This is a genomic window from Pelagicoccus mobilis, assembly GCF_016595505.1.
In the GTDB taxonomy this organism is placed as follows: domain Bacteria; phylum Verrucomicrobiota; class Verrucomicrobiia; order Opitutales; family Opitutaceae; genus Pelagicoccus; species Pelagicoccus mobilis.
Genome location: NZ_JAENIL010000020.1, coordinates 1 through 115,343, shown reverse-complemented (window position 1 = coordinate 115,343; position 115,343 = coordinate 1). Strand labels below are relative to the sequence as shown.

At 53.1% G+C, this 115,343-nt stretch carries 70 protein-coding genes and 1 pseudogene (1 of these 71 running past the window's edge); 36 read left to right on the top strand and 35 right to left on the bottom strand.

Translation table 11 applies throughout. The features are described 5' to 3' along the window. From JIN87_RS12345 to JIN87_RS12335, 3 genes are all read left to right on the top strand, one after another. Nucleotides 1-1,720, top strand: the 3' portion of a protein-coding gene (locus JIN87_RS12345; RefSeq protein ID WP_200355873.1) for a glycosyl hydrolase 2 galactose-binding domain-containing protein. The gene continues 791 nt to the left of window position 1, outside the view; only the last 1,720 of its 2,511 coding nucleotides appear in the window; its start codon lies off the left edge, out of view; it ends in the stop codon at nucleotides 1,718-1,720. Between the two features lie 269 nt (nucleotides 1,721-1,989). After that, entirely contained in the window at nucleotides 1,990-3,660 is a 1,671-nt protein-coding gene (locus tag JIN87_RS12340; RefSeq protein ID WP_200355872.1) for a serine hydrolase, read from the top strand. A gap of 10 nt (nucleotides 3,661-3,670) precedes the next feature. Continuing rightward, entirely contained in the window at nucleotides 3,671-5,515 is a 1,845-nt protein-coding gene (locus JIN87_RS12335) for an endo-1,4-beta-xylanase (RefSeq protein ID WP_200355871.1), read from the top strand. Nucleotides 5,516-5,733: 218 nt separating this feature from the next. On the opposite strand, the gene JIN87_RS12330 is transcribed toward JIN87_RS12335, so the two are convergent. From JIN87_RS12330 to JIN87_RS12300, 6 genes and pseudogenes are all read right to left on the bottom strand, one after another. Then, nucleotides 5,734-7,119 carry an alpha-L-fucosidase gene (locus JIN87_RS12330; protein ID WP_200355870.1) on the bottom strand — a complete coding sequence of 462 codons (1,386 nt, stop codon included), beginning with the start codon at nucleotides 7,117-7,119 and terminating at the stop codon, nucleotides 5,734-5,736. Nucleotides 7,120-7,254: 135 nt separating this feature from the next. Continuing rightward, nucleotides 7,255-9,093: a DUF5060 domain-containing protein gene (locus JIN87_RS12325; RefSeq protein ID WP_200355869.1), complete on the bottom strand. Its 1,839-nt coding sequence runs from the start codon at nucleotides 9,091-9,093 to the stop codon at nucleotides 7,255-7,257. Nucleotides 9,094-9,117: 24 nt separating this feature from the next. Beyond that, entirely contained in the window at nucleotides 9,118-10,176 is a 1,059-nt protein-coding gene (locus JIN87_RS12320) for a HEAT repeat domain-containing protein (protein WP_425606345.1), read from the bottom strand. Then, nucleotides 10,168-12,312: pseudogene (locus JIN87_RS29070) on the bottom strand (PVC-type heme-binding CxxCH protein); the annotation flags it as partial. The gene JIN87_RS12320 and the pseudogene JIN87_RS29070, both read right to left, overlap by 9 nt. A 947-nt stretch (nucleotides 12,313-13,259) precedes the next feature. Further along, nucleotides 13,260-15,305, bottom strand: coding sequence for an alpha-amylase family protein (locus JIN87_RS12305; RefSeq protein WP_200355865.1), 2,046 nt, complete (start codon nucleotides 15,303-15,305; stop codon nucleotides 13,260-13,262). A 696-nt stretch (nucleotides 15,306-16,001) separates the two neighbouring features. Next, nucleotides 16,002-16,865, bottom strand: a complete 864-nt coding sequence (locus JIN87_RS12300; RefSeq protein ID WP_200355864.1) for an AraC family transcriptional regulator — start codon at nucleotides 16,863-16,865, stop codon at nucleotides 16,002-16,004. Nucleotides 16,866-17,055: 190 nt separating this feature from the next. Between JIN87_RS12300 and JIN87_RS12295 the strand changes: the two genes are divergently transcribed. Then, nucleotides 17,056-18,696, top strand: coding sequence for an FGGY-family carbohydrate kinase (locus JIN87_RS12295; RefSeq protein ID WP_200355863.1), 1,641 nt, complete (start codon nucleotides 17,056-17,058; stop codon nucleotides 18,694-18,696). Nucleotides 18,697-18,725: 29 nt separating this feature from the next. Beyond that, nucleotides 18,726-20,354 carry a hypothetical protein gene (locus JIN87_RS12290; RefSeq protein WP_200355862.1) on the top strand — a complete coding sequence of 543 codons (1,629 nt, stop codon included), beginning with the start codon at nucleotides 18,726-18,728 and terminating at the stop codon, nucleotides 20,352-20,354. A 178-nt stretch (nucleotides 20,355-20,532) separates the two neighbouring features. On the opposite strand, the gene lacZ is transcribed toward JIN87_RS12290, so the two are convergent. Then, the gene (lacZ, locus tag JIN87_RS12285; protein ID WP_200355861.1) at nucleotides 20,533-23,721 is read right to left on the bottom strand and encodes a beta-galactosidase, LacZ type; all 3,189 of its coding nucleotides are present in this window, start codon (nucleotides 23,719-23,721) and stop codon (nucleotides 20,533-20,535) included. A gap of 107 nt (nucleotides 23,722-23,828) precedes the next feature. Beyond that, entirely contained in the window at nucleotides 23,829-24,770 is a 942-nt protein-coding gene (locus tag JIN87_RS12280) for a glycoside hydrolase family 130 protein (protein ID WP_200355860.1), read from the bottom strand. 126 nt (nucleotides 24,771-24,896) lie between these two features. On the opposite strand from JIN87_RS12280, the gene JIN87_RS12275 reads away from it, so the two are divergent. Both JIN87_RS12275 and JIN87_RS12270 read left to right on the top strand, forming a co-directional pair. After that, nucleotides 24,897-26,108, top strand: a complete 1,212-nt coding sequence (locus tag JIN87_RS12275) for a right-handed parallel beta-helix repeat-containing protein (protein ID WP_200355859.1) — start codon at nucleotides 24,897-24,899, stop codon at nucleotides 26,106-26,108. A 231-nt stretch (nucleotides 26,109-26,339) separates the two neighbouring features. Continuing rightward, nucleotides 26,340-27,242, top strand: coding sequence for a nucleoside hydrolase (locus tag JIN87_RS12270; RefSeq protein WP_200355858.1), 903 nt, complete (start codon nucleotides 26,340-26,342; stop codon nucleotides 27,240-27,242). 6 nt (nucleotides 27,243-27,248) lie between these two features. On the opposite strand, the gene JIN87_RS12265 is transcribed toward JIN87_RS12270, so the two are convergent. After that, nucleotides 27,249-28,832: a glycosyl hydrolase family 28-related protein gene (locus tag JIN87_RS12265; protein WP_200355857.1), complete on the bottom strand. Its 1,584-nt coding sequence runs from the start codon at nucleotides 28,830-28,832 to the stop codon at nucleotides 27,249-27,251. Then, nucleotides 28,829-30,934 (bottom strand): endo-1,4-beta-xylanase, encoded by a 2,106-nt coding sequence (locus JIN87_RS12260; protein WP_200355856.1) that lies wholly within the window; start codon nucleotides 30,932-30,934, stop codon nucleotides 28,829-28,831. The genes JIN87_RS12265 and JIN87_RS12260 overlap by 4 nt, the downstream gene beginning before the upstream one ends. A 132-nt stretch (nucleotides 30,935-31,066) precedes the next feature. On the opposite strand from JIN87_RS12260, the gene JIN87_RS12255 reads away from it, so the two are divergent. The 7 genes from JIN87_RS12255 to JIN87_RS12225 all read left to right on the top strand — a co-directional run bounded on the left by JIN87_RS12255 (nucleotide 31,067) and on the right by JIN87_RS12225 (nucleotide 48,941). Further along, nucleotides 31,067-32,968, top strand: coding sequence for a Gfo/Idh/MocA family oxidoreductase (locus JIN87_RS12255; protein WP_200355855.1), 1,902 nt, complete (start codon nucleotides 31,067-31,069; stop codon nucleotides 32,966-32,968). Nucleotides 32,969-33,232: 264 nt separating this feature from the next. Continuing rightward, nucleotides 33,233-36,859, top strand: coding sequence for a TonB-dependent receptor plug domain-containing protein (locus JIN87_RS12250; protein WP_200355854.1), 3,627 nt, complete (start codon nucleotides 33,233-33,235; stop codon nucleotides 36,857-36,859). 91 nt (nucleotides 36,860-36,950) lie between these two features. Continuing rightward, nucleotides 36,951-39,995, top strand: coding sequence for a glycoside hydrolase family 2 TIM barrel-domain containing protein (locus tag JIN87_RS12245; protein WP_200355853.1), 3,045 nt, complete (start codon nucleotides 36,951-36,953; stop codon nucleotides 39,993-39,995). A gap of 100 nt (nucleotides 39,996-40,095) precedes the next feature. Then, a complete protein-coding gene (locus tag JIN87_RS12240) occupies nucleotides 40,096-44,016 on the top strand; it encodes an ATP-binding protein (protein WP_200355852.1) in 3,921 nt (1,306 codons plus the stop codon). Between the two features lie 201 nt (nucleotides 44,017-44,217). Beyond that, nucleotides 44,218-45,966 (top strand): glycoside hydrolase family protein, encoded by a 1,749-nt coding sequence (locus JIN87_RS12235; RefSeq protein ID WP_200355851.1) that lies wholly within the window; start codon nucleotides 44,218-44,220, stop codon nucleotides 45,964-45,966. Nucleotides 45,967-45,980: 14 nt separating this feature from the next. Beyond that, entirely contained in the window at nucleotides 45,981-47,510 is a 1,530-nt protein-coding gene (locus JIN87_RS12230; RefSeq protein WP_200355850.1) for an arylsulfatase, read from the top strand. Nucleotides 47,511-47,528: 18 nt separating this feature from the next. Continuing rightward, nucleotides 47,529-48,941, top strand: coding sequence for a glycoside hydrolase family protein (locus JIN87_RS12225; RefSeq protein ID WP_200355849.1), 1,413 nt, complete (start codon nucleotides 47,529-47,531; stop codon nucleotides 48,939-48,941). A 72-nt stretch (nucleotides 48,942-49,013) separates the two neighbouring features. On the opposite strand, the gene JIN87_RS12220 is transcribed toward JIN87_RS12225, so the two are convergent. The 10 genes from JIN87_RS12220 to JIN87_RS12175 all read right to left on the bottom strand — a co-directional run bounded on the left by JIN87_RS12220 (nucleotide 49,014) and on the right by JIN87_RS12175 (nucleotide 64,724). Then, a complete protein-coding gene (locus JIN87_RS12220) occupies nucleotides 49,014-50,603 on the bottom strand; it encodes a DUF5060 domain-containing protein (RefSeq protein ID WP_200355848.1) in 1,590 nt (529 codons plus the stop codon). Nucleotides 50,604-50,761: 158 nt separating this feature from the next. Further along, a complete protein-coding gene (locus JIN87_RS12215) occupies nucleotides 50,762-54,661 on the bottom strand; it encodes a TonB-dependent receptor (RefSeq protein ID WP_200355847.1) in 3,900 nt (1,299 codons plus the stop codon). Between the two features lie 123 nt (nucleotides 54,662-54,784). Then, a complete protein-coding gene (locus JIN87_RS12210; RefSeq protein WP_200355846.1) occupies nucleotides 54,785-55,843 on the bottom strand; it encodes a FecR domain-containing protein in 1,059 nt (352 codons plus the stop codon). 16 nt (nucleotides 55,844-55,859) lie between these two features. Then, nucleotides 55,860-56,399: an RNA polymerase sigma factor gene (locus tag JIN87_RS12205; protein WP_200355845.1), complete on the bottom strand. Its 540-nt coding sequence runs from the start codon at nucleotides 56,397-56,399 to the stop codon at nucleotides 55,860-55,862. A 96-nt stretch (nucleotides 56,400-56,495) separates the two neighbouring features. Continuing rightward, on the bottom strand, nucleotides 56,496-57,608 hold the full coding sequence (locus tag JIN87_RS12200; RefSeq protein WP_200355844.1) for an aldose epimerase family protein: 1,113 nt from the start codon (nucleotides 57,606-57,608) through the stop codon (nucleotides 56,496-56,498). A gap of 79 nt (nucleotides 57,609-57,687) precedes the next feature. Further along, complete coding sequence (locus JIN87_RS12195; protein WP_200355843.1) at nucleotides 57,688-58,065, bottom strand: cupin domain-containing protein; 378 nt, start codon at nucleotides 58,063-58,065, stop codon at nucleotides 57,688-57,690. 175 nt (nucleotides 58,066-58,240) lie between these two features. Beyond that, a complete protein-coding gene (locus JIN87_RS12190) occupies nucleotides 58,241-59,005 on the bottom strand; it encodes an SDR family NAD(P)-dependent oxidoreductase (RefSeq protein WP_200355842.1) in 765 nt (254 codons plus the stop codon). Then, complete coding sequence (locus JIN87_RS12185; protein ID WP_200355841.1) at nucleotides 58,998-59,963, bottom strand: c-type cytochrome domain-containing protein; 966 nt, start codon at nucleotides 59,961-59,963, stop codon at nucleotides 58,998-59,000. The genes JIN87_RS12190 and JIN87_RS12185 overlap by 8 nt, the downstream gene beginning before the upstream one ends. Before the next feature lie 7 nt (nucleotides 59,964-59,970). After that, the gene (locus tag JIN87_RS12180) at nucleotides 59,971-61,359 is read right to left on the bottom strand and encodes a DUF1501 domain-containing protein (RefSeq protein WP_200355840.1); all 1,389 of its coding nucleotides are present in this window, start codon (nucleotides 61,357-61,359) and stop codon (nucleotides 59,971-59,973) included. A gap of 53 nt (nucleotides 61,360-61,412) precedes the next feature. After that, on the bottom strand, nucleotides 61,413-64,724 hold the full coding sequence (locus JIN87_RS12175; protein WP_200355839.1) for a PSD1 and planctomycete cytochrome C domain-containing protein: 3,312 nt from the start codon (nucleotides 64,722-64,724) through the stop codon (nucleotides 61,413-61,415). 135 nt (nucleotides 64,725-64,859) lie between these two features. Here JIN87_RS12175 and JIN87_RS12170 point away from each other — a divergent pair, with 135 nt between their 5' ends. From JIN87_RS12170 to JIN87_RS12160, 3 genes are read left to right on the top strand one after another with little or no spacing between them, the layout of a single operon-like run. Continuing rightward, on the top strand, nucleotides 64,860-65,759 hold the full coding sequence (locus JIN87_RS12170) for an AraC family transcriptional regulator (RefSeq protein WP_200355838.1): 900 nt from the start codon (nucleotides 64,860-64,862) through the stop codon (nucleotides 65,757-65,759). 19 nt (nucleotides 65,760-65,778) lie between these two features. Continuing rightward, on the top strand, nucleotides 65,779-66,789 hold the full coding sequence (locus tag JIN87_RS12165; RefSeq protein ID WP_200355837.1) for a 3-keto-disaccharide hydrolase: 1,011 nt from the start codon (nucleotides 65,779-65,781) through the stop codon (nucleotides 66,787-66,789). 60 nt (nucleotides 66,790-66,849) lie between these two features. Beyond that, nucleotides 66,850-67,377: a YkgJ family cysteine cluster protein gene (locus JIN87_RS12160; RefSeq protein WP_200355836.1), complete on the top strand. Its 528-nt coding sequence runs from the start codon at nucleotides 66,850-66,852 to the stop codon at nucleotides 67,375-67,377. Nucleotides 67,378-67,383: 6 nt separating this feature from the next. Here JIN87_RS12160 and JIN87_RS12155 read toward each other — a convergent pair whose 3' ends face one another. Then, the gene (locus JIN87_RS12155) at nucleotides 67,384-67,803 is read right to left on the bottom strand and encodes a hypothetical protein (RefSeq protein ID WP_200355835.1); all 420 of its coding nucleotides are present in this window, start codon (nucleotides 67,801-67,803) and stop codon (nucleotides 67,384-67,386) included. A 149-nt stretch (nucleotides 67,804-67,952) separates the two neighbouring features. On the opposite strand from JIN87_RS12155, the gene JIN87_RS12150 reads away from it, so the two are divergent. The 3 genes from JIN87_RS12150 to JIN87_RS12140 all read left to right on the top strand — a co-directional run bounded on the left by JIN87_RS12150 (nucleotide 67,953) and on the right by JIN87_RS12140 (nucleotide 70,292). Then, nucleotides 67,953-68,450, top strand: a complete 498-nt coding sequence (locus JIN87_RS12150; RefSeq protein WP_200355834.1) for an SRPBCC family protein — start codon at nucleotides 67,953-67,955, stop codon at nucleotides 68,448-68,450. A 160-nt stretch (nucleotides 68,451-68,610) separates the two neighbouring features. Then, nucleotides 68,611-68,988 (top strand): hypothetical protein, encoded by a 378-nt coding sequence (locus JIN87_RS12145; RefSeq protein ID WP_200355833.1) that lies wholly within the window; start codon nucleotides 68,611-68,613, stop codon nucleotides 68,986-68,988. Then, complete coding sequence (locus tag JIN87_RS12140) at nucleotides 68,985-70,292, top strand: B12-binding domain-containing radical SAM protein (protein WP_200355832.1); 1,308 nt, start codon at nucleotides 68,985-68,987, stop codon at nucleotides 70,290-70,292. Before JIN87_RS12145 ends, JIN87_RS12140 begins: the two co-directional genes overlap by 4 nt. Nucleotides 70,293-70,572: 280 nt before the next feature. On the opposite strand, the gene JIN87_RS12135 is transcribed toward JIN87_RS12140, so the two are convergent. From JIN87_RS12135 to JIN87_RS12125, 3 genes are all read right to left on the bottom strand, one after another. Then, entirely contained in the window at nucleotides 70,573-71,937 is a 1,365-nt protein-coding gene (locus JIN87_RS12135; RefSeq protein WP_200355831.1) for a c-type cytochrome domain-containing protein, read from the bottom strand. Between the two features lie 168 nt (nucleotides 71,938-72,105). Next, entirely contained in the window at nucleotides 72,106-73,581 is a 1,476-nt protein-coding gene (locus JIN87_RS12130; protein ID WP_200355830.1) for a DUF1501 domain-containing protein, read from the bottom strand. Between the two features lie 11 nt (nucleotides 73,582-73,592). Further along, nucleotides 73,593-76,442 (bottom strand): PSD1 and planctomycete cytochrome C domain-containing protein, encoded by a 2,850-nt coding sequence (locus tag JIN87_RS12125; protein WP_200355829.1) that lies wholly within the window; start codon nucleotides 76,440-76,442, stop codon nucleotides 73,593-73,595. Between the two features lie 120 nt (nucleotides 76,443-76,562). Here JIN87_RS12125 and JIN87_RS12120 point away from each other — a divergent pair, with 120 nt between their 5' ends. Next, complete coding sequence (locus JIN87_RS12120; protein WP_200355828.1) at nucleotides 76,563-77,462, top strand: helix-turn-helix domain-containing protein; 900 nt, start codon at nucleotides 76,563-76,565, stop codon at nucleotides 77,460-77,462. Nucleotides 77,463-77,511: 49 nt separating this feature from the next. On the opposite strand, the gene JIN87_RS12115 is transcribed toward JIN87_RS12120, so the two are convergent. Continuing rightward, complete coding sequence (locus tag JIN87_RS12115) at nucleotides 77,512-78,150, bottom strand: MlaC/ttg2D family ABC transporter substrate-binding protein (RefSeq protein ID WP_200355827.1); 639 nt, start codon at nucleotides 78,148-78,150, stop codon at nucleotides 77,512-77,514. A 38-nt stretch (nucleotides 78,151-78,188) separates the two neighbouring features. After that, on the bottom strand, nucleotides 78,189-79,469 hold the full coding sequence (locus JIN87_RS12110; RefSeq protein WP_200355826.1) for a hypothetical protein: 1,281 nt from the start codon (nucleotides 79,467-79,469) through the stop codon (nucleotides 78,189-78,191). A 488-nt stretch (nucleotides 79,470-79,957) separates the two neighbouring features. On the opposite strand from JIN87_RS12110, the gene JIN87_RS12105 reads away from it, so the two are divergent. Genes JIN87_RS12105 through JIN87_RS12085 form a run of 5 tightly spaced genes read left to right on the top strand, consistent with a single transcriptional unit; the run spans nucleotide 79,958 to nucleotide 87,472 of the window. After that, complete coding sequence (locus JIN87_RS12105; RefSeq protein ID WP_200355825.1) at nucleotides 79,958-81,352, top strand: efflux transporter outer membrane subunit; 1,395 nt, start codon at nucleotides 79,958-79,960, stop codon at nucleotides 81,350-81,352. Nucleotides 81,353-81,391: 39 nt separating this feature from the next. After that, nucleotides 81,392-82,510, top strand: coding sequence for an efflux RND transporter periplasmic adaptor subunit (locus JIN87_RS12100; RefSeq protein WP_200355824.1), 1,119 nt, complete (start codon nucleotides 81,392-81,394; stop codon nucleotides 82,508-82,510). A 10-nt stretch (nucleotides 82,511-82,520) separates the two neighbouring features. Continuing rightward, nucleotides 82,521-85,553 carry an efflux RND transporter permease subunit gene (locus JIN87_RS12095; RefSeq protein ID WP_200355823.1) on the top strand — a complete coding sequence of 1,011 codons (3,033 nt, stop codon included), beginning with the start codon at nucleotides 82,521-82,523 and terminating at the stop codon, nucleotides 85,551-85,553. 46 nt (nucleotides 85,554-85,599) lie between these two features. After that, complete coding sequence (locus JIN87_RS12090; RefSeq protein WP_200355822.1) at nucleotides 85,600-86,355, top strand: potassium channel family protein; 756 nt, start codon at nucleotides 85,600-85,602, stop codon at nucleotides 86,353-86,355. Further along, on the top strand, nucleotides 86,336-87,472 hold the full coding sequence (locus JIN87_RS12085; RefSeq protein WP_200355821.1) for a HipA domain-containing protein: 1,137 nt from the start codon (nucleotides 86,336-86,338) through the stop codon (nucleotides 87,470-87,472). The genes JIN87_RS12090 and JIN87_RS12085 overlap by 20 nt, the downstream gene beginning before the upstream one ends. Nucleotides 87,473-87,633: 161 nt before the next feature. Here the strand turns inward: JIN87_RS12085 and JIN87_RS12080 are convergent, their stop codons facing one another. From JIN87_RS12080 to JIN87_RS12065, 4 genes are all read right to left on the bottom strand, one after another. Beyond that, nucleotides 87,634-88,824, bottom strand: coding sequence for a metallophosphoesterase (locus JIN87_RS12080; protein ID WP_200355820.1), 1,191 nt, complete (start codon nucleotides 88,822-88,824; stop codon nucleotides 87,634-87,636). A 41-nt stretch (nucleotides 88,825-88,865) separates the two neighbouring features. Further along, entirely contained in the window at nucleotides 88,866-89,528 is a 663-nt protein-coding gene (locus JIN87_RS12075; protein ID WP_200355819.1) for a hypothetical protein, read from the bottom strand. Between the two features lie 44 nt (nucleotides 89,529-89,572). Then, nucleotides 89,573-91,993, bottom strand: coding sequence for a hypothetical protein (locus JIN87_RS12070; RefSeq protein ID WP_200355818.1), 2,421 nt, complete (start codon nucleotides 91,991-91,993; stop codon nucleotides 89,573-89,575). Between the two features lie 72 nt (nucleotides 91,994-92,065). Next, nucleotides 92,066-92,785 (bottom strand): hypothetical protein, encoded by a 720-nt coding sequence (locus JIN87_RS12065; RefSeq protein WP_200355817.1) that lies wholly within the window; start codon nucleotides 92,783-92,785, stop codon nucleotides 92,066-92,068. Between the two features lie 184 nt (nucleotides 92,786-92,969). Here JIN87_RS12065 and JIN87_RS12060 point away from each other — a divergent pair, with 184 nt between their 5' ends. From JIN87_RS12060 to JIN87_RS12050, 3 genes are all read left to right on the top strand, one after another. Next, a complete protein-coding gene (locus tag JIN87_RS12060; protein ID WP_200355816.1) occupies nucleotides 92,970-93,833 on the top strand; it encodes a hypothetical protein in 864 nt (287 codons plus the stop codon). Between the two features lie 111 nt (nucleotides 93,834-93,944). Further along, complete coding sequence (locus tag JIN87_RS12055; RefSeq protein WP_200355815.1) at nucleotides 93,945-94,514, top strand: DUF4136 domain-containing protein; 570 nt, start codon at nucleotides 93,945-93,947, stop codon at nucleotides 94,512-94,514. Between the two features lie 18 nt (nucleotides 94,515-94,532). Continuing rightward, entirely contained in the window at nucleotides 94,533-95,444 is a 912-nt protein-coding gene (locus tag JIN87_RS12050) for a hypothetical protein (RefSeq protein WP_200355814.1), read from the top strand. A 60-nt stretch (nucleotides 95,445-95,504) separates the two neighbouring features. Here the strand turns inward: JIN87_RS12050 and JIN87_RS12045 are convergent, their stop codons facing one another. Both JIN87_RS12045 and JIN87_RS12040 read right to left on the bottom strand, forming a co-directional pair. Further along, complete coding sequence (locus JIN87_RS12045) at nucleotides 95,505-97,361, bottom strand: pyruvate kinase (protein ID WP_200355813.1); 1,857 nt, start codon at nucleotides 97,359-97,361, stop codon at nucleotides 95,505-95,507. A 144-nt stretch (nucleotides 97,362-97,505) separates the two neighbouring features. Then, a complete protein-coding gene (locus JIN87_RS12040; RefSeq protein WP_200355812.1) occupies nucleotides 97,506-98,201 on the bottom strand; it encodes a DUF3313 family protein in 696 nt (231 codons plus the stop codon). Nucleotides 98,202-98,693: 492 nt separating this feature from the next. Between JIN87_RS12040 and JIN87_RS12035 the strand changes: the two genes are divergently transcribed. Genes JIN87_RS12035 through JIN87_RS12025 form a run of 3 tightly spaced genes read left to right on the top strand, consistent with a single transcriptional unit; the run spans nucleotide 98,694 to nucleotide 104,247 of the window. Beyond that, nucleotides 98,694-99,767, top strand: a complete 1,074-nt coding sequence (locus JIN87_RS12035) for an efflux RND transporter periplasmic adaptor subunit (protein ID WP_200355811.1) — start codon at nucleotides 98,694-98,696, stop codon at nucleotides 99,765-99,767. A 39-nt stretch (nucleotides 99,768-99,806) separates the two neighbouring features. Then, entirely contained in the window at nucleotides 99,807-102,869 is a 3,063-nt protein-coding gene (locus JIN87_RS12030; protein ID WP_200355810.1) for an efflux RND transporter permease subunit, read from the top strand. Between the two features lie 25 nt (nucleotides 102,870-102,894). Then, nucleotides 102,895-104,247 (top strand): efflux transporter outer membrane subunit, encoded by a 1,353-nt coding sequence (locus JIN87_RS12025; protein ID WP_200355809.1) that lies wholly within the window; start codon nucleotides 102,895-102,897, stop codon nucleotides 104,245-104,247. Nucleotides 104,248-105,120: 873 nt separating this feature from the next. Here the strand turns inward: JIN87_RS12025 and JIN87_RS28245 are convergent. Together JIN87_RS28245 and JIN87_RS11990 are read right to left on the bottom strand one after the other, a co-directional pair. Continuing rightward, entirely contained in the window at nucleotides 105,121-108,582 is a 3,462-nt protein-coding gene (locus tag JIN87_RS28245; protein WP_325176382.1) for a helicase associated domain-containing protein, read from the bottom strand. Further along, nucleotides 108,473-109,999 carry a DEAD/DEAH box helicase family protein gene (locus JIN87_RS11990; RefSeq protein ID WP_200355808.1) on the bottom strand — a complete coding sequence of 509 codons (1,527 nt, stop codon included), beginning with the start codon at nucleotides 109,997-109,999 and terminating at the stop codon, nucleotides 108,473-108,475. Before JIN87_RS11990 ends, JIN87_RS28245 begins: the two co-directional genes overlap by 110 nt. Nucleotides 110,000-110,208: 209 nt before the next feature. Between JIN87_RS11990 and JIN87_RS11985 the strand changes: the two genes are divergently transcribed. The 4 genes from JIN87_RS11985 to JIN87_RS11970 all read left to right on the top strand — a co-directional run bounded on the left by JIN87_RS11985 (nucleotide 110,209) and on the right by JIN87_RS11970 (nucleotide 112,769). Next, nucleotides 110,209-111,372, top strand: coding sequence for an AAA family ATPase (locus JIN87_RS11985; RefSeq protein ID WP_200355807.1), 1,164 nt, complete (start codon nucleotides 110,209-110,211; stop codon nucleotides 111,370-111,372). Nucleotides 111,373-111,720: 348 nt separating this feature from the next. Then, a complete protein-coding gene (locus JIN87_RS11980; RefSeq protein ID WP_200355806.1) occupies nucleotides 111,721-111,876 on the top strand; it encodes a hypothetical protein in 156 nt (51 codons plus the stop codon). A gap of 5 nt (nucleotides 111,877-111,881) precedes the next feature. Next, nucleotides 111,882-112,502 (top strand): hypothetical protein, encoded by a 621-nt coding sequence (locus JIN87_RS11975; protein ID WP_200355805.1) that lies wholly within the window; start codon nucleotides 111,882-111,884, stop codon nucleotides 112,500-112,502. A gap of 21 nt (nucleotides 112,503-112,523) precedes the next feature. Then, nucleotides 112,524-112,769 carry a hypothetical protein gene (locus tag JIN87_RS11970; RefSeq protein ID WP_200355804.1) on the top strand — a complete coding sequence of 82 codons (246 nt, stop codon included), beginning with the start codon at nucleotides 112,524-112,526 and terminating at the stop codon, nucleotides 112,767-112,769. Nucleotides 112,770-113,596: 827 nt separating this feature from the next. On the opposite strand, the gene JIN87_RS11965 is transcribed toward JIN87_RS11970, so the two are convergent. Next, a complete protein-coding gene (locus JIN87_RS11965; RefSeq protein WP_200355803.1) occupies nucleotides 113,597-114,601 on the bottom strand; it encodes a VPDSG-CTERM sorting domain-containing protein in 1,005 nt (334 codons plus the stop codon). Nucleotides 114,602-115,343 lie beyond the last annotated feature (742 nt).

The window sequence follows — 115,343 nt, the reverse complement described above, 5'->3', positions numbered from 1 at the left end:
TGGAGAACAGGTTGTAGAGGTGAAGCTGTCGGCGCGGGATTTCGATCTCTGGCATCCCCGAGGAGCAGGTGAGCAAAAGCTCTACGGATTGGATGTATCCATAAAATCGGACAATCAGGGTCTTCTTGAGAAGGTTCAAAAGAGAATTGGGTTTCGCCACGTTGAGTTTTTTCAGGGCGATCATCCCGAATCAGGAAAGTACTGTATTCTCAAAGTAAACCACCGCCCGCTCTTTTTGAAGGGAGCGAACTGGGTGCCAGCTGATATGTTGATTGCTCGCATTGATGACGAGCGTTACGAGGTTCTCATCGATCGTGCCCTCGAAGCGAACTTCAACTTCATCCGCGTTTGGGGAGGCGGGCTTTATGAGAGCGACCGATTCTACGAGCTTTGCGACCAGCACGGTATCGTTGTTTGGCAAGACTTTGCCTACGCATGTGCTAAGTATCCGCTTAATGACGAGGAGCTATTTACCAATGCGAAGAATGAAGCCCGCTTTCAGATTCGTCGCCTAGCCGAGCATCCTAGTTTGGCAGTTTGGTGTGGGAATAATGAAATGGAATGCGGCAATTGGCACTGGGGGTATGACCAAGGTACGATCTATCCGGACTACGCTTTTTTCCATCTGACCCTTCCACGGATTTTGCAGGAAGAAGATCCGACCCGCTACTATCAGCCGAGCTCTCCGTTTTCTCCAGATCGCCAATCTCCAGCTCGCGATGATATGGGTGATCAGCACAACTGGACGGTTTCGCTTGAGCACAGCGACTACCGGAGATTCCGCGAACTCGAGTGTCGTATGATGACCGAGGGAGGGTACCTCGGTCCGAACTCTCTGAAGACGATGCGGGACTGTTTCCCGAAATCTGAGGAAGGACGGATCATGGATTTCGCATGGCGTCATCACGACAACTCGGTCGACTCTTGGCACAATCCCAGCCTGCCGAACTCCGGATTTGAGGATCACACGGGTATCGAGATTCGTTCGCTCGGAGTCGAAGATTACACGTACCTAGGAGGCTTTTTGCACGGAGAAGCGATGAGCGCCTTTATTGAAAACTTCCGACGTCGGGCGTTCGACTCCTCTGCCGCTTGTTTTTGGATGTATAATGACTGCTGGCCGGCTACGCGTAGCTGGACGATCGTTGACTATCATCTTCGCCGAACGCCGGCGTTCTGGGCTGTAAAACGCTCCTTCGCGCCCGTTCATGTTATTTTAAGTGAGGAAGATGATCAGATTGTAGTTTATGGCGTGAACGACACTGACGAAACGATCGTCGCGAACCTGCGTCATGGTAAATCCACTACATCAGGATCCTACATCCTGGACAAAACAATTTCGGTCACGCTAGAACCGAACGCGTCGACGCGTTTAGCCATCATGAGCAAGCCTTCCTACAAAGAGAGTAAGCGAGAAGTCGGGTTTGCTGTATTGAGCGATAAAGACGATGGTTCACTCATCGCCCGGAACCGCTTGCTACTCCCGAAACTCAAGGAACTCGAATTGGAGAGTGCCCAAATCGATGTGAAACTGAAGGAAGGAAAACTAACTTTCACATCTCCGGTACTCGTACTTGGAGTGTGTATAGACCTGGACGGCGAGACTTTACTCCAAGACAACTTTTTCGATCTCCTACCGAACCAGCCGTATTCGATTGAGTGGGAGGGGGACGAGACTCCGAGTGTTCGTTACTTTGGGGCTAGTGAACAATTAGGCTAACCCCATTTCTTGTAGGGTCGGCGCTTGTCGCCGTACCGCAGAGCCTGGATCAAACCGACGCGGTACGGCGGCAAGCACCGACCCTACATCACAAGAAGAAGGTTTCATGTGCACCCTCTTGACCGGTTTATGGCGATATGTGGTTAATTGCTGACTTCGGCGTCCAAAGAAGGTAGTGACAGCTTTCCCCGTGCGTCTTTATGATTTCCCGATGTCCCTTATCCCCTGTTTTTGCCTTTGGCCTAATCCTTTGCATCCCCGTTTTTGTAATGGCTGAGTCGCATTTGGTCGAACGCGGCGAGTCAGATGTACCTTTCGATAGTTTGGTGTATCTGCCTGAGGGGTACTCAGAAAGTGATCAGTCCTGGCCAGTGCTGCTCTTCTTGCACGGAGGCGGGGAGTCCGGCCGCAACTTGGAAAGTGTTAAACGGCATGGCCCGCCTGCGTTGCGAGAAGCGGGGGAGGATCTTCCGTTTTTGTTGGTTGCCCCACAAAATCCCGATTCACGCGGGTTCTGGAAAGAGGACGACTTGGTTCAGTTGCTTGATTTCGTTGAGGACCGGTATCGAGTCGATACTGATAAGGTCTACCTGACGGGAATGTCCAGAGGTGCTTACGGCGCCTGGCGTTTAGCGGCGGAAAACTCAGAGCGGTTTGCGGCGATGGCAGTCGTTTGTGGTGCCGCCCCCGCTCCCTATGCCGGTTGGCTTGGGGATCTGCCGATTTGGGTTTTTCACGGCGAAGCGGATCCTGTGATTCCTGTTGACGAGAGTCTTCGCATGGTGAAAGCGATCGAAGCCGAGGGTGGCAACGTGCGACTCACGACGTATCCAGGAGTTGATCACGATGCTTGGACGCAAACCTATTTGAATAAAGAGCTCTATGCCTGGCTTCTTGAGCATGACCTTAGCCAGCGTTCCATGGTGTTTCCTGATGAAACGTGGAAAAAGGTGTCGCCTAGAGAGCAGGGCGTAGATAACGCGGCCTTGGCATCTGCTTTAGCTGTATTGGAATCCTACTGCGGAAAGGACGGATTGTCCCAGACGATGGTTATTCGGAATGGGCGGGTGCTCTTCGAAGGGGATTCGATCACCAAGGCGCACAATATCTATTCGTCCACCAAATCCTTCACCAGTACAATTCTAGGACTGTTGATCGAGGATGGAAAGTGCCGATTGGATACATTGGCGGCTGAGTTCGAACCCTTGCTCGGTGCAGCGTATGGAGAGATTGAGTTGAAGCATTTTGCGAGTATGACTTCTGGTTACAGTGCCCGCGGGAAGAGTCGCTGGGGAGACGCTAGCGAGGATTGGAGTCACACCCCTTACAAGCCAGCGGAGCCATTATTTTCTCCAGGAGAAGCGTATGCCTATTGGGATGAAGCGATGATGATGTTTGGTCGCGTTTTGACACGAATCGCAGACGAGGATTTGGCGTCTTACTTCAATCGGAAGGTTGGAGAGGAGATCGGTTTTGGTGATTGGGATTGGTGGTCCGATACGCGTTTGAAGGACGGGCCAATCATTCGCAATGGGTGCACAGGCATTTCAATGAACGCTCAGCAACTAGCCCGAATGGGACATTTGTTCCTCAATGAAGGACGATGGAAAGGGAAGCAACTGGTGCCGACTTGGTGGGTTCGCGAGGCGAGTCGATCGCAAGTCGCTTCGGAAATACCAACTGCTGATACGGACCGGTCTAATGTTGTTGGGGCAGGGCGCTATGGATACAATTGGTGGGTTCGTGGTGAGGGCGATGATATGCCAGACACCCCTGAAGGCACCTACTACATGAGCGGGCTCCACAATAACATGTGTTTTGTGGTACCTGAGTGGGACATGGTGGTTGTTCGAATGGGAGAAGACGGGAATCCCGAGGAAGGGAAGCGCTTCGTTTATAACGCGTTTTTCCGCGAGCTAAGTAAGGCGATAATTGATTGAGGGACTCGTTATGTTGAATTTGCGAATAAGACTGTCCTTGCTCACTCTCTGCGTCGGACTTGCCGGGACGAGCAGCGTGTATCCTGATACTCCGGTCTACTTGAAGGATCTACTCGATGAGATTCCATCTGAGTTTGAAGCCACACCCTTTTTCGAAGTGAGCGATGAATCTACTCTGTCAGTGTCTGGATCCTCTCAGATGCAGAGTCACGAGTGGATTGAGGATGCTGAAGGTAATTTGGGGAAATTTGTTCGAATCCAGGTTTTGCAGGAGTCGAGCAATGCCTGGGACGTTCTCGTCCATTCCGATTCGAATCCTGGATCCCTTCAAAAGGGCGATTGGGTACTGGCGAGTTTTTGGGCTCGAGCGAGTCACTACAGTGACTCTTCCTTGCTAACGGGGTATATCGAGCGAACGAATCCGAGCTGGGTTGGAATCGCCTCTCTAGGCGGGACTGCTGTGGGTGAATGGCGTCGATTCATAGGAGCCGGACAAGTCGAAGACGATTACGAGGCTGGTAGCGTGAAGCTGAGTCTTCACTTGGCCAATGGTATTCAAAGTATCGATATCGCTGGGGTTTCCATGATTCAACTCAATGATCAAGTGGATCCTGACCGTTTGCCAGGCAGCAAGATCTCCTATGCCGGGATGGCTTTGGATGCTCCATGGCGGGAGACAGCTCAGCAGATGATCGAGCAGCACCGAAAGGGGCAAATGCGATTCAAACTTGTCGATCTTGCAGGTAAACCGCTTTCCGGTGCGAATGTCCGCATCGAGCAAGTGAATCACGCTTACGAGTTCGGAACTTTCTTCAGCACATTGCTTTTGGAAGAGGGCGAGGGGGGCGATCGCTACCGACAGTGGTTGAAAGACAATTTCAACCATGCAACCGCGCCCATCTATTGGGCTGATTGGGGATGGGCAGATCCGGTTAAACGAGAGGAGTACAAGCAAATGGCTGCTTGGCTTCAAGAACAGGGGATTCCCACTCGCGGTCATGTTCTGCTGTATCCTGGCTGGAAGTTTGCTCCGCAGGAGTTGAGGGATTTGTCAGGTGATCCGGAAGCATTTCAGGCGAGAATCATACAGCACTTCGAGGAAATTGTGCCGATCATGAAAGCGTACGGAATACGCGAATACGACGTCACAAACGAATTACGTCAATTAACGGAGGTGACAGGCATTGTTGGTCTAAAAGGAGTCGTTGAGTGGTTTCACAAGGTGCGAGAGCTCGACCCTGAAGCGATCTTGTACATCAACGAGAATACGATCCTTAGCGATGGTGCTTCCAATGCAGCGGCTCAGGATCACTACTTTGATACGATTCAAACCTTGCTCGATATGGGAGCTCCGATTGATGGGATCGGGATGCAAGGGCACTTCACAGAAGCGGTTACGGAGCCGGAGCGGATTTGGGAGGTTTTGGATCGTTTTTCTGTATATGACTTGCCGATACGGGTGACAGAGTACGATCTTACAACCCGAGACGAAGAAGGGCAGGCTCGCTACGATACTGATTTCTACACAGCGATTTTTGCTCACCCCTCGACGGTTGGTCTAACCCGGTGGGGGTACTTTGAGCCTGAGATGTGGAGACCCCTCGGAGCGATTGTGGGCGAAGATGGCAGCTACAAAGCAAATGGTCTCGCCCAACGCGAATTGCTCTTCGAAAGCTGGAATACTCAGGAAGAGCTGATCGCGAGCGAGGCGGGTACTATTCAACTCGACGCGTTCTATGGAGACTATCGACTGCTTGTTGAATGGAAAGGGGAGGAGATCGAGATTCAGGTCGAGTTTGAGGCTGAAGAAGAAAATGGGTTTCGTTCTCTAGCGATGCCGCTTGGCAAAAAGTAGGGAAAGAAAGGATCATAGTCAAAAGCAGTGGATACCTGTTTAAGGCGAAACTGTTGGAGTTCCCGCTTCAGCGGGCTCTTCGGTTTCCGTTGCTTAGGGTTGCCGCCTAAAGGCGGAACTCCAACGGTTGGGTTCTCATCCTCTGCGCTTGTTGATGAACCAAAAGAAAGCCTTTGGAGCGGACAGGATATCCTAAACTGTAAGGAAGTTCCTTCCCTTTATTGTGAAATCTCTCGTTCGAATTCTAGAACGACCACAGTCACCGGATTTGTGGGGGGAGGTTCGGCGAAGGTAAGGCGAATGCCATCGAGGTCGGAGTTCGATTCAATCTCTTCTTCGCTATCCAGATAGTAGCAGCGGGAAAGCGCATTTCCTTCAATCTCTTGTAGCGAGACTGAGCTCCTCGGGCTTTCAAGGAAATGTAGATAAATTAGGTTACCCCGAAAGGTGGATACAAAAAGGTGATTGGGGAGATAGGGGCCTCCTCGAGTTCCATAGACTGCCTCGCCGTTTATTTGCAACCAGTCCCCCATCTCTTTGAGGCGAGCGATTTGACGTTGTTCGATTCGACCGTCTAACATGGGGCCGACATTGAAGAGCAAATTGCCGTCACCGCCAACTGTTTGCACCAATGTTTGGATACACTCATTCGTAGATTTCAACGTGTCGTTCGGTTTCCAGGCCCATTGCTCGGCGATGGTGATACAGGATTCCCATGGGTTGATGGCGTCAAAATGACCGATTTGTTGCTCGGGCGTGCCGAAGTCACCGGCAAAGCGATCATCCGCGTTCATACCTTGGAGCCCTTGGCGACCTCGATCAACTCGATTGTTGATGAGAATATCAGGTTTCAATTTTCTCAAGTAGGCATAGAGATCCATGCCCATTTCATGGGTCCAAGGCCACTCCCAGTCGCCATCGAACCAAAACAGAAAAGGATCGTAACGTTCGATGAGCTCACGCAGCTGATCTCGAAGAAACAGATTGTAGCGTTTCATCGACGCTTCGGTTTCAGCGTCGAGTTTGCGAAACTCTTGATAGCTGTACTGACCTTCGATGGGGCGAAGGGGATAGTCGGGATGATACCAATCACAGATCGAGTAGTAGATACCGAATTTGATCTTCGCCTCTTTGCAGGCGTCGGCAAGCGGTCCCACTATGTCGTGACGGTAAGGTGAGGCCGTTATGTTGTAGTCGGAGTACTTGGTATCCCAGAGGCTGAAACCGTCGTGGTGTCTGGCCGTCAGTATCAAGTACTTCACGCCAGCTTGTTTGGCGGCGTCAACCCATTCGTAGGGATTGTATAGGGCAGGGTTGAACTCCTTGTACAGGGAGTCATAGTCCTCGAGTTCTACTTGGTTGCCAAAGAGTCCCATGTCCTCGGGGCCGCTCGGAGTGTCTGTGCCGCGTGACCAGCTAATTTCAGTTCCGCGTAGGCTAACTGGTCCCCAATGTATGAATAGCCCGAAGCGCAGCGCTTGCCACGCTTGGAGTGATTTTTCGTTTGTTTTAAGATTTGGATACGCCTCTCCGCCACCGCCGAGTCGTTGTGTGCTAGGGGTGAGGGCATTCGGATCGATGCAAAATTGTGCTGTGGTTTTCATATGAGGTATCCTGCCTGTGTCACCCCTTGGCGACGCAGGATTAAGTTGAGGAGTTTTCGTCCGACCAATCTCTTGCGAGATTGGCTACCTGAAATACGTCAATCTAAACTAAAGACTCAAAGCGTTTGTCGCTGCTTACTTCGCGGTGACGAGAATCGCCCAGTCTTGACCTTCGGAATGAGGAGGGGACCCGAGCTCGGTATTAGGAGAGGCTGTAGTGCTAGCGACTGAACCAAGTTGTAGAGTGCCACCCTTGATTGGATCGAACCATCGAATGTCGAACGCTCCGCTTACGTTTGCGAGATTGAGTGATGCCTTGCCTCCATGTTTTAGATACACGAGATAGGTCTCTCCGGTTTCGGCAAAGACGTAGTTGTCTTCTCCCGGAACGAGATCGTTCGCCGCGTGCATCCGCTCAAATGGCACGTGACGGTTAAAGAAGTCTATGGCCAGCTTCGTTTGACGCCACATTTCTTGGCGTACCCGAAGATCCTCCGCACTGAGATCGCTAGTAGGAGCATTGTTTTGCCAGCCGAAGTACCAGGAAACTCCAGATCCGCCCGCCATTAGAGTTGCCCACAACACATCCTTTCGTGGATGGTCGCGTGTCGGATCGTCGTTGTCAGGACGTAGTCCGTATTCCCAGCCAAGGGGTTCGTCCATAGAAACGAGCCAGGGGCGTCCTGCGTCGCGCGACATTTTCAGGTGATCGATCACGACTTGGTTGTAGTGCATGTGACGTTGCAGAGTGGGACCTTCGAAGTCGGGGTATCCAGCGAGCTGAGGGTATATCTCAACGATAGAGATTTCGTGGGCTTTGATTGGATGGTTGTAGGGATCGGTTTTCCGAATGTAGGAGCTGAAGGCTCTTCGTTGTTCGTGTGTATTTCCCAAACCTACTTCTAGACCCTTTTCATCATCCCAACCCGTTTCCTCGCCAAGGTCCCAGGTAAGGGCGAGCAAGTGTCCGAAGCGGGCGATCATTTCGCGATAGTAGAGCTTGCGGGTATCGGCAAAAGGGGCACCTCCATCTCGTAATTCGAAGAGATTTTCGTTCTCGGTTTCGGTTAGGAGCATGAGAATGTGGATACCTTTGTTTTGCATGTGCGAGAAAGCGGTTTCCCATTGATCGAGTTTGCTGACGTCGAAAGTCGAGCGGTCGGTGGGATCGATCCATGGCCAGACATCCCAGCCGTCACCCTCGTAGGTCAGTGGCATGAGGTAGACCGAATTGAGACCCTGATCTGATATGTAGTTGATCAAACCGGTGAGACCTTTGCTATCGTGGCCGTCTTCATTGGTCCAGAACGGATCGTCGGGAGCCCAGTCCTGACGATGAGGTCCATAGTGGTGAAGTTGATCTTCTCCCAAGGATGGGAATTCCGGTTTCTTCGCGTAGTCGTAGGTGCCGTCAAATCCGTCGAAAGCTAGCATGTTTTCAGGACTGCCGGTACCGCCTTTAAGGAAGTACTTTCCGCTGCCTTCAAACTGTTGGTAGTGAGTGCCGACATAGCGGAGGCGTCCCTGTCCTCGGAAGTCGCGAGAGTCTGGTGAGACTTTGCTCGGTTCAATGGTGAAGGTACCGCTTGAAGCGGCTAGTGGGATCTCTGTGCCCTCAGTGTCCTTGACAGCAACTTTCTCTCCCGTCACGAGCGAGCCCTCATAAGACCAAACACCTGAGCGATTGGGAGTGAAACGGGCTTGCCACTTGTTTCCGGCTTTTGCGTGAGATTCGCCAGCGTTTCCATTCGCCGCGAAATATCCCGGGACTTGGTACTCGGTGTCTCCGTTCTTGAAGGTGACCGTCAGCTTGTGATCAAAGAAAGTTGCCGGGTCCGACTCGCTCAAATCTGGACCGTCGAAAGTGACGGTGATGGTATGCCAGGCTTGTAAGGTTCCATCAACTACAGCAGATTGGGCTGTAGTTGAGAGCACCAGAAGAGAACTGATGAGGGTGAGGTTCTTTAGTTTCATTACGAGAAGTTGCTGAAAATAGTGTTAGTTTGCTTGATACTTCTTATTGAGTTCTTCCTCAGTCCAGAAACCGGATTTGTTGGCACTGCTTGCTCTGACGGCTTGAACTTGATCGATTGAAATAGGTGCTGCTTGATTGCCAAAAGCGTTGCGAATGTAGGTTAGGACTGCGGCAAGCTCTTCGTCATCAAGAAGATCTTTGAATGGGGTCATCGGAACGTGGCCCTGGTACCTCTTTTCGTTGACTGTTATCGGACCAAGTAGGCCGTGTAGGGTGACATCGATAAGCCGACCCGGATTGCCGGTAACCCAATCCGTACCAGCGAGTGGTGGAAAATGAGCAGCGGGTAGGCCTTTCCCATCTGCTTGGTGGCAGGTAATGCAGTAGCCGTCACGACGATAGATCTCAGCTCCTTTTGTCCAGAGCTCTTTATCTTTATCGTCTAGGTGCCCAGGGGCTGCGTCTCCTTTTGCTTCGGCGTAAGTTGGCTTTCCGCCCAGGTTGACGAGGGCCTGTTCGTAGGCACGACGCATCCAGGGATCGAGTTCACTTCGAGCCGCTTGCTCTACGATCGCTTGGCTAGAGTTCTCGTCGATCCGAGAGGCAGCAATGATTGTCTCTAGTCGAACGCGAGGGTGGGAGTCGTTGGCGGCTTCTAGAAGCAAGCTCACGTAGTTGGGAATGCTTTCGCTATTATAGCGGAGGGCACGGACCGCTGCGGCACGGACCTGATGGGACTTCGCTCTGAGCAGTTTTTTGAGAAGATCTAAGTCGAGCGATTCGAAGCCCCAGTTTATCCATAGAGCTTCCAGAAGGAGCTTCTCGTAGTTTGCTGACTCTGTATCCAGATTTTTAGTCCATTCAGACAATGCTGCCAGGACATCCTCTTTCGAGCGTCCTCTCAGTTTATTGCGGATGCGGTAACGTGTTCGATCCTCTGGGGAGTTGAGGCCAGCTATGAGTTGCTCAATGCTTGAGCCAGCGATCTCGAATGGCTCGACGAGTGGGCGTGTTTTATGAGTGATACGGTAGATGCGGCCGTGGGCGTGATCGCGCAGGGGATCACGGGCGGAGTGTTGCATGTGCCCGATGAGCTGGTTGTGCCAGTCGACGACGTAAAGCGAACCATCCGGGGCAAACTCCAGGGCGACAGGGCGGAAGTTGGGATCAGAAGAGGTGAACAGGTCTTGCCGCCACTCACACACGTAGCCCGCTCCTGAATCTGCAATCCCGTGCTGTTTTGCACCGAGAAAACCGATACAGTTATTCAATATAAAGTCACCCTGCATTTCCTCTGGAAAGTGCCGGCTGGATACGAACTCCAGGCCGGAGGTTGGGCGAACGCGGTGATCGCTTGGGATGATGCTTTCGGTTCCGATAATCATCTGGCCGTATGTCGGCTTCACTTCGAAGGGGAGCATCCAGTGAGTAGCGGGATCGGAGGTGTTAAGGAAGAAGGCTTGTCCCCAGGTGTCGTGAGCGAGTCCCCAGGGATTCGTGATGTGACCTTGAACAGTTCGTTCCAGTTCGTGAGTCCGTGGGTTGAAGCGGTAGAAGCCGCCGTTCATGGTCCGAATGGTACCGTAGGGAGTCTCAATATTGCTGTGTAAGAAAACACCTTCGCACATGAGAATGGAACCGGAAGGATCTGCAGTGAAAGCGGAAATCGCGTGATGCGTGTCGTGAGTATCGAAACCGGTGAGGAGAATCTCTTGGTGGTCGGCCCGGTCGTCTCCGTCGAGATCTTGCAGGAGGACGAGGTTTGGTGCTTGGGAGACGTAGACTCCTTCTGCTGTGAGCTCAAATCCGATGGGTAGGTGTAGTTTATCGGCGAATACTGTTTCCTTGTCGGCTCTCCCGTCTCCGTCGGTATCCTCTTAGATGAGCAACTTATCATCGGGACGTGGATCTCCGGGACGGTGGTGAGGGTAGCTCGGCATAACGGCTACCCAGAGTCGGCCTTTGTTGTCGAAGGTGAGTTGAACGGGGTTCGCTAAGTTCGGGAACTCTTTTTCGGAGGCGAAAAGTTCGATCTGAAACCCGTCGACCATCGTGAACGCATCGAGGGCATCTTGACCGTAGCGGTAGTGATTGTTTGCCCGGTCGGGGGCGTTGGTCTTGATCTCGGTGAGTGGGCGGGTCTGTGCGTCGGCGGCTTCAAGATCGAAGGTTTCGCCACTGAGAAGAGCGTGGATGGCGAGATCACGATTGTGGGTGAGTTCTCGCAGCTTTTCGACCTCTTCCGGATAATTTTCGTCGCCGAAGGGCTCAAAGCGTCGACCGTAGGCGTGGACACCATTAGGCATTTGGTAGTCGTGAAACCAATACCAGGATTTGGAGCGGACGAGGTCCGCGAGGTTCTGGGTGATGGGTTCTGGGTACTGGGATTTGGAGGAATTGGGGAAGAGAAGGTCGGCTAGAATCGGGGCGAGCTGTTGGTAGCCGGCGTCGTTAAGGTGGGCTCCGTTGACGGTGAGTTGCTCGGAGCTGTTGGCGAACAGCTCGCTCGTGGGGCTAAAGAGATCGAGGAAGAGAATCCCTTTTTCGGCGGCGACCTCCTGCATCGCTTTGGTGTAGAGCAGAAGGTTTGCATTTTGCTTGCTCCCGTTGGGGAGAGAGTGTGTCTCGCTCAGGTCTTGAAATGCGATAGGGGATGCTAGGACGAGTTGTGTGCTGCTGTCGCCATTGTAGTTTTGCGCATTCGTGTGATCGATGAAGGCCTGTAGTTCATCTTGGAATAGTTCTATTCCGTTAGGACCAGCGAACGATTCGCTGTATCCATAAAAGGCGATCAGAAGATCGGGTTGGAGCGATTCTAGCCATTCGTCTTCGCTTGGATAGTGTCCTTCACCGCTATGAGGCTGTAACTCTGGGTGGAACGCTTCCGCCTCCGGGAATGCCCATTGATCTTTTCGCGAGGAGTGTGGGCGGAATCCGGCAGTGAAGCCGGAGTGACTGAGGTTGCGTACGGTAAGTTGATGCTCGGGGAAGCGGAGGTGCAGCTCGGTTTCGAAGTGGCCATGGTAGAGCATTCGCTCGCTAAGGCCGTTTCCTAGAAGAACGACTCTACTGTTTTTTTTTAGGTCGATCCCAGCTTGCTTTGGGCTTTGGGCGGCGAGTGCTTCAAGCTCTTCTTCGCTGAGGATGGCTCGTGCGAAATGCCCTATACGGTAATCGGAAACGCGAAGACCACGCTTGAGGAAGTAGTCCTTTTCCATGAACCCGTAGAAGGACGGTGTGTAGGGATCGACCAGATCGACGTCTGCCTTCTCTGGAACGTCCATACCGAGCAGGTGGTAGCTGGCGTTTACGAAGAGACGGCGAAGATCTTCCACTTGTAGATCGTAGGCAGCACCTGCCGTAGTGGCGAAGCAGATACCGGTTCTTTTCCCGTCGGGGGTTGGATAGTCCTTGATCCAGGCGAGCGGCATCATGGGATCGTTTATGGGACCGGGAAGAATCTTTGAATCTGTCTCGAGGGTTTCGGTAACGGCTCCGCGTAGGAGAACGGTTGCGGTCTTTTGGTTGAGATGCTCGATGCCGTAGATGTCAGACCAGGTGAAAATGTCCTCCACTGAGTTGAGGACGGGGTGGTCAGCGTTTTCCGCTACGACAACTGCCCGTCCGCCTTCGACCTTGTGTTTTCCGTGGTGGCTAAGCCAGTTTTCGCCGACGACGTTCTTTCCGAAATTCTCCCAATCGTAACCGCCGTAGAAGTCATTGTTTTTGAAAGGGTGTGTCGCGGTGCGGAAGGCGATGATTGGTTTCGCCGCATTAAGATAGTCGAGGATGGGTTGGAGCTGTTCGCCAGGGAGAATGCGCCAGCGAGTACCAAGGATCATCAGATCCGCCTCGTAGAGGGACTCGAGGTTTGGGATATTGTGGATGTTGTTGGGATTGATGATATCGGTCCCCGGCTCGATGGCGAAGAGGACCGTACAATGAAAGCCGTGCTTCTGGCTGAGAAGCTTGGCCAGCATGGGACAAGATTCCTCCGAGCGGTATTCCTCGTCACCGGAAACGATGACGATCCGCTTCCCGTTTGCGATCTCAGCGGGTGGCTCGAAAACGAGATGGTCAATACCGTTCGCGAAGCCTGCCTTGATTGCGATTGAAACGAGAAGAAGGGAGAGAATCTTGTTAAGTCTCATTGGGGTGGTTGGGGTTACTCGATCACGACCGCTTCGTGTATATGAAGTTTGGATATGTTTACGGTTAGTTGTCCGTCTTTGAAATTGTGAGGAAGCTCCTCTTGGCTGTACGCCGAGTAGACGCGTCCTGGTTTTGACTTGAGGGAGATTGATGCGGTGACGTCGGCGATGGGGGCTATATCTTCGATGATCTCGATATTGGTAGGTCCGTGGGCACCGATGATGGTACCGCCTCGGGATTGGGGTTGAGCGTAAAGCAGGTGGAGGACGAGTCGACTTGCTGCGGCTTGACGCATGAGGCTGAGCCGTCCGGTGCTTGGAAGATTGCAGGTCGCCTCAGGGGTGCCGATGAGCTTTTTAATCGCTCCTATGAACGCGTACTTGCTCAGCGGTTGTCCGAAGTTGCGGTACTCTTGGCAGATCGGGTTTGCGAAGTAGATGATGTTGCCATGGTGCAGGATTCCGCTGCGTCCCTCGGATGTCTCTGGTTTGTAGGGCGTCTGTTGATGGGAACAGAAGTGTTCGGGACGGCGATTGAAGTAGGGCTCGTGGATCGAGGCGAGCGAAGTGGCTTCGCTACTGGATACGTTCATGCAGCGTTCGTAAATGATGAACGGACTTTGAGGGAGTCGTTCGTCAAGCTCTTGACTCGCTCGGCAGAACTCTTGATCGAACTCCGATGGCCCATTAACGGTTACGGGGAAGTCGAGAAGGAACTGTTTACCCTCTGTATCCATCCCGGAAGTACCGGATAGGATCAGTTTACCGCCTTGCTTGAGGTAGCCTTGGAACTTCTCGAGCAAGGGACCGGCTTCGAAGGTGATGCGGTCAGGTAAGATGATGAGCTCGTACCTCTCGAAGTCGCAATGCTCGTCGATGACGTCGAACATGAGATGGGACTCGAGCAGCATGCGCGAGCAGCCGGCATCGTGGAGGTCGTCGGCGTTTTTGGGACCACGGGAAAAATGGGCCTCGGAACTGTAGATCGCGATTTGGGAAACGGGAGCGGCACCGGCGAGGTATGGCTCAAGCGTTTCGATGCGTTTGTAGGCAGGCTCGATGCTCGCGTAGGTGCTTTGATCGATGCGTCCGGATGGATGGAGCTGGTCGCCAATGCTGCAGGAGGCTCCGAGCGCGGCCATGAGGCAGCATTCGTATTCCAGGGCGGCAGCTTGCTTGAAACCGCCGAAGTCACCCCACCAATTGTGGAATTTTCCAGACATGCCGAGGTACGGTTTTCCGAGGCTGGTAGCGTAGCGAGCGGAGAGGGGGAAGTGGTCGTAGCCCCAGCCACCAGTCGGGAGGGATTCGATTTCGAGGTGGTCGAAGTGTGTGTAACGCTCGCGTTCGTTTTTGTAGATGTGGCCGCTGTTGAAGAAGAGTCGTACCGCCGGGTCGACTGCCTTGGTCGCTTTGGCGAAGGCTTCGCAGAAATCCATGACGATACCGCGGTCGTTTTTCACACGGTCTAGCTTGTTCTCGGGATCGAGGCCGAGCTTTGCCATGCGAGTGCGAGCTCCGGAACTGGTGTCTTCCCAATCTATAAGGATGTCGGCGAAGATACCGGGAGGGTTATAACGTTGGACGATTTCTCTTCCCAGATCACAGATGTGGTCGACGAGTTCCTGGTTAGCAAGGGAGACGGGGGACCACGTCGGTGCAGGCTGACCAGTGCCTCCGGTGCTGGATACCACCTTCCACTCTGGATGAGTGCGTGCAGTGAGTTCATCCCATTGTACAGTGAGATAAATCGGAGTCTGAATTCCGCGTTTTTTGCAGGCTTCGATCATGTCACCCAGTAAGTCGGGACGTTGTAAGTGTGGATGGACCTGACCGAGCTCGGTTGGGTAGTAGCACCAGCCATGGTGACATTTGGCGAAAAGGGTGACGGAGTTTACGTGAGCCTTGGCCAGCGTATCTGCGAATTGGTCCGGATCAAAGCCGGCCGCGATGCCTTCGATGTGCTCCGACGTGTGGAAATCGAGGTGGATTTGCCGAGTGGGCAAAATGAACTGATCCGAGGAGCTTGGGCTCTGCTTATTGGAAATCTGGTTTACCATGTTTTTCTAGCGTTTGGCCCCTTGGATGCGGGGCCTACTGTACTTGTCATTTGGCTACACGTTTCGACGTGTGCTCAGTGTAGAAAGTACGATAGCGCTAGGGGGTAGAATGGTGAATAGGTGTTTCGGGCGCGAATATGGATATTGTTGGTCTGCTTTTCGCGTGCGAGGTAGGGGGAAGGTTAGTTGTGATGCTTAGCAGTTCCAATCTCTTGCGAGATTGGTTCTTGGATAGTCGAGTCTCTTGAAATCTATTTTGTAAGGTTACAAAATAGATTTCAAAGCCTCGAGCTCTTCTGAATCGGACTGGCGGGACCAAGGTCTCGCGACCACTGGCTACTTGTTTGGTGTGGGGCTAGAGCGTTTTCTCATCGTTGTATGCACGAACTCGATGGGGGTGTCCGGTCAACGCCCGGACCTACAGATCAAGAGTCCAATGTTTCTGTGGGTTGCCGCGATGAGCATTGGCGTCAACTTGACAAAAATAGCATCATCTGGAGGGCAACGTGTCTTTGCTTCCGCTCGAGTGTCGTCATTTCATTCCTTATTGCCTGTCGTTGCCACATCGTTTATTCCCCCGTAGGCTCCGCGGCAATGACGGAGCATTGCCCTCCTGCGCACAGCGTTTAGGCTTAAGTTGACGTTAATGCGCGCTGAGGCGACATTCAAGATGCGACCTAACAAAAGAATAATACTCTAGCTGCGGTGGACGGACTTTTTGAAGTGTTTTGGGGAGACGCCGTAGGTGCGCTTGAAAGTACGCGAGAAGTGGAGTTGGTCCGGGTAACCGATCAGATCGGAGACTTCCTTGATCGTTACATCCTGGCTGACGAGGATGCGGGCGGCATGGTTCATTTTTAGCCTAATCAGGCTCTTGTAGGGAGACTCTTTGTCGAACTCGCGGAAGAGGCGAGAGAGGTAAGTCGGGTCGACGTTGGCAGCCTCTGCCAATTCGTTAGCGCTGTTGAGTTCCAGGAAGTGATCACGCAAGTACTTGCGACAGCGTTGGTAGGTGCTGTGGGCGATGGAGATGTTTCCGCCCCCCAGTTTTTGGTACTCCGGCTCGAGTTGGAAGAATAGGACTTCAGCCAGCCGGTTGCAGGTGGCAATCGCGCGCTCGTCCTCGGTCGATCCAAATTTCGTGATCTGACGGAAGGTCTCCTCGAGCCACATCACGCCGGGGAACTCCACGGGAATTTCCTCTTTGAGTGGAGAATCGAGGAGATAGGTTTCCGCTTTGAGCCCTCCGAGAGCCATAAAGTACTTACGGAGAGGCGTTTTGCCGACACTGGTCATCGTGTAAAGAGTGTCTCGTTTGTAGCCGAATAGACTACCTGGTTGGAGCTCGTAGTGTTTGCCCTTTACCTCTAGATTCGCACGACCTGCGATGATGTACTCGAGGCTAACATAGTTGGCTTCCTTGCGTTGGTACTTGTAGTCGAGAGAGCACTGCTCATAGCCGCCGCACACGACAGTGAAGGCTTCCTCTGGTTTAAGGTTCAGGAAGTAGTAGCTGCCGCTTGTGATCTGTTTCGAGATGAAGGTGGGGACGGTATCCATGAGTATGATACTTTTGGGGGGATGCGGGTAATCTCTCAATTACTGAGAATTGTCTGAATGTAGAGATTTATCCTAAAATTGCCATAAACTTTCGCATCCTGCCCATTTCGTGCGAGCAGCAGATTTGCTAGAGTGGGCAGAGCAGTAGACCCGGCCTCAAGACTCGGAGGGGCAGCTGGAGATTTTTGGTATGGAATACTTTATTGGTATAGATGTTGGAACGGGAAGCGCGAGGGCTGGTGTGTTCGATCGAAAGGGTAAACTTCTCGCTCATCACACGGAGGCGATCACGATGTGGAAGCCTCAGGCGGACTTCGTAGAGCAGTCTTCCGATAACATCTGGGACAGTATCAGCCAGTGTGTGCGGCGGGTAATGAGCGACTCAGGCGTGGCTGCGAGCGATGTAAGAGGAATTGGTTTCGATGCGACTTGCTCGCTCGTTTTAGTGGATGCTCAAGGTCAGCCAGTGAGCGTTAGTCCAAGTGGGGAGGATGCTCAGAATGTTATCGTGTGGATGGATCATCGAGCGTTGGAGGAAACGGATTATATCAACGGTTTTGCCGAGGACTTTTCCGTCTTCGAGTACGTCGGCGGAAAGATATCCCCGGAGATGCAAGCTCCGAAGCTGCTGTGGTTGAAGAAGAACCTTCCCGAGTCATGGAAAAGGGCAGCCCACTTTTTTGATTTGCCGGATTACTTGACCTACCGAGCGACTGGCGAGTTAACGCGTTCGCTTTGCTCTACGACTTGCAAGTGGACCTACCTTGCTCATCAGGCAGCAGATGGCGGCAAAGGTTGGTCGCCGGACTTCTTCCGAGCAATTGGATTGGAAGATCTGATCGAGGGGGGATACGAGAAGATCGGGTCGGATATTCGACCGATGGGGGAGGCTATTGGTTCTGGGCTTTCTGCTACGGCGGCTCAAGAGCTAGGATTGTTAGAAGGGACCCCGGTTGGCGTATCCATAATCGACGCGCATGCCGGAGGCATTGGCATGATCGGCTTGGCAGAGGGGGATGAGGAGGTGCAGCTGGAGAAGCGGCTCGCATTGATTGGGGGCACTTCTTCCTGCCATATGGCGGTGTCGAAGGAGAAACGACCAATACCTGGAGTCTGGGGGCCGTACTTCTCTTCAATGGTCCCGGGGCTCTGGCTCAATGAAGGCGGGCAATCGGCGACTGGGGCATTGGTGGACCACGTGATTTTCAACCATGGAGCAAGCGAGGCAGCTAAGAAAGCGAGCGCGGAGGCGGGGATATCGATCTACGAGTACCTCAATCATCGGCTCTCGGATCTGGCCGGCGGGACGAGTGTGGATCTGCTAACGCGATCGCTTCATGTATGTCCTTACTTCCATGGGAACCGATCTCCACGGGCGAATCCTCATCTCAAGGGCATGGTGTCAGGGTTGCGGCTTTCAGCGACGATCGATGATCTGGCTCTGGTTTATTTGGCGACTATCCAAGCCATCGCATACGGAACGAGACATATCATCGAGGAGATGAACAAGGCTGGGTATGAGATCGATCGCCTTATCTGTTGCGGTGGGGGAACGAAGAATCCGGTATTTCTGCAGCAGCACGCGAACGCTACTGGGTGTCGGCTCATTCTGCCGGAAGAGCCTGAAGCTGTTTTGCTCGGTTCAGCCATGTTGGGAGCTGTGGCGTCCGGTGAGTTCAATACCTTGCAGGATGCAATGAGAGACATGTCTCGCCCGAAGAGCGTGCTGGAGCCAGAGGTGGATTTAGGAGAGTATCACGAAAATAAATACAAGGTTTTTCACAAACTCTATGCTGACCAAATTAGCTATGATTCGCTGATGGAATCATAACGCCCCTTTAACATTAGTTGTAAGCTATAATGACGACATCTCATTCGACTATCGCTCTGGTTGCCAATGGCGACTTGAGATTATCTGCAAACAAAACGTGCTGGGAGGAACAGCTCAAGATGGAGCAGTCGCTCACTTCGGTTATCGAATCAATGGGAGCCAAAGTGAAGCGTGCCCATGATTACGATCCGATTGAAAAGCACGGGTTCATCTCGAGTCAGCGGCAAGGCATGGATATTTTTGCAAAGATCGACCGTAAGGCACCGCTTATTGTGGCGGAAGCGGTATGGCAATATTCGCACCATCTGCTTGCAGGCTTGGTTTCTCATGAAGGCCCGATTTTGACAGTAGCGAACTGGAGTGGTACATGGCCGGGATTAGTGGGTATGCTCAACCTGAACGGCTCACTAACGAAAGCGGGGGTAGAGTATTCCACGCTGTGGAGTGAGGACTTCGAGACTGACGAGCGTTTCCAGGCTAAGCTAAAGCAGTGGTTGGAAACGGGATCGGTCGAGCACGATGCTAGTCACGTTTCTGCTTACGATCCAGCGAACACAGAGGAGCAAGCAAAGGACGTTGCCAAAACGGTCGCGGCAGACCTCGACAAGAACAAGGCCATCTTAGGCGTCTTCGATGAGTTTTGCATGGGCATGTACAATGCAACGATTCCTGATGAATTGCTTTTCCAGACCGGAGTATACAAGGAGCAACTCAGCCAAAGCGCTTTGTATGCGGAGATGCGTACAGTGAGTGAGGAGGAGGCTCAGGAGGTATACGAATTCTTGGTGCAGAGAGGGTTCAATTTTCACTTCGGCGAAGACGAAGCGACTGAGTTGACGAAGCCTCAAGTGATTGAGCAATGCAAGATGTACATCGCAGCCTGCCGGATTGGAGATCGTTTCGGGTGCGACGCGATCGGAATCCAGTACCAGCAAGGGTTAAAGGACATATGTGCGGCATCTGATTTGGTGGAAGGCATGCTCAATAGTACTGATCGCCCACCCGTCAAAAACGATAAGGGTGAGGTGATTCTCGCCGGAGAAACGTATCCACATTTTAATGAGGTAGACGAATGCTGCGGCCTCGACGCTCTGATGACAAAGCGTGTTCATGGGGCACTTGGACAGGCGACCGAAACGACCCTGCACGATTTGCGTTGGGGAGACAAAGACCGATCTGGCAGTACGGACGAGTACGTGTGGGTGTTTCTTATCAGCGGCTCAGCTCCTGTAGAGCATCATGCAGGTGGATGGAGCGGCAGTCACGGCTTTCGCCAACCGGCTATGTATTTCCCAAAAGGAGGAGCCTCACTACAAGGTGTATCCAAACCAGGAGAGATCGTATGGAGCCGGATCTACATCGAAGATGGAAAACTCAAGATGGATCTTGGTCGAGCCAAAGCGATTGAGTTGCCGGAGGAGGAAACCAGACGCCGTCTCGACGAAACCACTCCCGAGTGGCCAATCATGCACGCTGTTACATATGGCGTGAGCCGTGATCAGATGATGGGTCGCCACAAAGCTAACCATTTGAACGTGGCCTACGCAGAGAACGCGGAGCAGGCGGATTTGTGTCTAGCAGCCAAGGCAGAGCTCGCTCGGTTGCTAGGGTTGGAAGTGTTCATCTGTGGTTCGAAGAGCGACGGTTCGGAATTCTGATCTCTATGTCGCATAATCCAAACTCTGCCCGAGACAAATTTTAGCCGTTGGAGAACGGCGCTACCGCTAGAGCAGGGTCGCACGCGTGTGCGGCCCTGTTTTGTTTAGTTTTGAGAGAGGGGGAGGATGGAGGCCTTTCACATTCAACGCGAACGTGCCTATTCATAAGAAAAACATGCTAGATCGCTTGGATGGTGAAGACGGCCGTTTGCTTTTCGGCTGGGATGAGGTAGTGCTCGAGCGGCCAGGCTCCCCAGGAGTCGTTCCCGCCCACTCCTTGGTGTTGGCCGTCGATGTGGACTTCGATGAAGTCGCGCTTCGGAAGCTCGTGGGTGTGTCGCGCTTCCTCAAGATCTTGGGTCGTGTGGGGAAGGGCATTGAAGCCGAAAGTGTTGGATCCGGTTATGCGGACACCGTTGCCGACTGGGTTTGTTAGGGTGAGCCAACGTGTGTCGGTATGGTGCCCGCACTCTCCCGGTCGGACGTAGTTGTATTCGAATTGTTCCGACGCAGCGCTTTGGTAGATTCCTAGTTTGGCGTCTTTGCGATCGATGTAGGTCTCGTGAGGGCCGAGTCCGTACCATTGGATTTGGGAGTAGGATTCGTGTATACGTGTCCGTAGGCCGAATCGAGGGAGAGGGGGGAGCTTTTTCGTGCCTGCTTCAATCGTCATCTCGACCTGTATCGATCCGTCGCCGGTGATTGTATAGTGGGTGCGCAGGTGGCAGTCCACTGTTGGCAGGGTTTGGACGAGGGTGAGTCGAGCGGTTGACGTGTTGAGACGCTTTACTTCTAGGGATTCGCGTTGGGCGGTCTCAGCAGCCCGTCGCCATTCGCCTTGCCCGCTCGGCGAGAAGGAGGACATCCCGCGGCCTCTGTCATTGTCAGTCTCGGCTCGCCAAAATTCGGGGAGCAGTGGGGCGGCGAGTCGTTCTTCTCCGCTTTTCTCAAGCGATGTCAGGGCTCCGTTTGAAGTGTTGAAACGTGCAACGAAGTCCTGGCCTTTGAACACTATAAAGGAAATGCCGTGTGTGTATTCAAGCTTTGGAGCAGGGAGACCCTTTTGGGGGGCAGATGGTACGGACAAAGTGAACTGATCCCAGGAAACCTCGTGTCCCGCGTCGGCCCATGGGCTATCCGCTGCCAGGTGAAAGCTAATCTCTGCCACGTACTCCGCATCGTCGGATATCTGGCTGAAATCGATCGGGAGGGATATCTGCTCGGTTTGACCTGCGGGGATTTGGGGAGTCGCTAAGGTGCCGGCCTGGATGGAACGCCCGTCTTTTAGTAGCTTCCAGCGTGTTTGGAGCCAATCGCCGAGTGGTATGAAGTCGTGCCAGTTTTTGATTTCTACGACTCCCTTCTCGATGTCGATCGGTTTGGTGTGGATGTAGGCGTAGACTGACTTGAGTTGTTCGAGAGAGGGCTTCGCTTGGCGGTCGGCGGAGATGAGCCCGTTGGCGCAGAAGTTGTTGTCGGAAGGTACGTCGATGGGGCCGAAGTCACCCCCATAGGCCCAAAAGGTTTCCTCTCCGTTTTTGACAGGGTAGAAGCGGTCTTGATCGGTACGAGTAGTGGATTGAGAGAAGGTCTGGTCTACCCAGTCCCAAATGCAGCCACCTTGAAGCTGAGGTTCATCGTAGATCGCGGTCCAGTAGTCCCAGAGATTTCCAACGGAGTTGCCCATGGCGTGGGCGTACTCGCAGAAAATCCATGGGCGATCGTTGTTTTCTTGTTGGGCCCAGCCGATCATTTGATGGGGGCGGGCATACATTTTCGAGATGACATCGGTTTCCGGGCCTTCGCCCGCTTGCTCTGAATGAACGAGGCGAGATGGATCACTTTGGCGTATCCAGTTCGCGGATTCAGTGAAGTTCGGTCCGTATCCGGTCTCGTTTCCGAGTGACCAAAAGAGGACGGATGGATGGTTCTTTGAGCGTTCGACCATGCGGATGGTGCGATCCATGATGCCGTCTAGCCACTCTGGCTCGTGGGCGGGGTGGTTCTCTTTTTCATAGGGCCCTTGATGGTTCGCTCCCATGCCATGGATTTCGATGTTGGCTTCGTCGATGACGTAGAGGCCGTATTGGTCGCAGAGCGCGTACCATGCTGGCACTGTGGGGTAATGGGAGTTACGCACGGTGTTTACGTTGTACTGCTTCATGAGGAGGATGTCCTCGATCATGCGTTCGTGGGTGACTACTTGGCCGAGAGCTGGATCGTGCTCGTGGCGGTTCACGCCTTTGAAGAGGATGGGTTTTCCATTGAGCAGGCATTGGCCATTCTTCAGCTCGAACTTGCGGAAGCCTACTTTGCTGGGAGTGACGGATTGGATACGGCCTTGAGCATCACGGAGGGTTAGAAGCAAAGTGTATAGATTGGGCGTTTCGGCGTTCCAGAGCTGCACGCTCTCTAGGGTTGCTGAGACTTGGCTCCGAGTGTTTTCAGAGGCTGCGAGTTTAAGGTCAGTCGACTTTGAGAGAACCTCGACACCGGTTGCGTCTAGCAGCGTCGTTTCGAGTTGAGCGACGGTAGATGAGTCGGAAGTGTTCTGCAGATCCAGTTCGATTTCGAGAGTAGCGTTTTGGTAGTTGGGACCGAGATCGGTTTTGACGAAGAAGTCGCGCACATGCAGCGGTGGCGGGGAGAAGAGATAGACGTCGCGAAATATGCCGGAGAGGCGCCAGAAGTCTTGGTCTTCGAGGTAGGAGGCTGCGGTCCAGCGAATGTTTTCTACCGCGAGTAGGTTCTCGCCGGGTTTAAGGTAGTCGGTGATATCGAATGTTACTGCGGTTCTTGAGTCTGTACTGGAGCCGACTTCCTTTCCGTTGATCCAGAGGGTGAAGAATGAGTTTACCCCATCGAATGTCAGTTGGATTTGGCGGCCGTCCCAGTTCTTTGGAATGGTGAAGGTACGACGGTAGGAGTTGATGGTGTTGTTTGGATCGTCGGCTGGAACGTGAGGTGGGTTGGGTTTTACGCCGTGCCAAGTCCATGGATACGGGACGTTGCTATAGATTGGGATGCCATGGCCATGCATCTCGACGTTTGAAGGCACAGGGATTGATGTCCAATGGGAGTCATCGAAATCGGTTTCCCAGAAACCTGGCTGATGAGCGCTTCGGTTAGCGGCGTAGCGGTATTTCCAGAGTCCGTTGAGGGACTTGTAGAATGAGGATTTTGCGCGTTCCTGATTGGAGACGGGGCCGATCTCGAGTGCTGTGGCACGGTCGGGAGCGGCTATAAAGGATGCGACTGGAGGGAGTGTGTTGCTCCCAGTGAAGCGTGGGTTTTCGTGGTCCGGAGTCGCGTTCGCTAGATTGATGGCGACGCAGATTGTGAGGGCGATGGGTTTGGGTATTCGCATTTTTCGGAGTTGATTGGGGTAACGTATAAGGCCCGCTCCGAGCTGGAGTTGCGTTTTGGCAATTTCCAATCAGAAGCGGGCCCGTTCCCATTGAATAAAATGTTCTCCTAAATCCGGTTGTGACAGAGATCGAGGAGGGTCTGCAGCTGGATGGTTCCGGCGCACATGACAGTGTCGGCGCCACCGTAGTAGACTTTGACCTCACCGTCGTCTTCTACGATGGCACCGGTGATGAAGCATACGCTTGGTGTTTGTCCGTGCAGTTCGTAGTCAGCCATAGGGGTGATGATCGGCTTTTCGGATACGGCGATGACTTTAGTCGGATCCTCGAGGTCGTGGAGGCAAACTCCGGACTGGTAGACATAGTGAGATTTGCATTGGGTGCGCACGCCATGGAAGAGGTTTAGCCAGCCTTCTTCTGTCTTTATCGGAGCGCAGCCTCCTCCGACTTTTGACCAAGCCCAGCGGACAGCGGAGTTTTTGAGAACACACTCGCTGCCGCCCCAGTGGATCAGGTCGGGAGAGAAGGACATCCAGATGTTTCCACCGTCCCAAGAAGTCATTGGACGGTCGAAGCGGGCGTAAAGGCCATTGATCTTCTCAGGGAAAAGGATGCCGTTTCGGTTGCCGGGATCGGAGACGAAGCCGTGCCAGTTGAAGTCTTCGAAATCGGTAGTGCTGAGCAGGCTCAGGCGGCAGTCGTACTCGCTGTGGCAGGCGTGCATGATGTAGAAGGTGTCGCCGATCTGCGTGATTCGGGGATCGTAGTAGTTGATCGACGCGTACTTCTGGAAGGTCGGATCATCCTCGGGCATCTTGATGGGACTGGGGCGTGGCGTGAAGTTGTAGCCATCGTCGCTTTCCGCGATCCAGAAGTATGCCTTCAGGGAGCAGTCCTCGAGGCGATTGAGCATGAGGTACTTGTCCTTGAACTTAATCACGCCTGAGTTGAAGCAGTGGAGGATGTGATACTCGTCTGGAAAGTCCTTTCCGGAAAGGATTGGATTGCCTTGGTATCTTTGAACGAATGATGCGTTGCTGTATTGCATGTCGATTTTTGTTAGATGTTAGTCTTTGCGCACCTAGAAGACAGGGTCAAAGAGGTACCAATTTTGGAGGGAAGGTGTCCAAGAATTGCTATATGAAGGGACGCCAAGGGAGAGTATGATGGCCCCATGAATCTTATCCCACGTGTTGCTCTGGTATATACGTTTGTACTTTGCTCGTTTTCAGTGTTTGGAAACGACCCTGCTCAGTTGGCGGGTATTCGAGAGAAGGGACTCGATGGTCACGTTTACTACGTTTCACCGGCTGGTGACGATAGCGCTGCTGGTAGTAAAGAGTCGCCGTTTGGTACGATCCAGTACGCTGCTAAGCAGCTGAAACCGGGGAATACTTTGTTGTTACGAGAAGGCGTTTACCGAAATACTGATAGTACTGCTTTGGCGTTCGTTCACTGTCAGGGCGAGAAGGATCGCTGGATTCGGATTGCTAACGCTCCGGGGGAGAATCCTGTTTTGGAGTTCGATAGTCAACGAGGATTGGCGATGCAGGGAGTGCGTTACCTCGTCTTGGAAGGGATCGAGTTTGACGGGAAGAGTCGCGAACTCGATGAGGAAGAGGCTATCGCTTATGGCAAGAACTTCGACAACAAGGGGGATCGGGATCCAAGGTACTTTGGGGTGGGTGTAAGAGTGGAAGCGGACGAGAGCGGGAACTATCCGCACCATGTGATTGTAAGGAATTGTCGGATACATCATACTGCGGGTGGTGGAATCGCTCTCGCTCGCTCGGACTATGTTTTGATTGAAGCAAACGAAGTGTTTGAAACGAGTTACTACTCTCCATGGGGAGAGAGCGGGATTTCAATCTGGGAAAGTTCAAACCATGACAACCGCCGCGATGTGTATCGGACCATCGTACGAAACAATGTCTGTTATCGGAACGACAACAAGGTAAAGTTTTGGATGATGGGAACCTACTCGGATGGAAATGGAATTATCCTCGATGCACTGAGAACCAACCAGGACATCCTTGGCGATGGATACGACGAGCCTTACTCAGGACGGATATTGATCGCGAACAACACCTGCTTTGAGAATGGCGGGCGCGGCATCAATCTCTACGAAAGCGATTCCATGGATGTGGTCGAAAACAAGCTGATTCGTAATGCGCAGCGTGACGGTATGAAGTACGAGATCGAAATCGGGGCGGTGAAGGGCTGTCTCATTGAAGACAACGTGATCGTATCGAAAGCGGACAAGCAATCGATTGGTGGCTATCATTATGAAGATATCCGAATCGAGGGGAATTTGCTGTCGGGAGCTCTCGACAATGGTCTAGAGAATAGCGGCGATAATTATGTTGTTGGAGCGGATACGCATTAGCCTGCATTATTCATGAACTTTCTATTCCGCCATTGCGAATCTCGTCCAGACGCTGCCTTGACTTGTTTTTTGACTGAAGCGGGGTTTCAACCCAGCCTCACCCCAAAACCGTCGCCAATGCCCCGTCTGAACTGGGCTCGCAATGGCTCATTACGAAAAACATGAATAATGCTGGCTCGGCTGAGTTAGCTGGGATTTGCGTTTTTGAGAGAAGCGATTGAGGTAGTGCTTATGTTGAATCGAATCTTTGTCTGGATCTTTGCTGCTTTAATATTTGTTGGGGCTCTGGGAGGAGCGGAAAAACGCACTGTTGTTCTGGATGCTGATACGGCGAACGAGGTGGATGATTTGTACGCGATCGTGCGAGCGTTTGCGGTTCCTGAGTGGGACATAGTCGCTTTGAATTCGACACAGTGGGAAAATAGTCAGTGGAAAGTCCCGGAGACAATGGAGGCGAGTCATCGCCTAAACACCGCATTGCTTACGTATTTGAAGGCTGGTGACGAGACTAGGCTGCGCCGAGGAGGACATCGCCGGATGTACGACTGGGGCGACTTAGCCGTCCATTCGGCGGCGGCTTATGAAATAATCCGTCTCGCGAATGAGCAGGAGGATGGGGACAAGCTGACGGTGATAGCGATGGGTGCGTTGACTAACGTTGCCTCCGCTTTGTTCATCGATCCGGAGATCGAAAATAAAATCGCTCTCTACTGGCTTGGGTCAACCTACGACCGGGAGAAGAAGTCATCGCGACTCTTGGATTTCAATCCGATGATGGATCCGAGGGCGGCGGGAATGCTGTTTCAGTCAAAGATGGAAATGCATGTGCTGCCAGTGAGTGAATTGTGGAGTTACCAGTTCGATTTTCGACGCACGCGGAAGGAGTTGGAAGACGTACACGAGCTTGGCGAGTATCTGGTCGCCACTTGGTTCAATCACCACGACTCAGGTCGAGAACGCCGTATTCTCTGGGACGTCGCTTTGATACAAGCGATGGTGTATCCAGAAAAGGTGACAGAGATCGAAGCCCCGTGGGTGGAGAATCCGAATCTGAGCCTCTACACGGATTTGGACACTGATTTCTTTGTCGATGAGATGTATGTGTCTCTTAAGTCTGTTTTAGAGAACCTATAGCTCCTTCTATTTCGAAAGCTCATGTGCCAGGAGCTTTCCTTGTCCAAATTCGGTGTCTGGCCCGAATGGAGGCCATGCGAATTCGCGGGGCCAATAAACCGGTCTTTCTTTCAGGTAAAGGGAGTTCGGATACTCTTGTTTGGCCTCATTGACACTGCTTGTACGGTTGGCGAATATGAGTGGATCGATAACTTCCTTCCCGACGGCCACTCCGTTTTCATAACGAGTTGTTTGGCCTGTGTAGAGCCAATCGGGTGACTCGGGGATCGGCTGCAAATCGTTAGCGATCGCGTTTTGCTTAGGGGAGAAATCTTCGAGGTGGAGAGCCGCTTTACTGACGAAATTACGGAAAAAGGTGTTTCCGGGACCGGCAGCTCCCCAGTAATCGGAGGAGTGAATGTACTCTACATGGTTTCCTTCGAAGAGATTCTTGAAAGGGTAGTGGCCGTGGATGCTGATGTCTTTCGCGACCGCAGTACCCTCTTGGTGACCATCGAACGAGTAGTTGTACCCGAAGACGTTGGCGTTGGCCCCTTCCTTGACCATCATGCTATGTCGTAGCCGGCTGAATACATTGTTTTCGATGAGACAATGGTTCGTATACTTAGAGCAAACGATTCCGTAGCCGTGTCCGCCTCCACCGTGGCGAAATGAATCGTAGAACTCGCTGTCGTGCACCTCGATATTACGACTGTAGCGAATGTCCAGATGGCTTCGGACGGTCTTCAGGCTGCGGACAGCCGATACCCAGCAATTGGCCGCTCGGTGAATTGCAATGCTATGCAAGCCATCGAGTTCGCGGGTGTTTTCGATCGTGAGGTTGACGAGTCCTACGTCCTGCAGGAAATCGACGGCTTGGATGTGCACGTCTTCCCAATTGTAGTCGCAGGTTAATGGATACTTTAGGATTGCGGAGTTTCCTACGATCGAGGCGATTGCTAGGCTTTGACCAACGCTCCTTTTCGCCCACGTCTCCAAGGATTCAAGGTGTCGTTCTTGTTGGTCTCGCTGCGCACGGTAGGTCCCCATTGCTTCCAGATCATTTTGCTGGCTAATGATTAGGTCGTGTCCCGACTTGAGCGTTACGTCAGGAGGTAGACTGATATGCGAATCCCCGAGGCGGGGAGTGTAGTTCAGAGAAATAGGGTCTGAAGTGTACGTTCCCTCGATCATGATAAGGGCGTGAGGCCCTGCTTCTGGCAAATCGAATCGGAGATGCGTATGTTCGGTACTGTTCCCGAGAAGAGTTATTGCGTCTCGAGTTATTGAAATGGGACTGCGAAACAGGTAGCTACCTGTGGGGATGTAAATGGTCGTTCCGGGCTCGGCCTTGTCGATGAGAGCCTGAAGGATGGGGGCGTTGTCAGTCTGGTTGTCTGGTTTTCCGCCGTGCTCGAGGAAGTTCAGGACTTGGAAGTCGGTAGGGCGGGGCGCTTCTCTCCCCGCCATCGACCAGTCGGTTGAGCGATCAGGACCGAGGCCTACCGATTCAAGGGCATTTGCGACCAGTGCGTTCGCAAAAACGAGAAGGGAGATGATTAAAAGACAGCGGCGTGATGCGGCTAAGCCGTTAGCGATTCGGTGGATCAAGGAGTTTCGTCTACCAGACGAAAGAAGGTCCGGGAGTCCGTCTCGATTGGGAAGGAGTATTGTGCTCCTGGGGTGTGGTTCTTGAGTTTGAATGTTGGTGTCCAGTTTTCGAGGTCTGTGGATTTCTCGAGGATAAGCTCGTTGCCGTCGTTCTCAACGATAGTGGCTGTGTTCTCGTTGGTCGAGAGATCGAAGGAATCATTGTTCAGATCTCCGAGTTGATAGACTATGTGATTGGGACCATCTGCGACCAGTGTGAAGTTGAGTACGATGGGATCACCCGAGGTTTGGATCGTTGCGATATAGTCGCCGTAGAAGCCGCGGTTACTGTATTGCCCCTTTGCGTTAGTGGTTCCGGCAAAATCGTTCCACCAGGTTTCCTGAGTGAGCTGGCGCCAGATGGTGGCGTTGGGCTTTTCGCGCCAGTCTTGGGTGTACATGGCAGCCGAGGGACGCCAGTGGCGACCTTCCCAGAATCCCCAAACTTGCACGCCAACGGTTGCGGGGTGGCTGAATGCTATGGTTAGAATATCTCGCGTGTAATCGGCCTGCATATCCTCGTCGTCGGTCGTGATATCGAGCTCGGTAATTCGAATGTCGAGGTCTGGAAACGCGTTGTGGAAACGCTCGAAGATGTTGTAGACGAGCTCGATTGAGGTAGGGGATGAGGAGAAATGTCCCTGCATGCCGATCCCGGTAACCGGGGCATCGTTTAACAGAAGGTATTCTATGACATCCTCTAGATGTTGCTGGTGGGCGAAGTCACGTCCGCCAGCTGAAATGATGCCGTAATCATTGATGTAGAGCCCTCGGCGGGGAAGATTTGCGCGAGCTTGCTTGAACCAATCTACCATCACTTGGTCGCCGAATGCGTCCATGAGGTAGTGGTTGTCGTAGGGCTCGTTCAATACGTCCCACTCGTCCACCAGGAAGCGAGTTTTGCTAGTGGCATCGTCAATGTGGTCGAGCACGACCTGCTTCGCTGCGGGATCGGCTGAGGCGGGATCTCCCTCGGGCAAGTAGCTCTGCATCAGGTTGGGGAGATTTCGTTTCGATGGCCAAACAAGCACGTGTCCGCGAGAATAAATGTCTCGTTCCTTAAGCCATGTGAGCGCTTCGAGCGTTTGCTGCTGGCTGAAACCGGGTTCCCATTCGCCTGCCCATGGGCCCCATTTCGTATCGTTTTCCGGACCGCTTTGGTTGAACAGTTCGAGGAATTTCTCGCGGTAGGTCTCGGAGTCCGGGCTGTTACCCAAGAGCTCTCCCGCTGCGATGACAGATCCGAAGTGGTAGGCGTGACGTTGGAATTCGACTTCTATGTCCGCGTTCGAGATAGGGGAACCGTCAGTATCCAAAATCTGGATTGAGAAGTCTCCTTTGCGGTACTTTTCGATTCGCTCGGCCGCTGCTGTGCGCCATGCGGCATCGGGTTCCCGTCCTGCGTAAGTGGGTCGAGAGATCGGCAGGTCTGCGACTTGTTGGGTATCGCGGTAGTTCAGAAATTCGATACCGCCTACTTCCCAGATCTGGGTCTTCGCTCCCGCTCCCGCACCCACTTGTAGGCTGAGCGAGCCAGCGGGTTGATCTTCGCTGATCTCAAATGGGAAGAGGTACTCGACCCAGTCTGTTCCTGCGGTGACTTCGCGGGTGACGTATTTGTTGTAATCAGGAGCCGGGCCTTGGGGAAACACGGTTGCGAAGCCTACGCCTGACTCGTCCTTCGATTCGATTGAGCGAAAGAAGAGGCGGATGAAAAGGGTGTCGCCTTGGGAGACCGCTTGATTCGAGGAGAGTTGAATGGCGCCATTCCAGTATTGGCCAGCGGGATTTGAAACGGTTACCCGCAGGGCTTGGTTGAAGTCTGGGTGGTCGACTTGAACTAACTCAGAAGAGGCGACCGGAGAGCCTTCGTGGCTGCCTTGCCAGAAAATTCCTGATTGGGAGAGTGGGTTGTCCTGAAGCAGAGAGACGCCGCCGGCGGGGACTGGAGTTTTGGCGCAAAGAATCCCTTCGAGTCCGAACAGGGCGAAGAACAGAACGGCAAGGAAGCTGGAGTTCAGAGCGGATTTTAAAGGGATGATTGTAATAGCGTGTGCGTTCATAGGGGAGATCCGAACGATTTGATAGTCGTTCACCATCGTATCGGATCGCTATTGAAGGGACAGTCGTTTGGCGCTCACTTATTAGAATAGCGGAAACGTGGACATGTCCGAGGTGGGGTGCAGTTTGAGGGTATGAGTTCTCGTTTTTCCTTCATCACTGCTAATCTTGTCGCTGAAACCTTGGACTACCACATGACCGATGGGTGGATGCAGGGCGATAATGCGACAAACGAGTATTATCGCCCGATTGAGACTTACGAAGAGCGATTTGGGGCGATGTTGGAGAAGGTGAAGATGCTCGGCTTTTCAGCGATCGATCTTTGGGCAGCTCATTTGCATTTCAGCTGGGCTACCTTGGAGCATGTGGAAACGGCGAAACGCCTGCTGCAGGAGAAGGGAATGGTGGCGCGAAGCTATGCGGCCTGGGTAGGCGATAGCTCTGCGGAGCTAAAGGCGACCTGCCGGGTATGTAAGGAATTGGGGATGCGCTATATCTCTGGGCACATCGAGTTTGTGAATTCTGACCGAACCGCAGCGGTTGAGATTCTACGTTCTTTTGGCGTTGGGTACGCGATCGAAAACCACACCGAAACGAGCATTGAGATCCTGCGAGCTCGATTGGGCGAGGGAGATGAGGATGTGATGGGAATTGCTCTCGATCTCGGCTGGTGCGGGACGCGTGAGTGGGATGCGCTAGAAGGTTTGAAGGAGCTCTACGACCGGATTTTCACTGTGCATCTCAAAGATGTGAAGGCGAAGCGCTCAGAGCCGACTGGCTACGAGTTCATCGATATGGGGCACGAAACTTGTTTGCTGGGAGAGGGAATTGTTCCTGTCGAAGCTGTATTGAAAGAGTTGAGACGGCGGGATTTTAGAGGCTCGATTGGCGTGGAGCACGAACCTGAAAAGTACGACCCAACTGACGAAATTAGAGAAGGACTATCCAGGGCTGAAAAGTGGTGGACGGAAGCCGAACCGGTGGTGGAGAATCCCCTCAAGGTAGTGATCGTAGGGTGTGGCAACATTGCGAACGCCTATGGCGAGGCCTTGGCGAAGCGTCCGGAAATCGTGGTTCTCGGAGCTCAGGATTTGGACACGGCACGTGCAGAGGAATGGGTGGGGACTTTCGGTGGAAAGGCCTACGAAACGCTCGATGAGGTGCTTGCTGATGATGCGGTGGAAGCTGTGATCAACCTAACGATTCAGGCGGCTCACTTCGAGGTAGTGAGCAAGTGTTTGGAGGCAGGTAAGCAAGTCCATTCGGAGAAGCCGCTCGCTCCGACCTATGTGGAAGCGAAGCAGCTTGTGGAGTTGGCGAAGGAAAAGGGGCTACGTCTGAGTTGCGCTCCTGCGACTTGGCTGGGTGAGTCGCAGCAAACGGCGAAGCGACTCATCGAGGAAGGTGCGATCGGGAAGCCCAAGCTGGCGTACGTGAATGTGGACTGGGGCCGTATCGAGGGCTGGCATCCGGCACCGGCTGGTTTTTATAAGGTTGGAGCTCTGGCGGATGTGGGAGTCTATCCAATCACGCTTCTGACGAAATGGTTTGGGCCGGTGAAGTCGGTTTTGGCGGATGGGGCAAAACTCCTGCCTGAACGGAGAGACAAGGATGGTAAAGCGTTTGAGTTAGAACGGGAGGATTGGATGTCGTTGGTTCTGGAATTCCGCAGTGGGTTCCGGGCGCGACTGACGGCGAGTTTTTACGTTGGGTTGGTGGAAGGCTCCAATCCTGCCTACGAGATCCATGGTGATGATGGGGCTCTCAAATCGAACTGGTTCGCTGCGACCGCTCCGATCGAGCTCGGCAAAAATGGAGAAGGCTTCAAAACGGTGAAGCTAGACTCGCTACCGATTGGTGAAGGAGCGTGGTACTGCGACTGGTCGGCGGGCGTCTATGGCCTTTGGAAAGCCCTCCGTGAAGGAGGGGCTCATCCGACGACTGGCGAGCAGGCTGCTCACGTGGTTGAGGTGGTGGAAGCGGCTCATGCCGCGATCGCCGAGGGGCGTTCTGTAGAGCTCGAAAGTGAGTTTTAGCACTGTCGCAGGCGTTGAGATAGTCAGCTGATTGCGGCTGTTTCTCGTTTTGTAAGTGTCTTTGAATCAGTAGAATAGTGTCGGTTTAGACGTATGGTCCATCTTTTGAGATGGCGGGTCTACCCGATTTTGAGGGGGCTGTGTCATAGTGTTGGGACTGCCCCTATCGTGTCGTAGTTTGCCCCAACAAAGTACGGTGCTGTGAACTGACAATCTACCGGTCGGATTCGTTTTTAGGGGCTCGTATCCAAGAACCCTAAAGATATGAAACTACACAAAACTCAGATTGGCGTTTCCGCCATCGCGGTTGGATTTACCGCATCTTGCTACCTGCCCCTACACGGTCAGCAAGCCGACGAACAGGAAGATGAGATTTTTGAACTTAGTCCGTTCACGGTTGAAGGATCCGAGGACGAAGGCTACCGAGCGACCAACACTCTAGCTGGCACGCGCATCAAGTCTCAGCTGAAGGACATCGGCACGAGTGTGCAGGTCGTCACGGAAGACTTCCTCGATGATATCGGAGCGGTCAGTATGGAGGACCTTCTGACCCATACTACCAACACTGAAGTTGGTGGCATCTCAGGGAATTTCTCGGGATTTGAGGAGATGGCCGACAATGGAGGTCATGCTGCTGTTTTGACCGCCGGCCTCAGAGCGGAGCCCCAGCTTGCCACACGTGTTCGTGGTCTGGGTAGAGCGGATTTGACCCGCAGCTATTTCAAAACGTCGATCCCGTTCGACCGCTACAACACCTCGCGAATCGACATCAACAGAGGGTCGAACGCTACGCTTTTTGGATTGGGTAGCCCATCTGGGATCATCAACAACAACTTGGACCAAGCGACCTTCAGCGATGCGGGAAAGTTTGTGTTGAGACTGGATGGCGAGGGATCGGTCCGCGGTTCGCTTTCGGTGAACCGGGTGCTTATCGAGGACAAGTTGGCAGTAAAGTTTGCTCTGCTTGAGGACCAGAAGGAATACCGTCAGAAGCCCACTTACTCGGACACGACTCGCAAGTATGCCGCGATCAAGTTCAAGCCGCTCAAGCACACGACGTTCCGTGCGGATTTCGAAGATGGTGACATAGATTCACGTCGCCCGGACACGATCAGTCCGATTGAGAACATCTCCGCTTGGTTCGCGAATGATCAACCGATAATCGATCAGCGAATTTCTTCCGGCATTGGCCTGGAAGGCGGGACTGGATTGTTCGTGGACGGAGTCGAACTGACTCCTGACCAGATCACGGAAAACCAGTTTCATACCTATATCCAGCGATCTTACGATGGCTCGTTCATCGCAGATCCGGAGACCTACGGCTTCAAGAAGGGGCTTTTGACTTCGGGAAGGCAACCGCTCGTCCAGTTGGACACTTCTCTGTATCCAGCTTTCACGGATTCGACCACTCAGAAGATCGCTAACGCTCGAATCTTCAATGAAGGCATTTTGGTTGTTTCCGATCCAAATGCGACAGGCTTCGACCCTGTGGGATTCATTGGACAACCGAACAAGAACCACAATGTGGCTGGGGATGCCTTGTCGCTCCTCGGCGATGGCAAGGATGAGGTTAAGAATTTCGTAGCCGTCAGAAACTTGTCCGACTTCCTCCCGCACATGGCGAACACCGGTCGAAAGAAGCAGGGGCTTCTCAATTACGATATGTTCGACTTCAGCAAGAATTTGCTAAGTGGTGGCTCCTCATTCCAAGACACTGAGTTCGATGCGGCGACGTTCGCGCTAGAGCAGACTTTCCTCGATGGGAAGCTTGGGTTCGAACTCTCGTACAACAAGCAGCACTACATGGTTGAAGCCTTTGCGCCGATCCAGCACAGAAACGCTTCAATTTGGGTGGATATAAACACCTTGCTCCCGAACGGTGATGCGAATCCGAACTTTGGCCGTCCGTTCGTTCATGCGGAAGGCGGATTTAGCGGAAGAACGGAGAAGGTCGAAACGAAGCGTTTCACTGGTTTCGTTAGCCATGACTTTGGCGAACAATTCGACAGCGGTATCGGTCGTTTCCTAGGCGCGCACACGCTCTCTGGTTTGGTTGACCGCTTCGAGTCAGAGGAATTCCGATACTCGAAAGGGCTATACTTCCAGGACACGGATACGCAGCGCGTATTGTTGAAGCCTCAGATTGGACCCAAGGGCGCGAACAATCATCCGATCGTCTATGTTGGACCTTCAATTCTCGGGGCACGTTCTATGTCGGACGTTGCGCTGACTGGAGCAAGCCATGACCTGAACCTCTGGCGTCCAGGCGAAACGGTACAGCTTAAGTACTTTGATCCAGGTGCTTCTGCGAGCGACCCAACCAAAAACAACACCAAGGGCGACATCGTGACCAACGGACAGATCGTGACGCGCTCTGCGACTCTGGTTGAGGCACTCGGAGACAATCCGCAACGTCTCTACAATGATACTGATTCGGAGGCCTTTGTCCTACAGAGTAAGTTCCTTGGTAACCACGTTGTAACTACGTTTGGCTACCGTCAGGATGACGTAATCGAACGAAACTTTAACAAGGTAGCTTTGGATCCGGATACCGGAATCGTTTTGATCGACGAGTTGGAAGATCAAGCTCCGGACATCAACGGAGGAAGCGATGATCGTACGAGCTTCAGCGGCGTTGTTCACTGGCCGCAAGACTGGGGACTTCCAGACAGCATTGGCTTGTCTTTCCACTACGCGGATTCGTCGAACTTCCAGCTTCTGAGTCGCGAAAACTGGCGTCTCGATAGCATCCCGAATCCTGCCGGCGAAACGTCTGAAGAAGGGATCTCGCTCAGGCTGTTCGAGGACAAGCTGCACATTCGTTTCAACCGTTACGAAACTTCGCTTGTAGGAGCGAGCAGTTCGAGCCGTATCGATACGTTCAATCTCTTCAGGTATGCGAATAGCCGATACGAGAACTTTGACAGTGAAGAGGACGCCGTGTGGCAAGCCTTCCACAAGGCAGTTGGTGACACCGTGTTGAATTCGCTCCCTGAGAAGCTTGTCGCTGGAAATTCGCTCAACTACGAGACAAATGCGAATGGTGACCGGATCGGGTTCACTTTCACCAATGCCCCCGTTACAGATACGGTAGACCGTGTCGCGAAGGGTGAGGAAATTGAGATCACCTATAACCCAACCAAGAATTGGAGAGTCTCTGCGAGCCTCGCGAAACAGGAAACAGTCAGGAATAACATCAACCCGTGGTTCGAGAATTCCGGTCAAGCCTTCATGGAAAACTACCTCGATGTTCCAATCGAAGGATACGAGTGGATCACCATTGGCGATCTCCCCGCAAGCCGTGGTTTCAACAGCGGCGGATACTTCCTCGATGTTGAAGGACAACGATTCTTGCAAGGTTCTGTGGGTGAGGATGGTTCTGAAGACAACTTAACTCCAGTAGAGACGACGCAGGTGGACGAGTTTGCCGTGGACCTCATATCGCAACGTACGGACAAATCCCAAGAGGGAGCTGTATCCACGGAACAACGTAAGTGGCGTTTCAATCTCGTGACCAACTACCGTTTCTCGGATGGCCGTTTCAAGGGACTGTCAATTGGCGGATCCTATCGTTGGCAAGATGCTGGGTCGCTCGGCTATCCTTACATGTTGGATGAAAATGGCCAAATCATTGGAGACGTGAGTCGCCCAATCATGGGAGATGAGATTTCCACGATCGACTTGTTCACTAGCTACCGGATGCCGTTCTTCCAAAAGTACGGAAGCTGGAGACTGCAGTTCAACGTTCGCAACGCATTTGCAGACGACAATTTCATTCCGCTTCAGCTACAAGGACGTCCATTGGGCGGAACAGTCGATGACTACACTGTGGCTCGTGTGCGAGCTCCCTCACCGACGGAGTACTTCCTCACAAGCACCTTCGACTTCTAGTAGTTAGACGAAGCCATTTATCACTGCTGATCCCCTGTTTTTCGGGGATCAGCTACTTGTTTGTATAAGGGAGGAAGAGGGAGCAGATTTTATGAAAATCGGGTTTATCGCAGTCTTAGCGATGTTGGCCGTTTGCGCGTATGCAGACCGCTTGTCGTTTGATAAAAATTGGAAATTCATTCAAGAGGATGTGGCAGGTGCGGAAGCGATTGCCTACGTCGATGATGCCTGGCGCTCGCTGAGTGTTCCGCATGACTGGAGTATCGAAGGCGAGTATGATGCATCCAATCCCATGGCGGACGCCTGTGGATATCTGCCTGCCGGAATCGGTTGGTACCGTAAGACGATTGAGGTCCCAGCCGAGTGGAAGGGCCGCCATGTAGAGATCGCCTTCGATGGCGTCTGCATGAACAGTACGGTTTGGGCGAATGGGAAAAAGCTAGGCCATCGTCCTTACGGATGGATCTCCTTCGCTTATGACATAAGCGAAATCGTAGACGAATCAGATACGATCACCTTTGCGGTGCGAGTAGATAACGATAAACAACCATCCGCTCGTTGGTACACCGGTAGCGGCATATACGCTCACACCTGGATCGATGTTAAGGACAAGGTTCACGTGGCGCGAGATGGCGTTTATATTCGCTCCGAGGGAGACAAGGTCTTCGTTGATGCGGAGATTCGAAATACGACTGGGGAGCAAAGAAAACTAGCGATTGATGTGTCGATCCTGGACCCCGAGGGGAAGGAAGTCGTTAGGGAACGGCGAAAGGCAAGGGTTTCGGCGAATGAGGTAAGTGTTGTCGACTTCGACTTTCAGGTTTCGAACCCGCTTCGCTGGGATACGCATTCGCCGCACCTCTACAAGGCGATTGTCGAAGTTGTTTCCGGTCAGAAAAAACTGGATACTGTTACCACACGATTTGGTATTCGTGATATTGAGTGGAAGGTGGATACTGGGTTTTGGCTCAATGGCCGAAACGTAAAACTGCGCGGAGTGTGTAATCACCAAGATGCAGGGCCCCTCGGAGCGGCGGTTCCTGATAAGATCGTTAAGTTCCGAATCGAGCAGTTGAAAGCAATGGGTGTGAACTCGATTCGCACTGCCCACAATCCGATGACCCCCGAGTTCTACGATTATTGCGATGAGCTTGGCATCCTCGTGATGGATGAGATTTTCGATGGTTGGCACCAGAAAGCTGAGCACGACTATGGTGCGCACGCCTTTGATGAATGGTGGGAACGTGATCTTACGGACTGGATGCGTCGGGATCGCAATCACCCATCCATCGTGATCTGGAGCGTGGGGAATGAGACCAAGGGCGAGGATTCAGCCAAGGCCTTGGTAAAACTCTGCCACGAGCTCGACCCAACTCGTCCAGTAACATCGGGGCACTCTGCTCACGAAGTTATGGATGTTTATGGGGCGAATGGCGCCAGCGAACAGAACGGGTTTTTCGAGAACCTAGTGACTCATCAGCCATTTATCGGCACCGAGAATACGCATACCTTCCAGGTCCGTGGGTATTATCGGAGCAAGACTTGGTACCGTAATGGATATCCTAGTACGCGTCACAATCCCCACTATTATCCGGATTACACGGAGGAAGAGATCTTTACCTACGATTGGATCGATGAAGCGGATCGTGCTCACCCAAAGCATATCTTCTTCTCAAGCTATGATAACTCGATGGTGCGGCTGACATCTGGTCACAACATCGAGAAGCTTAGGGACATTCCGAATTTCTCAGGTACCTACCGTTGGTGTGGGCACGACTATCTTGGGGAAGCTAAGTATCACGGAGGTTGGCCCTTCAAGGCTTTCTCGGGAGGAGCGATTGACCTGTCGAACTTCGAAAAGGATCTCTACTACCTCTATCAAAGCCAGTGGACGGAAGCTCCGATGGTACATATCTTGCCACACTGGACTCATCCCTCCATGAAGACTGGAACGAAAGTTCCTGTGCAGGTGTATTCAACTTGTGAAGAAGTTGAACTCTTCTTTAATGGCCGCTCGCTGGGCAAGCAGAAGCCGGGAATTACTTGGGACAAGATGGCTTGCCAATGGATGGTTGGCTGGGAGCCAGGTGAGATCAAAGCGGTTGGCTACAATCAAGGAAGAGCGGTTGCGAACGAAGTGGTCCGTACTGCGGGCGCTCCCGCTCAGTTAGATCTCTCGATCGATGGCGAACCTCTGTCGCCCGAAGGAGAGGACATCGTTCAGGTTCGTGTATCCACTCAAGACAAACAGGGAGAGTTTTATCCCTACGGCGAAAATCGTAGCTGGTTCCACGTTATCGGCCCGGCCCGCATTCGGGCTTTGGGGAATGGAAGTCCTGTGGATACGGAAAAGCATCAAGGCGTGGACAATCGAATCGCCTTTTACGGACTGACTCGTGCCTTTGTGCAGGCGACGGGTGAGGAGGGGAATATCGCCTTACTTACCAGCAGTATTCTCGGCGAGAAGAAGTTGGTGTATTCTCAGCAGGTGAGTATCGATACCAAGTTGTTGACACTGCGAGGCAATGCTCCCGAAGCGAAAATTAAGGTTTTCTACACCCTCGATGGTTCTGAGCCTAGCAAGCAATCAACCCGCTACAATGGCAGCTTCGAGGTCGTTCCAGGGACTACTGTCAAAGCTCTGGTCGTATTGAATGGTGAGGCGGTTCAGACTTTGGAAGAACGATTCGCCATGGACGAGGGCTTCGTGTGGAAAAGCAGTGTAGCCGCAGCGGATGTCCTTGCTGGTGAGCAAGCAGAACGTGCGACTTTTGAAGGGGCGAAAGTAGTAGGCAAAGGCAAGGGCCAGATTTTCCGTGGCGATGGTTACATCCAGTTCGTCGATGATCCGAATCAATCTGTCGAATGGTACTACGAGAACGATGGTGACTCTGGCCGGGCAAAACTCGCCATCCGCTATGGTGGAATCGTGGAAGGCGAAAAGGGCCATCGTGTGAGAGTTATCATAAATGGAGAGGTAGTTGAGGAGTCACTACTGCTCTCCAATAGCGATCACCCTGGTCGTAAGTGGAGCATGGTCAAAGTGCCGATGCAGATCGAGCGTGGCGCGAATCGGATCCGACTAGAGCCTTTGTCCGGCGAAGGGCTGTGTTTGGACGAAATTGTGATCAGGTGATTTTGGGGAATCGGTAATGTTCGGAGAAATAGATAATTGAACGTCGCCTTGCTATGTTAACGAGCTAATCTAGTTTGTGTTCACTGAAAGGTGGCTGGTTATGGACTCAAAGGAGCAGCATATTTCCGTTTTGACGCGTGCCGCGAGGGGGATCCTCTGCGGTTTCGCGGTCTGGATCGTCTGCTTGCATGAGGGCTGGTCGGTCGAGCCTTACGAGCCGAAGATTTCGGTTTCGATTGGAGAGCAATGGCGTTGGACTGAGATCGAGCTTGTATCCGATTTGAACTACCGAAATGCGGTGGAAGGTATCGGGGGCGATATTTGGTTTCGGAAAAGCCAGGAAATCGCACGCTTCAATGGAAGTGAATTGAGACGTTACGAGCTCGAAGGAGAGAATATCGAGAATGAGACGATCGTATCTCATTTCCTTTCAGAATCAGGATTGGTTTACGTCCTGACTACCCAGAGAATGCTGCAGTTGGTCGACGAAGAATGGGTCACTTTGTTTGAACGGAAGGGAACTGGCTCCGGTCAAGCGGGGGTGGCCTTCGTGGGAGGAATGAACGCTTCGGACGAAGAGAGGCTTTGGGTGGCCGAAGGGGGGCGGATCTATCGAATTGAGAAGGGGGAGGTTTTATCCTTCGAAACGGAAATAGGAACCGTACGAACTCTGTTGGTCGATAGAAACGGCCGAATTTGGACGACTGACGCAGAAGACGGGAAGGTCCGCGTTTTCGAGTTCGTCGAGGATCAGCTCGTTCTCTTCAAAGAGTTTGTGATGCCCTTCCGAAATCAGATCGGAGTCCCGATGACTCAAGATGGTCGAGGGCGAATTTGGATGCGCCGAACCCACTTGGATGGGGCTTGTTACTTCTTCGAGGATTACCAGATGAAGTCCGTTCCGTGGGGAAACCGGTTTTCGAATGATCGGGAAATCGGTTTCGACGTCGCCGACTACGATGGCGAGCGGACCTTGTTGCTGTTCCCTAGACGGCTCATCGTGGCTGATGGCGAAGAGTTGGAAGTGTACAGTACAAGGGAGCTACCCATCCCGCGGTCTTCCTCCTTTTTGCTGAAACTCAGTGATGGTCGCTTCGTCGTAGGCGGAAGGGAATCGAAAAGTTACATCGTCGATCTCTCGTCCGATAAGTGGGCTACTTTCGAGGAACTCAACTATCAATGCGTCGATAAGAGCGGCGTAGAGTGGTTCCTCGATCATGATGCTCGCTTGATTTCCTATGACGCTGAGGCTGATTCTTGGCTTGTTCATGACAAGAGCGATGGGGTGATCGACAACCCCAATTTGGTGTCCTTATCAAGCGACGGTACATTGTGGCTCTCGGGGCAACACGAGGGGCAGGCAGCTGTCTCGTATCGGGAAGAGGGTGAGTGGCGCTTGGAGAGCTTCTTCGAGGAAGATTCACGTTTGAGCTACATGGGATTTTTCGAGTTGAGGGATGGTTCGGTTGTTTTTGGAGATGGAACGCCACGGCCAAAAAACGTGCGGGGTGGCGGCGTCGTTGTTTTCAAGAAACTATCCGGTGAGTGGGTGAGCTCTCAGTTGGAACCTCCGGTATTCCCTCCTAGAGTGGCGAGTATTGTTGAACGGGAGGACGATGGTCTATGGGTGGCGGCCCTTGGTTTGGAGCGACCCTGGTTTGGCGACCGAAAGTCGAATGGAAAAACTGAAACGTTATTCGCTAGGCGTTGGGTGGATCATATAATCGTAGATTCCAAAAACGACCTTTGGGTAGCTCTATGGGGCAGCGGGGTTCATCGATTTGACGGGGAAAAGTGGATACGGTACTCAAGTCGAGATGGGTTGAGTAGTCCCGAGGTCGCTTACCTCGCCGAGGGTGAGGGCGCTCTTTGGGCGGCAACCTCAGAAGGCTTAAGCCGCTTCGATGGGCAGTCATGGTCGAATTTTGACATGCCTGCGGGGTATCTCTTCGACCGAGAAAGCTGCACTCTCCGACTTGAGGAGAATGGGGTATTGTGGATGAACTTCAGTTATCGTTCGTGGTTGATTGAAGGGGCTCCGAGCGAATCGCGGGAACAGTTGTTTCGAACGGTGAGATATCGCCGGGATCTGAATGCTCCAGATACTCAGATTCTTGGGGCAGACCGCCGGGTTCCAGAGGGGAGCCAGGTGTTAGTGGATTGGACTGGAGTGGATAGCTGGTCCGATACGGCCAAAGATGAGCTTGAGTTCTCATGGCGCCTTGGCGAAGGGGATTGGTCTCCCTTCACGCGAGGCACGAATGTAGCTTTAGATGACATTGGCTCAGGCTCTAGGACGTTTGAAGTTCGGGCTCGAGATCGTGATTGGAATGTTGATACGACTCCTGCCAAAATCGCTATCGTTGTTGTCCCGCCGGTATGGAAACGGGGTTGGTTTATCGCCTTGGTATGTGTGGTTGGAGCGACTCTTGTGTATCTTGTTTATGCCCTGTTCAAAGCTCGGGTACAGACCGCGTTGGCGATGGAGGAATTCAAATTGGATTTCTTTACCAATATTTCCCATGAACTATTGAACCCTCTCTCGGTGATCGTGGGGCCCTTGGAGAGCTTGCTGCGAAGTAAGCAGAATGAGAAGAACGAGGGGAACCTCAAACTCGCCTTGGGGAATGCTAGAAAGATGCAGGCTTTGCTGCGTCAGTTGTTGCAGTTTCGGAAGGCCGAGATGGGCAAGATTGCGGTTCGTCCCGTTAGAGGAGAGGTGGTTGGCTTTGTACGAGACGCTGTCCAATGCGAGTCCCCTCTATGGGAGGCTAAGGGGCAAGACGTGAAGGTTTTCTGTAGCGACGAGTATTGCGAATGCGAATACGATGGGGAGAAACTACAGCAGGTTATCGACAACTTGGTCTCGAATGCGATCAAGTACACCGCCGAAGGGGGGGAGGTTGTTGTGCGCTTGGATCTCAAGCCGGAGGGGACAGGGAAGGTTGCCCGGCTTACTGTCGAGGATGGAGGTGTTGGGATCCCCGAGCACGAAATTAACTTGGTTTTGGAGCCGTTCTATCGGGTGAATAAGTCAAGGACGTATGCTGAGGGGTTTGGAATCGGTTTATCTTATGCCAAGCAATTGGTGGAGTTGATGGGCGGCATGTTGGAAATCGAGAGCCCCATTGGCAGGGGCCAGGGGGGAACTCGGGTCATTGTAGAACTGCCATTGAAGGAAGTTTCTGTAAGGCCGGACGAGGAGCGTGAAGACCTTGAGCACGACCTTCTCGAAGAGTCCGTTTCGCACGGAGAAGGGGACATGCCGAATCTCTTGTTTGTTGAAGATAACGAGGACGTCAGGCGCTTTTTGAGAAACGAGTTTTCAGAGTCGTTTTCGGTGCACGAGGCTGCGAACGGTAAGGAAGGCTTGGAGATCGCTCGAGTGGTGGATCTGGATCTGATCGTAAGCGACGTAATGATGCCCGAGATGGATGGCTTCGAGCTTTGTCGACGGCTGAAAGAAAATGCGGATACCTCGCACATCCCGATCATACTTTTGACTGCCCGCGGAGCGGAGGAGCATCGAGTGAAAGGCGCTCAGGTCGGGGCGGATGCGTATTATGCGAAACCGGTCAATGTAGTGCGCCTCGAAGCCCAGATCGAGAATCTGCTCGAGTTGCGGCGCCGTTTGAAGAAGCGCTTTGCCGAGCAGGTAGTCATCGAGCCAAGTGATGTGACGGTAAACAAGACGGACGAGATGATGTTCAGAAAAGCCATCGAAATTGTAGACGCCAATATGGACGATGAGACTTTCGATGTGGATCAGTTTGCCAGCCAAATGGGAATGAGTCGAGCGACGCTTTACAGAAAACTGAAAGCTCTCACTGGCCAGACACCGAGTCCGTTTATTCGTACCATGCGTCTAAAACGCGCAGCTCAGTTGTTGGGTGATGGAGGCATGACGGTCTCCGAGACGCTCGTGCATGTTGGTATTTCGGATCTCAGTTATTTTGGCCGCATCTTCAAAAAGGAGTTCGGTGTAGCTCCATCCCACTACAAAACGAAACAGTCCTCATAAACCTGAAATGTGGTCTGAACCCAAGGTGTGACCAGTTTCTGGATGCGCGTAGGATGATTGCACGACAACCGCTGCGTGCTGGGACATATGGTCAAAAGAATTACGAATATGTCTTAACGTTTTCATGGCGAAATGTGCGATAATGGGGATGAATTTGTTGAGGTGCCCACTGTGGTGATGGCCTCGTTGAATAACCCCTACATGAAAAAAACTCCATATTCTGAATCTTCGATTCGCGGCACAGCGAATCGAGGTCCTGTTGATTCTTTTAGAACGTTGCTGCTTCTTAGTATCTGGGCAGTTGCTGCTGTGTTCGCTTCAGCCGAAAAGGTCCCCGAACGTGCCAAACCTCAGGTTCGCGAAAAACCTGCCGAGTGGGCAAATCTAGTGCCGGGCGGACAGTTTAAGGATCTTATTTTGCCGATGCCAATCCGAGGTGGGCTAACGAGCGATACCTGGGGAAGTGAGGGGGTGAAACCACGCGACGTGACAAATGGGATTGAGGATCCTGCTTGGTCGTATTGGTGCGGCTATCCGTACGAGGATGAGAATGGAAAGTTCCATCTCTACACTGCTCGGTGGCCAGAGGACCATCCTGATGGGCACTTCGGCTACTTTGATTCGGAAATCGTGCATGCGGTGGCTGACGACCCAATGGGGCCATACGTCGCGATGGAGGTCCTGGGCGAAGGGCACAATCCCGAACTGATCACGCCGACCAAAATCAGCAAGCAAGGGCGTTATTTGGTCTACTCGACCCACGGTCGTTATTTCGCCGCCGAGAGTTTGAGCGGTCCTTGGAAGCGGCGAACCTATGACTTTCACAAACGTGAACGGTATGTATTCAAGGGATACGTCAATTTCTCTTTCGCCCCTCGCGATGATGGATCGTACATCGCTGTTTCGCGTCGCGGGTATATCTGGGCAAGTCCAGATGGAGCGGAGAACTGGTACAATACTTCCGCTGAGTCGGTCTATCCGAAGGTGCCGGGGACATTTGAAGATCCCGTTATGTGGAAGGATGATATCCAGTACCACATCGTCGTGAACGACTGGCGCGGCCGAATCGCCTACTACCTGCGCTCACTGGATGGGTTTCATTGGAATACTGAACCAGGGGAAGCCTACGTGCCAGGAATCGCAGTCTACGAGGACGGAACCAAGCCGGATTGGTATAAGTATGAACGCATTCGCTTTCTACAGGATGAACATGGTCGGCCGACGCACGTGTATTTCGCCGTAATCGATTCCGACAAGTACAACGACAATGCGAATGATGAGCACAACTCGAAACTCATTTCGCTTCCAATGACGGTTGCTCGTTTGGCTGTGATCGAGAATTCGGGAGCGGTTACCGCCAAGACCAAACGAATCAGAGTTCGAATCAAGGCAGAGGAGGGGTTCAATCCGCACTCGGATTTGGACATCGAGTCGCTGCGATTTGGTTCCTCGGATGAAGTTAACTATGGCCGTGGTAGTAAGGTTGTGGATACGGAAAGAGATGGAAAGGACTTGATATTGAGTTTTTCAGGAAAGCAGAGCGGTCTGACAATGGATAATTGGGCAGGAAAGTTGCTCGGCAAGAACCGAGAGGGTGGAATCGCTTTCGCTTGGGCGCGTTTGCCTGAAACGGAGGAAAAGGTTCCCTTGCTCTCTGCCTTGTCGCCTCGTTTCGAATTCACTGCAGACGGGTTGGAGGCCTACGTGGAAGTTCAGAATTTCGGTGAAATCGCCTCCGAACGATCGAAGGTTTCTGTGCAGCTGAAAGATGGTGAACTGATTGCGAAGGGGGCCGTTCGTCCTCTGGAGCCTTTTGAAACCGCGATTGTTAGATTGTCTTGTAGAGCCTCGCTGCCGAAAGGGAAAAAGCTAGAAACAACTGTTGTTCTGGAAAGCAGTGGGCGACCAACGGAGATTTTCACGAAAGAGGTTGTGCTTCCAAGGAACTAAACCAGTTTTAGCAAATGCTGGAAAGACTAGCCCTGTTTGTCTGTTTGCTATGTATTCTGTTCCCGTCTGCGAATTTGGCTGAATCGGATAGGAAGCCCAATGTCATTCTGATCTACGCTGACGATCTCGGCATCGGGATGCTGAGCCATTATGGTCAGGAGATCGTGAATACACCTCATATCGATCGGCTCGCGGAGGAAGGGATCTCCTTTAACAACTATTATGGTGGCGTTTTTTGCGCCCCCGCTCGCTGGTCTTTGCTGACCGGGATGCATGATGGTCGCCGTGGCGGATGGTCGCAGAACAAAGCAGGGCTGCCTATCCTGCGCGACTCGGGGGAAATTTCCGAAGAAGAGTACCAGAAGCGCATGGAGGAGCATAAGGCGAATTCGCTTCCGATTCCACCTCAGGAGGTTTTGCTCGGTCAAGTTGGCCAAATGGCCGGTTATAAGACGGCCCAATTCGGGAAACTAGACCGCGGCTTTCTGACTTGGCACGAAAGAGTGAAGCGTCACGGATGGGACTTTTACGAGGGCTACTACGATCACCAGCGTTGCCATGGGTTTTATCCACCTTATCTCTGGCGAAATGGAGAGCGCTTTGAGCTCGAAGGAAATGACGATCCGACCTGTGCCAAGATGACGGAAGCCGGTGACGAACCCGTTGGTTCGGGAGGGAAAACCTATTCTCAAAATGTATTTATCGAAGGGATACTAAAATACATCCGGGAGAATAAGGATGAATCGTTCTTCCTCTACCACCCGACTCAGTTACCACATGGGCCAGTTGCAATTCCAGAAATCCATCCTGATTTTGTGGACGATGAGCGATTGTCTCTCGCTGAGAAAAAGTACGCTTCGATGGTGAAGATGCTAGACGACCATGTTGGGCTGATCATGGAAGAGTTGAAGAAGCAAGGCATCGATGAGAAGACGATCGTGCTATTCACTTCGGACAACGGTCACGAAATGTACTACGGTCCTAAGAGTACCTACAAGAAGCAGCAAACGGTTGAAGGCGAGAAACTGAACTTCACGGACAAGAAGTGGCGGACTTCCGAAATCGGCGATGTTTTCGACGGGGCGGCTGGTCGGGCAGGGATGAAACGCAGTGGTTTTCAAGGCGGTATCCAATGTCCCATGATTGTTCGTTGGCCCGGGAAAATCGAGGAAGGCTCGGAGACGGATTTGTTAACATCTCACTACGACTTTTTGGCGACTTTGGCTGACATCGGTGGAGTTCCGGTGCCGGAAGGTAAGGACGGAATCTCCTACCTTCCGACCTTGCTAGGAGAGGATCAAGAAGAGACGCACGACTTCGTTGTGGTGAACAATAACAACACCTTTATGGGGAGCAGCGTTGTGATCGAGCGCGATGGCTGGAAGCTCATCCAGACCAACCGGAAGACAGGTGAGGTGCAATTGTACAACATTCTGGCGGATAATGAGGAGCGGGAGAACCTCGAAGCAAAGTATCCGGAGATTGTGGACAGTTTAAGCAAGATTCTGATTCGTGAACTGAATTCAGAGCGACCAGACCTTTAGGAATACCCCTGTATTAGAATGTTGAAGACGAAATTATTTTTAATGGGGACGCTCGCTGCAGCGTCTTCACTTGTCGGAAGTGAATCGACTTGGACGATTGATAGCCAAGTTGAGTGGCATAACGCGGTTCAGAATTCTGAGCAAATTGAGCTGCGTGGAGGAGAAGCGAAATCGACGGGGTTCGCGAGTAAGGTTTCGAGCGTGGTAAAACGATATGAGGAGTCGAAGCAGGCAAGCTCGATCACGTTTACTCAGAGCGATGATTGGAATAACTGGCGAGAGATAGAAAAGGTCGGCGTTCCCGGTATGGAAGACGCTCCGGTTTTCGTTCCGGTAAAGGATGGTGAATACTATCTGCTCGCACGCTATCGCCCGGCTTCCCTTGGGAAAAAGAATCGTGTGAACGGTGTGGATGTGAGCGAGACGCGTCCGAAGTCAGAGCAAGGGTACCACGCGTGGTTAAGCTCTGATATGAAGTCCTGGGAGCACTTGGGCCCAGTGAGTGGATACCGCGAACGCTGGGTGACGACAGCAGAGTACGTCGATGGCGATTTCTACATCTACTATGACAACCCGAATGATGAAGATCCGCACCTGATCATTGATTCGGATATTCGAGACGGGAAGATGGGCTATGATTATGGTATGGTATTCGCAGATCCTTCGCACGGATCAGACAGTGCGATCATTCGTGATGACAAGGATGGCAAGTTCCACTTGATTTACGAGAACTGGGATCCGCTTAACGCTCGAACGCATGCCTGGGATTCTCCGCTAGCTGGGCATGCAGTGAGCCCTGATGGTATCCACGATTTCCGTATCCTTCCGCCGGCTGTTGATCATCGAACGAATCCAACGGGGGAAATTGGTGAGTATGTTCACGGGACTACCAAAGACACTTACCAGTACGAAATTCATACGCCGGAGCAAAATGCGTACGGAGACTGGACGGCGATTAAGATCGGGGAGAAGTACTATCTGTTTTGCGACTTTGATCCGGTGGGCGAGAAGATCCGAGTCGGTCGATTTGTCAGCGATAGTCTAGATCGGGAGTTCGAGTTTGTTGGTGAGCTGGGAGAAGGGCATCCCGATCCGACGATTGGCTTCGCGGAAGGGCAGTTCTATCTGATCCGTCAACGTGCTGAGACTGACTTCATCAGTTCAGGCCCATGGGTGCCGGGTGTTGAAGCCCGAGTCGGAGTGGATACCAGTAACGATGGCAAGGTCGATAAGTGGACGAAGTGGCAGAGTGTTGCCGAAACGTATTCACGGAATCCAGACTATGTTCGAGTCGTGGAGACAGCTCCGGCGCGATTGGATTTGAGTGGGCTTCCTGCTGGTTACGGTTTCGCGTTTGAGTACCGCACCACAAAAGGCAAAGACCAGTCCGCTCTCGTGAAAATGGAGAGAGTGGAACTGGTCTTGGAATAGGAGGGCAATGATGCGCCGTTGCCGTTTGGGGGATCCTGCAATGAAGGCAACGACAGAGCGTTGCCCTCCTGTTTAGTCCTTCTTGAACTGAACGAGCAGGATTCTCAGTTGGTAGGGCTGAGGGGTGTGAACACGCATCCACTTTTCTACGGGGCGGGTGCCGCCGTCTTCGTATTCGCCGGTGAGTGGGTCGAACCAGGTGAAGTGTACGGTGCCGTTTTCGTAGCCGGGACGTTGACGTACTACGAGAGCATCGTGGTCTGCGGGTAGCAGGTGCATGTAGAAGTCGTCTTTGTTGGAAAGGCAGAAGCCGGCGCTGGCTGCGTCTGGAGTGGTTACTAGGTCATTGACCTGTTGCTTCTCGATGAAGTCCGCCATGTGGCGGTAGTAGTGAAGCTTGGGCTGATCTTCTGCAGGGAGATTCTCGATGTCGTGGATCACCACGTTCCAGGATGTATCCTGCCAGTAGTGAGTGATCGATGCCTCGGCGAAGATGATCTTGTACGCACGCTCAAGATTGGAAAGCGGAGTCAAATAGGTGCCAGTGAAGACGTGGTAGGGGCCGCCTTCGTAGCCGCCGTGCTCGATATTGAATACTGGCTTCTTGTCGTGCTTGGTCACTACGTCCCGCATGACTCGGTGGATCTCTGCCTTCCAGTTTTGGATAGAGATGAAGTCCACTGTATCTGGGTATTGGTTACAGTATCCATAGTCGTGGACAGTGACGAGTCGGTCGTGACCATCGAGTGCACGGAGTCGAGTGATGCGGTCGACTATGTATTGCCTGTCGTTGTGACCGTATCCGGTGGCTTCTTTCGAAATATCCCAGATCAAGTTGGGGAAGGCCTGGTAGCGTTTGACGACGTAGTCGAAGTAGCGGTTGTCGGCGTCAGATTCGGCTTCTGGCCACGAGACCTGCTTGTTCCAAACGTAGATCATGATATGGGCGATGATGCCCTGTTCGTCGAGGTGTTCTACGACCCGGTCGAAGCGTTGGAAGAACTCGAGGTCAAGTGTGCTGAAATCAGGGTTGGTGTTGTCGCCGCCGTATGGGAAGACACTGGGTTTACCGTAGTCGTATTTAGCCGGAAGCTTCGGATCGCGTGGCCAGTTTACATCGTAAGCGAAGACGTTCATCACGATCTGGTTGAAGCCGTTTTCGCGTACGTGGCGGATGACACTGCGCGTCTTGGGTATGTCCTCACCGTTCTCTGCATCGATGGCAAAGAGCCAGTCCAGTTCGAAACCTATGGGGAAATATTGGCTGCCGTCGGCGTAGGCGAATTTTTGTGGGTTCGACTTGCTGATACCGACAGGACCGCGTTTGCCTGGAAGGGCAGGCGTGACGCTCAAGGAGCCTGTCTTGCCGGCGAGGGAGCGTTCGGAGGAAGAGGTGAGGTAGGTCCATTCGCCCTCTTCTGGAGGCGCGAAGCGTACGATGAATCGATTATCGCCATCGTAGAATCCTGGCACGGTGAGTTTTTGATTCTCCGGGCCGGTAAAAGTCGCGGAAAAGTCCAAATCGAACTCGGTACCGGCTGCTACTTTCGCTTTGAACTCGAGGTCGATTGGATTCCAGCGAGCGGTCGTATTCGCAGCGGCAAGGCTGTTGATCAAACACGCAACGGTAATTGCGATAAAGGATAGCTTTCGAAGTTTCATAGTTTTAGGGGTAGCTAGAAAAGTGCTTTAAATTGTAGATTACATACAAAGACACGTTTGGGGAGGATATTGACTAAGAGAATCTAAATTTGGCGACAAAAATCCCCCTGCCGTGTGTGGCAGGGGGATTGGAACTTTAATCGGTTTTTAGCCGATTCCTAGAACTTGAAGGTGTTGGTGAGGAAAACCTCGGTGGGATTCGGGTTGCGGACCACGGCGAGACTTCCGTCTGGGTTGGTGCGAACAGGGATATAGTCACTCTCACCAATTAGATTACGGATGTTGAGCTGGATCTTCCAATCGATCTTGTCTCCGAGACGAGTCTGGTAGCTGGCCCAGAGGTCGCCCGATAGTTCGTCAGAACCGAGGAAGGGGCTGCTCAAGTCTGGAACTTGAATTCCGTCTGAATTGAGTGAAAGCGGGAATCCTGTCGCTACCTTGTCTTGCCAGCGAAGGGCGCCGCCAATTCCCAGGCCCTTGAAGCGTCCGTCTTCGAACTTGTAATTGGTGAAGGCGTTTGCTCGCCACTTGCGTTGCTCAGGCGAGAATTGACCGTCCTTGGTGAGGGCGGCTGCTACGGGCAGAATCGCGTCGCGGGTATAGCGCGTATTGAAGGTCCAGCCTCCGATAAGAGGAGCGTCATTCAAATCCCACAATCCAGCACCCTGGAGTCCTTGTACTAGGGTGTTGGATACTTGTGAAAGCACCGCGGCTGTGTCGCTTTGCACAGTTTCCTGCTTGGCGACGTTGAGCCCTAGTCTCCAGTTCGAGGTGGGGGTAGCGGTGAGGTCTACCTCGAAACCTTCTGCCTTGAAGCTGGTAGTGGCGATGCGACCCGGGAGTGGATCGGTGACCCAAGCGTTTCCGTCGTAACGAATGTTTGCGCGTTGGGCGAGCGTTGGAGGCAGCGAACCGATGATGGTGTTGTAATGCTCGTCGTAGGAAGAGAACAGACTGCCGGCCTCGGGTGGGTTTTGGTCGGTCGTCAGGGCTTCTGCAATGGTCAAGCCGTCGAGCTCTGCTTCCTTAAAGTTCTGTAGCCAAAACAGCGGGCTGGAAAGGGTGCTATTGGCGGCAGATTGCACGGCGCTATCCTGTGCGTTGGCGCTGGTCGTTTCATACCAGTTGGCGCGAATGAATAGCTTGCTCTCCAAGAGATCGAGGCTGAATCCGTATTCCTTGGTGGTGCCTTCTGGCGGGGATAGGAGGTCGCCTAGAGTATTGCGGCGCACGCCCGATGGAGCGAAGTTTTCGGACTCGTTGTAGTGGAAGCTCAGCTTCGACTTACCTGGGAGTTCCTGTGGCACGTGGGCGACAAGACTCCATGTGAAGGTATCGCCGTCTGCTGAGGCTGGGGTGTCTCCGAGGACGAAGTTGGCCGGATCGTATTCGCCGGTGGGGAGTCGATCGTTGGAAGCAATCTCGTAGCTGTCGATCGAATCTTCGCGCCAACCGGCTAGGCCGACTAGATTGCCGTTTAGCAGGTAGCTTTGAATACTGAATACGTTCGAATCTATTTTGTCTTGGGAAAGACTGCCACTGTTCAGGATGCGTCTTGTGGCGATGTGGCCAATTTCGTGGGTACGGGTCCGGCTGTCGAAGTAGGCCACTTTGAACTCCTCGCCGTCGACGAAGGCGGGGATGGTGGCGATGTTGCCGATGTGGATGTCGTCCTTTGATTGGATGGACGAATCGTTCAGGTAGGATGGACCGATGTACTGGATGATATTGGCGCCGTTGCGGAAGTTGTTGATCGTGCGCTGGGTGACGGCAGCTTGGAAGTCGAAGTCGGCTCCGACGTAGCGTCCGATATAGCCTTCGCCCCTACGGTCGATCTCCTGTTCACTGTAAAATCCGGTTAGCACGTGCTTCCCGATCCATTTGAACGGGTCTTCGCGATCAGTGAAGTCGAGCTGGTAGAAGGCGGTGGCTCGCAGGGCTTGCCGATCGACTGAACGTGTATCCATATCGCCCCAGTTTGTGGCGATGACAGGGCGACCGAGATTAGGATTAGGGACGTCCTGGTACGGCAGGTTTTCGCTGACATCAATGCGGATGGCGTATTCGCGGCTGCCTGTGAAGGGCAGGCTCGATTCGCGCTCGAAGTTCTGCTCGTCGAAGGCGATCTCCAAACCGCCATTGCCGCCGAAGAAGCTTTGCTCGAGGGTGAGGTTGTAGGCTTCGAAATCGTCGTTAGAGAAGCTGCTATTGCCGTAAAGCAGGTGGTTACGGTTATCGAATATGTTTCGATTCATGATAACCGGAACGACGAAGTTGGGTGAATAGCTTTCACCTTCGAATGGCTTAGTGTAATGGAGGTCGGTGCGAGGGTTTCCGCCAACGCGTCCGTATTCGCCATCCTTGTACAGGATTCGGGCTTGCACGCCAGTAAGATCAGACGCGCTTGGGATGCCTATCCCGATCGTGCCGTCTGGTTGGAAGTATACGGCTTCGGATATGAAGTAAGGTTCGCGAGCGGAACCTCGGATAGCCGGTTCGCGAAAGGCGCCGGGGAATCCTTCGATGCGATCGGAGTCGACTGTCCACTTCGGGACGAAGGACCCGTCGACGGCCCAATCTGCTCCGGGCGTAGTGGCCCAGTCGATACCCACGATGTCTTGGATTGCTGGATCGGGGGTGGAGAACCAGTCCTTGAGGCCGTCTGCAGGCGGGAGGACTTCCGGCGGGTTGCGGTCGATGCTGCCGTTTTCGTAGTTGCCGCGAAGGGTGGTTTTGCCGAGGAAGTCGGAGTCTTCGTTTTTAGCGAGGACGGATTCGAAGGTGAAGAAGAAGCGGCTATCCTCTTCGAAGGCGGGTTCCTGACGGAAGTTTTCCTCTTCGTCGAGAACGGCGAATCGAACGGCGAGTTTATCTTCTATCAGTACCTTATTGTAGTCAACCGATGCGCGATAGCTTCCGCGTTTTCCGAGGCGGAGGCTGACTTCTCCGAAGTCGCTGCCGAGGCTCGCTTTATTGAGGGAGTTCTCGATGACCCCGCCCGGACTGCCGATACCGAAGAGCAGGGAATTCGGGCCGCGATTTATGGTGACGGCGCTGGTGTTGTAGCTGTCGAATGCGATATCCGTTAGGAAATAGTTGCGGGTAAGCTCCGCGGAGGCGAGTCCGCGTACGCGTTGGGCTCCTTCTGGATTTGCACGTACGGAGTTCGTGTTGGCAGAGTTGCCCCTGGAGTTGTAGGTGTTGCCGGCGAAGTTGCCTTGAGGCCCGCTAACTTCGGTGCTGAGAGCGTAGGACAATACGCTTGCTGCGTCGGTCGCTCCTGTGTCTTCAAAGAACTCCTGAGTTAGGACCGAGATCGCCGATCCCACGTTTTTGAGGTCCGTGTTCAGTCGGGTACCGGCGAGGGTGGAGGTGGCACGGTAGCCGGAGTCTTCTTGTCCGGTTACTGAGAAGGGACTGAGTTCGAAGACTTCTTCTTCGTTCTCTTGTCCTTTGATGTCGGCAACATTGCTAGCTGCCAAAAGCGCGAGCAGACCTTTGCTTGTCTGTACGAGCCGTTTTTTAGGGGTAGGTTTTGTATTAGCCATATTGGGTTCGAATGAGTTTTGTTGGTTATTCGAACCGTCTTTCATCGTTGTGAATGTTGAGCTCTCTGGATCTTGACGCTTGATGAGCCAAGTTCCCGAGTCCTCGTCTTTAATAACGACTAGCCCCGTGTTGGCCGTCAGTTGATGGAGAGCTTCCGCTGGCGAGTACTCGCCAATCACCGCATTCAATTTGATTCCTGTGATCTCGTTTCGAATGTAGATCACCGGCAGATCAATTTGCGCGAGCAGTAGAGGTAGCGACTCTTCCGCCCATGCCGAACCGATCTCGAAACGCATCGATTGGGCCAATAGGAGCCCGTTTGGATCGTTCGAGTTCTGGGCGGCTTCAAGTGCGGGGTGAATCGCGAGCTTGGATGCGAGCGCTATGAAGATGACGTCTCGTATGCCCATCTCGTTTGAATCACAGTCCTTGTGAGACTCGAAGTGACCGCCAGTTCGCACTGGCTGCTCTTGTAGTTCAAAAATGGAGTTGGGGTAGATTGGAGACACAGAAGCAATGACTTCAGCTGGTGGCCTGTCAGGGCGTCACGGTTCGTGCAGGAAGTCGTAGCTAGCGCCAATATCCCCTAAAAATTATTCTGTAAGTTGGATAAGTTTTTTTGTGGCTAAGTTCTAATTTGCATCAGGCTCTCCGATGATGAATTCGCCTTCTGCTCCCTTTTTCCATGGAATGCCGTATCCGGTATTCAAAATCTTGAGAAACCCGAGCGCGTCATCGCTCGGGAATCGACCGCCGAACTGGAGTTGCTTCAATTTCGGGTCAGCGATGACGAGCTTGTAGCCTGTCTTCTGTTCGAAGCTAGCGGCAATCTGTTCGAGAGTTTCCGCTTCGATCGTTAAAAGCGAGCGTTGCCAGCGAAGTGCTTGGTTCACTGTTTGGGGATCTGGGGTAGTGACCTTTAATTGAACAGCCTTCGTATTTTCATTGTGGATGACTTCGGCTCTTTGACCCTGGATCACACGCTTCCCCCGGTCGAGTGGGGATGATGGGCCCACATTCGATTCTATAGCTTGAACGGCGTCGTGAGCAAGTAGGAGGGGCGAATCGATACTCACGATTCCCTCGGTAACGAACACATCGATTGTATCGGAAAACTTGATATTAAAAGCGGTTCCGACGGCGAGCACCTTTACCTCGCCAATCGATACGGAGAAGGGGCGTGATTTGTCTTTGGCGACCTCGAAGAGAGCTTCACCGCTTAGAAGCTGGATGGCTCGTTCATGCTCTGAGTAACTGACCTCGACTCTAGTGTCCGAATTTAGACGAATGAGTGAACCATCTGGCAAGACGTGGGTTTGCGTTTGCTGGGTGGCGACCAACTCCTCGGTATGAGTCGTCTGATCTATGGGGTGCGTTGCGAAGAAGAGGCCGATTCCGAGTATGAGTAGCGCTGCCATGGCACCCATATGCTTCCACCAGGTGGAGACTGTTGATGTAGCTTGAGCTTCTGCGAGCAGCTCGTTTGCGAGATCTGGGGATAGGCCTTGGGCCAGTTGTTGAGATTCGAAAAACGCGTCGAGTTCATCTTGCAGTTTTGGATCCCGTTCGAGTTCTCTTTCGAGTTGGGCGTTTTCATCCGGGCTCAAACCACGTTCGCATTTCACAAACCAGTCTGCGGCTCGTTCGAATAAGGAATTAGCTTCCTGCTCGTTGTTGTCGTGGTTGAACATGATCGCTTGAGTGTCTTCAGCGTGACTCGTTGATGATCCCTTTGGCTTCGAAGAACTTGCGGCAACGCTTGATGCCAATGGCTAATTGGGCCTCCACTGTTTTGACCGAGATGCCCAGGCGTTCCGCGATCTGTTTGTAGGAAAGGCGTTCATAGTTTCGAAGGAGGAAGATGACTCGGCATTTTTTAGGGAGCGATCTGATGGCGGCCTGCAGAATTTCGACTTCGTCAGTTTGTGCGAACTCAGGAACGGCCGTGTGTTCGAGATTGAAGACGGAGCTGTCGTCGATTTCCCCTAAGGAAATGATTTTCGAAGAGTACTTCTTTCGGAAGAGATCTCGAATCAGATTTTTCGCGATCGTGAAAAGTAGACCCCTTGGCGAGAGGATCGGCTTGGTTCGCTGGATCGATATGATCTTCGCGTAGGTCTCTTGTAGAATATCGTCGACCTCCGTCCCCTCGGGCACCTTGTGCTTCAAGTAGGCACGTAGACTGGGTTCGTTGACCCGGACTTCAGACTCGAACCAGTCTGAAATGCTCTGGGGCTGTGGGGGCATTTGGAGTGGAGGAAGGCTTAGGCGTGCGTCTTCGGTAGTGAGACGCACCTACAAGCGAAATTAACTAGAAGAAAACTTCGCTGACGCCCTCCTTGGTCACTCGCTTAGACCGAACGAATAGATGACCGTCTCGTGGTACTTGTCCTCCGGATACAAAACCGTGGAGGGGAAGTGGGAGTAGTCTGGCGAGGCTGGAAGGGCGTGGGTTTCCAAACAGATCGCTTTATGAACACCGTAGCGGATGCCGTATTTGCCCACGAACTCGTCGCTTAGCCCGTTGGAGGCGTAGACAACAAGGCCTCGTTGGGTCGTAGACACGTCTAGCTGGCGTCCGGAGAGAGGATCGATAAGGGTGGCGACCTTTGCGAATTCTCCCACTGGCTTGTCGAGAATGTAGCAATGATGATAGCCGACGAGTGGGATGTCATGGATCTTGTCGCCGATACGCACTTGTTCTTTGAGGTCCCAGGGCTTGCCTTCTGTTTTTGAGATGACGCCAGTGGGTGCTCCGTCTTCATCCATCTCGGTGACGAAGGTCGCGTCGACTTGCAGTAGTTGATCGTAGATCAGGTCCTTCGCACCGTTTAGGTTGAAGTAAGTGTGCTGCGTCATCGCCACGTGCGTGGGCTTGTCGGTCGTCGCTTCGAAGTCGACCCGCACTGAATTGTCATGAGTGAGCGTGTAGGTGACAGTGGAATCGAGATTGCCTGGATAGCCATTGCTGCCATCTGGCGAGAAGTGACGGAGGCGCACTCCGACTCCTTCATCGGAAGTTACGGGTTCGCTCGCCCAAACCGATTTGTGGAATTCGCCGCCTCCGTGTATGGAGTGTTTGCCGTTGTTCTTGGTAAGCTGGTAGGTCGTTCCATCGATGGTGAACTCACCGTTGACGATACGGTTGGCGAAGCGGCCGATCGTAGCGCCAAAGCTTGGATGAGGCTTAACGTAATCCCCGAGGTTATCGAAGCCGAGTACCACATCATCGAGCTTCCCGTTTCGGTCCGGAAAATGCAGCTCGGTGATGATGCCCCCGAAATTGGTGATCTTCATGATCATCCCGTTTTCGTTGGTGAGGGTGTAGAGGTAGACTGGCTTGTCTTCAACAGTGCCCCACGGCTCCTCTTGGATAGAGCCGGCGGTGATTGCCGAAGAGCTAGCGAGGATAGGAGCTAGTTTGCGGAGGTATTTGCGGGATCGAGGTTTGGGCATGCGTCGAGCCATGCAAACTCCCGTATTCGCTGTACAGGAGTTTGCAGGCGAAACGTTTCAATGAGGGAGTCTCGTTCGGTCAACCGTTCATCTGCTCGATGACCTTGCCGACGTGACTGAGGACCTCCTGGTGCTCTTTATGTGGACTGAGGTCGATGAACTTTACGTCTTCGTCGACGATGGCGGTGTGTCCGGCTGGAGCGTAATAGAAGTCTCCTTCTTCATAAGTCTCTTCAGAGCCATCGTCATAGATGAAGCGAAACTTGCCTTCAAAGATGTAACCGTAGTGCGGACAATGGCAGTGGTCGCAGTCGAGGCCTTTGAGGAATGGAGTGAAGTCGGTTCCCTTCGGGAATTGGTTATACGACATGTCCATACCGCCTTGATCGGGTAGGAGCCTGGCAACGAGTTCGCCCATTTCCATGGCTACTGGGATATCTTCTTTCTTCGTCTTCATTGTATGAGGTGGGTTGAGGTTGGAGGACTCCCGAACGGATTCGGGACGAAGAACAGATGTGTTTAGGATGCAGTGAATGCCTTGTTTACATAGTGTCGGGGCGGGTACAACGCGAGGGGGCGAGCCAACTATAAGCTCCCAAGCAATCCGCGTGACTCACGATTAGGTGTAAGAATCAAGAGGGACTGCGGCCCCCGTTGAGGCAAAGGGTTTGCCCAGTAATAAATGAGCTTGCCGGATCGCACAGGTAGGCGACTGCCTTGGCTACATCTTGAGGGACTCCCAAACGGCCAACTGGAACTGTGGATTTGTAAGAGTCGAGCGCGTCCTGAGGAATGTCGGCGTGGCGCTCCGTTGGTATCCAACCCGGCGAAACAAGGTTGACGGTGATGCCAAAGGGGGCGAGTTCGGTTGCCATGCTTTGGCTCCAGGACTTTTGTCCTCCCTTTGCGGATACGTACGCGCTGAAGTTCGGTGCAGCGGTTTCGACAACTTCCGAGCCGATGTTGACGATACGCCCCCATTTTTTGGACTTCATCTGGGGAACGACGGATTGGGTCAGTAGAAAGGGGCTCTTTATGAAGAAATCGATCAGCTCTTGGTAAATCTCCCAAGTGTACTCTTCGATTGGAAGCTGAGGTTGGGGCCCGGTTGCGTTGGGGACGAGGATATCGATGGGGCCTAGTTTTGATTCTATATCCGAGACAAGTTCTTTGATACTGCCTTCGTTGCAGATATTCGATTTGAAGAGGTCTCCTTTGTATCCGAGTGATAAATACTTATCGAGAGCGCTTTCTGCTCGATCAAGGTTGCTGTGGAAGTTCAATGCGACAGTTGCTCCTTGAGCTCCAAGCTCCTCTGCTATCGCGAGACCGAGGCCCGTTGTGCTACCTGTGACAAGGGCGACCTTCCCGAGGAGCGGTTTTTGTGTATTAACCATCTGCAGGGATTGGGTTGAAACTATTTGAACTGCTGCGTGCGTTATCTGTGATCGCTTTTACTTCCTCGAGCTTGGGAATGCCGTAGACTGCTCGATTGGGATTTCTTGATTTTGCGCTTTCGATTCCGAACTGACTTGCCCGAGTTTGACCCACGTAGAGTTTGCCGGCTAAAGGAACGAGCAGAGTTTCCAGGCCCTTGTTGTTCAGGTTAGTCCCAAAGAGATTCAAGGTCTGAAGCTTATTCAATGTATTTAGCGTTTCGATCGCATCATCGGGAATCTGACTATTTCGAAGATTTAGAGAACGAAGTTCGGTGAAGGATTTGAGCCAATCGATGTTACTTGAACTCAGGTTAGCAAGATTGAGCTCAATCGTGTGAGTGGCGATTTTCTCTAGATTAGAGATGTCGTTGGAGCTGAGCGTTGTAACCAGAGATTGGATATCGACAAAGAGAGTCGCTTCGTCTTGTCCCCGTTTGTGGATGATAGCACCGCGAGAGCGAAGGTCCTCAACTGCAGCGAACTCTTCAGGGCTTAGAAGCTCTTCAATGGGGAGACGGGCGAGTTCGGCGTCGCCTTCTTTTGCTCCTTGGTAAATCCAATGGGCGATTTTTAGAATATCGTCTCCGCTGGGGGAATCTTCGTCCTCGGGGGGCATGGCGTAATCGTCGCTTTTCGGAAGGAGCAGGTATTCCATGAGCGGACTACCCATCGGGTCGCGAGGATTGATTGGGTTTTCGTCACTGTCACCCGGGGAAAGGAAGGCCGCGTAGCTATCGAGCCTGTATCCACTTTTCTGTTTCTTGGACCCGTGGCAACTGACGCAATACTGCTCAAGAATGGGTGCGATCTCAGTGGAGTAGTCGATGTCGGCTGATGTGTAGCTTGCCCACGAAGGAACACTAAGGAGCACGAAGAATCTGAGAGCGGCGGTGGGTGATGAAAAGGAGATACGCATTTTCTGATTAAACCATGATCTCAGGGATGATCTCACCATGGACGTCGGTGAGGCGAATGTCGCGGCCGCTGAATCGGTAGGTGAGGCGGGTATGGTCAATACCAAGGAGATGGAGCATGTTGGCATGGAGGTCGTGTACGCTCATTTTGTTTTCGATGACTCGGTAACCATATTCGTCGGTGGCTCCGTAAATAGTCCCTCCATTGATACCGCCTCCAGCCATCCAGATACTAAAGCCTTGTGGGTTGTGATCGCGCCCATTGGTGCCTTGAGCGAAGGGAGTGCGTCCGAACTCGCCGGCGAAGACAAGTAAGGTGGAGTCAAGGAGACCGCGGGACTTGAGGTCTTTGATCAGTCCGGCGATTGGTTGGTCGACCGCCATTGCATTCTTTTGGTGGCCGTCGATGAGGTCAGAATGTTGGTCCCAGCGATCTCCGTTGCCAGGATTGATGGTTAACTCGACAAAGCGAACACCTCGCTCCACGAGGCGACGAGCCATGAGGCATTGGGCGGCGTACTCGCGGGTGTTTTTGTAAGGGGCATCGAGTCCGTAGAGCTGTTGGGTCGCTTTGGTTTCACCGCTGATGTCTGTGACTTCCGGAACCTCCATCTGCATCCGGTAGGCGAGCTCGTAGTTCTGGATGGCGGACTCGATGGCTTCGGCGTGACTGAGCCGGGCCTCTAGGTCCCCGTCCATTTCGTGCAGGAATTGGAGCTTCTTGCGTTGGATGGCGTCGCTTTTTTCCTGATACGAAGTGTTGTTGAGGACCGGATGCTTGGAGAGGAAAATGGAGCCTTGGTGATTGGCGGGAAGGAATCCGCTACCGAAGCACTGCATGCCACCGGCGGGAACTTGGCCGCCGTGGATGACAACGTAGCTTGGGAGGTTCTGACTGAGTGTGCCGAGGCCGTAGGAGGCCCATGCTCCCATACTGGGACGACCGGAGAGAACGTGTCCGCAGTGTAGCGCGTAGTTTGCGTTTGGGTGGTTCGGAGAGAGGGCGGTCATAGAGCGGATGACGCAAAGGTCGTCCGCGCAGGAACCAATGTGCGGGAAGAGGTCACTGATCGGAAGGCCGCTTTCGCCGTAGTGATTAAACTCCCATGGGCTCTTGAGAAGGTTTCCGTTGTTGTTGAAAACGGTGGCGTCAACTTTGAATTTTGGCGCTTGGCCGTTCTCCTTTTCGAGTTGGGGCTTGGGGTCGAAACTATCGACCTGGGAAACCCCGCCGTCCATGTAGAGGAATATGACACTCTTCGCTTTGGGCGCGAAGTGGGGAGTCTTTGGATACAAAGGGGATTGGGCGCCAAGGAGGTCTTGTTGCATTAGCCCTCCGAGAGCCAATGTGCCGAAGCCTATCGAACTTTGTTTCAGAAATTCGCGTCGGGAAATCATCTTTGGAAATTATGAAGTATGAATTATGAGGTATGAAGTGCTCGTCATGTTTCCTAAAAGATGTAGATGAACTCTTTGCGATTGTAGATCATGTGGCAGAGGTCGGTCCAAACGGTGAGGTCAGAAGAGCTTGAGCCGTAGTCGCGGGAGAGCTCGCTCAGGAAGCGTTTCGCCCAGTCCAACTCCTTGGGTGAAGCGGGGCGACTGAATGCGTCGATATGGATCTTGTGGATACGCTCGTCCTCCGTCTCAGACGAAGCCATGACCTTGTTTGCCCATGCTTTGGCTTGCTCATGTACGAAGGGGTCGTTCATGAGGGCAAGGGACTGGGCGGGCACGTTGGTAACCTGACGCTTGCCGATTGATTCAGTGGCGTTGGGCATATCGAACGCTCGGAGGAATGTTGAGAGGAAATTGCGTCGCATTTCCAAGTAGATTGAGCGCCGGCCGTCTCCGTTGAGAGGTCCTGTTGGTGGTTTGGCTCGACTATTCGGCATGTCATCGACGTATGCGGAAACACTTGGACCGAATTGCTTTGTATTGAGTGCACCGCTACTGGCGAGGATGTGATCTCGTATCAGTTCCGCCTCAAGTCGCTTGACTGGCATGTGCTGCAAAAGGCTGTTTTGGGGATCCTCTTGCTGGGCAAGTTCGCTTGGTTGAGAGGACATCTGGTAAGCTTTGGTGCTTACCATTTTTCTGATCATATGTTTGATCGACCAGTTGTTCTCTACGAAGTCGTTGGCGAGGTGATCAAGGAGATCCGGATGGGTTGGCAGTTTGCCCATTTGCCCGAAGTCGTTAGTCGTCTCAACAAGCCCGGCACCGAATATGTGCTTCCAAAGCCGGTTGACTTGTACGCGTGCGGTAAGCGGGTTTTCCGGGTCTGCGACTTCCTTCGCCCAATCGAGTCGTCCGCTCCCTCGGCTGGTGAGTTCTTTACCTCCAAAGGCATCGAAGAATCGGCGAGGGTTGTGATCTTGGCTGAGATTATTGTGAGAGCCGCGAATGTAGATGGGTTCGTCATGTTGGTCTCCGTCGACGAGACTGCGGGCGAAACGCGGTTTCGGGATGGTGAGGGCGAGCTCTCGGTATTCGCGAAGCGCTTTGTCGAATGTTTTGTTTCTACGTGTATCCGCATTGATGAGACCGACTGCGTAGAAGGATCCGAGCACTTCGGCATCTGTTGGTGATAGTTTGCGTTTTTTTCCAGCGGCCCAGAGTTGCTTAAGTTTCTTGCCGACCGCTTCCGCGGAGTCTCCGCTGGTTTTCCAATAGTGTTCCCAATCATTGGTGCTGTGGAAGCGGAAGGTGAGGAAGGCGTCGTCGCTTGGTTCGTTGTGTGGTCCGTGCTTAGGGTGCTTGGAATGGTTTGAAACATTGTTCTGGGCGAATTCGAGGTAAGCTGGTTCGCCTTCCCAGAGGTACGTTTGGAACCGAATCGTTTCCCAGTCCTTGGTGTTGATCGCCTTATAGAGTTTCCCTGTGGTTGGCCCTCGGCCGGTAAGTTCGTAGTTGCGGATAACGAGGCGAACGGTACCGCCATTGCCTTTGGCTTGGAGCTCGATCGGTTTCCCGTCGATGATGAAGTCGGGGGAGCGAAGGGCACCCGTTACACGTCCTGCGAGATATCCGCTAGTGTGCTGGCCATCGACTAAGCTCTGAACGCCGTTGTGCCCTTGGGAGGTGAAGACAGGAGTTCCTGCGGAGGGTGCTTGGTCCTGAAACGCGAGTCCTTGGTATTTCCAATTGTACAGAGATTTGGATACGTCAGCGAACGATTGGCTAAGGTCTTTGTCTCGTTGGGGAGATTTCGTTTTCTCCTGTTGAAAGAGCGGGGCGAGCGAGGCGTGCTTAGACCTGGCTTTGGCATTGGTTGCCAGTATGAGCCAGTTAGTGAGAGCCTCTGAATCGAGACCTTTGTGTGTGGCTAAGGCTTTGGATTCGGAGGCAAGCCGTTGCTTGAGAACTTTGGGACCTTGGTTGCGTAGTTTCTGATCTTCTTTTGTCTCTTTGTTGTAGTCAGAAACGATTGATTGGACGGTTGGAGAGTTTGCGAGTTCACGGGTTGCTTCCAGGTAAGCAGAAACTTGATTGATGTCTTCTAGCGTAGCGTCGAATGCGAGCTTCTCGAGCGATGCTCGTTTCTTTTTAAGTTCCCTGAGCGGGGCTTGTTGCGCGGAGTCAGGTACTGTATTCGCATAGCTGAGACGGGAGCTGCGGAGCATGCCGTAGAAGGAGTAGTAGTCGCCGGTGGTGATGGCGTCGAACTTGTGGTCGTGACAGCGAGCACAGGCGAGAGTGGACCCCAGGAACGCTTTGCTGGTGACATCGATCATGCCGTCAAAAATGCGAGCTTCGTCCTCATGGATGTCGGGTGGTCCGTGCTGACCATCGGTGAGATAGATGAAGCCTGGGCCCATTACCGATTCGTTGTCGCCGGTTGTCGGATTGATACGTGGTTCTTCGATGAGGTCACCGGCTAAGGATTCGAGGATGAACTGATCAAAGGGGACGTCTTGGTTAAGGGCGTTGATGATGTAGTCGCGGTAACGATACGCATGAGTCATGGTGTAGTCCGCTTCGAAGGCTTTGGTCTCGGCGTAGCGTACGAGGTCGAGCCAGTGTCGGGCCCATTTTTCGCCGAAGTGAGGAGAGGCGAGAAGCCGGTCGACTTGCTTTTGATAAGCGTCTGGCGAGTTGTCTGAGAGAAATGATTCTAGCTCCTCGGGAGTAGGGGCTAGGCCGATGAGATCGAAGCTAAGGCGACGCAGTAGGGTTCGGCGATCGGTTGATTCCGCCGGTTGCCAGCCTTTCTCCTCGAGCTTGGAGAGGAGGAAGTTGTCGTAGTCGTTGGCTGGCCAATCTGCGTTTTTTACCTCGGGGATTTCGGGGGTATTGACGGGTTGAAGGGACCACCACTTTTTGCGCTCCTCGAGATTGAAATCAGAGAGGTCGGCGGCGGAGAGGCTTTCTTCGACACGCGGATCGGGAGCTCCCCGATCGATCCAGGCGATGAGAGTCTCGATTTCCTCGGGGGCGAGTTTAGACTTTGGAGGCATTGCCTCGTAGTCGGGGTGACGTTTCACCATCTGAATGAGCCGACTTTCCGCAGAGTTTCCGGGGACGATGGCAGGACCGCTTTCACCTCCGCGAAGCATCGCGGGGGCGGAGTCGATGAGGAAGTGGCCACGGATTTTCTCGGCGTCCGCCGAATGGCATTTGTAGCAGTTGTCGATCAGCAGGGGGCGGACTTCAGACTCGAAGAACTGCAGGTCCTCGTTCGAAAGCTCGTCTGCGGACGTGCTGAATCCTACAAGTAGAAAGGCGGCGAAAGAGCCAATTGTGTGGGGAAAGGGCTTCATCTCGTTTGGGGAGGCTAGCGAGATTAGCTTAAAAACGATTTGCGGTACACTGTTTTAGGGACAAGTTTTGATACTATTTCCTCCTTAATCAAATAAGTAGAGGCAAGGAGTTGAGGAATTTGGACTAGTCTAGGGATGGTTAAGGCATCTGCAACAACGGCGATCGAGGCACAGCGGGAGATTATCACCGCCTGTGAAACGCAGCTATTTTCATTCAAAGCTGATACTGACATGTGGTCGACCTGGCACTACCACCCGGAGATAGATATCCTGCTCATACTCAAAAATACCGGGCACCACATCACGGGAGATTGTATTGGTGAGATTATGCCCGGAACGCTGATATTGAATGGGGCGAATGTGCCGCATGCCTTTCAGCCAAGTGAGGCCCCAGATGGAGATCCTGAGAACCCGGCCATGTTGGTGATCCAGTTTTCGGAGGAGTCGCTCGGTAGCGAGTTTCTATCCAAACCAGAGATGGAGCAGATCCGTGCTTTTTTGGAGTCGACGCGGCGCTCTATCGAGTTCTCGGGAAAGGCGAGGGAGAGAGTGGAGGAAATGATGAAGCTGATGCCTCAACAAAATGCGACGCAGCGGTTGGCTCAGTTTCTCCTTATTTTGGATACGCTCGCGTCAGCTCCAGAAGATGAGCGAAGACCTTTGGTGAGCGCATTCTATTCTCCCTCACTCAACGAGCGGAATGTGAAGCGGATCGACTTGGTAAAGGATTGGATCATCGAAAACCTAGGATCGGAAATCAGGCTCGAAGCGGTGGCCAAACACATTGGCTTTAGCCCAAAGTCCTTCTCGCGTTTCTTCAAGAAGAACACCGGCAAGTCCTTCATCCAGTATGTGAATGAGTTGAGGGTCGGAGAAGCCTGTCGACTGTTGATGCAAAGCGACAGCAGTGTGGCGGAAATCTGCTACGCGTCCGGCTTTCAGAATCTATCGAACTTCAATAGACAGTTTAAGGAGCGAAAGGGCGTGTCACCCAAGGAGTTCCGTAGACAATGTCGCGAACGACTACCGGTGTAGTTGAAATAGGAGGACAGCTATGGCTAGATTGTTTGGGAAGCGAGTTTGGGTGGGGCTGCGGCTCATCGCCTTGGTTGGCGTTTTTGTGGGAGCAGGTCTACAGGCTAAGGTTCCTGAGTCGCTTTTGGGAACTTGGTCGCTGCAGCTAGAAACGGAAGAACCCGCTTGGTTGAAAGTGGAGGAAGAGGATGGTAAGCCGATTGTGCGCATGCGGGTGCATGTTTTAGGCGCGGGGCCGCACAAGGACGTCAGGCTGGAAGGCGATGAGCTTGTGTTTTCGATGAAGATCAAGCGTCAGCCCGGTGATGAAGCATTTGTGACGCAGAATCAGGTCAGGGTAGGCGTTCGTGATGGGCGATTGCAGGGGCTCATCCTTTGTGATTCTTTGGACGCTCCTTACGATCGGATTGAGTTCACGGGAAAAAAGTATCCTGCCATGCCAGCTAAACCTGATCTGACGAAGGTGAAATTCGGTCAAGCAGTGACGCTTTTCAATGGGAAGGATCTGGCAGGCTGGCGGCTCAACGAGCCAAACAAGACAAACGGTTGGAGCGCTCGGGATGGATTGCTTGTGAACACGACGCCAAAAACGGATTTCGGATCGACGGGTACGTTTGGCAATCTGCGTACAGAAGCTGTGTTTGAAGACTTTCGCCTGCACATCGAGTTTCGTCCTAAAGCAGGGCAGAACAGCGGAGTGTATTTACGAGGCATGTATGAGGTGCAGGTGGTCGACCGTGATAGTCGCATGCAGGGGAAGATCGGAATAGGATCTGTATTCAGCGTGATCGGTCCTAGTCATCAGGCGGCTGGCGAACCAGGTACTTGGCAAAGCTATGATCTGACGTTGGTCGACCGTCATGTCACAATCGTCCTTAATGGGGAAACGGTGGTCGATAACGTGCCGGTGGACCGGCCTACTGGAGGAGCGATCCATACGGATCCGATGACGGCCGGCCCCATCTTCCTTCAGGGAGACCATACGTCGATCGAGTACCGCAATGTCTATTTAGAGCCGGTGCTCGAGTGAAGACGCTCCCTAGAGTGATCTAAGCTTGCTTCGTCGTTTGAGAGCTGAGGTGCTGATGCTGTGAATCTTGGTGAACAGCTTTGCCTCGCTTGCGGGATGTGTTGTGACGGGACGCTTTTCGACAATGTTCGATTTGGCCCTGATGAGAGTACGGATGATTTGAAGGCTTTAGGAATGCCGGTGAAGCGCTCCCGTGCCAAGGTGCCGGTTGCTTTCTTCAAGCAACCGTGTCGGGCCCTTTGTGGTGACTTGAAGTGCAAGGTCTATCAGGACCGTCCGCAACAGTGTCGCTCGTTTGAGTGTGGCGTGTTCAAAGAGCTTGCGGCAGGTGAGACATCTCTGGAAAGCGCTTTACGAGTGGTGAAGAAGGCTCGGCGGAAAGCTGATCAGGCGCGTCGCCTTTTGCGGAAAATGGGAGAGGAGGACGAACGCAGTTCTCTGGGACTGAGATTGCGGAGAGTGCAGCGGCAGATTGATTCCGGTATGATCGACGCGTCCGCAGCGGAAGCGTTCGCTGATCTAGGGCTCGTGATGCATCAGTTGGACCTTCTGGCTCACGAGCGGTTTTATACCGAAGAGGAGGAGTGATATTCTCTAGCCTCGGAAGTTCTTTTTGTTCAGGCCGTAGAAGAGTGTAGCGGAGGCGAGGCTTCCGCAGAATATTCCGAGAAGAATTAGCAGGGCTTGAACCAGGCCACTGGATTGTTCGTTGGTGATATCCTCGCCCAGCCACTCCTTCCAGATCGTAGTCAACTCATCTCGCGAAGACACGAGGTCGAATGAAGCGAAGGCTCCGAAAATCATAAGGCTACCGCTTACCAGGAGATAGTGCAGCCGAACCTCTGCCTCGCTAAGCGCGAGCAGGAGGAGCAGGATCATCGTAGCGTATCCAAGGAGGCCGAAGAAGGGGAGGTATGAGTAGAGCTCGAGTCCGTACGCGAGCAGAGCGAAAATGCCGAAGCTTCCCCAGCTTCCACCAAAGCGTGCGTAGAATCGTTTGTTTGAGTTATTCATTTTACCGCTTCGTGCGGTGGTCCTTTTTCTAGCGCTGTTCGGGGGAATTATCAATTTGCTGCCTAGATTCGGGTAAATCGACGTTGCCGCTTTGAATCGCCCTTGGATCGATAATAGGGGGCTCTTGTCAGGGTCTGGGCTTTTTCTTGATGAGCAATTTCATAGGATTCCCAAGGGTGCATACTTTGAATCGCAAGCAATTCATCCCGCGTCCGATTGACGTGGTTTGGGAGTTTTTTTCGGATCCTCGCAATCTCGACGAAATGACGCCGCCGTTTCTGCGTTTTGAGATCTTGTCTGGGGCGGATTTTTCGATGTTTGCCGGGCAGGTGATTGAATACCGGATACGTGTGCTTCCTGGGGTGAGGCAGCGTTGGGTTACCGAGATTTCGCACTGCCAGCCGAGAGAGTATTTCGTGGATGAACAGCGGCTCGGGCCTTATCGGTTTTGGCATCACTTGCACGCGTTTCAATCTGTGTCGGATGGGACGATCATGACGGATCGAGTTAACTACGTGCTGCCTTTCGGTCCGCTTGGCTTGCTGGTCCATTCTGTCTTTGTGAAACGCCGCCTGAAGCGAATCTTTGATTTTCGCAGCCAGTATTTGGAGAAACGCTTCGGCGCAAGCCGAGCTTTGTTTGTCTGAAAAAATGTCCGAGGTGGATGTGCACTTTTTGAACAGATGTAGATTCGTGCTGCTGTGATATGCGAAGTTCCCCTCTGGAAGGGGGATGTTGGCGCGTTTCCAGTTTTAGGTAAGGGGCAGGCGGTTTGGTCTGCGTTTAACCTCTATTGGAAACCTCACTATGCATAATTTACTTGTTGGCTGGATTGGGATGGCTGCGGGAGTGCTTTCGGGCGCGGCGATCGGCTTGTTTTTTCATCGAGAGAAATGGTTGGGCGGGTATAGCTCGTTTACGCGACGGATGATGCGTCTCGGCCATATCGCGTTCTTTGGTATCGGATTTTTGAATAGCCTTTTTGCGTTCACGATTCAGGAATCGGATCCGGCGGAGTGGATTGAATATGGGGCGTGGGGATTGGCGGCGGCCAATCTTCTGATGCCATTGGTCTGCTTCTTGAGCGCCTGGAAGAAGAGGTTTCGGCATCTGTTTTTTCTCCCGGTTTTGGCTGCGTCTTGGGGAATTGTGATTGCGATCGTTTATGTGGGAGGTGTGCGATGAAGGTGGCGTTTGTAGCGATGAGCGGGATACGGGTGTTCGATGAGGAATTACTGGAGATTGGGTTGACGGTACCGGGATTTGTGGAGCGTAGTAAGACGATCGCTTCGTTGCCGAGCTTGGGCTTGCTGACGCTGGCAGCTCTGACCCCGGATCATTGGGAAATGGAATATATCGAGGTAGATGAGCTGGAGACATGCGGGAGGGAGAAGCTGTTGGCCTTTGATCTTGTTGCCTTCAGCACTTTTACGGCACGGGCGTTCGATGCGTACGCGTTGTCTGGATACCTAAGGTCGAACGGAGTGAAAACGGTGATCGGGGGACTGCATGCTAGCTTGTGTCCCGAGGAGTGCGGGGAGCATTTCGACAGCGTGGTTGCTGGAGAGGGCGAGCTTGTTTGGCCGGTTTTGCTCGAGGACTTTGAGAAGGGTGCGATGCGCGATTTCTACAAAGCGGAGAGGGCGTATGATTTGGGGCAATCTCCGATTCCGAGATTCGATTTGCTTGAAGTGGAGAGGTACAATCGCTTGACGGTGCAAACGACGCGGGGATGTCCTTGGGAGTGCGAGTTTTGCGCTGCGTCGATACGGTTGGGTGGCGGGTATCGCTGTAAGCCGGTGGACAAGGTTATGCAGGAAATCGAGGTATTGAAGTCGATTTGGCCGCACCCTTTTATCGAGTTCGCGGACGACAACACCTTTGCGAACAAGCGCTATGGGCATGCGTTGATGGATGCGATGCGAGGGTGCGGATTTCGCTGGTTTACTGAAACGGATGTATCGATTGCGTCTGACCCGAAACTGCTGACGAAGATGAAGAGGGCGGGCTGCGCTCAGGTGTTGATCGGGTTTGAGGATCCGGGCGATGTGAGTGGATTGGAGCTCAAGGCGAATTGGAAGTCCAAGCAAGCGACGCGCTATCTGGAATCAATAAAGCGGATACAGGATCACGGCATCACTGTTAACGGGTGTTTTGTTCTGGGGCTCGATACCCATACGCCGGACGTGTTTGAGCGCTACTGGGATTTTATCCGGGAGAGCAATTTGTTCGAAGTGCAGCTGACGTTTTTGACGCCTTTCCCTGGGACGCCTTTGTATGATCGCTTAGCGAGGGAAGGGCGGCTGATCCATGCTGAGGACTGGCGGCGGCGGACATTGTTTGATATTTGCTATCAGCCGAAGGGAATGTCGGTGAGTCAGTTGCGAGACGGTTTTATCGATCTCGTGAGCAGGGTCTATGACGAGGAGGAAGTGGAGCAGCGCCGTCGTCGATTTTGCAAAGCGAAGATGATGGCGGACGCGTGTTAGCTAGTGTGGCCCAAGTTCATCTTTTTCGGTTTTTTCCAAAAAAGTCTGTCACCTTTCTAGGGACCTTGGGCACTCCTAGGGTATGGAAAACAAAATCAATAGCATTAAGGCCTGTGTGGGGATTGCCGCCCTCATTGGGGGAGTATCAGTCGCAATCATAGCTTTGGCCGCTATTTTCACTCCAAGTTCTATGGGGGTAGCCGCTTGGGCGGTGGCTTCTCTGACCTGGATGGGGGGAGCATTGGGCTACCTCGCTACGAGGTGCGCGGCTAGCGAATGATCATTTCGATCCTTCTGTGTCTTCATAGGTATCGGAGACATCTTCGTCCGCTGTAGCTTCGAGGTACAGATCTCCGATGACTTCCGTGTTCGGGAAGTGAGTCCGGACTGAATCGAGGTGTTCCCTGGATATTCCATTTTGTCCTATGTAGAGGGTTCTCAGGGATTGGAATCCTTGTGCCGAAGTGAGCCATTGAGCTGAAAGCTTGGTGGCGAAGAGATTGAGTCGCTCCAGGTTTGGCGAGACGCTCAGAGATGATAGGGCGAGTTCTGTTAGCTGTGTTCGAGAGAGGTTTAGATCGACCAGTGATTCCGATTGGGCGAGCATTGCGAACAGAGAGTCCGGTAGCGTTAGATCTGAAAGATCGATAGTGTGGCACTCGTTAATGAGGGGTAGCAGGGTCTCGAGCAAATCTGAGGTCAGCTGTCCTTTTTGAGTGATAGGGGTGAAATGCAGTGTGTCGCCGTGTTGATCGGCGAAGGTAAAGCAAGACGCGAGCTCTGGGGGACGCTCGTTGATTAGCGATTGCAGCTCGGCACGTCGGGCTATGGCCAAGAGCTGTTTCTCCTTTTCTTTGGCAAGGCGTTCGGCTTCAAGTTTTGGATCGGGCAATAGGCGGTAGCCGGGGACAAGCATGGCCTGAAAGCTCGAAGGAACGTCCGCACTCGGAAGAACGAGTTCGACGGATGATCCGTTCGCTATCCAATGGCTAATGGCCGCTTGCTCTACTTCGTTAAGTTGAGGTTTTCCCTTGGGGGGCATGTGCTGGTCGTCGTGTAGGGGAAGTTTGGTGACGGTGAGAAGTGTAGAGCGAGTCGGATCGTTTCCGGTTAGAACTCCGCCGTTCTTGCCCCCGACTCGAATGTGGGCGTAGGTGTCGAGGCGGAGCGATCCTTTTCGTTTCGCGGGTCCGTGGCAGGATACGCACTTAGCTTGGAGAATCGGGTCGATGATATCCTGATAGAGAGCGACTTCCTCTCCGATTTCTGGAAGTATCGCATAACGTTGAGGATCGTTTAGCCATGGCGCTGCTGCGAAAGGATCGCCGTGAACCATGAGGCCGCCGTAGTGGCCAGCGAGACTGACTGAGACCAGATTTAGGCTTAAGAGCAGCGCTTTCGCTGAGCGAGAGGCAGGGAGGACCTCGAGGATGAAACTGATCCAAGCGAAGGCTGTGAAGGCTGCTGCGGACCAAAGGTGCCGATTCAAGAGTTCGCTGTCGTATCCTCCTTCATTGCCAAGAAAGTACCCGCTCGCAAACGAGGCGGAGGAGCTTAACGCAGCCAAGAGCCAGAGAAATCGGTTGTCTGATGCTGCACGAGTTCGGAGGTTCCAGAGGCTGCGTGCGAAGATTACGATTACCACGCCAATAGGTATGTGGAGAACCAGCGGGTGGAACCCTCCGAGGAAGGTAGACCACGGGCTAGATTCCGAACCTTGCGTGAAGCTCGTTGCTAACATCCAAATGACGATCGCAATGAGGCTCGCTGATCCTGTAGCCAAAATATAATTTCGCCTCGTTTTCTGCATAGCTTAGGCGAAAAGGTCTTCGATCACGTGAGGCGTTTCTCCCACTCCGGTCAGGCGTTGGTCGAGTCCTTGGTAGGGGAAACTGAGATGGTGACTGTCCAGACCGAGTGCGTGAAGAATCGTGGCTTGTAGGTCACGGACGTGGACTGGGTTTTCCTCGACGAAGAATCCGAATGGATCCGTTTGCCCATAGGTGTAACCGCCTTTGACTCCGGCTCCGGCCATCCAGATGGTGAAGGCTTCCTTGTGGTGGTCGCGCCCGAAGGTATCGGAAGCTACCCCTCCGCGCAGCTCGCGCATCGGAGTGCGTCCGAATTCGCCTCCCCAGACGACTAGCGTGTCGTCGAGCAAGCCCCTTTGTTTGAGGTCTTGGATAAGGGCGGCAATGGGACGATCGATCTCCTTGCACTTACGAGCCAAACCTTCGTCGATTGTGTTTTGTCCGTTTCCGTGGTGATCCCAACCCCAGTCGTAGAGCTGAACATAGCGAACACCTCGTTCGACGAGTCTTCGGGCGAGTAGGCAATTATTGGCGAATGACTCCTTGCCGGGATTTGTGCCGTAGGAGTTGTGGATGTATTCGGGCTCCTTCTCGATGTCCAGCGCGTCGGTGGCATGCATTTGGAGCCGGTAGGTCATCTCGTATTGGGAAATGCGTGTTAAGGTTTCAGGATCGCCCACCTCCTCGTAGTGTCGGCGGTTAATCTCGTCGATCGTATCTAGAATTTGGCGACGGGATCGTCGGTCGATTTGAGAGGGGTTGTTCAGATAAAGGATCGGGTCGCCTTCTGATCGACATTGTACCCCTTGGTAGACGGAAGGAAGAAAGCCGCTGCTCCATGCGGACTTGCCGGCGGAAGGATTTTTACCGCCCGACACGAGCACCATAAATCCAGGAAGGTTTTGGTTCTCGGTCCCGAGACCATAAGTGATCCAGGATCCCATGGAGGCGTTGCCGAGGTTTGCATTCCCGGTGTGTAGAAGCAGTTGGGCGGGAGCGTGGTTAAACTGGTCGGTTTGCATGGATTTGATGAAGCAAACCTCATCGATGATCTCCCGAAAGTGGGGAAGAATCTCCGAGATCATCTGTCCGCTTTTACCCGCAGGGTTAAACTTGTGACGGGGGGCAAGTAGACTGGGGACGCCCGATATGAAGGCGAAGCGTTGGCCTTCAAGAAACTCTGGTGGGCAGTCCTTGCCGTCGAGGCGGAAGAGTTCTGGCTTGTAATCGAAGAGGTCAAGTTGACTGGGTGCCCCGGCCATGTGCAGGAAGATGATCCGTTTCGCTTTTGGCGGAAAGTGCGGGTGTTTCGCTGCGAGTGGATTGGCGTTTTTTGATGTGTATCCAGATTTGCCGAACAGTTTTCCCGCTTCCGAGGAAAACCAGATCGCGCCAAGTCCAGCCATGCATTCCTTGAGGAAATAGCGGCGCGTCGTTGCCGAAAGGCTATCGGTTTGGAGTTGTGTAATGAGGTTCATACGCGTTCTGGCTACTTGGTTAGGAAGGCGTCCAGGTTGAGCAGGGCGTTGTTCACGATTGCGAGAGAGGTCTTCGAGACCGTTCCGCTATTCGCCTCGCTCCCTTCGGATTTGTGGTAGAGGTCGAGCAGTGACTCGAGGTCTTCAGTCGATGGTTCCTTGAGGAGAGCCTGCTTGTGAGCGTAGCGGATTGCGTCGCTGGGGGATTCCGGGTGGGCCTCGATCGCTTTTTGGGCGAGCGCTTCGGCGCACTCGAAATAGACGGGATCGTTTAGAGTGACGAGCGCTTGGAGTGGGGTGTTTGTAGCGATGCGGCGAGGTGTGCATACGTCTCGACTCGGAGCGTCGAAGGTGACGAAGCTCGGGTAGGTCGCGCTTCGTTTCCAATAGGTGTAGACTGCTCGGCGGTAGCGGTCCTCGCCCTCGGATGTTTCCCATGCTTCCTTGTTGTACACGGAACGCCATACCTTGTCGGGTTGGTAGGGCATGACCGGTTTCCCAAATTGTTTTGTTGATAGTAGTCCAGAGACCTTAAGGGCGTTGTCGCGTACCATCTCGGCTGTTAAACGCTGTCTTGGACCGCGACTGAGGTAGATGTTTCGAGGATCTTTGTTCCGCTTCTCCTCGGAGATTGTGGCTGATTGACGGTAGGTCGCGCTCATGACGATTTCTTTCAGAAGAGCTTTGGTGCTCCATTTGAGATCGCCTTGGAACTTTAGAGCGAGGTGGTCGAGCAGAGCCTGGTTGGATGGTGGTAGCCCAGCGCTGCCGAAGTCTTCTAGAGTTTCGACAATGCCAATACCAAAAAGCTGTTCCCAGTGACGGTTCACAGTGAAGCGTGCGGTGAGGGGATTTTCATCTGAAACCAGCCACTTCGCCATTTCGATGCGATCGGTTGGTTTCTGATCCGGTTCGCTGAGTAGAATCGCGGGAACAGCGGGGGATACGCGATCTCCTTTTGCTAGCCAATCTCCACGTATGAAAATGTTGGTTACACGAGAGAAATCAGTTTCGCGTTCACGAATGATTGGGACGGCGGTGCTCTCTATGTTTTTTATGTCTCGGTTGAGTTTCTCTCGAGCCGCTTCGGCCTCTACAATTTGGAGTGATTGAGAGAGGGCCTGCCAGTTGCTCTGATCATCGACTGAGAGACGGAAGCGTCTGAGCACGGGTTGTTCCGCTCCGTCATGCCCGGCGAGATTATGGAGGACGATTCTGACGTTTTTCCGCTCCTTGAGGTGAATTGGCTCTTTCGTAACGAACACTGCCCAACGGTCGTAGTGTTGTCTTGGGTACGCCTTCCAACCGTTTTTATTTTCTTTTTCCAGGGACTCCGAGGGACTTGTACGCGTGTTGGCTTCGTCAGAGATCGCTCTCTCGAATTGCACACTGACTTCCTCCCCTGATTCGTTCTCGTAGAAGATCTCAATGAACGAGAGGACGAATGGTGGTCCGGGAATTTCAAGGGACGCATCCAAAGGCATGAGAGCGTCGACCCTTAGAGCGGTAAAGCTGTCGATTGGGGAGCTTGCCTCAATCGTGTGTACTGTGCCTCTGGGGGTGTTCGGGCCGGTTTGCAGGAGTTCGCGGCCAGCCTTGTCGCGCTCGATCGAGAGGACGACGTCTTGGGTGGATTGGGCGGACTGGTAGGTGAGCGGTTTCCAATCTGTGTTTTGGGATAGGTCTTGATAGGGGCGGGTGTAAGCGAGATTTACTTTCCTCAAGTCCTCTTGCATCTGAAAGAGCTCTTCTCTTTTTGCAGGGTCATGAGCGTAGCTGAATTTGGGGAATTCGTCGCGAGTGTCATGATCTTGGGAATTGTTGAGAAAGGCGGCGAATTCGAAGTAGCTCTGCTGTGAAAAAGGATCGTAAGGGTGAGAGTGGCACTGGACGCAGCCAAATGTAGTTCCCATCCATCCCTGCCAAACGGTGTTGGAGCGGTCGATGACCGAGGCGAGAAGGAATTCCTCGTCGTCGGTGCCGCCTTCGACGTTAGTTTTGGTATTGCGGTGGTAGGCGGTGGCGAGGAGGTCGTCGGCTGTCTTGTTGGGTAGAAGATCTCCTGCGAGTTGGGAGAGTGTGAACTGGTCGAATGGCATATCCGCGTTCAGGGCGCGGATAACCCAGTCGCGATAAGGCCACATGTCCCGATAGGAGTCTTTTTCGTATCCGGCCGTGTCTGCGTAACGAGCGAGGTCGAGCCATGGCACTGCCCAGCGTTCTCCGAAGTGAGGTGAGGCGAGGAGTCTGTCTACCTGTGCTTCGTAGGCGTGAGGAGTGTTGTCAGAGATGAATGCCTCGGTTTCCTCGATACTTGGGGGAAGTCCCGTTAGGTCGAGGGTCAGTCGGCGAAGAAGTGAAGTTTTGTCGGCTTCAGGATTTGGAGCGAGTCCGTGCTTCTTGATCTCTGTTAGGACGAATCGATCGATATCGTTGCGTGACCAAGTGTCGTTTGTAGGTAGAGGAACTGCTGGAGCTTGAGGTTTTTGGTAGGCCCAATGTTCTTCCCAGTTGGCTCCTTGCTGTATCCATTTTTTGAGGATTTGAATGTCAAGGTCGCTTAGCGGATCGCCGTGAGCGGCAGGAGGCATTCGCTCGTCGGGATTTTGAGAGGTGATGCGTCGGTAGAGTTCCGACCGATTGGGGTGGTTCGGGGCGATGACGCGCTTACCGGATTGGCTGTATCCAAGCGCTTCCTCCTGGTAGATGAAACTCACCTCTCCGGCCTTTTTGACTCCACCGTGGCAGGCGGTGCAATTCTGGGTGAGGATGGGGCGTACGTGCTCGTTGAAGCTAATCGTTTCCGGTAAGGAAAGAGAGTCGGGCTCTTTGGGGCCTGTACATGCGGTCAGGAACGCCAAGCCAACGAGGACTGGTGTTGCCGCGAGAGAATGTTTGAAGGGCCGGGAGCACCTCCCAAGTGGGGTAGGGTGTAAAAGCATGCGTCGGGGGTACAGGCAGTAAAAGGTACTCTCGTTTCTATGAATTGCGAGGTGGGAAACCAGCAGATTGTCATAGACATCATTGCTGAATGTATGGAAGATTCTGCCATGAAGGCCTCTGGTGAGATAAACGAATTTGCTTCGATTGAGGCAGGAGAGGTGGATAAGAGTCGTAGCTACAGGATCCGAAGACCCAAAGGTCGAGGGGATTGGCTGCTGTTTATGACCTTGAAAGGAAAGGGACTATTCTGCCACTCGGATGAGGATATTGTAGTGCAAAAGGGGCAAGTCGTCCTGATTCCGCCAGGAGCCTATCAGGACTACGGGATATTAAAGGAGGGCAGTCGCTGGCATTTTTTGTGGGCTCACTTCTACGAGCGAAGTGACTGGGGTGACTTGGTGGACTATCCAAAGCGGAAATCGGGTATCCACGTTCTGGATGTCGGCAATGGCGAGTTGTTTGCTGACTCGAGAGCTGACATGGAAGAGTTGCTCAAGGTGTACCGTAGCGCACACTTTCGTGTGAATCAGAAGGCTGTCAATATTCTGGAGCGCCTCCTATTGAGATTGGATAGTGTCAACGAGAGGACACAGTCATTGCGTATCGACGGCAGAATCGAGCATGCCTTGGTGTACATGATGAATCACTCGAAAGAGAAACTCAGCGTGGCTGAGGTCGCCAAGGTCGTGGGCTTGTCTCCCTCGCGCTTTGCCCATCTTTTCAAGGAAGAGACCAATGAGTCTTTTGGAGGGCGACTGGAGCAGATGCGGTTGAAAGAAGGTAAGATCCTGCTTTCGGAGAGAGTATCTCTCTCGATTGCGGAGGTGGCTCACCAGATAGGCTACGATGATCCGCTCTATTTCTCGAAGCGTTTCCGTAAGGCCTTCGCGATTAGCCCGAAAGCGTTTCGGACGAACGCTGTCAGTGAGATTGGCTAGGCCGCGTTGGATCGCTTGTGGCTATGCGTTGCGGCGGCGAGCGCTGGCTCTACTTGAAGGGGTTGTCTTTGCTTTTCCGCTGGTTGGATTTGCGGATCTGCTTGATGACCTGTTGGGCGGACTTTTGCTGTAGGACGGAGCTGAACTGGGATCGGAAATTTTGGGTGATATCGACGTCGTCGATCTGGATGGAGATTATTTGCCAGGCGGAATCCGTTTCTCGAAGGGTGTAGTTGACTTGGGCCCGCGTTCCGAGGTTGCGGGCTGCGTTGCGTGTTCTTCCGAGCGTTGTTACGACGACGTAGCCGGTTTTGGGATCTTTTACCGAATCCAGAATGTCGATACCGTCTCCTTCGAAATCGGCGATGCGGTTGAGATAGTAGTGGATGAGGTGTTGCTCGAATTCGCGAGCGAAGTCGGCGAACTCCATGAGATTGAAGCGAGTGGCTTCGGGGCCCAGCGATTGCGCGGTCATGTGCCCGAGGGCGAGATGCTGCCTGATCTGTTTTTCGGTGAGGGCTTGTTTGGCGTCGGGCGTCAGGGAATCGCTCTGGATTGTTTCGACCAGGATCTCGAGTTCATTTTCGAGAAAGGTCTTCGCGGGAATACGCTCCCCTGATAGGGCGAGCGTATTCATGGCGAAAGTACAGAACAAGTAGAGCAGCGGGCTCGTGAATAGGGGGCGCATTGGTTGGTGTTCGTCGCTTACAGACTTAGGTTGGAAGATTACTCTTCCAGCTGTTGTAAGCTATTTTCAACGAACTTCCAGCCTCTTTTATTGAGTTGCTCTTGTGTTTTTTCGGTAAGTTCTCCGGTGACCCATAGCTGGCGGTTTTCGCTGGCGAAGGATTCGTCTTCGGCAGCTTCCTGGACATCGGAGGTCCAGTGCAAGTATTCCACGGCGACTGGGAGGATGAGGGCGCCGTTTTGGTCGTAGGCCGCAAGCATGCCACGTTTGATCTCAATGCTCTTCAGTGGCGCCTGAGTGTGGTGGTAGTGGTTGAGGATGCGAGTGACCTTGACCATCATGCGGGCGTCGAAGCGATCTTCGGCGGCGAGCGTGATGTCGATGAGTTGGTCGAGTCCTTCCGCTCCGATGAAGGCCTCGGTCGCGAGGGCGATTTCGGTCTTTTCGTTGAGCAGGTAGATTGGATTTGTGTGGAAGTCATGAACGACCTTCTTGTCGATTTCGGCCTTTTTGAGGCGTTCGTCGTTCTGGAGTTCTAGTTCGACTGAAGGCGTGTCCCAAACGATGTTTTGCACGTCGTTCACGTAGCCGAGCGGTCCGAGCGAGGGGACTGCGACGTCGACGACGAGCGATCCGAAGGAAGAGGCCCAAGCGACGCGATCGAGCGTTTCCATGAGGTACGGGTTGTCCGAGTAGGGATTCACGTTGAGCTTCTTGGCCCAGGCGCGTTTCGCCTTGTTGAATCCGAGCAGTTCTTTGCTCGCTCCGCTGGCGGCTTGGGTGGCTTGCTGTTGGATCGGTTCTTTGGGCTCGTCGGACTTGCCGGTGTTTTTCTTAACCGTTTCGTTTACGGTTTCGGTGGCTTGCGTGCTGGTCTTTTTGACGCCGAAGAAAGTGCCTTTGAAGTAGCGATAGGATCGGCCGGGAAGCTTTTTGACGGTAGAAACGGGTTGGGTGGCGACTTGCCAGGCGCCGGCTACCGGATTCTTGAGAGCTTGGGTGAGAGCGTTTGTGAAGGCTTCGGTTTGGCTGACTTCGTTGAGAGCGTCGATGGCGATGGTTTCCCGGATACGCTCGTCCAGTAGGTCGCGGCTCCAGATATCTGCTTCGCCTTGTTTTGTTTTGAGGGAAAACGTGTAGCCGTAATCTTTTACTTTTACTTCAGGTCCTACTGAGTGGTACTCGGTTTGCATCTCGTAGCTGCTGAGAATCTGCTCAGCGGGGATGGTGGGAGCTGCTTCGAAGTCTTGTTGGCTCGCTTGGGCGAAGCTAGTGAGGCAAGCGCTTAGGAGGGTGAGGGCTGCGGTTGTGTACTTCATGAGATTTGTCGGATGTGAGCGTGAGAGGCTCTGTTGAGTATGGAAACGGCTGTCGTAGTTGGACAGGATCGGATTGTTGATGTTCTTTTGTGTTAATTAGATGGGAGCGGTCTTGCTTGAAGTGACTCATGACTGTGGCGACGAGGGCGTTGTCATTTGTGCGAGCATGGATCGACTCTTTGTTTTTGTGCGGCATATATTATCAACAGGTCTCGGAATCGGCTATAGGACTTTGGTCCAATGGTAAGCGGCGAAGGTTTGAGGTAGGATACTGGCAAATGATGAAGATGCTGACCAAAATGATTGTCGCGATGTTACGGGAACGGAACGTCGCGTATAGGAAAGGCCGATACGGTTTTGAGCGCCGAAGTGGCGGATCGTCTGTGCTGAGCGCTGCTAATTCTCACTCCCGCTTGCTTGGGCGGCCATATCGGCAGATAGTGCTGTCGCATTCCTGCTTTTGAACCCTCCTGACCCATTTGTTCCTTATGTCCGCTAGATCTATCTATGCCGCGATCGCGTTCAGCTTGCTGCTGGGCGGGTGCGAAACGACGCCTCCTCCGGAAGGGGTTGAGGCTTTAAACGAGGCGTTGCCGGATTCGACTTCGGTGCCAGACGCTTTTTCTTCTCAAGTGGAGCGTCCTGAAGGACCGCTGCCCGCTAACTGGATCAAGAGTTTTGACGATGCTCAGCTTGAGGCGGTGGTCGATGAGGCTCTGGCCAACAATTTGAATTTGAGCGCGGCGGCTTCGCAGGTGCAAGCGGCGGCGGGGTTGGTTACCCAAGCGGGCTCGCAGATGAAGCCGGTCATCGCTGCAGTGGGAGATGGTTCTCACCTCGAGTACGACGGTGGTTTGAGCAGTGACTCTGGGCAGGGAGCGTTGAGTGTTTCCTGGGAGCTTGATATTTGGGGGAAGCTGCGATCTCAGAGGGATGCGGCGGAAGCCCAGTTTGAGGCGGTGACCTCGGATTATGAATACGCCCGTCTTTCCTTGAAGGCTGGGGTTGCTAAGAGCTGGTTCACTACGGTCGAGCTCAAGCAGCAGTTGGCGTACGCTTCCGAGGTGGTCGACTTGTATCAGCAAACGCTTCGTATCGTGGAGACGAAGCATAAGTTTGGCGATGTCGGCATGAAGGAAGTGCATTTGGCGAAAGCGGATCTGGCGGCGTCGGAAGAGCGGCTCAAACAGGTCGAAGGCGCTGAGAAGACGGCGGTTCGCAGTCTGGAAGTTTTGCTGGGTCGTTATCCTTCGGCGGAACTTGAGGTGGCGAACGAGTTTGCGGCGGTGCCGCCGACGATTCCGGTTGGCTTGCCTTCGGAGTTGATCGAGCGTCGTCCGGACTTGGTGGCGGCGGAGCGTCGCGTGGCGGCTGCCTTTAATTTGACCGATGCGGCGAAAGCGGCCCGGTTGCCGTCGATCGGACTGACGGCGGCGGGAGGAGCTTCGAACAATGATTTCGCGGACTTGCTTGGAGCGGGTGACGGCTTTTGGAGTGTGGGGGCGAATTTCCTGGCTCCGATTTATGCGGGAGGCGCGTTGCAGGCCGAGGTAGAGATCTCGACTGCGGAGCAGGAAGCGGCGTTGGCTTTGTACGGCCAGAAAGCGTTGGTCGCGTTTGGCGAGGTCGAAAACGCTCTGAGTAACGAAGCCTTGCTGGCGAGACGGGAAGCGCTTTTGGCCGATCAGGTCGACGACAGCTTGAAGGCTTTGGAGCTCGCCCAGACCGAGTTTAAGAACGGGGCGATCGAGTTGCTCAACGTGTTGCAGCTGCAAGCCCGTTACGTGTCAGCGAAAGTTGCATACATCAGCATTAAGAACGCTCGTTTGGCGGAGCGTATCGATCTCCACCTGGCACTTGGCGGCGATTTTAGCGAAGAATAAACCCACAACCATTTTTGTTTAAGTTAACCTTTTATTGTTATGAATCCGATTTGTAGTTTTAAGTGGATACCTGGATCCGTCGCATTGCTTTCGTTGTTGGGGGGAAGTCTTCTCATGACGGGTTGCGGCAAGAAAGAAGAACCTGTGATCGAGGCGGTAGTGCGTCCGGTCAAGATACTGGAGTTGAACTCCGGTTTGCTGGAGCGCGGCATTGAGCTGCCGGGGCAGATTGAAGCGGCTCGCGAGGCGAACATGGCTTTCGAGGTGTCCGGCCGTTTGATGGAGATCAATGTTAAAGAGGGGCAGACGATTAAGGAAGGGGAAGCGCTCGCGAGGCTTGACCCTCGAGATTTCGAGGCGACTTTGCAGGGAGCGAAAGCGACCTTTGAGGCAGCCAAGGAGGAAGCGGATCGCTCGAAAGCGCTTTTTGCTGAGCAAGCGACCTCGAAGCAAAGGCTGGATATGGCGGTCAACAATTTCGAGATCGCGAAGTCTAACTTGGAGAAAGCCCAGAAGGCGTTCGACGACACCTTTTTGAAAGCTCCGTTTTCCGGTTTCGTGGCCAAGGTCCATGTGGAGAACCTGGATAATGTAAGGGCGAAGCAGGAGATCATGATCATTCATGATATCTCGAGTTTGAAGATCACGGTGGATGTACCGGAGACGTTGGGGGTATTGGCCAAGCCGGCTCATCACCTGACGATCGAGGAACGTACGCAACGAGCTCGTCCAGTGGTGCGGCTTACGACTCTGAAGGGACGGGAGTTCCCGGCTAAGGTGGTGGAGATGTCTTCGATCGCGGATACGGCGACGCGTACCTACGAAGCGACCTTGATGTTTGATACGCCTAAGGATGTGAACATCATTCCTGGGATGACGGCTCGACTTTCGTTGCGCGTGCCGCGAGACGACTCGTTGGGAGAGGGCCGCTACGCGATTCCAACCTCTGCAGTTGTGGGAAGCAAGGATGCAGAGGGCTATGTGTGGGTGATTGATCCGGACAGCATGGCAGTACGTAAGCAAACCGTGAATACAGTGGCCATGAGCGGTTCTCAGATGGAAGTGACTTCCGATGGTCTGAAGGACGGTGATATGATCGCGATCTCTGGAGTGCATCAGCTCGAAGAGGGCGACGTGGTAAGTAAATTCGAGAAATAGCCTGATCCAGATGAATCTCGTCGAATATTTTATAAAGAACCGAGTGGTCACCTTGGTGGCTACTGCCTTGCTCGTCTTCTTAGGGATCAAGGCTTACAATGAAATGAGTCGCCTCGAGGACCCCGAGTTCACGATTAAGGAGGCTCTGGTGGTTACCCAGTATCCTGGGGCGTCGGCCATCGAGGTGGAGCAAGAGGTGACGGATGAGATCGAGCTTGCGGTGCAGAAACTGGGGCAGCTGGACTCGATCGAAAGTCGTTCGGAGCGCGGTCTGTCGACCGTCACGGTGACGATCCAGGACAAGTACGATGGAAGCACGCTCCCTCAGGTTTGGGACGAGTTGCGCCGCAAGGTTGGCGATGCCCAGGCTCTCTTGCCGCCGGGGGCTCATCCTTCGATCGTGATCGATGACTATGGCGACGTGTATGGCGTTTTCTTGGTTATCTACGGTAACGAGTACACTTATGCGGAACTGAAGGAAGTGGTCGACCTGATGAAGCGCGAGCTGCTGCTCGTGCAGGATGTGGCGAAGATCGATACGCTGGGGGAGAGTCCGGAAGCGATTTATGTTGAAATCAATCGTGAGCGTTTGGCTGAGCTAGACATTCCGGTGAGCCTGGTGATCAACGAGCTGCAGAAGAAGAATCTGGTGCAGGACTCTGGACGAGTGCAAGTGGGCACGGAGTTCGTGACGATCAATCCGACGGGTGAAGTGAACAGCATCGAGGATTTCGAGGACATCCGAATCACGGTAGGCGATAAGCAAATCTCCTTGAGCGATCTGGCGAATGTCCGCCGTGGATACGTGGAGCCGCAGAGTGGAATTATCCGTTACAACGGGCACAAGGGCATCGCCCTGGGCATCTCGACTCGGTCCGGCGGAAACGTGGTGACGATGGGTGAAGCGTTGGAGGCTCGCTTGTACGAGCTGGCTAGCGAGATCCCGGTCGGCATCGAGGCGGGGCTGGTATCGGTGCAGTCGACTGCGGTGGTGAAGGCGATCGACAATTTTGTGATCAGCTTGATCGAGGCGGTTGCGATCGTGGTGGTGGTTCTGCTTTTGTTCATGGGCTTGAGAAGCGGTCTGTTGATCGGCTTCATCTTGGTGGTGACGATTCTCGGATCGTTCATCTTCCTTCATCCGATGGGCGTGGCCTTGGAGCGCATCTCGCTCGGCGCTTTGATCATCGCTCTGGGTATGCTGGTGGATAACGCGATCGTGGTGGTTGATGGCATGCTGGTGCGGATTGAGAAGGGGCAGGATGCCTCGAAGGCGGCTGTGGAGGTCGTGGGCAAGACGGCGATTCCGCTGCTTGGCGCGACCGCGATCGCGGTGCTCGCGTTTGCCGCGATCGGTACTTCGCAGGATCAGACTGGCGAGTTCTGTCGTTCGCTGTACCAGGTGATTTTGGTGTCCTTGACTTTGAGCTGGGTGACGGCGGTCACGATCACTCCTTTGTTGGGGATTCTGTTCTTGAAGCCTTCCAAGAAGAAGTCTGGCGACGGAAACGGTTCCAAACCAGGTGGCGTGATACTGCTCTACCAGAAGCTTTTGGGGACTTGCTTGCGTAATCGTTGGCTTACCATTCCGGCTGTGCTGGGCGTGTTCGTGGTAGCGATTTGGGGCTTTGGAAATGTGAAGAGCTCGTTCTTCCCGCCCTCCACGCGTCCGCAGTTCATGATCGATCTCTGGATGCCGCAGGGGACTCACATCGACGAAACGGCGGAGAAGGCTTACCTCCTTGAGGAAATGCTGATGGCGGACGAGTCGGTGCGCAACGTGACGACTATGGTGGGCAAGGGGGCCTTGCGATTCCTGCTAACTTACACACCCGAAAAGCCAAACTCCGCCTATGCTCACTTCTTGGTGGATGCGGATGCTAAGGACATTGATCGATTGATCCGGAAAGTGGATACGGAGTTTAGTTCTCACTTTGCGAACGCCCAGATTTATGGATACAAGTTCGAGCTTGGTCCAGGATCGAAGGGGAAGGTGGAACCTCGTTTCTATGGTGAGGATCCTGACGTGTTGCGAGACTTGTCGGCCCAAGCGTTGGCGATTATCCGCGACGATCCGGACTCGAAGGCGATCATCACCAACTGGCGTGATCGCGTGAAGGTGGCCCGCCCTCAGGTATTGGAAGAGCAGGCCAGTTTGTTTGGGGTGACCAAGGCGGATATCGCGACTGTGCTTCGACAAGGGTTCCAAGGGTGGACGATTGGCGTCTATCGCGAAGAGGATTTGCTTTTGCCGATCATTCTCAAGGCGGAAGCTCCTGACAATGCGGAGATCGCGAATATCGGAAACTTGCAGATCTGGAGTCCTGCGGCTCAGCAAAGCCTTCCGCTGCGTCAGATGATTTCTGGGGTGACGGTGGAGTTCGAGGATGAGATCATCTACCGTCGCGACCGTAAGCGTTCGATCTCGGTTTTTGCCGACTCGGTTTCGGGCTTGTCGAACGATTTGCTTGAGCGTTTGCGCCCGCAGATCGAGGCGATCGAAATGCCGGAAGGTTATTCGCTGGAGTGGGGCGGCGAGTTCGAGGACTCTGCGAAGGCGAAGGGGTCTTTGGCGGGCACGCTGCCGACTTTCATTGGAGCGATGATTGTGATGACCATCCTGTTGTTCAACTCCTTGCGCGATCCGTTGGTGATCTGGCTCTCGGTGCCGTTGATTATCATCGGCGTGGCGGCGGGCTTGTTGCTCTTTGACGAGCCGTTTAACTTCATGGCGATCCTGGGCTTCCTGAGTTTGATTGGGATGCTGATCAAAAATGCGATCGTCCTGATAGATGAGTTCCGGGATCTGAGCGGCGATACGGGTTGCACGATGCAGATCCTGCTGGAGGGCGGGGCGAGCCGTCTGCGGCCGGTAGCGATGGCGGCTGCGACAACGGCTTTGGGCATGATCCCGCTGTTTTTCGACGCGTTCTTCGTGGCGATGGCGATTACGATCATCTTCGGCCTCATGGTGGCGACGGTACTTACCATGGTGGTGTTGCCGGTCATCTACGCGATCGTATTCAAAGTTCCAAACGACTGATTTCAAGGGAGGCGGCCTCTAGGGGGCGCCTCCTTGTTTTTTTGCGATGAACAACGTTCCTAGAAATCACTTGGAGGCCATCTTCGGGGGACTGAGCGAGAAACGGTTTCGCGTTCTGTTTCTGATTCTGTGCTTTTTGTTTTTCTGTATGCCGGTGTTGGCGGAGACGGGGCTGATGGATGACCCATGGGTGGCGAAGCTTTTGTACGTTGTCGTGTATATGTCGCTGCTGGCGTCCGCTTCGAGTATCGCGAGCCACAATCGTAGAAGTTACCTTACCATGGTGACGGTGAGCGTTTTGGCGATCGGGCTGAATGTGGCGTATCTTGTTTGGCCCAGCGAAGTCTTTATGCTTTTGAATCACGCGGTGCTTAGCTTGGTATTGCTCTATGTGATCGTATCCTTGTCCCACTACATGTTTAGCTGTCGTCGGGTGACGATGTATACGATCTACGCTTCCTTGAGCGCTTTTCTGATGATTGCTCTGTTGTGGTCGATGATCTATGGAATCATAGATATGGTGGATCCGGAGGCGTTCAACGTGCCTGCCCATTTGGCGGGAGAGGGAAGGCTGTCGAGCTTGGGAAGCATTCGAGCGTTTCAGGGCTTGTACTTCAGCCTCGTGACGATCACGACGCTGGGCTATGGCGATATTTCCCCGATCAGCGTGAGCGCTCGTATGCTGTGTAGCGCGGAGGCGTTCGTGGGGCAGATGTTTATGGCGGTGATGGTGGCCCGATTGGTCGGGGTTTATTCAACGCAGAGTTTGGAGAGAGACGTTGATGGAGGCGATCGTGACTAGGGAGAGCGGCTACGTCCCTGCATTTGGGGAATTCGTTGCCCGAATGTGGAAGGGCTTCCTTGCGCTCTTCCTTTTTGTTTGTATTCAAAAAACCGGTGCAGCTCCTCTGTTTGAATCGGAGGAGGTTCTTGAAATTGTGGTGGAGGCGCCGCTTCGAACGCTTAAGAACCAACGTGGTGACAATCCTAAATGGCTAGAAGGCCGTGTGATTGTTGGGGGCGCGGAGGCATCGGCATTTGATGTTCAGGTCAAGGCACGCGGCAATTTTCGGCGAAAGGAGAGTTCCTGCGCGTTTCCCTCTTATTGGATCAACTTTAAGAAGAAGCAGGTGAGCGGGTCAGTTTTTAGCGAGCTCGATCGTGTGAAGGTGGTGGCTCATTGTCGCGAGGGGCGGAAGGATTTTAGCTCCTACATTTACAAGGAGTACCTTGCTTATAAAACCTACGAGATTTTGACGGACGAAGGGTTAAGGGTGCGGCTTGCTCGTATCCGATATCGTGATATAAAATCAGGGAAGATATCGGAGGGGCGGGCTGCGTTTTTTATCGAGCCTACGAGTGCGTTTGCCAAGCGTCATGGCGGGGAATTGATCGAGGAAAGGTACGTGCAGCCGTCGCGCTATAACTTGGAAGCTCTGTGTCGTGCGGAGTTGTTTCAGTATTTGGTGGGTAACAGCGATTTCACTTACTTTGCGAGTCAGGATGAATGTTGTCACAATGGGAAAGCGTTCAGTGTAGCCCGACTGGATGATGAGCTGATTCCTGTCCCTTACGATTTCGATCTAGCTGGGGTCGTGAATACTCCGTATGCCACGGTGAATCCGAAGCTGCCCATTGATAAGGTGACCGAGCGGTTTTATCGTGGGTTGCGTGTTCCGGACGATGTGTTCCGAACGACAGTAGATCTGTATTTGGAAAAGGAGGACGAGATTCTGGGTCTTTGGGAGAATACAGAGCTCCTAGAGGAAGGGGACAAGCTGGAGGCGTTGGCCTTCTTGCACGATTTCTTCCGCGTTTTGAAATCTCCCCAGCTAGTGAGGCGAGAGCTGGTGCGTCGGATGCGTAGTATCGAAAAGCTGGACGAGTATATTGAGAACAGGGCGGCGGAAGCTCGCTAGTGTGCTTTTTTCATGTGGTTAGTCGCACGATGCAGGATCGAGTCTCCACGGCGGCCTGCGGCGAGGCCGCCCTACCTTTTACATTCAATGAGAACGTGCCAGCCCATTTGGCTGGGCGCGATTTGATCGCGTGACAAGCACGCTCCTACGTTGGTGTGCGACTAATGCTCTAAGTCTCCTTCTGAATCGGGTTTGGACTCGGGGGACGTTTGACCGCTTGGCTCGGGTGGTTCAGGAGGGGCTTCCAGGTCTTCGATTCGTTTGGTGATACTCCGGTTTTTGGGCTCTAGGAGGGAGACCTCTTTGAGGTATTCGATCAGCTCTTCCTTGCTGGAATAATTGGGTACCTCGACCTTCCCGTTTTTGTGGATGGCGTAGTGCTTGCCGTTTTCGATGAGGAGGCAAGCGAGGTTTTCGCCGTAGTAGCGGGAGAGCCCGACATCGGCGAGAATGACTTTGCCGCCGAAGCGTGGAAGGATGACACCATTGGTCGGTGTATGACCGAGGATGATGTGGTCGACATCGAAATTTTCCAAAAGGGTTTCTAGGTGCGGTCTCTCTGGATCTTCGTCGCCCATGGCTAGCCCTCTGTACCAAAGGGGGCCATCCTCTTTTTCTACGATTCCAAGGTCTGTTTGTTCCAGATCCTCGAAGCCTTTGCGGATTTCGTCGTTGATCTCCTGAATGGTAGAGTGGGCCTGTGGAGGTCCGATGCCGCCGTGTACGAAAAGGTAGTCGCCGATTTTGATGACTGCGTTATGGGTGAGAACCCATGAGCCTATATCCCCTGTAGGGAGCCAGCTGATACGATGTTCCAAAAAGCCGACGGGGCGGAGTTCGTACCACTTGCTTTTGAATTCTCCTTCGAAGTCGGGCCACTCTTCTTTGGGTTTGTTCTCTTTTATCCAATTGACTTCGTTTTGATAGAGTTCGTCCAAGTAATTTTCTGAATTGATGTCCGCGAAGTCGGCGTACTCTTGATCGGTGACGTATCGGAGATCTCCGTACACGTTCATGGCATCGTGGTTACCGATGAGGATATGTACCTTGCCTCCTTTGCGTTTGGCAGACTTTTCCAGTTTGCGGAGAAATCTAATGACTTTGAGAGTGTCTCCTCCGCGGTCGGGCAGATCGCCCAGTTGTACGAGATGGGTTTTCTTGGCTATCCACTTGAGCTTTTTGTTGATGACTTCAGCGGCTTGCAGCGCTTCTATCATCTTGTCGTAGTCCCCGTGTATGTCGCCAAGCACTACGATTCGCTCAACTGCCTCGAACTCGGCTGGTTGAGGTTTTGAGTGGGCGAGCGACGCCATGACGAGGCAAGAGAGGATTGCGAGAAAAAGTCGTCTCATTTAGAGTCAAATAGGAGAAGGCTAGTGCGGCGTTCCTCGTTTTACTTGTCTAGAAGAGTTGGTATTTCTTCTGTTTCCGCTGCGGGCTTGGATTTGGGTTTCTTCTTACTTTCTCCATACTCCATGGCGTGGATGATGAGGATGGCGTAGCAGAAGATGATAGACATCATGAGGGCGAGACCGAGCGAACCGATGCCTGCGGAAAGGCCGATGCCGATGGAGATTAGGAAGTAGAGCGTATCTGTGAACTCTCTCATGTTGGTCCTGAAACGTATGCCTGCTCCCGCTACGATGCCGGCCAGGCTGAAGGCGAGCGCTAGGCTGTTTTGCACGATTAGTACGAGTCCGGTGACCGCTATTGGCAGGAGGACGATCGCCTTGGCTATGGAAGGGTCGACTGTCTTCTTTGTGTGGGTTGCTAAATACGCTCTGCCGACTGGAATGGATACCAAGAGAGAGGAGCTGAAGCAGAGCATGAAGAACAGGGCATGCGAGCGCAGGCCTTGTTCTTGCAGCCGCCCAGAGTGCACGGTGGACTCGAACTCCAGGGCGTTTGAGGTGGTCGAGAAAATGCGCTCAGAGGTTCCGACGGGTAGATACTCGAGGGAACTGGGAAAGACCTGATAGAAGAGTGCGGCGACCGCGACCAGTATCAGGTAGTGAACCGTATTTTTGAGGAGGGCTTTCTTGAGCTTGGGGCGCATTGTATCTGGAGGAGATAGACTGAGGAAGAGGCGTTTGCAAACGCTTATCTACGGCGGCGTAGACCTCCTCCGCTGCGATTGAAGCTGCGGTTTCCTCGGCTGTGTTCGAAGCTGCGGGCTCTTTGGTTTCCGTAGTGGCGAGAGCGGGAGTCGCGTTGCACATCTCTCAGCTCTCGGTTGTGGCGGCTTGGATTGTTGAAACGTTCGCGGTCGCGTTCGATCTGGCTTCGTTGGATTTGCTCCCTTTCGAACTGGCTTCGATCAAACTGGCTTCGGTCGAGGGGTTCGCGGTTGGATAGCTTGTCGCGTTGCTGGTCGGTGAGGGTGATGGAGTCGCGATCGAAATCGCGTTCAGGGAGCTGGTTCCAGGATCCGCCATCGCGCTTTTCCCAACCGTCATCAGTTTTTCGATACACTCGACCGTTCTTGCTGGCGTAGAGATCTCCGTCGCCAGTTTGGTAGAGTCCGCCTCGCCTGCCGTTGTCGGTGACGATGCGTCCGCCTTGCCCGCCTTTGGAGCTTTCGAATCGGTAGCGTGAGCCGTCTTGGTTGGAGTAGCGTTCAGACTTTATCCAATCGTCGCCGCGTTGCACTTTGGATTTGCCCCAGGACTCGTATTCGTTGTGTCCGTGGTACTCGAAGTCTTGGCGAGTGGAGGTGCTGATGCCGTTGCGTGGGTTGTAGGATCTGCCGGAGTAGGATCGCGAGTTGTAGTCCCAAACCATCTCGCCGGATCCGTATCTGCCGGTGCGTGGATTGTAGCGTTCTCCGGCCCAAGCTCCGCCGTAGGGACCGTATGTGTAGTGTCCGTGTCCGTAGCGTCCGGTGCGCGGATTGTAGAAACTGGCGGACCCGTAGGTGTATGGATAATGAGGATAGTATCCCCAGTATGGGTACGGGTAGAATGGGTCGTAGTAACCCCAGCCCCAACCCCACCAGCCGTGGTGCCAGTGATAGCCTGATCCGTATACGACGACTCCCCATGATATGTAGGAGTGGTGGTAGCCGGAGGTGTAGCTGCAGTGGACGTGGGTGGGGGTGCTATCGTCGATTTTGACGTAAGTGACGTTGTAGGAGGGAGAGGAGGGAGGAATTTGGTAGATGGCGTCGGGCACGTGATCGGCTACGACCCAGGGGCCCTGCGGGTTTTCTCCGACGAACCAGACTGCGTTGTGGCAAAGGTAGTAGCTGCCGTCGATGAGGAAGACGTCGTGCTCTGTATTGGTGGCGAAGGATACGTTCGTGTTTTCGATCTCATCGAAGACAGGCTCGCCCATGTAGACGGTTTCGGGCGCTTCGAGGTCTCGGGCGACGACGGCGGTCTTGGGTGCTTGGGCTTCGAGCACGGCGAAGCGTGACTCGATGGTGCCAGAGATGGAGGCTCGAACGTGAGCTCGCTCGTGGTCTTCGGGGATGTCGAGAAAGTAGTCGGGGAGTTCGGTGGTGCCCTCCCAGTCGCCGCTGAGCTTGTCAGTGGTGAACCAGCGTCCGGAGGTGAGGAGGTAGTAGCTTTGGGTTTTGTTGTCGTAGATGATGTCGTGGCTGGTGTTGGATACAAAGAAGAGGGGTGTGGTGTCGATTGCTTCGAGGGTGGGTTCGCCTTCGGTGACGATGAGCTCGGTGGGCTGGGTGGCGACGTGGATTTGAGGGATTTCCTTGGATGCGATCCAGTCGCCGGGGACGGCTTTGCGAATGCTGTCGAAGCGAGGATCCGAGGGGAGTTCTTCGAATTCTTTGGGAAGTTTGGTGGTGTTTTTCCACGGGCCTTCGAGTTTTTTGGACTTTAGCCAATGGCGGCCCATGAGCAGGTAGTAGGTGTCGGACTTCTTGTGATGGAAGAGGTCCCAGCTGGAGTTGACCACGAGGCCGAGCTTGCTGTCTTCCTGGAGGGGACGTATGGCGGGGGCGCCGTCGATGTTTACCAAGAGCGCTGGCTTGTTGCTGTAGATGATTTGTGGCGGGTCCATGGATACGTCCACGGATTGTTCGTCGACGTTTTCGGTGGCGAGATAGGCGAGCAGTACATCGAGCGGGAGCTCTTGGAGTTCTCGATTGAAATTGGATTGGAGTTGTTTGGAAAAGGCGTCCGCGTCATCGGCTTCGAGCTCAGGGAAGTAGCTTTCCAGGATTTCCCGATCGTAGACGGTGACGAGGCGTTCATCGAAATCGACGGTGATACTAGCCCGAATTTTCAGGGCGCCGACCATGTCGACTTTTTCGTCGTTGGACTGATATTTGACGGCGGTCCAGAGATCGACGCTACGGAAGCCTTGATGGCTGTCGATTTGCGGCTCGTAGATGGTGGCGACTCCGTCCGCAAGGGCGAGCTTGCGGGGAAAGCGAGGGGCTTCCTGTTCCGTACTCTCTGCCGTGTCGGTCGGTTGAGGTGTGTTTGCCTCTTGGGCGATTGAATTACTGTTGAGCGCGATGAGCGAGATCGCGAGAAGCGTGCTGAATCGAGGCATTTTAGTCTTTGGGTTTAGGATATGACGAAACTGCTTCCGCGTTCGGAAGCAGTTTCAGAAGCTTAACATACACTACTTTGAGACAGTGAGTGGTGTTGAGAGTGAAAATTTCATAATTGTTCCGGGAGCGTAGCCGATGTTGTCGCCTCGCTTGAGGGCTCCCATGGTGGCTCCGGCGGCGGCGCCCTTGCCGGCGTCGTTGTCCACGATCTCTCCTACGATGGCTCCGGCTAGTGCTCCTCGGATAGCGGCTCCGTCGTTGTGAGTTTCGGCTCGCTTGGTGTTGGTGTTGAGGCGGATGCTTTGGCCTCCAACATTTACGGAATCGAGCGTGACTGCGAGAGTGGCTGCTTTGGAGACTCGTCGAGGTCGCTGGACTTCGGTCACGGTTCCGGTGACGAGACTGCCGCGTGGCGCGATGACTACGGAGCCCGATCGAAGGTCGTTTTGCAGGATGGCGTCGAACTTTTGTCCAGGGCGGGCGGAAACGGTGCTCACTTCAGAGCGTAGCTCCACGACGACTTGGCTGCCTGCGGGAATGGTGTGCTGTTGGACGGCGGTGTTGCTCGCTGCCTGAGAGGAGGATTTTGAGCCGCCAGGTTCGATGGATAGGGCGGCGACCGAGCTGGCCGGATAGACCTCCGACTTTCCGTTCGCTTCGAAACGGATGGTGCCGTCGGTACCTCCCTGGTAAGTGCCTCGAAGGATCTTTCCGTCGTTCAGTTCGAGGACGTCTGCGTTGAGGCAGGAAATTCCTGCCAAGAGTGCGGTGACTAAGATTGCTTTTTTCATGATTCGTTGCCGCTAGGATACCGATCTTCGGTTTTTCCGACAATAGGACCTAAGTCGTATTCCCTGTGTTCCCCTTTGGGGCCTGAGCATTCTACGATGATGGGGTGCGGGCTTGCGGTTGCGGGGAAAGTCGCTTTCCTTCAACGTGATCCGGAATTAACACCATCCGGACTTCTGATACCCTATGAAAAACGTTTTCCTGCTGTTGTTGGCCTTTTCTCTTGTGGGCTGCGAATCTACTTCGAGCGGTGGAGGCTCTTCTGCGGAAGAGGTGCGGCTCGACGGAAACAAGTTTGAGTTTGGCTCGCGTGTCGAGCGGACGATCCAGTTTTACGGGATTGGCGGTACCTTTCAGGTAGGCGAAACCGCTCCAGAGAAAGGGGAGTCGATCGACTTCACGCGACATCAGGTGGTCGAGGAGTTCGACCCTGAGTACGAGGATGGTGAGAAAGCGCTGACCCATTATCTGATCAAGGACGACTATACGTCTGCGACTTGGACGAAGAAGGTCGATCCTCAGGAGACCTTTGCTACCTCGCCTTTACGCGGCTATTCCCTAACGGGTAGAAAGAAGGGGGGGGCTTGGAGCTACTCGCTGGACCGGACGAACGTCGATGAAGAGATGAGGAAGGCTCTCTCGCAGGTGGTCTACGATCAACGGGCGACGTATCCGGATGGGCTGGTCAAGGTAGGGGATAGCTGGACTCGTTCGCCGGAATTTGTGAACGCTTTTTTGAGTCGGGAGGTTCAGGATGTGAGCGGGAGCGCGGTGTTTGCGCTTTCAGGAGTCGAGCGCCACAAGGGCGAGCGTTGCGCGGTGATCGACGTGAAGATCGAGAGCTCGGGTGATGAAATACTTCAAGACGGCTCTGTGACGCTGGCTCGGATCAAATTGAAAGGGCAGATTTTCTTGTCGCTAGAGAGCTACCTCGAACTGGATGTGAACCTGAGCGGGGAGATGGTGGGCAGCTTGGTGAACAATGGTTTGGTTCGGACGTACACGACTCCGATCAAGCTGCTTTCGAATGAGGTTTTTTTGACTGAGTAGGACTGTGTATTCAGAGTTGTGTGACTCCCTGTAGGGCGTGGAGAAAATTTAGAATGGGGGATTGCATTCGCGGTGCCTTTTACGAACTTAAGCAAAGCTAAAATTTTACTAATGAAGAAACGTGTCGTCTCGCTAATTACCCTATTAATCGCGGTCTTGGCTTTGCCTGGCTGCAAGACTACTTCCTTGGTTCGCGTCGAGTCGGATAACTCGATTACGAACCAGATCGCGAGTCTTTCTACTTTTGGCTGGGTCGAAGGTTCGACGGTTCAAGGAAAGGACCGTATCCATAAAATCCCACAGCTCGACGAGAACATTAGGGCTGCGGTGAATGCGTTTCTTGAGATTAAGGGGTACGTGCTGACTGCTCCGCAAAAGGCGGACATGCATTTGATCTATCATGTCTCGTTGACCGATGCTTCGGAGTCGACCTCGATGGGGACTGCGGTATCGCGTGACTTCGAATGGAATCAGGAGCCGTCTGAAGCGAGGGATCTCGTGATTGAGTATGAGCGTGGTTCGCTGCTTTTGGACGTTATGAATCCGGAAACGGGTAAGGTAATGTGGCGCGGGCTCGTCTCTCAGATCGTCGATCCGGAGCGTCCGCAGAGGACGCGTCGCGCCAAGGCGTTTAAGAACATCGAGAAGTTGTTGGAAGAGTTTCCGAAGAAGAAGCGCTAGCCTCTCATTTTTGCTCCTATGATGGACGGCCGGACGAAAGCGACTTACCTGTTGGCGGCCGGCCTGTTTTGTTTGGCTGCCTCTCTCGCCTATTTCTCATGGGTGTTTGCTCGAGCGGCGGATAAGCTGCCGAGCTTGGTGGGCGACGCGAAGGAGATTCAGGCGAAGCTGGATCCTGCGGTTGAGGAGGTTCGAGGTGTTCGAGAGATCGTCCCGGATATCTTGGAGCAGGTCGAACTTGTAAGAGCGGATATTCCTCCGATTTTGGAGGAAGTATCGGCGATTCGTGGCGAGGTGCCGGCGGTGCTGGAGGAAGCGGCTCTTTATCGGGAGACGATTCCGATGCTTTTGGAGGAGGCGGCGTTGTATCGCGAGCAAATCCCGTTGCTAGTGGAGCAGGTGGAGGCTGTGCGGGAGCAGATCCCGCCTGTGGTGGAGGAGCTCAGCAAAATTCGCGAGACGATTCCGGACATCTTGGCGGAGGTGGAGGCTGTGCGTGCTGCGGTGCCAGGATACCTTGACCAGGCGGAGGGAATCGCGGGCGACCTGGAGTCGGTTGGGAAAAAGGCGGGAGAGGGAGCGGTCCAAGGCGTGATGACGGGAATCATCAAAGCCCCTGTATCCATTGTGTCGAACATTGGCGACAATGTGCTGAACTCTTCGGAGTTGAACGACGAGGAACGGGAGCGAACCAGGGAGGTGTCGATCGAGCTGCTAACATCGGGAATCCCCGGCAATGTTCGAGAATGGAAGAGCCAGCAGAGCAAATCTCGAGGCTCGGTGACGCTTTTGGATAAAAGCGAGAGCAACGGTAAGGTTTGTGTGACTCTCCGAGTCGAGATTTTGCGGAGAATCAAGAAGGTGGCGGAGGGGACTGTCGTCGTGTGTAGAGAAGGCGAGGGTGCTTGGGAAATCGTGGAGAGTAGATGACCGGACCTTCTGTGTCTGAATTATGAATACGGATTGAACAGTCTGGACCGTTCCCGTTTCTTAGTAGTGGTCCAAGGTGAGCTTTTCAGCGTTTTTGAGGCGAGGTCTGAGGGACGTCTTCTTGCTCTGGTAGCGTTGCATCTTGCGTAGGATCTGATCGAGCAAGGCGATGGCTTTCACTGTGTAGCGTCCCTTGTTGAGCATGACGCATTCGGAGCGTTGCGCTTGGGCGGCGTCGGTGACTTCCGAGCGAGTTGGAGTGCCTTTCTTGGCGAGCGTCTCGAGGACTTGAGTCGCCCAGATGTCGGGAAAGTGAGCGGCTTCGCAGATTCGGAGAATCTCTTCCTGGATGATGGGAAAGTTGTTCCAGCCTGTTTCGACCGCGAGGTCGCCGCGAGCCACCATGACGCCTGCCGGGTAGTTTCGCATGGCTTTCAGGATGAGGCGCGGAAGGTTGCGGAAGGCTTTGAGGGTTTCGATCTTCAAAATGATGCCAACGTGTTCGCCGCCATGTTTGGCGAGGTGGGCTTGGAGTTCTTCGACATCCTTTTCTGTGTTTACGAAAGAGAAGTTGACCGTGTCCGCGTGCTTGGCGACGAAAGCGAGGTCGGCTTTGTCCTTGTCGGTTAGTCCGCTGATCTTCAAGTCGCTATCGGGAAGATTGATTCCTTTGTCGGGACGAAGTTTGCTGCCGTTTTCGCGTGCCTGAACGATTTTTATTTTAAGCGAGCTGTCCTTTTTTTCCAGAATGCGTCCTTCGATTTGTCCGTCGTCGAAGAAGATGCGCTCGCCTGCTTTAACTTGGTCAACAATCTCTGGGGTTTGGCAGGAGATGCGGGCGTGGCTTTGGATTTGGCCGGTCTCGTCGTAGACGGCATTGCGTCCCAATTGGGGTTCTGCGTCTAGGTGGAGCAGGTCGCCAATTCGGAGGAGGAGTGATTGTTCCTTGGGGAGCATATCACCTACTTTTGATGTCGCGAGGCGTTCTCCGTGTTCGTCTTCAAGAAGGAGTTTGGCTCCGCTTTGCAGGTATGAGGATTGGGCGCAGGTGCCGTAGGCTGCATCTTTGTCGACTCGGTCGATTCTTATGGAACAGTGTTTGTCTCTTGTATCTATAAAACGGATGCGGTGTCCTGGCTCGAGTTTTTTCAGGAAGGTCTTATTGATTGCGATGAAGGTTTCCTCTCCGTTTCTGGGCTCGCTGTCTTCTATCTCCAATCGTACGCGTGCTGGGTTTGTGGTGCGGCCGAGCTCGTCACGATCTGGACGGATCCTTGCAACGCGTGGGCCGGGTTCGATCATTCCGGTTCGCAGTTTCGGTCCGCCGAGATCCATCATGATCTTCACTTTGACTGCCTGTTCGCGGGCTGCGGCTTTGATGTGTTCGATCATCTTGAGCCATTCGGCTTCGGTATCGTGAGCGCAGTTTATGCGGGCGCAGTTCATGCCTGCTTTGACGAGTTTCTTAGCGTATTCGGGCGCCTCGGCCGTTTCGAGGGGAATGGTAACCATAATCCGGGTACGCCTCTTCTTCGACTTCGATCCGAAGATTGCCTTGATATTGCGTTTTAGGATTTTAGCCGATTCTTCGGGAGTTAACGCGTCTTGGCTTTTCTCGATGGTTTGGTTTCCGGCGAGATGGTTGACGATGGTTTTGAGCGAGCTAAGGCAGTGTTGTGTAGCGGACTCGATGTGAGTGTAGGAGGGGAAACCGAGCTTGTTTGCTTCGTGCTGCCAAGTGGCGACGTCGAGATCCCGCATAGTCATGTAGTGAAGCAGGTTTCGCGCGCTACTCTGGTACTTTGGGTGAACTGCAGACAGTTCTTTCCTGTAGTGTTTCTCCCAAGAGGACATAGAGGCGAGGAGTTGCTCGATTGCTTCCTGGATGCGGGTGAGCTCTTTCTTGGTTGTGTCCATGTCGCTCGTTGTTGTTTTACGAGATGTATCCACTAATTGGAACGTTGATTCTTATTGGTGGCTTGAGTCCTAAAAAAGGCGCACGCGTGTGCGTGCACCTTGTTTGTAAAGTCTCTGGTTGCCTTGGAGATCTTGCTCCTCAGCTTAGCCTTTCTTCGCTTCGTCTAGACCGTTTGCCAGCATGCGAGCCCAGCTGTCGAAGGCTTCGCGAGCGTCGTTGATGTTGGTGAACTGGGTGCGGTCCTGGTACCAGCCGAACTGTTCGCCGATGTCGTCCTTGTGATCAATCGCGCGGGCTAGCAGCTGTCCAGATGTGGAGTCGTAAAGTTCGATGACGAGGGTGGCGGATCCGGCGTATTCGGTGTAGACCTTAGACCATGTTCCGGCGGTACGGTTTGGGTCGGGGGCTTCTACGTCGAGGTTCAGGATACCGGCTCTGGCGACGAGTACATTGCCCTCTGGCGCGTGGACCACGGGATAGCCTTTTTTGGTGAGCGTCTTTGTGAATTGTTCGATGAAGAGCTTTTTGCCGCGGGAGATCATTCTCTCCATGTCTTTGTCGTCGATGCGATCAGCCATGCGTCCTGAGTTGTGGTCTTCCTTCCAGTATTTGCGGAAGGCGATTTGCGGTTCGGCGACGATGATGCTTTTGTATCCACTCAAGTCGGCTCCTGGTTGGATGTACACTGCGTCCGCTTTGGACTTTGGCCGTTCGACTTTTTCTAGCCCGTCGAAACTGACGTCCGGGAATTTCTTCTTCTTGGCCTCGGCGGTGATAGGAGTCGCTAGGATTGCGATACAGATGCAGGCTTGGGTTAGGATCTTGATCATTGTTTTCATTGTTTTCTCTAACTTGGGTTTTTGAGTATTTGAGATAAGCCGTATTGGCTGATTTAGAGAATTCGTGCCTTAGCTCTTGCGGGGCGGGCACCTTTAAAGAGGGATGGGAATCGAGATACAGGGGTTGGGGAGCTTGGATTAATTAGTCCTTTAAGGGAGGTTAGCAGGTTTTTCTTCGGATTCAAGTGAGTGGTAAACAAGCGTTTGGGCTATGAAGGCTATTCTGCCACGTTCGTCTTTATCTGAATATAGGACTTTAGTCTTATACCCTTGGTTTGGTTATGAAAAACCCTTGGTAGTGTTTGTTGGATACGTGGTAGGGACCTTGAGAGATTCGACATGGTTGGACAAGAAGTGGAACATAAATGTTACTCGAGTGGTTCGCAATTTCGCTCCTTCTTGAACCGTTCGGTTTGACGGTTCGCGGTGTTCGGATTCTTCTGTTGTTTGTCGACGGACCGAGTCGGTTTAGTCGTGTCCATTTCTACTCTTATGAATATCCCACCCTTGTTGATCGTTCCAGTTCTTGTCTCTCTACCGTCCCTCTTTTTGGTGGGATGTGGCTCAAACGAGGTCGCGGTAGCCGAAGAGGAATACGTTCGTCCTGTGAAGCTGATTGAGCTCAAGGCGGCGGAGAGCCGACTGGTGAGGCGCTACCCGGCTACCATCAAGGCGGCAACATCGCGAAAGCTCTCCTTTTCCGTTGGCGGCTTGGTCGTGGATCTCCCCGTGTCTGAGGCTCAGCGAGTAAAGGAAGGCGAAGTGATCGCCAGGCTGGAGGGGCGGACTTTTCAAAACCAGGTGGATTCGGCGCGGGCTCAGTATGAGAACGCTGAGGATGAATACCAGCGGGCGGTTCGACTCTCCCGCGAAAACGCGATCGCCAAGAGTGCCCTTGAGCAGCGGAAAGTGCAGCGTGACGTCGCGAAGGCTCAATTGGATTCTGCTGAAAAGTCCCTGAGCGATTCTATCCTGAGATCCCCGATGACGGGAGTGATCACGAGTGTCTTTGCTTCCACGCTGCAGAACATCGGCCCGGGCGAACCGGTGGCGACGGTTATCTCGAACGAAACCTTGCAAGCGTCTGTCAACTATCCTGCCAATCTGATGGTCCAGTCTGTAAATCGCACTGATCGAAAAGCGCTCGTTATGCTGGACGTGGAGCCGGATCATCCGATCGAGGCTAAATTCAAGGAGGCGAACCTCGAAGCGGATACGGAGACGCAGACGTTTGAGCTCACGTACACTTTCGATAGTCCAGATGGGTTGCTGATCCTACCTGGAATGAGCGCGACGATGGAGCTCTCCTCCACGGATGCTGAGTCGTCGAAGATCTCAGGAGTTGCCATCCCTTTGACCTCGGTGCTATCCGAAGCGAGTCAGACTTTCGTGTGGGTTGTCGATCCGGAAACGAAGGCTGTATCCAAGCGGGAGGTACGAATCAAGGATGAGGTCGGCGAGGAGCTGATTGTCATCGAGGGATTGAAAGTAGGGGAGACGATCGCTGCGGCGGGGGTGTCCTATCTTTCGGAAGGTATGAAGGTGAGACCTTGGACGTCTCAGTAGATTCTCCGCTATAGTGATCCTTCACCCGATACAGTCCTCATGAGCATTGCCGAATTTACGATCAAGAACAAGCTCCTCAGCGTCATCGCCATATTGATCTTCTTCTTCGGAGGTTGGTCTGCCTATCAAAACATGGCGCGATTCGAGGATCCTGAGTTCACTATCCGTATCGCTCAGATCAATACGCCTTACCCAGGGGCGAGTCCCTTGGAGGTTGCCGAAGAGGTGACCGACCCGCTTGAGAAAGCGCTGCAGCAGCTGCAAGAAGTGGAAACGATCACCTCCACTTCCTTGGACGGAATGTCCGAGATTCAGGTGGAAATAAAGTATGAGTTCTCAAAGTCGAAGAGCGATTTGCAGCTGATTTGGAGCAAGGTTCGCAACAAGATGAAGGATGCGGAGCGTTCGTTGCCGCCGGGGGCAGGTTCTCCGATCGTCAATGACGATTTTGGCGACGTGTTTGGGCTCTATTACTTTTTGACCGGCGAGGGCTATGATTTGGCTGAGCTGCGGAGTTACGCGAAGGATCTGCAAAGCACCCTTCTAAAGGCGGAAGGCGTAGCAAAGGTTGCGATTGGAGGCGAAGCGAGTGAAGCGATATTTGTTGAGATTTCGCGCGAGAAGATCGCGGCTCTCGAGGTTGCGGTCAGCAACGTCTACAACGTTCTAGCTGCCCAGAATTCAGTTGTCGCGGCTGGTGATTTGAGAATTGGCGACCAACGGATCGTAATTGATCCAACCGGTGCTATCGATTCGGTGGAGTCGATTCGCAATACTCTGGTTTCCACTTCGTCCGCAGGGAAGCTGATCTACCTGAGTGACGTGGCGCGAGTCTGGCGTGGTTTTCAAACACCAGAGACGAAGGTGTTCCGCTACAATCGCCAGCCCGCCTTGGCGATTGGTGTATCCAATATTCTTGGCGCTAACGTCGTCAAAATGGGGGAAGCAGTTGATGCCAAGCTCGCCGAAGCTGAGGGGCTTCGCCCGATTGGGATGGAGTTGCACGAGTACTATCATCAGGGCAAAATCGTGGAAGCCTCCGTGAAGGACTTTGTGGTGAATGTCATTGCCGCCTTGGTGATCGTGATCGTGACGTTGCTCATCTTCATGGGCTTCCGCTCAGCTCTCGTTATCGGAACGGTTTTGCTTCTCACGATCATGGCGACCCTGCTTACTATGGAGCAGTCGGGCATTCCGATGCATAGGATTTCTCTAGGCGCGTTGATCATCGCCTTAGGGATGATGGTTGATAATGCGATCGTAGTTACTGAAGGAATACTTGTTGGCGTACAGCGCGGGAGCAAGAAGCTGGACATCGCCAAGTCGATTGTCACTCAAACGAAATGGCCGTTGCTGGGGGGGACCTTAGTGGGAATCATCGCTTTTGCTCCGATCGGTTTCGCGCCCGGAAGCACTGCGGAGTACACTGGTCATCTTTTTTGGGTGATCCTCATCTCGCTCTTGTACAGTTGGCTGTTCGCTATCACCGCGACTCCTTTGTTCTGCTATTGGTTGTTCCCTGAAAGTGCCGATGGGCAACAGAGCTCGGAAAAAGAGGAAGCGAGCTTCTATCGGCATTACCGATCCCTAGTTGGAAGAGCCTTGTCCTCTAGATGGCTGGTGGTGGGCGCGGCCTTTGGAATGTTCCTTGCTTCTATGTGGGGATTCAAATTCGTCAAATCTGGTTTCTTTCCGGAATCTACTTCGCCACAGTTCGTAGTTGATTTCTGGTTGCCGCAGGGAACTGATATTGACCGAACCCGAAAGGATGCGGTTGCGATCGAGGCGTTCGTTTCCGGTATGGAGGGAGTGGATGCGGTGCAGACCTTGATTGGTGCTGGCGGACTTCGCTACATGCTCATCTATGATGGACAGTCGCCGAATAGCTCCTACGCGCAGCTCTTGGTCAAGGTGGATGACAGTAAGCGCATAGGAGTGATGATCCCCGAGGTGCAGGCGTTCGTGGATACGAACTTTCCGAATGCTCAAGCGAAGGTTTGGCGATTTGTGTTAGGTCCGGGAGGGGGCTCCAAGATCGAAGCCGTCTTTAAGGGGCCGGATCCCGCGGTTCTTCGACGTTTGGCGAACGAAGCAAAAGCGATCATGGTTGCCGATGGAGGGGCGCTCTCGATCAAAGATGATTGGCGTCAACCGGTTCCAGTGATCGAGCCGATCTACTCAGAGAGTAAGGGGCGCAAAGCAGGGGTTTCGAGAGAGGATCTCGCGGTTGCCTTGCAGGCGAATTTCTCTGGCCGCTCGGTCGGTGCCTATCGCGAAGGGAATGATTTGATTCCAATTATCGCTCGGGCTCCAGAGTCGGAACGAATCGGGGTTCAAGATATAACCAGCGTTTTAGTTGCGAGTTCGACGACGGGTCGAGTTGTGCCGGTTGAGCAAGTGGTAGATGGATTCAAGACGATCTGGCGTGATGGACTTGTGAAGCGGGAAGATCGCACTTGGACGATCAAAGCCCAATGCGATCCGCTCCCTGGCGAATTGGCTTCCGATCTGCAGGCGCGCATGATGGAGAAAATCTCCGCGATTGAAATTCCAGGTGGTTATGTCCTCGAGTGGGGCGGAGAGTATGGTGACTCCAAGGAATCCAACGACAGCTTGGCATCGACGCTTCCTCTTGGGTTCGGAGCGATGGTTTTAGTGGTGGTTGTTCTCTTTGGCGCTTTGCGGCAGCCGATCGTCATCTGGCTTGCCGTACCGTTATCTTTGATCGGAGTGGTTGTTGGACTTGTTGCGACAGGAACGCCTTTGGAGTTCATGGCGATCCTCGGTTTGCTTTCCCTGTCAGGGCTTCTGATCAAGAATGCGATCGTATTGGTGGATCAGATCGATTTCGAAATTCGAAACGGTGTTCCGCGTTACGACGCGGTTGTGAACTCTGCCGTAAGCCGTATGCGTCCAGTGATGATGGGAACGCTTACAACCGTGCTTGGAGTTATCCCGCTGTTTTTGGATGCCTTCTTTAAGTCGATGGCGGTGGTGCTCGTGTTCGGGCTAACCTTTGCAACTGTTCTGACGCTGGTTGTTGTTCCGGCTCTTTATACTCTCTTTTTCAGAATTCGCCTTGAGGAATCAGACAATGTGTAACCGAGTTTTAACTACATCTCTTCCTGTGCTTTCTTTGTTGCTCGTTTCTTGTCAAACGACAGAGAATATCGAATCGGATGTCGAGGATGCGATCCGTAGCGAACTCGGGAATACGCCGCAGGAGTGGGCAGAAGCGAACCTTCAAGGAGAGGTTGAGGTAAACTGGATTGATTCTTTCGAAGATCCCATGCTCGCAACGCTCGTAGAAGAGGCTCAGTCCAATAATAAGGACCTGCGCGCGGCTGCGGCGACCGTGGAGCGTTCCCGAGCTCTCGCTGTTCAAGCTGGTGCCGGATTGAAGCCAGCGGTTAGCCTTAGTGCAGGAGCTGCTCGTTCTGGAATCGCCGAGAATAGTAGCGCGGATGCGAGCTCCCTCTCTGTTGGCGCCCAAGTCGATTGGGAACTGGATCTTTGGGGAAGGGTGCGCTCGGGGGCTCAGGCTGCCGCGGCGAGTTCAGCTGCGGCCGAGGCGGATTATCGCTACACTCAGCATTCGATCGCTGCTGCGACCGCTAAAGCGTACTTCGCGAATATCGAGGCGAACCTCCAGCTCGCGATCGCAGAGGAGAATTTGAGCATCACCGGAGAGACCTTTCGTATTGTGAAGGCAAAGGAGGATAACGGGGTCGCTTCAGCCCAGGATATCGCTTTGGCTAAAGCGGATCTCGCCAGCGCTCGCGAGAGTTTGGTAACGCTAGAAGGGGCAAGGCGGGATGCCTCTCGTTCTTTGGAGGTGCTGCTTGGACGTTATCCGAGTGCTGAACTCGAAGTTCGCGATTCCTTGCCAGTTGTTCCGGGGATGCCTCCGGCGGGTATCCCATCGGAGCTTCTGGAGCGCCGTCCAGACTTGGTCGCAGCGGATCGTAGATTGGCTTCCGCTTTTAACGCTTTGGACCAAGCGAAAGCGGCCCGCTTGCCGCGAGTGAGTCTGAGCAGCAATATCGGTGGCGCGTCCGAATCTCTCTCTGACCTTCTGGACCCGAGCAATGTGGCTTGGCGTCTAGGTGCGAATCTAGTTGCTCCACTCTTCGATGGAGGCGTTCGGAAAGCTCAAGTCGATGCGGCGACTGCCGACCAAAAGCAAGCGCTTGCCGCCTATGCTTCTGCAGCTCTCAAGGCGTTTCAAGAAGTCGAAGCGGGTCTGGATCAAGGAGTTGTATTGGAGAATAGAATACGAGAACTCTCGGAAGCGGAAAAGCAAAGCGCGGAAGCATACCGAATTGCAGATTTGCGTTTCAAGGAAGGCGAATCCGAGTTGCTCGATCTATTCACTTTCCAGCGCCGCCTGATATCCATTCAAGGAAACTTGGCTTCCTTGCGTCGCTTACAGTTGGATCAACGTGTGAATCTGCACCTTGCTCTTGGCGGCAAGTGGTAGTTTTTTACCTGCTTGAGGCTCAACTGGTCGTCGAGCGAATAGGGATAATTTCCCAATCGTTCCGTTCGGGTTAGGGAAAGATTGGATAATGTTCACCATACCTCTAGGCCTACGCTAAATGAAGGGGGCTTGGCGAGAGTCATAGGGTTTTGGTTATCAAGGGCTTGAACCTGAAAAAGCTCAGGTGGAACGTTTCTAGCATAGAGGTAAGGAGAAAGGAGCACTGCGACAGTTGTTTTCCATTCAAGAAATGCTCCGAAGTTTCCGAAACAATAGAGACCCTTGATCGTATGAAGAAGACATCCGCAAACCAGATTCGATTCACCCTCCTTCGAATGCTCTTGGCGACCGGTTTGTGTATCGGTTCTTACCTTTACTGGTCGTGTGTTGGAGTCTTCAGTTCTGCGAAAGGTTTGGCTGAACCTCGTGGATGACTCTTCTCCTGGGGGGGGCTTCGATCAAAGAAAAGGCCGCTTGGTGCGGTCGTATATATTGGTGCTCAGGGGGGATTGGGTTGAGGCTGGAACGCCTCAAGTCCTTCGGACTAACGCTTCGCGTTACCCCATCTTCGCTCCCTTGAGGTCGCTCAGTCGAACCCATTTGCTCGTTCGCGTTGCTCACTCGGGGTTCTTCGTCCCACTCCTTTCGACCATAAAAAAAGCCGCTTGATGCGGCCATTTTTCATTGGTGCTCAGGGGGGGACTCGAACGTTGAATCAGGATTAACTGTTTTTCACAAAGTGTTGTTGTTCTTAATTATATGAAAATTGGGGAATGCCAAAAAGTGACCCCGGACGCATCAAAAAAACTTCAGATTGGCAATGGATTGGCAAAGGTTTCAGGTATCATGGGACACTAGACTCGTCTGCTAATTTCAGCTTACGCTCGGGTGTTTTGACGGCCCTCGCTTGTAGTTTGGCCGAGTATTCCAAACGAAGCCGATTGATTCGAGCTTGTGAATCATATCATCGGTTAGCTTTCCAAGTTTGTAGTCTCCTCGCCGGTGGTTAACCCACTTCCCGAGCTGTTTGTCTTCCTTCCAGTTTTGCGGGACATTGCAATGGCCGTGCTCTTCCTTGAAGGTACGAAGTGCCTCGAACATTTCATCCCAAGATCTGGTCGAAGGTTTTATTTCCCATTCGAAGCCGATTTCATCCAAAAGCGGGATACGTTCCTGCATAACCGGCATCGCTTTCTTTCGGTATTGCCTTTGGCTGTGTGCCCACCTCCCTAGTTCGCTTTTTTGAGGAACACGTGAGTGTCCATTCTCTTGGATAAACTCCTTCATCTCTTCGAGGAACTGGAGCCACCTATTGCCAACAGGATCCCAGTCGACTTGAAGCTCATTCATTAGGTCCTCCTGTACTTTGCTAAGTCGCCCGTTGTTCCTCTCAACTCTTTGGCTCGATAGCCACATAGCGAGGCTTTTGCCTTTGGCTGTTGTTCTGGGAACCGAAGTATGGCCGTTGGCTTGGTAGAAAATCCTCAGCTCTTCGTAGCGTTCATTCCAGGATGGGGGAGGCTCGTTGCTCGGTAGCACTTGCCATTCGAAATTGATGTTATCGAGTCTTGCCCGTCTTTCGTCTTTTAGGCTCCCGTTTCTGGCTGATTGGCGTTGGGTTCGCACCCAGCGGGCGAGTTCAGGGTCTCGTTCCCATTTTGCAGGAACCAAGCAATTCTCAAATTCCTCCTTGTAGTCATGGAGTTTTGTATACATCACATCCCATTTTTCGCTGTGAGCATCCTTCTGGATTATACTCAGTGAACCGAGCAGACTCCCTTGTTGTTCTGTAAGTGCTCCATCGCTTTTTTTCTTCAATTGGTATTTCAACCACCGCACCAATGTGCCTTTCCCTGCGTTATTGAGCTCGGCAAATGAGCAACCACCGTGTGCTGTGTTCCAGTTGAGAAGTTCCATGAACATAGCGTTCCACTCGATCTCCTTTGCTATGCTCTGGTCGTTTGACCACGGGAAATCGATCTCTTCCAATAAGGCGATCTTGTCTTCGGTAAGCGTGCCTTCGCTGTGTTTCTTTCTTTGATAGCTTATCCAAGAGGAAAGCTGTCTGTCAGTCGTTTGAGAGACCTCGAAGTGTTGGTTTTCGTCAAAGTAATCTGAGAGTTTCGAAAGCATCGTGAGCCAAGCGTGATCAATTTGCGGTGCTTCATTTTTCCATTGAAACCCGATATCGTTAAGCTTCCGTTCACGTGACGACTGCAACTTGCCTCTCTTTTTCAGGCGACGTTGAGTGGTAGCCCAGTTTCGAATTCTCTCGTCTTCGATCCTAGTGATAGGTGGTAGGCTTCCTTCTGGGGTAGTGTACGAAAGGAGCTCTTCATACATTTCACTCCATTGGGCGTCATATGGATCCCACTCAATTCCCGCATTCTCTAAGAGCGTCTGACGGTGAGAGGGGAGCTTGTTCTCGCGAAATTGCTTCCTCTGATAGCGTATCCATAAATTGAGTTCGTTTGGGTCTACGCTTTTGTCTTTAAACTTCAGGAACTGGATCTGCCACAAGGCTTCGTTCGTGTCCCAGTGAAATCCTATGGCGTCTAGCATTGAACGATGGTCGTAATCCAGTCGCCGACCTCTTTGTGCCTTCCTGACCTTGGACACCCAATATTCGAGTGCTTCATCTTTGTAGTCGATAAACGAGTACAGGTAATTTCCGCGTTCTCTATGTGCTGAGTCGAGTTTTGAGTAGCAGTCATTCCAGCTCTCCAATATTTCAGCAGGAGTCTTTCCTGTTGTACGGTTTTTGGGCTTTGAGGCCTTTCTGATTTCTTCTAGCTCTAAGATTTGCTGCTTTCGATCCTCTGAGATATTGTTTTCTCTGATTTTTTCTCTTTGTCGCCTTAGCCAATCTTTTTGTGCTTGGCTTAGTTTTCCGACTTCATCAGGGTTCGTTAGTAGGTCGAGGATTTCTAGGTATCGGTCCTCCCATCCCGCATCTATCCGCTTGTTCCGGCTCTCCCATTCGAATCCGAAGCTGTCGAGAGTTGACTGGACTGCGGAATCGATACTGCCGTCTCTGCTTTTTTGTCGTTGGCTGCGTAGCCAAGCCAAGGTGGCGGCGTTTTCTTTGTTGTTCTCGAGGCTTAGATGACCGTTCTCCTTGTGGAAATCTGTAAGCTTCTTCAGGTGGAGCTCGTTTGCTTCTTCACTTGCGGCATTTCTCAGATCCCATTCTAAACCGATCTGTTCGAGTGCTTCTATTTTCTCCTGTGATAGAATACCTTTCCTTTTATGGTATCGTTGTCTCGCTACCCATTGTCCCAGCAATTGGTTTTCCTCCCACTGCGCTGGAACGCGCGTATCACCGAACTTTTCTTTATATGCGACCAATTCAGCGAACCGATCTTCCCAAGTGCCGGTAGGAATAGTCCATTCGAATCCTATATCTTCTAAAAGGTCGATTCGCTCCTGAGGCATGATGCAATTTCTTCTGTCTTTTCTTTGCCCTCCTACCCATTTTGCGAGTTGGGGATTCTCCTTCCAGGTTTGAGAGACTCTACAATTTCCAGATCGAGCTTTGTAGTCGACCAGTTCGGAGTATCGCTCATTCCATTTTTCGCCTCGTGGATCCCAGTTGAACCCAACCTCATCAAGCAGTCGTATTTTTTCTGCTTCGAGTGTTCCTTTGTTGCGGTAGACTCGTTGATAAACCACCCAGGTAGAAAATCCACTTACTTTGTCGTAGCGTGCAGGAACGTTGCAGTCCCCGTGTTCTTTTTTGTACGCGATAAGTTGGCCGTAACGCTTGAACCACGACTCTCCGACTGTTCGTACGCATTCCGCAGTTATAGCCTTCTGAAGCGAATCCAGATCAATCTCATTTGCTAGGACCTCGATCTTTTCTTTAAGGGATGAAGGATCGAAATGGCCGGTTTCACCTTCATCTCGTTTCAGCTTTCGTATGGTATGCTCGAGAAGGTCGTCGTGTTCTTGAAGCTGATTGAGGACATTCCACACGTTTTGAAAATCGCTGTTTTGTACGGACTCCTCGAGAGTCTCTCCTTTCGCTCGCTCCAGAAATACTGGAATCAGTACGTACCCAATTTCTTTGCCTTCCGATTTCCTCATCACCCGACCAGTTGCCTGGACGATATCAACCACACTTTTCCTGGGTGAGAGGAACGCGACCATATCGACAGCTGGAACATCGACACCTTCTGTCAGACACCGAGCGTTTGAGAGGATCGCTTTGTCGGCTTCAGCGAAATCAATGAGTAGCCTGCTTCTTTGGGCCGTCCTCATCTTTCCGTTGATATGCATACAATGAAACTCTGGTAGGTGAGTGGCGATGCTCTCGTTTCCGCTTCCTGTGAACACGTCTGCGGACTTCACGGTTGAGTGAAACGCTGACACCGTACCGATTAACGGCTGCCTTCAGTGCTAGCTGATGGGCAACCAGTTTAGCTTGTACGGAGTCCCCATCGACCATGACGATTCCTTGCCTGATTATCTCTCGGTCGACGTCATCCTGAGTTACAACAGAAATGGCGACTTTGTATCCAGTGATCACTGGCGGATCCATCGATACAGCCTTGCTGAACGATAGTTTGTGGACAACGGGACCGTACGTATCCGTGTCATCCATAGAAAAGACTTTCTTAGCGTCTCCATGCTTGTCCCGTTTGGATACGTCATAGTGTCGTGGCGTCGCAGTGAAGAATACCCTCTTGTCGATCGGGATATTGTTGTCGGATAATCCTGTTGAGAATTTTGCACCAGAACGTCCCGCGGTTTTATGGGCTTCGTCGAATATGGCGACATCGAAGCTAAACCCGATCGGTAGGGAATCCATGACTACGTGGCTGGATTGGTACGTGGAAAAAATGAACTTGGTGCTGTCTCTGTCAGATTCGATGAATTGTCTAACCTGGCTAGAATGAAGAGTGACAGGGAAATCCAGCTCCGATGGTAGCACAACGAGTCCGTCCGATTCTGCGACGCTCTTATCGGAGCAGACACAAACGTATGAAAAGTCATTCAGAGTGGTTTCTTTGCACCACTCATGGAGTGTTTGCCTTATCAGTGCGAGAGATGGGCAGAGCACGAGAACGTACTTCGGTTTTAGGTGCTCGACCGTCCAAAGGGCAATTAGCGTCTTTCCGGATCCACAAGCCATGAGGGCGGTCCCGCGACTGTTTGTTTTCAAGCCGCCGAGGATGTCAAATATTGCCTCTTCCTGGTATGGGTACGGTGTCTTTGGTTTCGTCTGTACTGGTGTGCCCGAAATCCAATTACTTATTGTTTGGAGATCTGCTTGAGTTAGCTCTTCAAGATCAGTTCCGCGAATGAAGGAGGCTCCAGATCTTTGCTCAGCTGTATCTGAAATCTTGTCACAATTGGTGAATACTCGCTTGAATCCGACAGAATCTGAAAGGCCGTAGAACGTAGATAGTTCAGACCACGTTAGAGAAGGACGGCCGCTTCTGAATTTGACCTGGTAAGAGATGCGATGACCTGCCTTGTCTTCGAAGAGTCCGTCTATGCCTTTGTCTTTTGACGGAAGGTTCAGTTCTTCCAGTATGCGGTAGGGGATCGCGTTATATGGCCAGACGTTTTCTGCTTGTTGAGTCTTCTGGGTGGCAAAGTAGGCTTCGGCAAATACTTCGAACGCGTCTCCTCTTTCTTGTGGGGTCGGTAGATTTTCTACTTTGCGCTCAAATCCTCGAAATGAATCTACTGCCTCCAACAATTTGAGATTCCTGAATTGTTGGGACCATGGGTGTTTTGAAGGCATTGGGACTGGAAGGGTGGATAACTGGAACTACAGCAGGTAGGAGAGTGATTCTAAGTCTAAATACTTAATCGTTGGAGAATGGTGAAGAAAAATTTATCTTACTTCATGATCTCGGACAGTAGGTGTCCTATGCTCCGTGTTAAGTTGGTTTTGTGTCTACCTGCAGGTGCAGAGCGGCCAACCCTATTAACCCTTAGCATTGGAATCCTATGAATCAAACACTGCCCCCTCAGAATCAGGGTACAGAAAAAACTAAAAACCTCGTCGAAGTTTGGAGCCATATTGAAGACCCCGGCTTTCATGCGCTTGAGAATGAGATCAACCCTTTACCGAAGCCGTTCTCTGTTCTCTCAGGTGGCGAGTTGCGTCGAGAGAAGGTCCCGGAGAAGGTGAATGTGCTGGGAGATGGAGTAATCGCCTTGAACCAGCTAACAACTGTGATCGGGCAGGGGGGCACTGGAAAGAGCCGTGTCACCATGCAGATCGCTATTTCGCAGATCCTTGGCTGGAGTATTGCGGGACTTAAAACGCATCCCAAGCCACTGAAGCACCTTCTCATAGGGACGGAGAACTCTATCTATCGCCAGAAGTCCGAATACATGAAAATGACGCGGAGCCTGTCTTCTGAACAGAGGGAGTTGGTGGACTCTCAAATCTTCTTCCATGTCATCAGAGAGATTGATGACGCTTTTATTCATCTCGGTTCAGACGAAATCCGTCGCAAGTGGTTGGATACGCTTGAACGCGTCAATCCAGATGTCGTTTACATCGACCCCTACGGCGAGGTTCATGTGGGCGACATCAACAAGGATGCTGACGTGCGTTTCACTTTGCGAGAAATCACGAAAGTCTGCCGTCGTTATAATCCAATGACAGCGATTGTGATTGTCCACCATGGCCGTACAGGCAGGGCAAACATCGCTCAAGCGGTAGGGTGGGATAAGGGAAACTTCGCTCTCGGCTCGAAAGCCCTTTACTCGGGCTCCCGCTCGCAAATCAACATCGCCCCTGCGGATCCCGACGACCACAGCCGAATTATTGTCAGCTGCGGAAAAAGTAACGACTCGAAGCCATTCGATCCTATTGGCCTTAAGCTTGACGACGATACGATGCTCTACGGCATCGATCTGGAGTTTGACCTCCAAACCTGGAGGGACGACGTCGAGGGCAAGCAACGCGGTCAGTCGATCAGCATTCAGGACGTCATCGACACGATTGGTAAAACGCAGAAACGGTACACCGACGTTCTTAGCGGTCTCATGGAGGAACACGGCTGTGCTCGCTGCACCGCGGCTCGTAGAGTTGCTGAAGCTCTCGAAAAAGGTTACATCGAGAAGCTGGAAAGCGGCGAGTACCAGACTTCAAAGAAGTAGTCTCGCCACTGATACTAACTACAAGAATCGCCAGTTGTCTCTAGTCTCTCCCCCCTTTTAAGGGGGAGACAGAGACACCGCCTAGACTTGTCTCATTTAGGGCCTCAGTCGCCTAATCTCGCAGGGCGAATCTCAAGGAGAAGCCTGGCATGGATGCGAAGCATCTCCGCAGCCTTCACGCTCCGCGAGCTTAGGCTTCGCCGTGCCAGTCCCCATATGATTGCCAAACTTATTCCCTCCTCACAGAATCCCAGCCCAGTCACTGTTTGTAGACGGTATCACGCCTCTTGTCATACATTGTCCGACAAAAGGTTTGATTCAGGGCATAGACTGGACGATTTTAGGAACATGACTCGCGTATCGCCCAAGAAAGTAGCCAACCGCTCCAAGGAGACCCAAGCTCTCACCAAGAAGGTGACAGCCTCCAAGGAATCCGCTCTGGCGTTCTTGGTCAAGGCAGGCATCTACACCAAGAAGGGCAAGCTTACCGCGAACTACCGCTAGTCGGCATGCTCTATTCGACTCTTCCCGGCCTAGTCTTAGGATTTCACGGCTGCGACGAATCCGTTGCCAGTCAAGTTCTTGAGGGAACCTCCCAGCTTCGTAAGAGCGAGAATGTCTACGATTGGCTCGGTCATGGCATCTACTTCTGGGAAAACAACCCAGAGCGAGCCCTCCAATACGCTAAGGACGGAATGCGAGGCAAACGAGGTTCGTCCTCGAAGATCGATAAGCCCTTCGTTCTGGGAGCCGTCATAGATTTGGGGCATTGCCTGAATCTGCTCGATTCAGCAGCTCTTTCCGAAGTCAAGGAAGCCCACAATCTGCTCGCCAAAAGCGTCGAAGCGGTGGGTGGAGAAATGCCACGAAACGAAAACCCTCCCGAGGGCAAAGACAGCCTCCGGAGAAATCTCGATTGCGCTGCTTTCGAGATGCTTCACCAGATCCGTGAAGCAAACGAATCTCCCGCATACGATTCGGTCCGGGGCGTCTTCTGGGAAGGGAAAGAGCTTTATCCAGGAACAACGATGAAGGAAAGGAACCACATCCAAATCTGCGTCCGGAATCCCAACTGTATCAAAGGTTACTTCAGAGTGCGGGAAGCGGATAAGTCCTACGTCCTCCCGTAGGTCAACAACCCCTCACTCGCGTTGGTCGTCGACGCTGCCGCGACAACTTCCACCCAACACGACTCCACCCGCAGTCGCTGCCGGTTCGATCTCTTCGCTACGTTCCGCTATCCTCCGCCTTCGCAGACTTCGCAAGCTCACCCAGCTCAGTTGTCGGAACGCTTCACTCCGCTGCGATCTCGAGACCGTCAGCGACTGCTCGCCCAACTTCCATTCAACGCCTTCCGTTGTCGCCCGTTCGCAGAGCTAGCAGCAGCAACCGTCTAAGCTTCGTTCCTCAGCTACGACTACAGCTGCCACTACCACTGCTCGGCGGGCTCGAAGCTACCCCCATCGTTCGCCAAGCTCACTCAACCCGCTTAACTCCAAACATCGCCGCTCATCGGTTGTCACCGTAACGCAACTACACCGCCCTTGCATCTTGAGTGCCAGCAGAGCTGTCACACGAAGCTGCATCCTTCCTGTACGGCTTCGCCCGTACAACCTGACATTATGTCCATTTCGTTCACGCGCTGCTCATCCTCGCTTGGCAGGTATGCCTGCGACTCGGTCACGAGATGGCACATAATGTCGTATTGTACGCATCCAGGAAAGGTCGGCTCCGTTGCTCCGCTGGCTGGTCGCCAGCATTCGCGGTTTCTGTTGAGTCACCATCGCCAAGGCGATTCCACGCTGTTAGCTTTTCGGCTCTTATCGCATTGAGATGTTCCTAGCCACCCGGGTCCCGGCTAGGAAGGGGAGTCGAGTGCAGCCGAGCCGAAAGAGACGTCCTTCGCGTTGCTCAGTCCTGATTAGTGCGGGCTTCCCCGCCCCCGCCCGGGGTGCTTGGTGAGTCGTCGCTTTTTCGCCTTTTCGGTATTCGCTCGTTGGGCACGATCGCTTGGCAGTTCCAGGCGGCCCCTGCCTACAGGAGTAAAGCAGGGACCTTCCCCCCGCCACCCATTCGGGCGCGGTGGCCCCGCGCTCTTGGAGGCCTCGCTTCGCCCGCCGCCGTCGGCGCTTACGCACCCCTCGTGCGTCGATTCGCCTGTGTCTTGGCAAAAAAAAAGAGTCACCTCAAACAAGGTGACTCCAAAATTCTTATACAGTCCAATCTACTTCGCGAACCTGCGACGCATTCCCACGAGTCCTAGGAAGCCTAGTCCCAGGAATGCTAGGGTGCTGCCGGTATCAGGGACCGCTGTCGCTTCACCTAAAACAAAAGCATCGATCGTGAGGATGATGCTATTTGCCGTAGCGGGATCGTTTGGTATCCAAAAGTCGAACTCCGCGGTGTAGCTTCCGTTAATGGAACCGCCGCCGGCGAGAATGTCCGCCGCAGATAGCGAGAACGTCCAGGCGTCGCCCAGTCCGTCAATCCGCGTTTCTTCGGTCATGTCGACAAAGCCGTTGATCCCAGTGCCGCTCACCCTCGGGTTAAAAAGACTGGAAAACAAATCGCCTGTTGTGGAGTTGAATGCGTCTACTTGAATCCCAACCGCTCCGTCTACAACGTCGCCCGCGACCATTGCATTAATGTCGAATTCCACATTAAAGGTGTACTTCCCGTTGGGGCCGGCAGTGTCGGAGCCGTCGTAGGTGTAGCCTCCGACTGCGCCGTTGGCTAGACCCTCGACGCTGGATCCATGAGGAGCACCAGTCAGGTCGAGGTCGAGGCTTGCGTTGGCGGTTGCACCACCCCAGGCTGTACCGGTAAGACTTCCATCATAGGGAGGAAGGAGAAACGTGTAAGGCGAGCCAACATTGCTATTAGCCGATCCCTCGCCCCATGAAACACCTGCACCGTAAGTTTGGCTGCCTGAAGTGCTTCCGCCATAGAGGTTCTCATCATCCTGGCCAAGGCTATTGTTAACGCCTCCGAAGCCGCTCGCGGTGGGCGGGCCAGGGAGATTGTTACTCTGACTATAGAAGACCGAACCAGGTTCTCCTGTCGTCGGCCGCACTAAATTGGCGCTGACGTCTGCTTTGAAAATCGGAACAGCCGTGACAGTAGCGCCACTAAACATAGTGGCCAAAATAATGGCTCCCGAGAGAACAGGAAGCATACTTCGTTGCCCTGCGTTGGTCACTTGGCGGCTTATCATCGTTTTGATTTTCATAGAGGTGGTGCTCTTTATTTTCGTTTAGGTTCCATTCTTTTCCTACTCCAGCAGTTAGAGTTAGTTTTGGAATAGTCTTTGCCTTCCCATTAGCAGAACCAGTGCCACAAGTAGGCTAAACACCTAGGGGTAGATGCTCACTGAAGTGGAAGCCCTTGAGGAGTGGTGCTTTGTGAAGCTTTGGGTTCTCCTGATTAATTTACTCACAGCTTCCAGAAGACTGAGTACCTGTAAATAATCCTGATGATTTTACAGTTTTTACAAATACCCAACTAGGCACTTCAACCCAAATTTATGCGTCTAATTCGTAGCTTTGCTATCAGCCGCCCGCATTAAAAGGTCACCTCTCCATGGTCGCTTCCCAGTCTGGCCGCATCCGTTCGCCCCTCAAGGTAGTGCTCGCCAAAGCTCGCCTCCACCTTGACCGGCTCGCTCCGCCGTCCTCCAATAACGCTCGCCGCTTGGCAGGTTGCAAAAACGGTCCCCAGAAAAAACGCCTTTCAAAAAAACTGCGCTGTGGGCCATTGGCGTTGTGCGCGCCATCTCGAAACCCTGCGCTGTAACGCAGCCCGAAGGGTAATAATTCGCCGACAGTGAAACTTGGTTGAAGGCAGTGAACTTGTTGCCTCGAACAGTCGCCTGCGACTGCCAGTATTGGTTCGTGTTATGGCATTCGATATTTCTCCAGACCTTTTGACGATGGGCGTCTCAGCTGCTGCCGGCTTCTACATGAAGCATAAGG

Excerpts from the sequence above, each read along its gene's own strand:
- JIN87_RS12115 (WP_200355827.1), bottom strand. The coding sequence starts at position 78,150 with ATGCGCCCCCTATTCACGAGCCCGCTGCTCTACTTGTTCTGTACTTTC.
- JIN87_RS12295 (WP_200355863.1), top strand. The coding sequence starts at position 17,056 with ATGGAATACTTTATTGGTATAGATGTTGGAACGGGAAGCGCGAGGGCT.
- JIN87_RS12040 (WP_200355812.1), bottom strand. The coding sequence starts at position 98,201 with ATGAAAACAATGATCAAGATCCTAACCCAAGCCTGCATCTGTATCGCA.
- JIN87_RS12090 (WP_200355822.1), top strand. The coding sequence starts at position 85,600 with ATGAACAACGTTCCTAGAAATCACTTGGAGGCCATCTTCGGGGGACTG.
- JIN87_RS12155 (WP_200355835.1), bottom strand. The coding sequence starts at position 67,803 with ATGAATAACTCAAACAAACGATTCTACGCACGCTTTGGTGGAAGCTGG.
- JIN87_RS12170 (WP_200355838.1), top strand. The coding sequence starts at position 64,860 with ATGGTTAAGGCATCTGCAACAACGGCGATCGAGGCACAGCGGGAGATT.
- JIN87_RS12110 (WP_200355826.1), bottom strand. The coding sequence starts at position 79,469 with ATGAAGTACACAACCGCAGCCCTCACCCTCCTAAGCGCTTGCCTCACT.
- JIN87_RS12325 (WP_200355869.1), bottom strand. The coding sequence starts at position 9,093 with ATGAAACTAAAGAACCTCACCCTCATCAGTTCTCTTCTGGTGCTCTCA.
- JIN87_RS12290 (WP_200355862.1), top strand. The coding sequence starts at position 18,726 with ATGACGACATCTCATTCGACTATCGCTCTGGTTGCCAATGGCGACTTG.
- JIN87_RS12220 (WP_200355848.1), bottom strand. The coding sequence starts at position 50,603 with ATGAAACTTCGAAAGCTATCCTTTATCGCAATTACCGTTGCGTGTTTG.
- JIN87_RS12275 (WP_200355859.1), top strand. The coding sequence starts at position 24,897 with ATGAATCTTATCCCACGTGTTGCTCTGGTATATACGTTTGTACTTTGC.
- JIN87_RS12305 (WP_200355865.1), bottom strand. The coding sequence starts at position 15,305 with ATGGTAAACCAGATTTCCAATAAGCAGAGCCCAAGCTCCTCGGATCAG.
- JIN87_RS12280 (WP_200355860.1), bottom strand. The coding sequence starts at position 24,770 with ATGCAATACAGCAACGCATCATTCGTTCAAAGATACCAAGGCAATCCA.
- JIN87_RS12150 (WP_200355834.1), top strand. The coding sequence starts at position 67,953 with ATGAGCAATTTCATAGGATTCCCAAGGGTGCATACTTTGAATCGCAAG.
- JIN87_RS12030 (WP_200355810.1), top strand. The coding sequence starts at position 99,807 with ATGAGCATTGCCGAATTTACGATCAAGAACAAGCTCCTCAGCGTCATC.
- JIN87_RS11985 (WP_200355807.1), top strand. The coding sequence starts at position 110,209 with ATGAATCAAACACTGCCCCCTCAGAATCAGGGTACAGAAAAAACTAAA.
- JIN87_RS12080 (WP_200355820.1), bottom strand. The coding sequence starts at position 88,824 with ATGAGACGACTTTTTCTCGCAATCCTCTCTTGCCTCGTCATGGCGTCG.
- JIN87_RS12185 (WP_200355841.1), bottom strand. The coding sequence starts at position 59,963 with ATGCGTATCTCCTTTTCATCACCCACCGCCGCTCTCAGATTCTTCGTG.
- JIN87_RS12140 (WP_200355832.1), top strand. The coding sequence starts at position 68,985 with ATGAAGGTGGCGTTTGTAGCGATGAGCGGGATACGGGTGTTCGATGAG.
- JIN87_RS11965 (WP_200355803.1), bottom strand. The coding sequence starts at position 114,601 with ATGAAAATCAAAACGATGATAAGCCGCCAAGTGACCAACGCAGGGCAA.
- JIN87_RS12300 (WP_200355864.1), bottom strand. The coding sequence starts at position 16,865 with ATGGATACCGTCCCCACCTTCATCTCGAAACAGATCACAAGCGGCAGC.
- JIN87_RS11980 (WP_200355806.1), top strand. The coding sequence starts at position 111,721 with ATGACTCGCGTATCGCCCAAGAAAGTAGCCAACCGCTCCAAGGAGACC.
- JIN87_RS12205 (WP_200355845.1), bottom strand. The coding sequence starts at position 56,399 with ATGCCCCCACAGCCCCAGAGCATTTCAGACTGGTTCGAGTCTGAAGTC.
- JIN87_RS12195 (WP_200355843.1), bottom strand. The coding sequence starts at position 58,065 with ATGAAGACGAAGAAAGAAGATATCCCAGTAGCCATGGAAATGGGCGAA.
- JIN87_RS11990 (WP_200355808.1), bottom strand. The coding sequence starts at position 109,999 with ATGCCTTCAAAACACCCATGGTCCCAACAATTCAGGAATCTCAAATTG.
- JIN87_RS12340 (WP_200355872.1), top strand. The coding sequence starts at position 1,990 with ATGGCTGAGTCGCATTTGGTCGAACGCGGCGAGTCAGATGTACCTTTC.
- JIN87_RS12055 (WP_200355815.1), top strand. The coding sequence starts at position 93,945 with ATGAAGAAACGTGTCGTCTCGCTAATTACCCTATTAATCGCGGTCTTG.
- JIN87_RS12145 (WP_200355833.1), top strand. The coding sequence starts at position 68,611 with ATGCATAATTTACTTGTTGGCTGGATTGGGATGGCTGCGGGAGTGCTT.
- JIN87_RS11975 (WP_200355805.1), top strand. The coding sequence starts at position 111,882 with ATGCTCTATTCGACTCTTCCCGGCCTAGTCTTAGGATTTCACGGCTGC.
- JIN87_RS12190 (WP_200355842.1), bottom strand. The coding sequence starts at position 59,005 with ATGGTTAATACACAAAAACCGCTCCTCGGGAAGGTCGCCCTTGTCACA.
- JIN87_RS12095 (WP_200355823.1), top strand. The coding sequence starts at position 82,521 with ATGAATCTCGTCGAATATTTTATAAAGAACCGAGTGGTCACCTTGGTG.
- JIN87_RS12225 (WP_200355849.1), top strand. The coding sequence starts at position 47,529 with ATGTTGAAGACGAAATTATTTTTAATGGGGACGCTCGCTGCAGCGTCT.
- JIN87_RS12320 (WP_425606345.1), bottom strand. The coding sequence starts at position 10,176 with ATGCAACACTCCGCCCGTGATCCCCTGCGCGATCACGCCCACGGCCGC.
- JIN87_RS12100 (WP_200355824.1), top strand. The coding sequence starts at position 81,392 with ATGAATCCGATTTGTAGTTTTAAGTGGATACCTGGATCCGTCGCATTG.
- JIN87_RS12175 (WP_200355839.1), bottom strand. The coding sequence starts at position 64,724 with ATGAAGCCCTTTCCCCACACAATTGGCTCTTTCGCCGCCTTTCTACTT.
- JIN87_RS12240 (WP_200355852.1), top strand. The coding sequence starts at position 40,096 with ATGGACTCAAAGGAGCAGCATATTTCCGTTTTGACGCGTGCCGCGAGG.
- JIN87_RS12060 (WP_200355816.1), top strand. The coding sequence starts at position 92,970 with ATGAAAAACGTTTTCCTGCTGTTGTTGGCCTTTTCTCTTGTGGGCTGC.
- JIN87_RS12255 (WP_200355855.1), top strand. The coding sequence starts at position 31,067 with ATGAGTTCTCGTTTTTCCTTCATCACTGCTAATCTTGTCGCTGAAACC.
- JIN87_RS12235 (WP_200355851.1), top strand. The coding sequence starts at position 44,218 with ATGAAAAAAACTCCATATTCTGAATCTTCGATTCGCGGCACAGCGAAT.
- JIN87_RS12200 (WP_200355844.1), bottom strand. The coding sequence starts at position 57,608 with ATGCCCAAACCTCGATCCCGCAAATACCTCCGCAAACTAGCTCCTATC.
- JIN87_RS12270 (WP_200355858.1), top strand. The coding sequence starts at position 26,340 with ATGTTGAATCGAATCTTTGTCTGGATCTTTGCTGCTTTAATATTTGTT.
- JIN87_RS12120 (WP_200355828.1), top strand. The coding sequence starts at position 76,563 with ATGAATTGCGAGGTGGGAAACCAGCAGATTGTCATAGACATCATTGCT.
- JIN87_RS12035 (WP_200355811.1), top strand. The coding sequence starts at position 98,694 with ATGAATATCCCACCCTTGTTGATCGTTCCAGTTCTTGTCTCTCTACCG.
- lacZ (WP_200355861.1), bottom strand. The coding sequence starts at position 23,721 with ATGCGAATACCCAAACCCATCGCCCTCACAATCTGCGTCGCCATCAAT.
- JIN87_RS12230 (WP_200355850.1), top strand. The coding sequence starts at position 45,981 with ATGCTGGAAAGACTAGCCCTGTTTGTCTGTTTGCTATGTATTCTGTTC.
- JIN87_RS12045 (WP_200355813.1), bottom strand. The coding sequence starts at position 97,361 with ATGGACACAACCAAGAAAGAGCTCACCCGCATCCAGGAAGCAATCGAG.
- JIN87_RS12105 (WP_200355825.1), top strand. The coding sequence starts at position 79,958 with ATGTCCGCTAGATCTATCTATGCCGCGATCGCGTTCAGCTTGCTGCTG.
- JIN87_RS12075 (WP_200355819.1), bottom strand. The coding sequence starts at position 89,528 with ATGCGCCCCAAGCTCAAGAAAGCCCTCCTCAAAAATACGGTTCACTAC.
- JIN87_RS12070 (WP_200355818.1), bottom strand. The coding sequence starts at position 91,993 with ATGCCTCGATTCAGCACGCTTCTCGCGATCTCGCTCATCGCGCTCAAC.
- JIN87_RS12130 (WP_200355830.1), bottom strand. The coding sequence starts at position 73,581 with ATGAACCTCATTACACAACTCCAAACCGATAGCCTTTCGGCAACGACG.
- JIN87_RS12260 (WP_200355856.1), bottom strand. The coding sequence starts at position 30,934 with ATGAACGCACACGCTATTACAATCATCCCTTTAAAATCCGCTCTGAAC.
- JIN87_RS12050 (WP_200355814.1), top strand. The coding sequence starts at position 94,533 with ATGATGGACGGCCGGACGAAAGCGACTTACCTGTTGGCGGCCGGCCTG.
- JIN87_RS12085 (WP_200355821.1), top strand. The coding sequence starts at position 86,336 with ATGGAGGCGATCGTGACTAGGGAGAGCGGCTACGTCCCTGCATTTGGG.
- JIN87_RS12165 (WP_200355837.1), top strand. The coding sequence starts at position 65,779 with ATGGCTAGATTGTTTGGGAAGCGAGTTTGGGTGGGGCTGCGGCTCATC.
- JIN87_RS12210 (WP_200355846.1), bottom strand. The coding sequence starts at position 55,843 with ATGTTCAACCACGACAACAACGAGCAGGAAGCTAATTCCTTATTCGAA.
- JIN87_RS12245 (WP_200355853.1), top strand. The coding sequence starts at position 36,951 with ATGAAAATCGGGTTTATCGCAGTCTTAGCGATGTTGGCCGTTTGCGCG.
- JIN87_RS12250 (WP_200355854.1), top strand. The coding sequence starts at position 33,233 with ATGAAACTACACAAAACTCAGATTGGCGTTTCCGCCATCGCGGTTGGA.
- JIN87_RS12065 (WP_200355817.1), bottom strand. The coding sequence starts at position 92,785 with ATGAAAAAAGCAATCTTAGTCACCGCACTCTTGGCAGGAATTTCCTGC.
- JIN87_RS12335 (WP_200355871.1), top strand. The coding sequence starts at position 3,671 with ATGTTGAATTTGCGAATAAGACTGTCCTTGCTCACTCTCTGCGTCGGA.
- JIN87_RS12180 (WP_200355840.1), bottom strand. The coding sequence starts at position 61,359 with ATGATTTCCCGACGCGAATTTCTGAAACAAAGTTCGATAGGCTTCGGC.
- JIN87_RS12330 (WP_200355870.1), bottom strand. The coding sequence starts at position 7,119 with ATGAAAACCACAGCACAATTTTGCATCGATCCGAATGCCCTCACCCCT.